The organism is Mesorhizobium sp. C089B (assembly GCF_030323125.1).
Lineage (GTDB): Bacteria > Pseudomonadota > Alphaproteobacteria > Rhizobiales > Rhizobiaceae > Mesorhizobium.
In genome coordinates this window covers 1346680-1460214 of sequence record NZ_CP100469.1, presented here as the reverse complement: position 1 = coordinate 1460214, position 113535 = coordinate 1346680, and the positions used below count along the sequence as shown (strand labels likewise).

Genomic DNA, 113535 nt, shown 5'->3' with positions numbered 1-113535 from the left:
CCGCCTCGTATTCGGCGCCGACCGCCGGAGCGCAGGCGAGATGACGATGGAGGGCGCGTCCTACCATCCCGCACGTGCCGCTGATGCCATCGCCGCAGGGATGGGCTTCTGCACTGAGGACCGCAAGGCCGAGGGCATCGTGCCGGAAATGACCGTCGCGGAGAACATAACACTAGCACTGCTGCCGAAAATCAGCCGCAATGGCATCCTGAACGAGGCCCGGCAGAAGGAGATCGTCGAGCGCTTCATTCGTGAACTCGACATCAAATGCTCGGGGCCTAACCAGAAGGTCCGCGAGTTGTCGGGCGGCAACCAGCAAAAGGTGCTGCTTGCCCGCTGGCTGGCAATGAACCCGAAGCTACTCATCCTCGATGAGCCGACACGCGGCATCGATGTCGGGGCCAAGGCCGAGATCCAGCGCCTCATCCGCAAGCTTGCCGATGACGGGCTCGGCGTGCTGATGATCTCCTCGGAACTCGAGGAAGTGATGGAAGGAGCCGACCGCATATTCGTGCTGCGCGAAGGAGTGAGGGTGGCCGAACTGGAAGGCCAGGCAGCCGACGAGGAGGACGTGCTCGCGGCGATGGCGCATGGCGGCGCGGCGAAGGAGGCAGCGTGAGCGATCTGGCCACACCATCCGCAGCCAACGACGCTGGAAACCGCCGCTTTGATGTGTTCGGTTTCCTGGCGCGCTACGGCACGGTGATCGCGCTTGTGCTGCTGGTGGTCTTCAACCTTGCCTATACGCGCAATTTCGCGACGCTGCAGACACTCAACGTCAACCTGACCCAGGTCTGCACAATTGTGATCGTCGCGGTGGGGATGACCCTGGTGATCGCCACCGGCGGCATCGACCTGTCGGTTGGTTCGCTGATGGCGATCTCCGGCGCATTGGCGCCGATGATCTTCATGGGCACGATCTTCCCGGTCGGAAACATCTATCTGGCGGTAGCCGTCGCGATGATTGCCTCGATCCTCGTCGCCGGCCTGTTCGGGTTGTTCAACGGCTGGTTGGTCTCGCGCTTCCGCATCCAACCGATCGTCGCAACGCTCGTGCTGTTCATCGCGGGGCGCGGGATCGCGCAGGTTATGACCAACGGCAATCTGCAGACCTTCCGTGTGCCGCAATTCCAGTGGATCGGACTTGCCCGCCCGCTCGGCATTCCCGCGCAGGTCATCATCATGGCCGTGCTGGTTGCGGCGGCCGCTTGGGCCCTTCACCGCACGGTGTTCGGGCGAAGCATCCTGGCGGTCGGCGGCAATGAAAAGGCCTCTGAACTGGCCGGTATCGCCGTATCGAGGATCAAGCTCGCTGTCTATGCGATCAGCGGCCTGTGCGCGGGGCTGGCCGGTCTCGTCGTCATTGCGATCAACTCCTCCAGCGACGCCAATCTCGTGGGGCTGGGCATGGAGCTCGACGCCATCGCGGCGGTCGCGGTGGGCGGCACGCTGTTGAGTGGCGGAAAGGCCACAATCATCGGCACCCTGCTGGGCGCACTGACCATCCAGTTGGTGCGCTACACGCTGCTTGCCAATGGCGTGCCCGACGCCGCTGCGCTCGTCGTCAAGGCCGGCATCATCGCATTCGCCGTCTGGCTGCAGCAGCAACACCGGGTGTAATCCATGAACAGCGCCAGACTGGTTCGCATCATCGGCACCTACGGTGTCGTCATCGCGCTTGCAGCCCTCGTCCTGTTCGGATTCCTGCGCTACGATCGCTTCCTGGGCCTCTTCAACGTGATGAGCGTTCTGCGCTACAACTCGATGTTCGCGCTCGTCGCGCTCGGCATGTGCTTCGTGATCATGACCGGCGGCATAGACCTGTCCGTCGGCTCCGTCGCCGCCTTGGGCAGCGTCGCGTCGGCCCTGGCGAGCCCGCACGGCATCGTGGCAGGCCTTGCAGCGGGCGTTGGCGCCGGCCTGGCAGCCGGGCTGATCAACGCGCTCCTGGTTACGCGCGGCAACCTGATGCCTTTCATCGCCACGCTTGCCACCATGCTGGCCGCAAGCGGCTCGGCGCTGCTTCTGGCCGGCAACCAGACCGTTTCGGTGTCTTACGATTCGGGTTTCACCGCCATCGGCCAAGGGAATTTCTGGATTTTCCCGATTCCGGCAGTCATCGCCCTGGTTGCCTATGCCGTCGGCTCAGTGGTCCTGAACTACACCAGCACGGGACGGACGGTGCTGGCCATCGGCGGTGGCGAGGATGCCTCGCGGCTGATGGGGCTGCGCACTGACCGCGTCAAATTTCTCGTCTATGTCGCAAGCGGGTGCCTGGCCGGGCTCGCCGGCGTCGTCCTCGCTTCTCAGTTCGGCGCAGGCCAGCCGATCGAGGGCGTCGGCTGGGAGCTGTTTGCCATCGCAGCCGTGGTCGTGGGCGGGACGCTGCTGACCGGCGGCTCGGGCTCGGTGTTGACCACGCTGGCCGGCGTGCTGTTGCTCGGGATCCTTTTCAACGTCCTGAACTTCGAAAACGGCATGGGTTGGATTTCGCTGTCAGCCTACTGGCAGTCGGTGATCCGCGGGCTGTTTTTGCTCGTCGTCGTCCTTCTCCAGGCACGGCTTACGGCAAGGCGCGAAACTGCCTGAGGATGGCGAGCGCCTTCGAGCACGATGGCGCTGCAGAATCAGTGCGCGTTGCGCACCCGGCCGATGAGCGCATCCCGCAGACTTTCTGCGGCGATGCTTCCCCGGTGCACCTGGGGTCCGACACCCTTGGAGCGGGATCCGCAAGCGGATCCTGGTGCAGTCACATGGCCGTCCTGGTCATTTCCCGGCGACCGCCACGAACACGGACTGCCCCTGCCTTTCCAGCCGAAACAGGATGGGCTTGCTCTGCCGGCGAGAGTTCGCCCACTCCTCGACGATGTCCGAAGGCTCCGTCACGCGGCGATTGTTGGCCGATATGATGACATCGCCGGGCTGCAATCCGCTCCGGGCGGCAAGGCCATCGGGAACCACTTCCACGACGAAGACGCCAGTTGTTCCTGATTTGATGCCTAGCTGCTGACGCGCCTGATCCGGAATCGGGCTGAGGGATAGGCCGAGGCCTTCGGCCGCCGACTTCTTGTCGGGAACAGCGCCGGTCTTCACCTCCGCATCCTTGCGCTCACCGATGACAAGCGCGATCTCCTGGTCCTTGCCGCCGTTACTCCGTGTCAGAGTGGCCTTGCTGCCAGGCTTCTGGCTAGCCGTCGCAAGCGTGAGGTCATGGACACCCTCAATGCCCTTGCCGTTGAACCGGGTGATCACGTCACCCGGCTTCAAGCCGGCTTTCTCCGCCGGGCTGCCGGGCTCAACCGAAGCAACCAGCGCGCCCTTGTCATCCTTCATCCCGAGGGCCTCAGCCAGCGACGGCGTGATGTCCTGCAGGCGGACCCCGATGAAGCCGCGCTCGATCCGGCCGGTTCGGATCAACTGGTCGGCGATGCTCTGGGCGGTACGCGATGGCACCGCAAACCCGATTCCGATGCTGCCGCCCGACGGTGAGACGATGGCGGTGTTGACGCCGATCACCTCGCCACGTGCGTTGAACAGCGGACCGCCCGAGTTGCCTCGATTGATCGACGCGTCCGTCTGGAGAAAATCGTCGTACGGCCCGGCTTGAATGTCTCGCGAGCGGGCCGAAAGAACGCCGACAGTGACAGTCCCTCCGAGCCCGAAGGGACTGCCGATCGCGATTGTCCATGCGCCCGGCTGCATTGCATCCGAGTCACCCCATTTGGTCGTGGTCATGTTGGGCCGCGGGTCGACCTTCAGCACCGCTATATCGGTGGCGGGGTCACGGCCGACCAATTGCGCCGGCGCCGTTTCCTTGTCGGAAAATACGACATGGATCTCTGTCGCATCGGCAACGACATGGTTGTTGGTGACGATGTAGCCGTCGGCACTGATCACAAATCCGGAGCCAAGCGCCTCCCTCACCTGCGGCTGAACGGGTCCGAGGCCCTGGCCGTCGAACGGACTTGTAAAGTCGCCCGCCGTCGTCTGGTCCTGGACAACCTCCCGGGTCGTGATCGCGACCACGGCCGGCAATTTCTGCTGGATGATCGCTGTGAAGTCGGTCGGGGTATCCTGGGCCAGGACAGGCGCCACGCCACTGGCCGAGAGCATCAGCGCAACCGCGATCAAGCGCGTTGCAAATCGTCTTTGCATATCGTGAGACATTGCTGGACCTCCTGCCGGACAGCCCCGGCCGCTCGGCCGCGCCGCGCGGAGCCGGTGCTCCGGACGCTAGAACTGCCAACAAAGCTGTTTGTTTCAGCCCCCCGGAAAAATGGCACGGCCAGGAAAAATGGCCCGACCGCGGGGGTCCGGAAGGCAGCAGCCGGGAACCATTGAGGCCGTCGAGTTGAACCGTCCACAGGACTGGTCCCGGACGTGGCAGAAATCAGCAAAGCGACTGCGTCAGCTCCGGCAAATGCCCATATGCCCATGGAGCCAACCTAGCGGCTGAGGTGCCTCTACCGGGCCTGGTGCGAAAAGGATCTGCAATGAACGAGGGAGTTCCACAGCCGCCGAGAGACGCGGCTGTGATCACCACCGCTCGAACTCCCTCAAGGGAACAAAAGGGTACCAACTAAGTTCGGCCCCCATAATGAGGATGCCTATATGGACCTGTTGCCCCAGTCAGCCGAACACACCGTCTCCCCGCCGCCCGCTCCAGACCTTCACCGGCTTTTGTTCGATCCAAACTTGCGTATACACGGCTTGATTGATGACACTGTCGTCACCAAAGCCTTGGACGATTTGAAAGCCGTGCGTTCCGGGGAAGACGATCTCTACGTTGAAATCGATACGCCCGGAGGCGACGCCGACGGCGCGCGACGTCTAGCTCTAGAGTTCAAACTTTTTCTGAAACACTCGGGCCGCAACGGCTACATCATTGGCAAGAATACGGTTTACTCTGCCGGGGTAACGGTCCTTGCCGCTTTCCCGAAAGCCTGCAGGTTCCTTTGCCCGCAAGCAGTCCTGCTGATTCATGAAAGAAGGCTTGAGAAAGACTTGGTTCTGAACGGACCAATTCGAAGCTGTCTTCAGATCGTTCGCGAACAACTTGCGCTGTTGGAAACGGCAGAGCGACTCGAGAATGAAGGGTTCGCCGATCTCGTCCAAGGTTCTCGAACATCGCTGGAAGAGCTGCGCGACCATGCCCTGAACAGCTGCTACCTGATGGCAGCAAGAGCTTTGGAGCTAGGCCTTGTTGAAGACATTGCCCATTAACTTGATGCCTCGATGCAAACAGCAGAGCGGAGTCCAACACGCTTCCCTCACTCATGTCGGCGGCGACCATGAACGACGAGGTTGACAAGATAGAGCGGACCGGCGGCTGTCTTTGCGGGTCTGTGAGGTATGTTGTTACCGGCGCGCCGTTGCGCGTTGGCTTGTGTCATTGCCAGGATTGCAAGCGAACCAGCGGCAGCACCTACAGTGCCTTTGCCGTGTGGCCGCGGTCGGCTTACCAGTGCAAGGGCGAGCTTGTGGCGTTCAACGGCAGAGGTTTTTGTCCGGCATGCGGGTCGCGCGTGGTGAATCTCCGCGACGACGAAGCCGAGATCATGACCGGCACTCTCGATGATGCGCCAAACGACCTTCTCCCGACATACGAGCTTTGGACCCCCCGGCGCGAAGCCTGGCTCCACAACCTGCCTTGGGCTGACCAATTCGCGGGCGATCGCACCGAAGAAGGCCAAAATTGGCGCGAAGCCCGACGAGTATGACCATGCTCGAATGGCCCTCCACCCCGTGAACCGTGAAAGTCAGCTTGATGCGCGATGAATCACTCAAGTTCTTGAAGGAAATTGTGGCGACCCCGTCGCCGAGCGGGTTTGAGCAACCCGTAGCGGAGCTTTTCCGCGAGTATGTTCGTCCGTATGCCCACAGGTTGACGACGGACGTCATGGGCAATGTCACGGCGATCATCAATCCTGAGGCGTCTATGCGCTTCATGTATGCCGGGCACATGGATGAGGTCGGCTTCATCGTCCATTACATCGACGATGACGGCTTTCTTTTCTTCAGCACCATAGGTGGAACGGACGTTGCCACTGAAATCGGCCAGCGTGTCTGGGTGCACGGCAAGGAGCCGATCCTGGGCGTCGTGGGTCGCAAGGCAATCCAGACGTTCAAAGCCTCTGACACGTCTCAAACTCCCTCGCTGATGGAACTATGGATCGATATCGGCGCGAGTTCGCGAGAGGAAGCGCTGAAGGTCGTAGAGGTCGGCAGCGCGGTCACTATCCATGGCGAGTTTGCGGCGCTACAGGGCAACCTTGCTGTCGGACGAGCGTTCGACAACAAGGTTGGCCTCCTCATCGGCGCCGAGGTCCTGCGCTGCCTCTCCGAGGAGGGAGGCGTTCACCCCGGCGTGGGCCTCTATATCCTGGGTACGGTTCAAGAGGAAATTGGTTCCCGAGGCGCGATGACCTCAGCGTTCAACATCGCACCTCGAACCGGCCTCGCAATCGATATGGGCGTGGCAATGGACTATCCGCGCGCTCGCGCCGAGGATCAGGGCAAACTGGACCTTGGGAAAGGGCCGGCAATCACTCAAGGCGCGAACACCAACCCGGTGGTGTTCAATCTGCTGAAGTCGGTGGCCGAGAAAGAGGGCCTACCTTATCAGCTTCAGGCGGTGGGAAGCTCAAGCCCTACCGACGCGCGTGTCATGCAGCAGAACCGAGGCGGCGTCGCAAGTGGGGTGCTCTCCGTGCCTTTGCGTTACATGCATACCCCGTCGGAAGTTGTTTGCCTGGATGATGTGCAAACGACGATTGACCTGGTTTGTGCATATTGCCGGCAATTGACGCCGGAGATCGACTTCACGCCAAGATGAGAGCGGCGGGATTGATTGTGGAAGTCGTGGCTCCAACAGTCGCCGATCTGGCGCCTGTCGGCCACCGCCTGGTGCGTCGGTCACCGCGCACCTGAGAAAACCCAACTGCGGTCCACCAGGGAGCGCGCCTCAGGTCACCGTCACCGCTTCCACCAAACGCCTGAGGAAATCCGTCAGACCGGCTTCAGGATCATCACCTGCGCCAACGAGCACCGAAATACCCCAGCGCCCAAGCACGGCCTCCTCCACAGGGTTGCGGCTGGGCATGAAGATGAACGAAGGGGGACGATCTTTCTCATATCCAGACCGGTGCCAGGTTTGCCAAAGCCGGTGCAACAGCAGCCGGATGTTTGGATCGGAGAGGCTATAGCCAATGAACAGGATCGTGCTGCCGAGAGCATCGGAGCGAAAGCGGACATCAAGGGGAGAATTGAAGGACAGGCGGTCAAGATAGTCGGTTTCGGTGAGGACAAGGGAAGAGTCCTCGTCAAAGTCGCCGTGAAATTTCACGATGTGCGTTACGCCTCGACGGGCCTGCGCAACGTGCCGTGCGTTGGCCACTTTCACGTACTCTCGACCGTGGATTTCAAAAGCGAGTTCCAGGTTCCGGTCATAGTTCGTCGTATAGATGACGGGAAAATCGAGCGTCACGATGAGACGGTGCAATTCCGATTTCTCGATCCGTTCCTTGGCGACAGACCAGTTTCTGTCCATCCAACTGCGAAGTGGTCCGATGCTGCCATGCTTGATCCGATAGTATTCGGCCAAGGTCTGAAAACGATCGCGTCGCGTGGAAAATTCATCGTCGACGCCGAGCTCCTTTGCCATTCGCTCGATGAGCTTCTCCCAAGACGGAAGTCCGACGCTGATCGATACCCCCGCCCCCACAAACAAAATTGCGCTGCGATGACGAATTGCGTTGGCGAGCGAATCTATAGGATCATCATCGTTCATGGATAGGTCCTCCGAAGCCACTCGCGTGGGCCGGACCTAAAGGTGCGTGCCCCGTGCGCGGATCTTGGACGCGGCGCCGCAATTCGAGCCAGCACGGCGCACTGCGGGAGCATCGTGCCCCGCCGTCATCGACTAAATCGGATCGACCGTGCACCAGCCAGCCCAGAGGCGGCGGCCCTTGCAGTCCTGCCGAGCCGCTTGCCACCCGAACTGAAGTAGCGGCCGCGAGGACACTGGCTGTGAACTGGAACCGGCGCTGTTGCGGTTTACTGGCCACGTTGATTCAGTTCTGCGCCAGCCATATTGCGCAAAACTCTATCGAGTTTCGCATTCACCAAGAGGTTGCTCCGCTTCGCGCCGATAAAGATGGCGAGAGAGTAAATCATTGTAAGAACAGAGATCATCGTCATTCCGGCCTAAACATCAGCGGCCGGAGATGTTCCATGCGCCCGGAAATATTCCAGTGCAGGTGTTTTAAATCGCCGAAGCTACGCGCTCAATGCGCGGTTGGTTTCGTGTCCAGGGCGGACGAATTAGCGCAAGGCGGTATTCATCCTCCCACATCGGCGGCGGACTGAAGCGAAATGCTGGTTGTGTCCCCCAGGATGCAATGAAACGCCGATGCTTTGCATGCGCCCCGGAACAAATGCCCGCTTGCACAGTTCGAGCCATGCAGCGGTCGACCCCCGCGCTGCAAGATCGGTAGCCCGATCGCCCGCGCCGGCCCCTCCCACGGCGCGGGCTTTCGTTTGAATTCACGCTATCGGGGTTGGAGTCGCTCCGCCGTTGTCGCGAGCCGGCTGATATACGCGCTGTCCGGGGCTCGCGGGATGTCGGCGACACTCGGCATTCGCGCAGTCCGGCAGGTCAGCCGATGCACGGGAACAACGCGGCACTGTGATGGTTTGGTGGCCTCGGAAGGTGGCAGAGAACGATGGGCAAAAACCCCAAACAGCACGCAAAATCCACGGCGGATCGCGAAAAGGCGATCGAGGCGCTCTACTTCGCGCGCAAGTGCGGCCTTACGAAGGAAGAGGCACTCAAGATGCTCAGGGAAGCCCCGATCGGGATCGATGATGAAGCCGAAGAGCGCTCCGGCAGTTAGAGGCGACCGCCAATCGCGCATCGCAGCCGGCCGCGGCGCATGATCTTCTTCACTTCCGATACGCATTTCAACGATCCGCGCATTCTGCGCCTCGACCGGCGTCCCTTCGCCTCGTTGGTCGAGCATGACCAGGCGCTGGTTGCGTTTTGGAACGAAACGGTTGGCCCGAACGACGAGGTCTGGCACCTCGGCGATTTCGCCAAGGGTCCAGCCGAGACCGTGTCTTCACTGCTGTCGTCTCTTAACGGGTCCAAGCACCTGATAATTGGCAACAATGATGGCGCTGCCACCATTGGCGACCCGGCCTGGGCGAGCGTGCACCACTACATGGAGCTTCTTGTCGAGGGCAGCTTGCTGGTTCTGTGTCACTATCCTTTTCGCACCTGGAACCAGATCGGCAAGAGATCGGTAAACCTGCACGGTCATTCGCACGGTCGTCTGAAGCCGATAACGCGCCAGCATGATGTCGGCGTCGACGCATGGGGGTTTCGTCCGGTAACCTTTGCTGCCATTCAGGCCAGTCGCCGGCGGGGCTAGCTCGGCAGAACGCCGGGCGAGCGAAGGTCTCAGCTTTGCGGGATTCGAGCCGACGAGAGGCCGTCTGTAATCCTGCCGGGCCCGCAACAACGCGACAATCCTGGTTGGGCGACTTCAAATAGGAGAACTGCTTCATATATGCGGTTTTCGCGGTACGCGGACCGCGCCACACCATCAGCTTGAGCGTGGCGAAGTCTTACGGAAGCCCCACCGGCCGTCGCAGCGCGAGATCGAACGCATCGCCTGAGCTCAGCACGTGAACCCTCAGATCATGAATCGAAAGGGCGGCATCAGGCTCACCTTCCGCGATGTTGGAATGGGTCACGCCGGCTGCGTCGACCAGATAGACAGCGCCGCTGCCAATGACCTTGAACATCTCGCCCTTCACCACGATCGCGGTGTCTTCATCAATGCCGATGCCGAGGACGCGCGGGTTCTGCGACACCGCCCCGATGAGCCGCCCAATGCGGCCACGTTCCGCAAAGTGCTGGTCGATAATGACGTTCGGCAGCAGGCCCAGTCCCGGCGCCATGCGAATGTGGCCGATCCGAAAGGACGCTGCGTTCGGCCCCTTCACCATCATTGTGTCGCTCATGACCGACGCGCCCGCGGAGGTGCCGGCAATGACGCCTCCGGCTTCATAGATTTCGTGCACCCGCTCGTCGATGGGCGTGTCGCCGATCTGGCTGGTGATGCGGAGCTGGTCGCCGCCGGAGAAGAACACCGCGCTCACGTCTGCAAGCGCACTTATTTTCTTTTCATGAGCTGCCTCGAGGCGGTCGTTGACGTAGAGCTCGATGACATCCTTGATGCCCAGCTCACCGAAGGACCTCTGATACTTCTCGAGATAGCCATCCGGCTCATGAGACGCGATGGTGGCAAGCACCAGGCGGCCGTTCGGAACCAGGCTCGCCACCTCCTTCAAGATGACACGATCGCCATCATGGTCCTCGTGGCCGCCGATGATGACGAGCGTTCCGGCTTTACCGTTCGAGGATCGTTTTTTCTTCTTGTCGGTCATTTGCCCACGTCTTTCTTGCGCAGGAAAACGTGCGGGTGGTTGTCCTCGCTGGTCATGAAAGCGACTGCGAACTCCCTGCTGTTATGCGCCCATCCAGACACGCCGGTCGCGGTAAGCACGATGGCTCCGGCTTCGCCGCCGATCGCCTCGACTTCCTTGAGCGCGGGATTCAGCACCTGCTCCAGGCCGCCTTCAGCCTGTCCCGAAGACAATGCCTGCCGCGCCGAGAGTGCCTGCATGACACGGGCCGCGAGAGCCTTTCGCGCGATATGCTCACCGTCTCCCGAGAAGGCGACGGCTCCCAACCGGTTGTCGGCATAATAGCCGCAGCCGGGTTGCGGAGAATCCCCCACACGACCGGGAGCACTGCCGTCCAGTCCGCCGGTCGAAGTGCCCACGGCGATGTCCCCGTATTGATCCAGGGCAACCTCACCGATCGTATCCTTCGCCTCAGACTTGCTGGAGGCGTCGCGCTGCTGCGGCGTGATCAAATCCGCCGGATCGCAAAGCTCCAGCTGCTTGTCGGCGGCGAAACGCCGGGCTCCCTCCGACGCCAGCAGGATCGGCTCCTCATGCAGCATGGCCTTGGCGACACTGATTGGATGGCGCACGCCCTTGATCACTGCGACGGCACCTACATTGAAGTCCCTGCCCTCCATCAGGCCAGCGCACATCTCGACCTCGCCGTCCGAATTGAGGGCACTTCCATATCCCGCATTGAATGTCGGGTCGGCCTCGAGGACGCGACCGGCAGCTTCCACGGCATCGACCGCCGTTCCGCCGCCGGCCAGGACGGCCCGACCTGCCTCGAGCGCCTCGATGCATCCGTTGCGATGCGCCTCCTCCTCTTGCGGATCGATCTCCTTGGCGCCGCCGTGCAGGATCAGCGACCACATCAGCCAGCCCTCAGATGGCGAATATGGGTCTGATCGGGCCCTCCCCTCGAAGGCGTCGCGCCTCCGAAGCCGGTTACCTGCCGCCACACGGCTTCAACGTCGTCGACGGTCAGCACGACAAGGTCGTTTTCCCGTGCAAGCCTGAGACACACGTCGACGGCCTCCTTCTCGGGACAGACGGCGTGAATGCGGCCTGGGGCGCAGCCGGCGTTCAAGGCACCTTCCCGCAGCAAGCCGGCGATCGCTCCGGGGGCTCGGCCGCGCAGCTCCTGCTCATCCTCCTTGAAGACGATGACGTCGAATATCCGCGAAGCGATCGCGCCCATCTCGCGTATATCACAATCGCGGCGGTCACCGGGTATGGCGACCAAGCCGATCGTGCGCTGATAGCCGCGCCTCATGTGGGAAACGAGCTTTCCGAGCGCCTTCAGCCCTTCCGGATTGTGCGCATAGTCGACGATCGTGCGGAAACCATGCCCGTCGAAGACGTTGAGGCGACCGGGAGATTGCTCGAACGAGGTGCCAAACTCGGCCAGCGCCGCCCGGATCGTTGCCGCCGGAACGTCGTGGCAATGCGCCATGGCGACGGCTGCCAGGCTGTTGGCAACGTTGAATTCGGCCGAACCCTCGAAGGTCGCGGGAATTTCGTCGACGCTCATCAGGAACATCGATTCCCCATCCTCGTGGATGAAAATGTCCCAGCCGTCGCTGCTGGGCTCCCGCGTCACGGCGCGGCCGCCTTCCGCCAGGTGGCTGCGCAAGAAACCGGGCCACTCGCTCCTGCTCGCCAGCGAGAAGTAGCAGGTCCTGCCGCCGGCATCGCGCGACATTGCGGACGTATGGACGTCGTCGGCATTGAGAATGCTCCATCCGCCGCGGCGGACGGACTCGACCACGACCGATTTCACCTCCGCCAGGTCCTCGATCGTGTCGATGCCCCTCAGCCCGAGATGGTCGCCGTGGACGTTCAGCACCGCGCCAACATCGCATGCATCGAAGGCAAGCCCTTCGCGCAGGATCCCGCCGCGCGCACATTCCAGCACCGCGACATCGACACCCGGCTCGCGCAGCACGATCCTGGCGCTCTGCGGGCCTGAGCAATCGCCTGTGATGATTCGTTCGCCGTTCAGGTAGACGCCGGTGGTCGAGGTGAGCCCGACGGTTGCGCCATTCGCCTGCAGGATGTGCGCCAGCATCCGGGCAGTGGTCGACTTGCCGTTGGTTCCCGTGATCGCGAAGATCGGAATCCGGCCGTCCTTGCCGCCTTTGAAGAGAAGATCGAGCACGGGCCGTGCGACGTTGCGGGCGCGCCCCGACGAGGGTTCGAGATGCATGCGAAAGCCAGGACCGGCATTCACCTCTATGATGCCGCCGCCGGTTTCGCTCACCGGCCGTGAGATGTCGGGACAGACGAAGTCGATCCCGGCAATGTCGAGACCGACGATCTGTGCCGCCCGCCTGGCGATCAGCGCGTTTTCGGGATGGATTTCTTCCGTTCGGTCGATCGCGGTCCCACCGGTGGAGAGATTGGCGGTGGGCCGCAAGAGCACCATTTGACCCGGCGCCGGAACGCTCGCCAGGGTGAGCTGCGATTTTGACAGGAAATGCTCGACACATTCGTCGATCTCGATGCGGGTCAATACCGAGGAATGGCCCTCTCCCCTTCGTGGGTCGCGGTTCGTCTCCTCGACGAGCTCGGCGACAGAACTCCGGCCATCGCCGACCACATGGGCCGGAACCCTCTCGGCAAGCGCCACGACCTTTCCACCGATCACCAGGATCCTGTGGTCCGAGCCGACGAAATGCTGCTCGACGATAACGCTGCGGCTGTATTCTCGCGCCTGTTCGAAGCCCCAGCGGACCTCGTCTTCTGTTGCCAAACCGATGTTGACGCCGCTTCCATGATTGCCATCGAGTGGTTTGGTGACCACGGGGTAGCCCAGCCGTGCTGCCGCCGCGACTGCGTCCTGCGCCGATCGCACCAGCTCCCCGCGTGGCACCGGCAGGCCGGCCTGTTGCAGCAGGAATTTGGTCAGGTCCTTATCCGAGGCGATCTCGGTCGCAATCTCGGAAGTGAGGTCGCTGCAACTGGCGCGGATGCGCTTCTGATGCTTTCCGTGACCAAACAGCACGAGGCTGCTGTCGTCGATCCGCGCCGCCGGAATGCCTCGCCTCTCGGCCTCGCGCACCAAGGAAGCAGTCGTAGGCCCCAAGGCACGCTCGGCGGCCAGAAGCTTGAGCTGCTGCAGCCTGGCTGCGAACTCGAATGGCCCCTGCGTTTCCGCAATGTCGCCGAGCCCCTCGACACCATGCAGATTGGCCGGCAGCAGGCTGTCCACCAGTTCGAGCGCGACGCGTCCGGCGAGCAGCCCGACAAGCTCATCCTTGTAGGCGAACATGACGTTATAAGTGCCGGGACTGCCTTTGACCGACCGTGTCTTTCCTCGTGTCACCCGGTGACCGAGCATGCTCTGCAGTTCCAGGGCGACATGCTCGACGACGTGGCCGAGCCAGGTTCCTTCCTGCATGCGGCGGACGAAGCCGCCGGCGGCGCCATAGCTACAGCCATGGCCCGCAAGGCCGGGCAACAGTCGGACCATTTGTTCGGAAAACCCAGGCAGTTTGTCTGTCGGGAACGCCTCAAGTGCTCCGAGGTCGATCCGAATCTGGACCATTGGCGTCATGCTATAGAGGTGCGGCCCGCGAAACACGCGGGCGTCCACGACGCGGATAGGGCGAAAACGCGAGGCGCCCCGATGAATTTCTTTGTCCGACATAGTCCGTTTCTCCTGACTAACTCCGCAACATCCGGAGGATCGGTTAGTTCCCGGCCTTTCAGCCCAAATATTTTTGCAGGAGAGAGAAACAAAAGTGGCCGTTAACATATGTTGGCCCAAGAACACCCTCTGGTCATCTCGGCCACGTGCGGTCGCTGTTCTGAGGGCTACTTATCTCTCGCCAGGCATTCGCTCCTCTTCACAAGCATTCGCCGGGCACACCGCGGCCGTTGAGCTAGTGCCCGGCTTTGCTCATGGCGACCCATTGTGCGGGTGCAGCACTGAGGCATTAATCGGCACGCCTTCGGCACCCGGGAACATTTCCAGACGCGTCAGGTTTGGAACCATCCTTGCACCGGAACTACAGCCATGCAGAGTCGAAAATCGGTGAAGGCCGCGCTTGTCAAGGAGATCGACGCGGTCCGCCTTCGTATCTCGCTGCTTGAAAGCGAGTTATGCAGAGATGGCAGACCCAGGCAAATTGGATGGCGTTCAGGATACGAACTGAACGCCCACAAAGCCCGCCTTGCTCGACTGGAGACCGTGCTTGCCCACTATCCGTCGGCACCGGCGGCCCGGGCATCGAAACAGCAACAGCTTGAGTTGCGCGCAAGGCAACCAAGTAATTTTGGGGAAACGCCATGGCTGACAGACCCTCAATCAGAACTCCGCTAGCTCGAGTGCGGGGCCTTGGATCGGCGAAACACGGAACCGAAACGTTCATGCTGGAGCGGCTGACATCTGCTGCCCTGTTGATCCTTGTCATTTACATCGTCGCGGTCGTTATAATGCTGGTCGGTGAGCCTCGAGACGCCGTCCTCAGCGTCGTAGGATCGATCTATGTCGCGCCAGCCCTTATTGGCTTCATTCTCGTAAGCTGCGTTCACATGCGGCTTGGAATGCAATCGATTATCGAAGATTACTGCCATGCCACGGTGCTCAAATCGCTTCTTCTGATCGCCAATTGGTTGTTCTGCTGGTCAGTCGCGCTCGCAAGCTTGTTCGCTGTGCTGTTAATCAGCTTCAGATAGCGATCCGGTTCCCTGCTGCAGCCAGCGTCTGCCACCGGCAGGCTGAAGTTTGCCCTCAGCGGGGAACCGGGCTGGGCTTGCGCAAAGGAGTTCGACAACCCAGCCTCATCTGATTTGCGGCAGCCTGTCCCATTGATGGAAAGGGGGTGGAGAGGTCAACTCCCACTCCAATGTGGTAGCTCCTGGCCCCCACGGGTTCATGCCGGCGGCTCTTCGCCGGTAGAAAGCTTCCAAGATGCCGAAGAGGAAAATCACGACACTCGCGGCCGACAGGTACGATCCATACGAGGACACCATGTTCCAGCCGGCGAATGCGTCGGGATAGTCGACATAACGACGCGGCATGCCAGCCAATCCAAGGAAGTGATGGGGGAAGAAGACGAGGTTCACGCCGACGAAGGTCGTCCAGAAATGGACCCCAGCCAGAAGCGGGTTGTAGAGATATCCCGTCATTTTCGGAAACCAGTAATACCAGCCCGCGAAGATGCCGAAGATCGCTCCCAGTGAAAGTATGTAGTGGAAATGCGCGACGACGAAGTATGTGTCGTGCAGTTCACGGTCGAGGCCGGCATTTGCGAGTTGAACGCCCGTCACCCCGCCTACGGTGAACAGGAATATGAAGCCGAGGGCCCAGAGCATCGGCGTCCGCAGGCTGACCGAACCGCCCCACATGGTTGCAATCCAGGAGAACACTTTTATCCCGGTCGGCACTGCGATCACCATCGTGGCGAAGGTGAAGTAGCGCTGCGTGTCGAGGCCTATCCCGCTGGTGTACATATGGTGGGCCCAGACGACGAAGCCGATCACCCCGATCGCCACGATTGCGTAGACCATCCCGAGATACCCGAAGATCGGCTTTCGCGAGAAGGTCGAGATCACCTGGCTGACGATGCCGAACGCCGGCAGGATCATGATGTAGACTTCCGGGTGGCCGAAGAACCAGAAGAGATGCTGGTACAGCAGCGGGTCGCCTCCGCCGTCCGGCGCGAAGAACGTGGTTCCGAAATTGCGATCGGTCAGGAGCATGGTGATGGCGCCGGCCAGCACCGGCAGGGCCAGCAGCAGCAGGAAGGCGGTGATGAGGATCGACCACACAAACAGGGGCATCTTGTGCAGGGTCATCCCCGGCGCGCGCATGTTGAAGATGGTGGTGATGAAGTTGATGGCTCCCAGGATCGAGGAGGCGCCCGCAATGTGCAGAGACAGGATGACCAGATCCACGGCGGGACCGGGATGGCCGGAGGTCGACAGCGGCGGGTACAGGAACCAGCCGGTCCCAGGGCCATAGCCGCCGGGGACGCTGGGCATGAAGATCGACAACAAAAGCAACATCAATGCCGGCGGCAGCAGCCAGAACGAGATGTTGTTCATGCGCGGGAAGGCCATGTCGGGGGCGCCGATCATGATCGGAACCATCCAGTTGGCGAAGCCGCCGATCAGGGCGGGCATCACAGTGTAGAAGATCATGATCAGCGCGTGGGCCGTGGTGAAGACGTTGTAAAGCTGCTTGCCGGCGTCGATCGCCGCGTCGCCCTGGTAACCGTAGATCATCGACGCCAGTCCGGGGAAAAACTGGATCCCGGGTTGCTGCAGCTCGATTCGCATGCTCACCGACAAGAGCATGCCGATCACCCCCGCGATGAAAGCGAAGACCAGATAGAGTGAGCCGATGTCCTTGTGGTTGGTCGAAAACAGCCATCGGGTGATGCCGCTCGGCTGATGGCCGTCGAGACCGCCCGGATCTGCCGCCGTATATTCGTTCATGACCTTCTCCGCTTGAGCCGTCCGTCGCCAGCATCGAACCGTGCTGGAACTTGATTGTTCCCTCCACCGAACCGGCGGTAGGAACATTCCACGGAAGCCGCTGTTAGGTTCCGCGCGGCCGACCCTGCGCGGCTGAGGATCGACCTCCATGCTGGCGATAATTGCTGCGACCCTGGTTCTGACGACGGTGGTTGGTGGGCTGATATCCGCCTTCTGGCTCGAGGCGCGTCATGGTCTCCATGGCCCCACGCCGCCGGACATGTCGGCGCCCAGGCAACTGAACGCCCCGGCCTGGAGCCGGTGGTCCTGACATGGACGCGATCACAGCGACACTCGACCCGAGAACGCGAGCCGGCTGGCTGCTGCTCGGCTTCGCGCTCGGCGGTTTCTTCGACGGCATCGTCCTGCATCAGATCCTGCAATGGCATCACCTTCTCTCGGGCGTCGCCGATCCGGCGGGTTCCGACCTGCGCTTCCAGATCATGGCCGACGGTCTCTTCCATCTTTTCATGTATGTGCTCGCCGTCGCCGGCACGGTGCTGCTGGTGGCCGCGAGGGCGGCTGGCGCGCGGCCCGGGACCACCACGGAGATCCTGCGGCTCGCCTTCGCCGGGTTCGGCGTCTGGCATGTCGTCGATGCTGTCGTGTTTCACTGGCTGCTGGGTCTGCACCGGATCAAGATGAACAGCGATTTGCCGCTCGCCTGGGATATTGCGTGGCTGGTCATCTTCGGAATCGTGCCGCTGGTGTTGGTGCTGGTGCTGCCCAACCGCGGCGGACCGGCACGCGGTGCTTCGGCAGCGCTGACCAGCATCGTCCTGCTTGCGGGACTGGCAGCCGGCGCCGGCCCGTTCTTCAACGGTGCCGCCAATTCCATCATCGTCTTTCGGGCCGGGATGGAACCGGCGGCGATGATGCGGGCCGTTGAAGTCGCCGACGCCCATCTCAAATGGGTCGACGCCAGCGGCACCATCTGGGCGGTCGACCGCGTCTCATGGCGCGGGTTGGTAGCCCTTCACGCACGCGGCGCCTTGGTGGTCAGCACGACGCCTGTCATTGCCGGATGCCTTGCCTGGACCGATGCCGCCGGAATGAGCAGTAGGTCCAGCCAGCAGCGAGGCACTCCTGCCAGGCTATGACTTCCGGACAGGGATAGGGGAGTATCAAGCATGCAATTCGCCACCGAGAGCAGCCACGGCCGGAGCCTGACACCGCGCATCGTCGTGGTCGGCGGAGGCTTTGCCGGTCTGGAGGTTGCCAAGGCGCTCGGCAAGGCGGAAATCGGGGTGACGATCATCGACCGCCACAATCACCACCTGTTCCAGCCCTTGCTCTATCAGGTTGCAACCGCCGCCTTGTCGGCGCCTGATATCGCCGAGCCCATCCGCAAGATCCTGGGCCGCTATCCCTCGGTTCAGGTCCTCTTCGGCGATGTCACCGAGATCGGCACCGAGGCCAGGATACTGGTGCTGGCCGATGGGACCACGGTCCCCTACGACATCCTGGTCTTGGCCACCGGTTCGCAGCCATTCTATTTCGGCCAGGAGAGCTGGGCTCGGGTTTGTCCCGGTTTGAAGACCATCGAGGACGCGCGCACGATCCGGTCACGGTTGCTGCTATCGTTCGAGCACGCGGAACGGACCACCGATCCAGTCGAGCAATCCCGGCTGATGACGATCGCCATTATCGGCGGCGGCCCGACCGGTGTCGAACTGGCGGGCTCGATCGCCGAACTCAGCCGGCACACACTGGCGCGCGACTTCCGCAACATCCGGCCCGAGAAGACAAGGATCATACTGGTAGAAGCCGGCGAGCGTCTGCTCGCCGGATTCGCCCCGGAGCTTTCCAGATATGCACGTCTGCGCCTTGAAAGCCTGGGCGTCGAGGTCGCGCTCGGCAACCGGGTCGAGGCGATCGAAGCGCATCAGATCACCGTCGGCGGCCAGGTGATCCCGGTGGCCTTGACGCTCTGGGCCGCTGGGGTGGCGGCTTCTCCGCTGGTCGCCCAGCTCGGTGTCGGGCTCGACCGCGGCGGTCGGGTGAAGGTCGAATCCGACCTGCACGTCGTCGGCCACCCCGATGTCTTCGCGCTTGGCGACGTCGCACTGGTCCTCGATGGGAACGGCCAGCCATTGCCGGGTCTTGCCCAGGTCGCCAAGCAGCAGGGCGAGCACCTCGGCAAGGCACTGGCACGCCGGATAAATGCTGGCGACACGCTGCCCGCTTTTGTCTTCAGCAATCGAGGCAACACGGCCATTGTCGGCCGCCACGCTGCCGTGTTCGAATCGGGCAGGCTGAAACTGAAAGGCTGGTTCGCCTGGTCTGCCTGGGCGCTCATCCATGTCTACCTGCTCGTCGGTTTTCAGCACCGCGTTCAGGTCTCGATCCAGTGGCTCTGGCGCTACCTGACCTATGAGCGTGGCGCCCGGCTCATCGCCGAGGAGCGAGTCGAACCGGGTTCGACATCGTCGCCGGGAGCGGCCCCGAGAGAGCCGCTGCCAACCAAGGCAGACGCCGCCCCGGCATTGCACGCCCGCACTGACTAGATTGCCGGGTGCTCAGTTCGGAGACAGTGGCGATGCGGGGGTCAGCTCTGGATTCCGCCACGGCCCGTCGTCCCACGGCAGCCCGAACCTCGATAATCGAGGCGGGTGGTTCCCAGCTTGTATCCGGTGCCGGCCTGATGGATCCGGATGGCACCAACGACGTTGCGTCCCTATATGAACAAATGAACACAGGCTCCTCGAAACGGGATCTGTTGAACCCCTCCTCTTCAGAGACAGCTCGTCATGACGTCACCTGCGACTGCTGAACAACCCCCGGTCATTCAGATGGGGCTTCCTGCCCTGAGCAACAGCTATGCGCAACTGCCGGAGCGCTTCTTCGCGCAAACACATCCGAAGCCGGTATCCGAACCGCGGCTGATCCGGTTCAACCGGCCCCTCGCCGAGGAACTCGGGCTCGATGCCGACCTGCTTACCAGCCCGGATGGAGTGGCGATGCTGGCCGGCAACAAATTTCCGGAAGGCTTGCAGGCAATCGCCCTGGCTTATGCGGGCCACCAGTTCGGAAGCTTCGTGCCTCAGCTCGGCGACGGGCGCGCTCTGCTGCTTGGCGAAGTGCTGGACGTCAACGGCATTCGCCGTGACATCCAGCTGAAGGGATCGGGACCAACGCGGTTCTCGCGCAACGGTGACGGCCGCGCCGCACTCGGCCCTGTCCTGCGCGAATATGTCGTCAGCGAAGCGATGGCGGCGCTCGGCATTCCGACGACGCGAAGCCTTGCGGCGGTGCTCACCGGCGACCCGGTCTATCGCGAGGTCCGGCTGCCCGGCGCCGTCCTGACACGGGTGGCGGCAAGCCATATCAGGATCGGCACGTTCCAATATTTCGCCGCGCGCCACGACACCGAGGCGCTCAAGATACTGGCCGACTATGCCATTCAGCGTCACTTCCCACAGCTGGCGGGGGAAGCACGGCCGTACCGGGCTTTGCTGGAGGCCGTTGTCGCCGCACAGGCGGATCTGGTGGCGCGCTGGATGCTGGTCGGCTTCATCCATGGCGTCATGAACACCGACAACATGTCGATCTCGGGCGAGACGATCGACTATGGCCCATGCGCCTTTATGGACGCCTATGACCCCAGCGCGGTGTTCAGTTCGATAGACCGCGCCGGCCGCTATGCCTATGCCAACCAGCCTCGTGTCGCCACATGGAACCTTGCGCGCTTTGCCGAGACCCTGCTGCCGCTCATGAGCACGGACGAGAATGAAGCAGTGTCTGAAGCGGAAGAGGTGCTGAGGTCGTTCCAGGCCTCCTATGAGGCTGTGTTGCAGCGCGGCTTCCGCAGAAAACTCGGACTGCTGACCGAAGCGGAAGGCGACTTGCAGCTCGCTGCCGACTTTCTGGATGTGCTGGCTCGCGGCGAAGCGGACTTTACGCTCGGCTTCCGTCGCCTGGGCGATGACCTGGACGCTGCGGACGGCCAAGGCACGGCGCGGCAGTTGTTTAAGAATCCAGGCTCATTCGATGCCTGGTCGGCGCGGTGGCGACAGCGCATCGCAAGCGAAGCAGCCGACACGGCCACGCGCCGGGCAGCCATGCAATCCGTCAATCCCAAATTCATCCCCCGCAATCATCGCGTCGAGGCGATGATCCAGGCGGCGTTGGGCGGCGACTTCACACCGTTCGAGGAGATCCTGACGGTCGTCAGCCGTCCCTTCGATGAGCAGCCGGGAATGGAACGCTATGCTGAGCCGCCACGCCCGGATGAGCGCGTCCTGCAGACATTCTGCGGTACATGAGACGTTCGTGATGGTCGCTTAACATGTGCAAATGCGGAAGACCCATTAGCAAGCTATCGTCCACGGGCACTCTCGTAGGGGCTGAGCTATGACGATCATAGAATTGGCATTTGAATTGCTGGCACGGAAGCTCGTAGACCGTACCGGAATATCAGACGAAGATGCTCGAGACCTTGTCGCAGCCATGGGAGCTGACTGGTCATCGCTCGTGCGAGCAGCGAGGGCGATCAAAGAGGCTTAGGCCTTTTGACGTCGTTTTAGCTGCCATCAGCTGCAGGCAGATCGGACCAGAGGCTGCTGCCGCGATCCAGGCGCGACACCGCGCTGGTCACCGATCATGTCAGCAACGTGGTCAAGCACTGTATTTCGGTCGCCACTGAAGCCCGCTACGCAAGTCGCCGGAAGCTCGCAATAAACTGCGATAGCAGCCCAGGCTTAGGATTTATATTGCAGGCCCGCACCACTGGCGGGGCGACGCGGGCGGGCCGCTGCCGTTCCTTGAAATCCGCGTTGGGAGTCAGATTCCGTCGGCACCGAAAGCACAGGTGCTGACGAAGCAGACGGAACTTCCCCCCACGATCACGGTTTTGAGTCACGATGCCAACCCAAGGAGATGCAGATGTCGAGCAAAATGCCGCCCGTGCCGCCTGAGAACCAGAGCCAGAAGGGTCGAGGAGAAGGGCGACAGGTTAGCCACGATGATGCCCAGCACGGCACTCACGGAGCGCCGGATCCGGAGCGCCAAGGGCAGCAAGCCAACACCAAGGTCAACACCACTCATCAGGGCCGTCAGCAGGATCGGTGATCATGTCCACATCGAAGAAACACCCGAACACGATCCGGCAGGGCGGGCCAGGCGCATCGCACGAGAACGCCAGAAAACCCCTGCAGGTCAACAAACCCCCGGCGGATGAAGACCGTCGATCCAAAAGCCGAGTTTCAGGGGGTGGCGGTGAAAAGGACAGTCATCATTCGCACAATCCAGCCAAGAAGGGTAGCAACAGTTGAACCCACGGCTTTGTGAATGATTGTGCTAAAGCGCGCTGCGTGTGCATGTCATTGTCTCACAACCGAGCCTTTTTTTGAGTGACATGCATAGCCGGACCAGGGTGAGGATCAGCGAGTCGAGACGCCCGGAAAAACCGGAGGCCGTGGGCCCGCACCACTGGCGGAGCGATGCGGGCCCGGCCAAGGGTTACGGCCCTCGACCAGCAGCGAGGGGCTCGCTGCCGCATGCAGAACAAGCCCCGTAATTTCAGGTTCCGCTAATATACAAAAAAGCCGGCCACCTTTCGGCAGCCGGCCAGTTCCAACAGAACAAGGGATCGTGCACTGATGGGGCAGTGCAACGCCCGAAGTGTTTCGAGGCGACGATGTTCCACCGGAAATCCACAGATTCGCCGTTTCGATCTACATTGGCCGGATTGAAAGATCTTTGACGATCTCTCCCAAGTTCTCGCGGAGCCCGGTCCGACGTGTGGCGCCCTGTCTGCGCCTTGGCTCTCTATGCGGCCAGCAAGCTCATCTTTGAAGAATGCCCGCCGCGACTGCCGCGCGCGTCAAACACCGGCGTGCAATTGGTCGAGCGCGCGGCAGACCGGGGACGCGTCAAGTCGAGCGTCGGTCGACGTAGGTGTAGACGCCGGCCCCAATGGCGACCGCGCCGACCGTGATCACGATCGATGGCGCGCCCATCAAACTGGCAAAGACCGCCCAGATGAGGGCGATGACGATAGCGCCGAGTGTTCCCAGGATCAGTCTCGGCATTGTCTACCCCTCCACGTTCGGGCCGCCTGTGGATGGTCGTCACCCACCGGTCATGCGAAACGCCGCATGAAAGCACAGTGTGGCCCATGAGGTGAAGGGCCGCGCCGGAATACTCCGGTGCGGAAAAGATGATGCCCGCGCCGCCAAAGCCCGGGTGTTCAATAGCCAAATGGCTGGACCGGCGCCTAGCGCCTCAGCGCGTGGACTTCCGCCATGCTTTCGCCGCCCATCGGCAGGGCCATGTCATCATCGAGCAGCCGGGTGATGCGGGCAAAGCCCGTAAACGCCTTCCTGGCTGCTTCGGCCGACATTCTGCCCGACAGGGCCGCGGAGCAGCAATTCACGGCGCACTGATACACAGGCCCACGCCGTCCCAATGGCCATTTCTGCAAAAAGACCATCGCTTCGGCAACGCTATCGACTTCCTCGACGGGGTGTCCCTGCCCGCGCGCAATGCGCACGGGCGTAAAGAAATGCAAGCGGTCCATTTTGTTCTCTCCCTGGTCGGCCGCAGCGCGAACCAACCCTACTAAATTCGCGGATGGCGCGTTTGTTCCGCTTATTGCAAAAAAATCTGCGCTGGTGGGCTTGGGTTGCCGACGCCCGCTTTTGTCCGGAACGTTAGGCCGGCTGATGCATTTCGCTCTCGTGATTGCCTTGAGGGACACGTTCAAACCATGCGCATAGCCCATGTCGCCCCTTTGCACGAATCGGTGCCACCCCTTCTCTATGGCGGCACCGAGCGCATCGTTTCCTATCTGACCGAAGGGCTGGTCGAACTCGGCCATGAGGTGACGCTGTTCGCCAGCGGCGACAGCCGGACGTCGGCCAGACTGATACCAGGTCGCGAACGCGCGCTACGCCTCGATCCGCGTCCACTGAAATCGGACACGGCGGCGCATCTTGCGATGCTTGCCGATGTGAGGAACCGAGCCCACGACTTTGATATCATTCATTTTCACCTCAGCCATTTCCTGCATTTCTCGTTCTTCGAGACCATGCCGGACAAGACGGTGACGACGCCTCATGGCCGGCTCGATTATGTCGATCTGGCGCCAGCCTATGAGCGTTTTCCGCGCTTTCCGCTGATCTCGATCTCGCATAGCCAGAAGACCGGGCTTGCGAATGCCAATTGGCTGGCCACCATCCATCACGGGCTGCCGACGGGTCTCTATCAGCCGACCTTCGAGACGGCGGCAGGCGAACCATACCTCGCCTTTCTCGGCCGGCTTTCGCGCGACAAGCGGCCGGACCGGGCCATCGACATCGCCTTGCGCTCGGGCATGAAACTCAAGCTGGCGGCCAAGATCGGCGACGATGATCGCGCCTATTTCCATGAGACGATCGAGCCGTTGATCGATGGCGACCGCATCGACTATGTCGGCGAGATCGCCGAGAGTGAGAAGACTGAATTCCTCGGCAATGCCGCTGGTCTGCTGTTTCCGATAGACTGGCCCGAGCCGTTCGGCCTTGCCGCGATCGAGGCGATGGCGTGCGGTACGCCAACCATCGGCTGGAACTGCGGTGCGTTGCCGGAAGTCATCGACCATGGCGTTACCGGATTTGTCGTCGATTCTCTCGACGCCGCAGTCGCCGCGGTGCCGGCCTTGCTGCAACTCGACCGGCGAAAGGTGCGCGCCGTCTTCGAAAGTCGGTTCTCCGCCAACAGGATGGCGCGCGACTATCTCACTGCCTATGCGCGTCTCATCGGCGCCCCGGCTGAATCGAAAGCGTCGTGAACGACGGCGGACGTTCCGAGCCCGAAACAGAGATTTGTGACTGATGACCGAACTTGACGAGCGCAAGCTCGACCCTGCCGTGGCCCTTGCCTCCCTGGACGAAACCGCGCCGCGCGAGCCGCACCGGCTGTTTGCCCTAAAGCAAGGCGACTGTTTTGCCGTGGCCGATGCCTACGGCGATATCAGGGGTGCGGGCGACGGTTTCTTCCGTGACGACACCCGGGTGCTGTCGGAGTTCAGGCTCACCGTCGGCGGCCGGCAGACATCGCTGCTCGGCGCCTCCCTCAGCCAGGACAATGTGCTGTTCACCAGCAATATGACCAATTTGCCGATGCAAAGCGTCGGTGGCCGCGACATCCCGCAGGGCGCCATCCATATCGAGCGCGTCAGGCTGTTGTGGCAGGACCGGCTGTTCGAGCGCATCACCCTTTCCAACTACAGCCAGGAGCATTCGGCAATCCGCGTCTCGCTGCATTTTGCCGCCGATTTCCGCGACATGTTCGAGGTGCGCGGTTCGACCCGGCCGAAGCGCGGAATGGCGCATGCAGCGGAGATCGCGCCTGCCTCGGTGCTGCTGCGCTATGACGGACTGGACGGGCTGGCGCGGGTGTCGGCGATCTCGTTCTCGCAGCCGCCGGACCAGTTGAGCGCCGAGCGCGCGGATTTCCTCATCGCAGTGACCAAGCGCAGCAGCAAGATGCTTTACGTTGAGGTCGGCGCGGAACTGACCGAAACGCCCGACCGCGACCGCTTCCGGGCGGCCGCGGCGCGCGCCCGTTTCGGCATGCGGGCCAAGCGCCGCCATGGCGCGACGGTGCACAGTTCGGGTCGCGTCTTCAACGATTGGGTCGAACGCGCCCGCGCGGATGTCGCCTTGCTGACCACCGAGTTGTCGACCGGCCCCTACCCCTATGCCGGCATCCCCTGGTTTTCGACGGCCTTCGGCCGTGACGGCGTCATCTCGGCGCTGCAGATGCTATGGCTCAACCCCGGCCTGGCGCGCGGCGTGCTTGCCTTCCTCGCCCAGCACCAGGCGACCGAGACATCGCCTTTCAGCGACTCGCAGCCCGGCAAGATCATGCACGAGACGCGCAAGGGCGAGATGGTGGCGCTGCAGGAACTGCCTTTCGGCCGCTACTATGGCGGCGTCGATACCACGCCGCTCTACATCCACCTCGCTTGCGCCTATGCCGAGCGCACCGGCGACATGGACTTCATCGCCAGCCTGTGGCCGTCTCTCTGCGCCGCCGCCAAGTGGACGGAAGAGGCGAGCCGCGCAACCGGCTTCGTCACCTATCAGCGCGCTGCCGAATCCGGCCTTGCGAACCAGGGCTGGAAGGACAGCTTCGACTCGGTCTTCCACGCCGACGGCCGCATTCCCAAGGGGCCGATCGCGCTGGTCGAAGTGCAGGGTTATGTCTTCGCCGCCTTCAGGGGCCTTGCCGCTCTCGCCCGCCGCCGGGGCGAGTTCGCGCAGGCCGAGCACTGGGAAAATCGCGCCGAAGAGATGCGGATCGCCGTCGAGCGTGATTTCTGGCTGGACGATCTCGGCTTCTATGCGCTGGCGATCGACGGCGCCGGAGAGCCGTGCAAGGTGCGCACGTCGAATGCCGGACACCTGCTCTACGTCGGCCTGCCCGAACCGGCGCGGGCTAAGATGGTCGCCGACCAGTTGCTTTCGGCCTCCTTCCACTCCGGCTGGGGGGTGCGAACGCTTTCCGACGATGCTGTGCTGTTCAACCCGATGTCTTACCACAATGGTTCCATCTGGCCGCATGACACGGCGATCTGCGGCGCCGGCCTGGCGCGGTTCGGCGAGCGTGACAGCGTGGTGCGGCTGATGAGCGGCACGTTCGAATCCGCCGTGCACTTCAACATGCGGCTGCCGGAACTGTTCTGCGGCTTTACCCGCTCGCCGGGTGAAGCGCCGATCGCCTACCCCGTCGCCTGCCTGCCGCAAGCGTGGTCGGCAGGCTCGGCCTTCATGCTGATGCAGGCGTGCCTCGGTCTGGAAATCGACGGCTGGAACGGCGAAATCCACGTCAGTCGACCCCGTTTGCCGATCGGCATCGATACGCTGACGCTCAGGCATCTGGGTGTCGGCGAAAAGAGGGTCGATCTTACCTTCCAGCGCGTCGGCGACCGCGTCGTCGCCTTTCTCGCCGACCGCCATGAAGGGCTGGTTCCGCTGATCGTGCGGACATGATCTGAACGGCCTTCAACGGGAACCGAACCCAGGGTTTGTGCGTTGCGAAAAACACAGGTTCTCACGGGCGATCGTCGCTGCGAACACTCAAATCGAACCATGAAGAAAAAGGCCCTGACGGCCAAAATTGAGTTGGAATTGGAATGACTGATCATGGCATGGCCCTGCTCTGGGTCTTGATCCTTGCAAGCCTTGGCCTTTCGATTCTAGCCGTTCTGTTATCGATCTCCAGGCAACGTCGTAGCCATAGCTTGACGGTTGCACCGACTGCCGGCGAGGACGTCGCATCGGAAGCGACGCGCAAGGTTTTGCGGGAGTTCGAGAAGAATGGACAATCTCCCGACGCGGCGCTGGTGAACTGGTCGCCCGACACCTTGCGCAAGATACTTGCCGACGACCTGCCGGACGCGCAGGTCATCGTCGTCTCGAACCGAGAACCCTATATCCACAACATCAAGGACGACGGCGTCGAGCTTCTGGTGCCGGCCAGCGGCCTAGTGTCGGCGCTTGAGCCTATCACCCGCGCCTGCAGCGGCACCTGGATCGCCTATGGCGGCGGAACGGCGGATCGTCTGACGGTCGATAGCAACGATCGGGTTCAGGTGCCGCCGGACAATCCGTCCTATACGCTGCGCCGCGTGTGGCTGAGCGACGACGAATATCAGGGCTACTATCTCGGCTTTGCCAATGAAGGGCTTTGGCCGCTCTGCCATATTGCCTTCACCCGGCCGGTCTTCCGTGCCTCGGACTGGGAGGCCTATGAGGCCGTCAACCGCAAATTCGCCGATATGGTGGTTGCCGAGGCGCGCAATGAGCGGCCGATCGTGCTGGTTCAGGATTACCATTTCGCGCTCCTGCCGCGCATGATCCGCGAGCGCCTGCCGGAGGCGATCATCATCACCTTCTGGCACATCCCGTGGCCGAACTCCGAAGTGTTCAGCATCTGCCCATGGCGCGAACGCGTTCTTGATGGACTGCTCGGGAGCTCGATCATCGGCTTTCACACCCAGTTTCATGCCAATAATTTCACTGAAAGCGTAGACCGGTTCCTGGAAAGCCGCATCGAGCGCGCCGACGCCGCGATCTCGTATGGCGGGCGGACGACCCTGGTGCACGCCTATCCCATCTCCATCGAATGGCCGGCCGAACTCCTGGCCAAACTGCCACCGGTCGAGGAAAGCCGCGCCCGCCTGCGTGAGCGGTTCGGCCTGTCGGCGGACGTCAAGCTGTGCGTCGGCGTCGAGCGCCTGGACTACACCAAGGGCATCCTCGACCGCTTCCATGCGCTGGACGAATTGTTTACGCGCCACCCCGAGTGGATCGGCAAGGTAGTGTTCCTGCAGATTGCTGCCCCAAGCCGCGGCACGCTGCCGGCCTACCAGCAACTGCACGATGAATGCATGCGCTATGCCAACGAACTCAACCAGCGCTACGGTCATGACGGGTACAAGCCCGTGGTCATGGTGGCTGAGCACCATTCGCAGCAACAGGTCTATGAGATCTATCGCGCCGCCGACATCTGCATGGTCACCAGCCTGCATGACGGCATGAACCTCGTAGCCAAGGAATTCGTCGCCGCGCGTGACGACGAACAGGGCGTGCTGTTGCTCAGCACATTTGCCGGCGCGTCGCGCGAACTGCTGGAAGCACTGATCGTAAATCCTTACGACGCGGCGATGATGAGCCAGGTGCTGCTGCAGGCGCTGACCATGTCACCGGACGAACAGCGCGAGCGCATGCGCCCGATGCGCGAAATAGTGCGCGACAACAATGTCTTTCGCTGGGCCGGCAGCATGCTGCTCGATGCGGCGCGCCTGCGCAAACGCGGCGACCTCGAAAGAGCGACTAGTGTCGCCGAGCGGCCCGCAAACACCGACACCAACATCGTCTCGCTGTTCGACCGCATGCGGAAGGTGGCGTCATGAATAGCCTGTCAAAAGCACCGGGCCTGCCAACCGCACCCGACCTGCCGGAAGGACAATGGGCGCTTTTCCTCGATATCGACGGCACGTTGCTGGAGCACGCGGCGCACCCCGACGCCGTGTCCGTAAGCGACGAACTGCGCAACCTCCTCGGCGTCGTCGATGAACGGCTGGACGGCGCTGTCGCCTTTATCACCGGCCGCTCGGTCGAAGGCGCCGACCGCCTGTTTCATCCGTTGAAGCTGCGTGTTGCCGGTCTCTATGGGCTGGAACACCGGCTGACGCCGGACGGCCCGGTCGTTACCGCCGATGCTCCCGCCGATATCGCTGCCCTTGCCGACGCCATCGAGGCCGAACTGGATGACGGCCTTGTTCATATCGAGCGCAAGGGTCCGATCCTCGCCATCCATACGCGTGCGGCGCCGCATCTGCTGGCCAGGGCAACGCATCTTGCCGAACAGGCATTGACCGAGCTTCCCAAGGGCTATCGGGTTATCCCGGGCAACGCCGGCGTCGAACTCATGCCGCTCGAAGCAGCCAAGGGCGCTGCCGTGCGGCGTTTCATGGCAATCCCGCCCTTTGCCGGACGGCGGCCGGTCTTTCTCGGCGACGACACCGCCGACGAAAACGGTTTCGAGGCGATCAACGAGGCCGGCGGCATCTCGATCCGGGTCAAGCCGCGTGGGCCGACCGTGGCCCAATACAGGCTCGATGATGTCACCTGCGCGATAGCTTGGCTTGCCGCCAATTTCGACGCATCACCGGCCCTCAACCGCAAAGCGTCCTGATCCCTGCCGTCTGCGGGTCGAATCAAGATCGCCGCGATTGCGCCGACCTTCGCCAAAAGCCGATCGATAAGCGCTGTTCTCATTGAATATCTTTAAGGCCAAAGCCGGCAAATGGATTGCTTGCCGGTTCCCCTGCGTCAGGCATAACCTGCGCAGTCGACGCGTGAGGGCGCGTGCGGCATCAAGGGGAGGACATCGCAGTGACCATACAAGGCGCATCACCTGATCTATACAATGAGGATCTGGCTCCGGCCAAAGTCCGAAACTGGGGGCCGTTCTCGATCTTCAACGTCTGGACGTCGGACGTCCACAGCCTCTGGGGCTATTATCTCGCCGCAAGCCTGTTCCTGTTTTGCGGCGGCTTCGTCAATTTCATCATCGCCATCGGCATCGGTTCGCTGATCATCTACGCGCTGATGAACATGGTCGGCTATGCCGGCGTGAAGACCGGCGTGCCCTACCCCGTGCTGGCGCGCGCCTCCTTCGGCATCTGGGGCGCCAACATTCCGGCCCTGGTGCGCGCCATCGTCGCCTGCTTCTGGTACGGCGCGCAGACGGCGGCGGCATCGGGCGCGATCGTGGCGTTGCTGATCCGCTCGCAATGGTTCGCCGATTTCAACGCCAACACGCATTTCCTCGGCCATACGGGTCTGGAAGTGATCTGTTTTGTGGTCATCTGGGCACTGCAATTGCTGATCATCCAGAACGGCATGGAAACGGTGCGCCGCTTCCAGGATTGGGCCGGCCCGGCGGTGTGGGTGATGATGTTGATCCTGGCGATCTATCTCTGTGTAAAATCCGGGAGATTTGCCTTTACCAGCGACATCCCGATGGATGTGCTGCTCGACAAGACAAAGGATGCCGGCGTACCCGGAACCCCTGGCTCCTGGACGTCGCTGTTTGCGGTGGCCGCGATCTGGGTCACCTATTTCTCGGCGCTCTATCTCAATTTCTGCGATTTCGCCCGCTATGCCCCAGACAAGGCATCGCTGCGCAAGGGCAACATCTGGGGCCTGCCGATCAATCTCATCCTGTTCTCGCTGGTCGCCGGCGTGACCACCATCGCTGCCTTCGACGTCTATGGCGAAGTGCTTCTGCATCCCGACCAGATCTCGGCGAAATTCGACAGCTGGTTCCTGGCAGCGCTTGCAGCCCTGACTTTTGCCGTGGCAACGCTCGGCATCAATGTGGTGGCAAACTTCGTCTCGCCGGCCTTCGACTTCTCCAATGTCTTTCCCCGGCAGATCGACTTCAAGAAGGGCGGCTATATCGCGGCCGTGATCGCGCTGGTGCTTTATCCCTTCGCGCCGTGGGAAGGCAGTGCCGCGTCTTTCGTCAACGTCATCGGCGCGACGATGGGGCCGATCTTCGGGGTGATGATGGTCGACTACTATCTGATCCGGAAGGGCGAGGTCGACGTCGAGGCACTGTACCGCGAAGATGGCGAGTTCCGCTTCCAGGGCGGCTGGCACGTCAACGCCTTCATAGCCGCCGGCATCGGCGCCATCTTCTCCTCGGTCCTGCCGAACTTCACCAACTTGCTGCCGGCATGGTGGGGCGTTTATGGCTGGTTCTTCGGCGTCGGCATTGCAGGGGTCATCTACTACGTCCTTCGCACCGCCGCCCTTGGCGCAGGGGCCAGGACGGCGAAGGCGTGAAATTGAGGGATAGGGAGTAGTCAGTAGTCAGTAGTCAGTAGTCAGTAGTCAGTAGGGAATAATACCCCTACTCCCTACTCCCTACTCCCTACTCCCTACTCCCTACTCCCTACTCCCTACTCCCTACTCCCTACTCCCTACTCCCTACTCCCTACTCCACCATCTCAGCCAACCTCCGCACCGTGTTCCAGTTGCGTGCGGTGCCGATGCCCATGCGCTTGTGGTTCATGGCAGCGAGCAGCCGCGAGCTTGGCCGCTCGCGCGAAAAGACGACCCAGATGTCGCCGTCGACCGAAGCCACCTTCTCGTCCTCGGCGGCATAGGCCTGGAGCGCGGCCACACCATCCGCTGGCGCTGGCTTGCGCATCACCCGCACAGCCACCTGATCGCCTGCCTCGGCAGAGTCGGCCGGGAATGGGTTGCCGGCGGCAAGTTTCAGCCAATCCTCGGCAGTGCGCACGATGATGACGACATTGCGGCCGAAGGTTTTTTCGAAGGCCGTTTCCAGCCGCTGTTCCAGCTTGGCGATGCCGGTCGCCCGTGTCTCGAAGACCAGATTGCCGGTCGCCACCAGGGTGCGCGGGTTCTTCAGCCCAAGCTGTTCAGCCATCGCCTTGAGGTCGGCCATGACGACCCGGCGGCCTTCGCCGAGGATAATGCTGTAGAGCAGCGCAACATAGGTTTGCATGGCAACGCGGCCTGCTTATACCAGCCGCGACTGGTCCACCGCGGCCGAGATGAAGCTGGCGAACAGGGGATGCGGCTCCAGCGGCCGGCTCTTCAGCTCAGGGTGATACTGGACGCCGATAAACCAGGGATGGTCGGGATATTCGACGGTTTCCGGCAGCACACCGTCGGGCGACATGCCGGCAAACACCAGGCCGCAATCTTCTAGCCGCTCCTTGTAGTCGATATTGACCTCGTAGCGGTGGCGATGGCGCTCGGAAATCTGGGTGTCGCCATAGATGTCGGCGATCTTCGAACCCTTGGCGAGTTCAGCCTGATAGGCGCCAAGCCGCATGGTGCCGCCGAGATCGCCCGTTTCGCGGCGCTTCTCCAGCATGTTGCCTTTCAGCCATTCGGTCATCAGGCCGACGACCGGCTCGTCGGTCGGACCGAATTCGGTCGACGAGGCGTGTTCGACGCCGGCCAGCGAGCGCGCTGCCTCGATGCAGGCCATCTGCATGCCGAAGCAGATGCCGAAATACGGCACCTTGCGCTCGCGGGCGAATTTCGCCGCCAGGATCTTGCCTTCCGAGCCGCGCTCGCCGAAGCCGCCGGGCACCAGGATGCCATGCACCTTTTCCAGCCACGGCGTCGGGTCTTCCTTCTCGAAAATCTCGCTCTCGATCCAGTCGAGCTTGACCTTGACGCGGTTGGCCATGCCGCCATGCGACAAAGCCTCGATCAGCGATTTGTAGGCATCCTTGAGGCCGGTGTATTTGCCGACAATGGCGATCGTTACCTCGCCTTCCGGATTGTGGATGCGGTTGGACACGGCCTGCCAGGGCTCCATGCGCGGCTTCGGCGCCGGATCGATACCGAAGGCGGCCAGCACTTCCGAATCGAGCCCTTCCTTGTGGTAAGCCATCGGCACGTCATAGATGTGGGGCACGTCGAGCGCCTGGATGACGGCGCTCTCGCGCACATTGCAGAACAGCGACAGTTTTCTGCGCTCTTCCTTGGGGATGGCGCGGTCGGCGCGGACCAGCAGGATATCGGGCGCGATGCCGATGCCGCGCAGTTCCTTGACCGAATGCTGGGTCGGCTTGGTCTTCAACTCGCCGGCCGTGGGGATGTAAGGCATCAAGGTCAGGTGGACATAGACGGCGTTGTTGCGCGGCAGATCGTTGCCGAGCTGGCGGATAGCCTCGAGAAACGGCATCGCCTCGATATCGCCAACCGTACCGCCGATCTCGCACAGCACGAAATCATAGTCGTCATTGCCGTCGAGCACGAAATTCTTGATCTCATCGGTGACATGCGGAATGACCTGCACGGTGGCGCCGAGATAGTCGCCGCGCCGTTCGCGCTCGATGATGTTCTTGTAGATGCGGCCGGTGGTGATGTTGTCTTGCTGGTTGGCCGAGCGGCCGGTGAAGCGCTCGTAATGGCCAAGATCGAGATCGGTCTCGGCGCCGTCATCGGTGACGAAAACCTCGCCATGCTGGTAAGGCGACATCGTTCCGGGATCGACATTGAGATAGGGATCGAGCTTTTTGATGCGTGCGCGATAGCCTCGCGCCTGCAAGAGAGCCCCAAGGGCCGCTGCAGCGATGCCTTTTCCAAGTGAGGAAACCACGCCGCCTGTGATGAATACATATCGCGCCATGGGAGTCATCGCTTAACGCGGCCGAATTGATTCCGCCAGAGAAAAAACCGCCGCTGAGGCTTTTTCCAGAGAAGGCGCGATAGTCCCGAGGTTCGAGACTGGTGTTTTGGTCAAAACAAAAGGGCCGGCAAAAGCCGGCCCTTTCGGCAGGTTTGTGAAAGCGTCAGATGATGACGACCTTGGTGCCGACCCTGACGCGGCTGTAGAGGTCCATGACGTGCTCGTTGATCATGCGGAAGCAGCCATTGGAAGCGCTGGTTCCGATCGACTGCGGCGCGATGGTGCCGTGGATGCGCAGATGCGTGTCCTTCTTGCCGTCGTAGAGATAGATGGCGCGGGCGCCGAGCGGGTTCTGGCCGCCGCCGGGCATGCCGTCCTTGTACTGGCCATAATGCTTGGGTTCGCGCTTCTGCATGTCGAGCGTCGGGATCCAGCGCGGCCATTCCTGCTTGTCGCCAACGGCAACCTTGCCCTTGAACTGCAGGCCTTCGCGGCCGACCGCGATCGCATAGCGGCGGGCGGTGAAAGCCGATTCGACGAGGTAGAGGCGGCGCGCGCTGGTATCGATGACGATCGTACCCGGCTCATAGCCGCTGAATTCGACGTCCTGCGGCACGAATTCCGGCTTCACCTTGAACTGCTTCTTGGCTTGCCGCTTGGCGAGAGCCTGGTCGAGCGCGCGCGTTTCGGGGAGATAGGCAATCGACGAGGCAGAGGACGTGCCGCCGAACAGGCCGGCGAACAGTCCGCCGCTCGTCGGCTTCTGGCCCGGGGCCTCGCTGCGCAATTCGCCATTGTTGCCGGTCAGCGCGATATTCATCGCTTCGGCCGGAAGCGGTTCAGCCGATTCGATCGGCTCGATCGGCGCGATCGGGTCAACCGGAGCGATGATCTTGGTGGTCTTCTTGCCTGGCTTGGCGTCGGCAACCACGACCGGCTTGCCCTTGCTTGCCAGGAACGCCTGGCGCTGGGCATCGGCCCTGGCTTTCGCCGCATCGCGCATCGCCAGCTTGCGGGCCTCGAGCGCCTTGACGCGGGCGAGATCCCTGTCGGCGGCGATCTTGTCTTCGAGCTTGCTGATCTGAGCCAGATCATCCGGGCTCGGGTTTTTCTTCTTCTTGAGAAGCTTCAGCTGCGTCGCATCGCTCTTGGCGGCGACGTTGATGACAGCGGTTTTGCCAACCGCCTGCGGTGAGGTCATTGCCGGAGTGCCGGCGAAGACCGCGGAGCTCATGCCGAATACGGCACAAAACCCCATGAAAATGAAGCTGCGAAGCTGCATGGCGAAGATCCGATCGTTCAATGCTTGTTGCCCACGGCGTCGCCCGGCGCCCCCCAAGGGCGCAGAAAGTGCCGCCGGCAATCTATAATCGAAGTGGCGTACGGGCCTCAAGCACGGGGTGCGGTCGAATCTTCGTGATCGTGTGCCATTTGCCGCGACTGTGTTGAAACAACAACAGATCGCGGCATCTGACGCTACCGACTACTGGTTCGGAACCTGCGGTGTCACCGGCAAGGTAACGCCATTGGTAGCCGGCGGCGTAGCCGAATCGGTTGCAGGTGGCATCGCCGGAGATGGAGCCGTCGCCGGGGCCGTGGTGGCGGGCGGCGTGGTGGCGGCGCCGTTGGCCGCGGGCGCGGCCGGTGCGGTGTTGCCCGAAGGCGGCGTCGGCGCCGTCGTGCCGGGCAACTGATTGAGCACGCCGTTGCCGCTGTCGGCCGGCACGCGGTCGAGAATGTCGATCGGTTTTTCGCCATAGCGGGCAACGATCGAGAGTGTCAGCGACGTCACGAAGAAGGCCGCGGCCAGGATCGCCGTCGCCCGCGTCAGCGCATTGGCGGCGCCACGCGCGGTCATGAAACCGGAACCGCCGCCAATGCCGAGACCACCGCCTTCGGAGCGTTGCAGCAGCACCACGCCGACAAGGGCGAGCACGACCATGAGGTGGATGACGATCAGTACGGTTTCCATATTTTATCCTGGCAAGCCCTGCCGCTCCCTGGCGATCAGGGCCGGTGATTTGGAGGCGGCTCCATACAATGCTTTAACGGCATTTCCAAGCCCGTGGCCGGAATATGGGAAGCAATGCGCCCTTTGCAACGATTTCCGCCGAACTGCTGCGTTCATAAGTCTATGACCGAACTGGTCGGCAACGAAATTCCGGGGCCTACGAGATATTCTGGTATGCCTCGGCGATGGCGAGAAAGTCGGACGCCTTCAGGCTGGCGCCGCCAACCAGCGCGCCATCGACGTTTTTGACGCCTAGCAGTTCGACAGCGTTGGACGCCTTGACCGAGCCGCCATAGAGGATGCGCATCTTGCCGGCCACGGCTGCGCCGAGCGCTTCCGCCAGTTTTTGGCGGATATGCGCGTGCGCCTCCGCCACGTCTTCGGCGGTCGGCGTCAGGCCGGTGCCGATAGCCCATACCGGCTCGTAGGCGATAACGGTGTTGGCGGGCGTTGCGCTCGGTGGCACCGAGCCGGCGACCTGGCGCGATAACACGTCGAGTGCTGTGCCCGCTTCGCGCTCGGCCTTGGTCTCGCCGATGCAGATGATGGCGACGAGCCCTGCCCGCCACGCCGCCGAGGCCTTGGCGAGGACGATGGCATCGTCCTCGCTGCGCTGTTCGCGGCACTCGGAATGGCCGACAATGACGTGGCTGGCGCCCGCATCCTTCAGCATCTCGGCTGAGACGCAGCCGGTGAAGGCGCCGCTTTCCTTGATGTGGCAGTCCTCGCCACCGGCCCGCACCGGCGTGCGCGACAGGATTTCGACGGCGCGCGACAGTAAGGTCGCCGGCACGCAGACCAATGCTTCGGTCTCTGCGTCGAGCCCGCTCATGAAGCCGTTGCCGATCATCCTGAGCTCGTTCAGCGAAGCGCTGGTGCCGTTCATTTTCCAGTTGCCGGCAACGAGCGGTCGAATTCCTGGCGTCATGGGGATCTGGTTCTCCGGGCGACATTGGGGTCTCGCCCTCCCTATCAAAATCAGGCCACAAAGCAATCGACAGTGAGCCGGAAGGGCGCTATTGCGCTTGTTTCAGACTCGGGCGCACGCAAAACTGCGCAAAAATCGGAAGTAACAATGCTTGGTATATTGAGAAGCGCGGCAGGGACCTGGGTCGCGAAAGCCCTGCTGTCGCTGCTGGTGTTGAGTTTCCTTGCCTGGGGCGTCACCACGCGGATGACGGGCGGCTTCCTGGCTGGCCATCATGCGGTGATCACCGCCGGCAGCACCACCGTGTCGATCACCGAGTACCGCCTCGCCTACGATCGCCAGATCGCCATGCTGCAGCAGCAGATCGGCCAGCGCATCAGCCGCGACCAGGCCAAGGCCTATGGCATCGACAACCAGGTGCTGGCTCAGTTGGTGTCCGGCGCCGTCCTTGACGAACAGGCGCGCAAGCTCGGGCTTGGCTTCTCCAAGGACAGGCTGGCCGAACTGACGCGGCAGGAACCCGCCTTCCAAGGCCCGAATGGCCAGTTCGACCGCCGGCTGTTCGAATCCCGGCTGCGCGAACTGGGAATGCGGCCGGAGGATTATCTGAAGAACCGGGCTCAGGTGGCGGTGCGCCAGCAGATCGTCGAAGCGGTTTCGGACGGCCTCAAGGCTCCGGACACCTTCTTCAAGGCAGTTGCGCTCTATCGGGGCGAAGACCGCACCATCGACTATCTGATCTTGCCAAAGGCGTTGGTGGAGCCCATCGAGGCGCCATCCGACAGCGTGCTTCAGGCTTATTTCGAGGCCAACAAGAAAACCTACGCGGCGCCAGAATACCGCAAATTCTCCTATGTCCGGCTCGAGCCCGAAGACATCATGGATGTCAGCGCCGTAACGGACCAGCAGGTCAGCGACGACTACAACAAGAACAAGGGCCGCTACACCACGCCGGAAATGCGCACCATCGAACAGCTGGTGTTCCCTTCCGCGGACGCCGCCAAGGCGGCATCCGATTCGCTGAAGACGGGCGCCACTTTCGACAAGATCGTCACCGCGCAGGGCAAGACCCCGGCCGACACGCTGCTCGGCACGCTCTCCAAGGATAAGATCACCGACAAGGCGGTCGCCGATGCCGCATTCGCGCTTGCCGTCAACGAAGTCAGCCCGGTCGTCCAGGGCGCGTTCGGTCCGGTGCTTTTGCGCGTCACCGAGATCAAACCGGAAACGGTGAAGCCGCTGGCGGAAGTGTCAGACCAGATCCGAAAGGATCTGGCGCTCGGCGAAGCAAGCCGCATCCTGCTCGACGTGCACGACAACTACGAAGACACCCGCGCCGCCGGCAGCACGCTGGCCGAAGCCGCCGCCAAACTGAAGCTCAAGGACGTCACCGTCGAGGCCATAGACCGCACCGGCCTCAAGCCGGACGGCACCATCATCAAGGACCTGCCGGCATCGCCGGACCTGATCAAGGCGGTGTTCGAGGCCGAGCCCAACACCGAGAATCAAGCCCTGACCACGCCTAACAACGGCTTCGTGTTCTATGAACTGACATCGATCACGCCGGCTCGCGACCGCACGCTGGACGAAGTCCGCCAGCGCGTGGTGGCGGACTGGACGACAGAGGAAACGACCAAGCGGCTGACCGCGAAAGCAGACGAACTCGACAAGCGCCTCAAGGCTGGCACCACACTCGACGTCATCGCCGGCGAACTGAAGCTTGAAAAGCAGACCAAGCGCGGCGTGAAGCGCGAGGCCGACGATGTCGATTTCGGCAAGGAGGGTGCTGCTGCGATGTTCGGGGTCGGCGAAGGCGGCACCGGGCTGATCCCCTCGCCCATCGGCGACGGCCAGATCCTGTTCAAGGTCGCCGAAGTGTTCGAGCCGGCCGGAGCCGACGCCAGCTCGGTACCCGACGATGCGCAAAAATCCTTCACGCAAGGCATGTCCGACGATCTGCTCGACCAGCTGGTGGCGCAGTTGCAGACGCAGTACGCCGTCAGCGTCGACCAGGCCGCCGTTTCCCAAGCCCTCGCCCAATGAATGGCCTTAGCCCAATGAACGTCTTGGCCCAATGAGCGCCCTGAAGACCCATATCGCCAAGGTCGCCACGGGAACCGGGCTTACCTTCGAGGAAGCGCGCGAAGCTTTCGACATCATCATGTCTGGCGACGCGACGCCGGGCCAGATCGGCGGCTTCCTGATGGCGTTGCGCGTGCGCGGGGAGACCGTGAGCGAGATTTCCGGCGCCGTCGCCACCATGCGTGCCAAGATGCTGCGCGTCGAAGCTCCTGAGGGCGCCATCGACATTGTCGGCACGGGCGGCGACAATTCGCATTCAGTCAACATCTCGACCGCTTCGGCCTTCGTCATTGCCGGCTGCGGCGTGCCGGTCGCCAAGCACGGCAATCGCGGCCTGTCGTCGCTGACGGGCGCTGCCGATGTGCTGGTCGCGCTCGGCGTCAAGATCGATATCCTGCCAGAGGTGATCGGCCGCTGCATCCAGGAGGCCGGCGTCGGCTTCATGTTCGCGCCGGCGCACCACCCTGCGATGAAGCATGTCGGCCCGACCCGCGTCGAGCTCGGCACGCGTACCATCTTCAACCTGCTCGGACCGCTGTCCAATCCGGCTGGCGTCAGCAGGCAGATGGTCGGCGTGTTCCTGCCGGAATGGATCGTGCCGGTGGCCGAGACATTGAAGGCGTTGGGCACCGAGCATGCCTGGGTGGTCCATGGGGATGGCTATGACGAAATCACCACCACCGGCGAAACGCAGGTGGCGGAACTGGCCGGCGGCGAGATCCGCCATTTCACGCTCACCCCGGAAGCCGTCGGCCTGCAGCGCCACACCAAGGACGAGTTGCGCGGCGGCGACGCCGCCTACAATGCCACGGCGTTGCGCGACATGCTGAGAGGTGCTGCCGGGGCCTATCGCGATACGGTGCTGATGAACGCCGGCGCCGGCATGGTGGTGGCCGGCAAGGCGACGACGCTTGCCGACGGCATGGCCGCGGCCACACAGGCCATCGACAGCGGCCGGGCGCTGGGCGTGCTCGACAGGCTGGTCGAGATTTCGAACGGATGAGCCGTGGCTGACATTCTGCGCAAGATCGAGGCCTACAAGCGCGACGAGATCGCGGCGGCGAAGGCGCGGATACCGTTGGCCGAGATCAAGGCGCGAGCCAAGGATGCCGACGCACCGCGTGGCTTTCGGAGGGCGCTTGAGGCGAAGCGCAGATCGGGCAGCTTCGGCCTGATCGCCGAGATCAAAAAGGCAAGCCCATCCAAAGGCTTGATCCGTGCCGATTTCGACCCGCCCGCACTGGCGCAGGCCTATGAGAAAGGCGGTGCCGCCTGTCTTTCGGTGCTGACCGATGCGCCATCCTTCCAGGGCGCGCCGGAATTTCTCACCAATGCACGGAAGGCAGTGTCCCTGCCCGCGCTGCGCAAGGATTTCCTGTTCGACCCTTACCAGGTCTACGAGGCTCGCGCATGGGGCGCCGATGCCATCCTGATCATCATGGCCAGCGTCGATGATGCCTTGGCGAGCGAATTGGAAGCGACCGCGTTCGAACTCGGCATGGACGCGCTGATCGAGGTGCATGACGAGGCCGAGACGCAGCGCGCGGTAAAACTCTCGTCGCAGCTGATCGGCATCAACAACCGCAATCTCAGAACATTCGAGACCAGCCTCGAGACCTCGGAACGGCTGGCATCGATGGTGCCGGGCGGCCGATTGCTGGTTAGCGAGAGCGGAATTTTCACCCACGACGATTGCTTCAGGATGCAAAAGACCGGCATCAGCACCTTCCTCGTCGGCGAGAGCCTGATGCGGCAAGAGGATGTCGCTGCGGCAACGCGGCTGCTTTTGACAGGCAAGGCGAAAGCAGAGGCCATCTGAGGATGGCAGCCGCCCTCACCCATCTCGGCGCCAAGGGCGAGGCCAACATGGTCGATGTCGGCGAGAAGGCGGAGACGACGCGCACGGCGGTCGCCGAGGGCTTTGTCTCGATGCGGGCCGAAACCCTGAAGATGATCCTCGACGGCGACGCCAAGAAGGGCGATGTGCTGGGTACCGCGCGCATTGCCGGCATCATGGCTGCCAAGAAAACGCATGAGCTGATCCCACTCTGCCATCCGCTGCTTTTGACCAAGGTGTCGGTCGACATCGAACCGGACACCACGCTGCCCGGCCTCAGGGTCACCGCGCTCGCCCGCGTCACCGGCAAGACCGGGGTCGAGATGGAGGCGCTGACCGCGGCATCTGTCGCGTGCCTGACCATTTACGACATGGCCAAGGCGGTCGACCGCGCCATGGTGATTTCCGGTATAAAGCTGGTGGAAAAGACCGGCGGCAAGTCCGGCGACTACAAGGCGGGTTCGTAAATGGCGCTGGTTCCAGTCGCCGAGGCGCTTCAACGCCTACTCGACGGCGCTGTGGCGTTGCCCGGTGAAAGCGTCGCGCTGGCGGATGCGGCCGGCCGGGTGCTGGCGGAGCCGGTCGTGGCGCTGCGTACCCAGCCGCCTTTCAATGCATCTGCCATGGACGGCTATGCCGCACGGGCGCAGGATGTGGCGACCCTCCCGGCGAGGCTTTCGGTGATCGGCACGGCGCCTGCAGGGCGCGGCTTTGACGGCGCTGTCGGCAAGGCGGAAGCCGTGCGCATCTTCACCGGCGCGCCGCTGCCTGAAGGCGCAGACACCATCGTCATCCAGGAAAATGTTCGCGATCTCGGCGGTGGCCGGATCGAGGTCACCGAACCGACGGCGAAGAACCGCAACATCCGCCGCCTTGGACTGGATTTTGCCCAAGGCGACGTGCTGCTGGAGAAAGGCCGCGTGCTCGATCCGGCTGCATTGTCGCTGGCGGCGTCGGCCAATCATCCCCGGTTGAACGTGGTGCAACGGCCGCTGGTCGCCATCATCGCCACCGGCGACGAATTGCTGCCACCGGGCAGCGAACCTGGCCCCGACCAGATCATCTCGTCCAACGCCTATGGCGTCGCTGCTGTGGCGCAGTCGGTCGGCGCCCGCGCCCTCGATCTCGGTATAGCGGCCGATCGCAAGGAAGCGATCGCGGCGCTGGTGAAAAAGGCGGTCGATGCGAAAGCCGACGTCATCGTCACGCTCGGCGGCGCCTCGGTCGGCGACCATGATCTCGTTCATGACGTGCTGACCGGCGAAGGCATGAACCTCGACTTCTGGAAGCTCGCCATGCGCCCGGGTAAGCCGCTGATGTTCGGGCGGCTGGGCGATATCAGGTGCATCGGCCTGCCCGGCAATCCGGTGGCGAGCCTGGTCTGCTCGCAATTGTTCCTGAAGCCGCTGTTGGCGCAGCTCGGCGGCCGTCCCCACCGGCAGGACATCCGCCAGGCTCAGCTTGGCGCCGCGATGCCGGCCAATGATCTAAGGCAAGACTATGTGCGCGCCGTGGTCCGGGAAGAAGCCGGCGCATTGGTGGCGACACCATTCGGCATCCAGGATTCCTCGATGCTGAGAATGCTGGCCGACGCCAACGGCCTGATCGTGCGCGAGCCCTTCGCTCCGGCGGCAGAAGCAGGCGCCGCTTGCAGCGTTCTGATGTTGCGCTGAAGGTCGCGGATCCAAACCGTTAATTCCAAGAGACAAGACTGGTTGTTACTCCGCCAGCAATGTCCGCGTCAGCGGATGTGTCGGATCGGCAAGCCCGTCGACGATGCTGAAATGATGCCGGTCCGGCTCGACCACTGTGCTGGTCGTGGCGCCGAGGCCGATCCAGATGTTGGCAAGCAGCGCATTCTGGCGCAGGAACTCCGCCCGCTCGCCGCCGCCGGCCCAGCAGGTGATGCGCGCGCCCTGCATGGGGCGCAGCAGAACCGGGCTTTCGGCCAGTGCTTCCGCTTCATCGATGGCCAGTGTCGCGTTCATCCCCGTCCGCATGATTGGCCGCAGGTCATGGACGCCGGAGATCGAGACGACATTGCGCACGCGGCCCGCCACATCGGCGGCCAGGGGTGTCGTTGTCGTCACCATCCTGGAGGCGAGATGGCCGCCGGCGGAATGCCCGGTCAGGATCACCGGCCCGCCGACCATCGTCGCCGCCTTGCCGATCGCCGCCGCGATTTCCCTAACGATGCCGGAAATGCGTATGTCGGGACAAAGCGTGTAAGTCGGCATTGCCACGGCAAAGCCATTGGCAACCGCGCCGTTGGCCAGATGCGACCATGGCTTGTTGTCGAACGCCTTCCAGTAACCGCCATGGATGAAGACGACGAGCCCTTTGGGCATGACATCGGGAAGGAACAGATCGAGCCTGTTGCGCGGGCTGTCGCCATAGGCGATGTCGAGCTTGGCCCGACCGGACGCCGACATTGTGTCGCGAAAAGCCTGTGCCGGTGTGTCCCACGCGGCCGGCCAGCGATTGCTGCCGGCAATGTTGTCGCCGTTGGCGTAGGCATTGTCCCAATCGGCAACACGATGTTGGAGCATCTGCATCCCTCCCGGATGGCTTCAGTTCAGTCGACAGGAATGGCCGCCGAACAGGGCGGCGTCAATGCTGCGGCCTAAAAACATTTTAGGCTTGAAACAAATTTCGACTGGTGCGATCCTGCGCCTTGTTCAGCCATGGGCGCGAGGCAGACAGGGGCAGCCGAAAATGCTTGGGCCATCAGCGCATATCGACACATTCACGCGCGACAACCTGCCGCCGCCGGAGCAATGGCCGGAGTTTTTGCTCGACGGCTTCGACTATCCCGACCACATAAATGCCGGCGTCGAATTGACCGACAGGCTGGTCGAAAAAGGGTTCGGCGACCACACCGCGCTGATCGGCAATGGCCGCCGCCGCACCTACAAGGAACTGTCCGACTGGACCAACAGGCTCGCCCATGCCCTGGTCGAGAATTATGGCGTCAAGCCGGGCAACCGGGTGCTGATCCGCTCGGCCAACAACCCGGCCATGGTCGCCTGTTGGCTGGCCGCCACCAAGGTTGGCGCGGTGGTCGTCAACACCATGCCGATGCTGCGCGCCGGCGAACTCGCCAAGATCGTCGACAAGGCGGAAATCACGGTTGCGCTTTGCGATACAAGGCTGATGGACGAGATGACCGCCTGCGCCAAGGGCAATGCGTATCTCAAGCAGGTCATTGGCTTCGACGGCACGGCCAACCATGACGCGGAACTCGACCGAGCCGCCCTCGACAAGCCGGTCACCTTCACTGCCGTCAACACCGGCCGCGACGATGTCGCGCTGCTCGGCTTCACCTCCGGCACCACCGGCGTGCCGAAGGCGACGATGCATTTCCACCGCGACCTGCTGATCGTCGCCGACGCCTATGCCCGCGAAATCCTGGAGGTGACGCCCGACGACATCTTCGTCGGCTCCCCGCCCCTTGCCTTTACCTTCGGTCTTGGCGGGCTCGCCATCTTCCCGCTGCGCTTCGGCGCCGCGGCGACGCTGCTGGAACAGGCGACGCCACCCAACATGATCCACATCATCGAGACCTACAAAGCGACCATTTCCTTCACCGCTCCAACCGCCTATCGGGCCATGCTCAAGGCCATGGATCAAGGCGCTGACTTGTCCTCGCTGCGCGTCGCGGTTTCGGCGGGCGAGACGCTGCCGGCGCCTGTCTTCGAGGAATGGACTGAGAAGACCGGCAAGCCGATCCTCGATGGGATCGGCGCCACCGAGATGCTGCATATCTTCATCTCCAACCGCTTCGACGACATGAAGCCGGCCTCCACCGGCAAACCCGTCGGCGGCTATCAGGCACGCATCGTCGATGACGAGATGCGGGAGTTGCCGCGCGGCTCTACTGGCCGGCTGGCGGTGCGCGGCCCGACCGGCTGCCGCTACATGGCCGATGCCAGGCAAAAGGACTATGTCCGCGACGGCTGGAATCTCACCGGCGATACGTTCACGCAGGACGAGGATGGCTTCTTCCACTTCGCCGCGCGTTCCGACGACATGATCGTCAGCGCCGGCTACAACATCGCCGGCCCCGAGGTCGAAGCGGCGCTGCTCTCGCATCCCGACGTCGCCGAATGCGCGGTGACCGGCGCCGAGGACGGCGAACGCGGCCAGATCGTCGAGGCGCATATCGTGCTTGTGCAAGGCGTTTCGCCGGACGCATTGACCGTCAAACGCCTGCAGGACCACGTCAAGGCAACGATCGCGCCCTACAAATATCCGCGTTCGGTGAAGTTCATCGACGCCTTGCCCAAAACCCAGACCGGCAAGATCCAGCGCTTCCGGTTGCGCGCGGAGAAGATCAATTGATTAAGCCGCACGATCCGGCGTCCGATGGCGCGCAGATGTCGTTCAAGGAGCGGATGTCCTACAGCGACTATCTGCAGCTGGACAAGGTGCTCGATGCGCAGGCGCCGCTGTCTTCTGCCCATGACGAGATGCTGTTCATCATCCAGCATCAGACATCCGAATTGTGGATGAAACTGGCCCTCCACGAGATCGGCGCCGCGATCCGCTCGATCCGCGCCGACCGCCTCGAACCGAGCTTCAAGATGCTGTCGCGTGTCGCGCGCATCTTCGAGCAGCTCAACAATGCCTGGGACGTGCTGCGCACGATGACGCCAAGCGAATACACCGAGTTTCGCGACGCGCTCGGCCAATCCTCGGGCTTCCAGTCGTGGCAGTACCGCGCTATCGAGTTCATGGCCGGCAACCGCAACCTTGCCATGCTCGGGCCGCACAAGCACCGGCCCGACCTTACGGACAGGCTGGAAGCCATCCTGGCCACGCCGTCGCTCTATGACGAGGCGCTTCTGCTTTTGGCGCGCAATGGCTTCGACATCGGCGCCGACGCCGGGCGCACGGACTGGCGCGAGACGCGCGTCGAGAACGAAGAAGTGCTGGCTGCCTGGCAAACCGTCTACCGCGACCCGCAGCGCTACTGGATGCTCTACGAACTGGCCGAGAAGCTGGTCGACTTCGAGGATTATTTCCGCCGCTGGCGCTTCAACCACGTCACAACGGTCGAGCGCATCATCGGCTTGAAGCGCGGCACGGGCGGCACCTCAGGCGCCTCCTATCTGAAGAAGATGCTGGAGGTCGTGCTGTTTCCGGAGCTCTGGACGGTCCGCACCCGGCTCTAGAGCATTTCACCGTTTAACGGAAACGGCGAAATGCTCTAGCAGGCTGCTGCAAAAGTCTGATCGTTGCTGATCTCGATATTTTTGACGGAAGTTTTCTGTTGTCTGCGCGATTTTCGCGGCGGGTTGCAGCTGAGCTTGCTGCGCGAGTTGCGGTCCTTTCTGCTGACGGTTATGCGATCTGCCCTTTCAGGAGCTTTGGGATGCGAACCAGATTGTAGGCGATGACCGCAAAGGTGAAGACGGCCTCCACTCTTGGCTGCCCTCGCAATTTGGTTTTGGCCAATCCGCCCGGCTTCTTCACCCAGCCGAATATCTCCTCGATGCGTTTGCGGATGCGCTGGCTGATCACATAGCCGGCATGGCGCGTGGTGCGCCCGTCGATAGCGGTCTTGCGCACCGTGCCCGCGCTTGAGACCGTGCCTTGTATGGCGATGTGCGGAGTGACTTGGCGCTGGCGCAGGTCGCCAACGAAATCCATGACGTCATAGGCCTTGTCGGCGCCCAGCGTGATGCGATGTTTGCCTTGCCGCCGGTCGAGCATGACAAGCGTGGCTTCCCGCTCGGCCTTGCCGGTGGCGTGCGTCAACGTTGCATCGACCGCCAGCCCGTTGCGGTTCTCCATCAGCACATGGCCCATGAAGCACAGGCGGCTCGGATGGCCGTCCGCCTTGCGGTAGAGCCGGGCGTCGGGATCGGTCGTGGAGGCATGTGTCTGATTCGAGCGCTTCTCCTTGCGGAAGTTGCGCTCGCCATTGCGCCCTGGCCCTGGCGGATCGCCCGAACCATCCTTCGGGCGGAAGCTCTTCATCGAAGCCCAGGCATCGATCAGCGTGCCGTCCACCGAAAAATGCTCGCTCGACAGAAGCTTGCTCACCCGCTTGAGGCCCATCAGTTCACCCAAAAACTCTCGCGCCACATCGGCTTCAAGCAGCCGGTCGCGATTGTGGGTGAAAACCGTCGCATGCCACGCCGGCGCGTCAAGCGGCAGGCCAACGAACCAGCGGAACAGCAGATTGTAATCAATCTGCTCCATCAGTTGCCGTTCCGAACGAACCGAGAAGAACGCTTGCAGCAGTGTCGCCCGCAGCAACATCTCCGGTGGGATCGACGGCCGGCCCATGCCCGAATAGAGCGCCTCGAAGCGACCATCCAGACGACCAAGCACTTCATCGCACAACTGCCGGATCGCCCGCAGAGGATGATCCAACGGGATGCGCTTCTCTAACGGAACATAGCTGAAAAGGCTTCCCGGTCCTTCACTACGACCCCGCATCGCAAATCACTCCCGTTGTCAGACGAAAGTGAATCATAAAACAAAGCCAAATGCGACTTTTGCAGCAGCCTGCTAGCTCTTTGATTGACGCAATTTCGGACGGAAAACCGCTTCACACTTTTCCTGAAATTGCTCTAGTTTCTCACGTAACCGCGGTCTTCACCGCGAAGCGGGCGTCCTGCCAGGCGCCGGTGCGCAGAATATCCTCCAGGACTTCGACCGCCTGCCAGACATCGCCATATCCGACATAGAGCGGCGTGAAGCCGAAACGGATGGTCGACGGCGCCCGGAAATCGCCGATCACGCCGCGCTCGATCAGCGCGCGCATCACCTGATAGCCATGCGGATGGAGGAACGACACCTGGCTGCCGCGCTGGCTGCCGTCGCGAGGACTTTCCAGTTCAAGCCCGTAGGCGCCGCATCTGGCTTCGACGAGCTGGATAAACAGGTCGGTCAGCGCGATGCTTTTTCTGCGCACCGCCGCCATGTCGACGTCGTTCCAGATATCGAGCGCGCCCTTGAGCGCCCGCATCGACAGCACCGGCTGCGTTCCGCATAGGAAGCGGCGGATGCCGCTGCCGACGGCAAAGCCCTGCTCGAAGGCAAACGGCCGCGCATGGCCCCACCAGCCGCTGAGCGGCTGGCTGATATCACCATGGTGGCGCTCGGCCGCGTAGATGAAGGCCGGCGAGCCCGGGCCGCCATTGAGGTATTTGTAGGTGCAGCCGACAGCGAAATCGGCATTGGCACGGTCGAGTTCGACCGGCAAGGCGCCGGCGGTGTGGCAGAGATCCCAGATGATCAGCGCGCCGGCGTCATGTGCCTTGCGCGTCAGCGCCGCCATGTCGCGCAACTGGCCGGATTTGTAGTTGACGTGGTTGACCAGGATGACGGCAACGCTGTCGTCGATCAGGTCCTCGATTGCGGCCGCGTCGACGCCCTCCAGCCGCAGCCGCGTTCCCGGCCGGGTCGAGGCGACGCCTTCGGCCATGTAGAGGTCGGTCGGGAAACTGTCGCCCTCGGCAACGATGACCGACCGATTCGGCCGCATGCCGAGCGCGGCGTGCAGCAGCTTGTAGATGTTGATCGAGGTTGTGTCGCAGACCACCGTCTGCCCGTCAGCCGCGCCGATCAGTCGTCCGAGCTGATCTCCCAGTTCCACCGGCATGTTGAACCAGCCAGCCGTGTTCCAGGCGCGAATGAGGTCCTGCGCCCATTCCTGCGTGGCGGCCTGCTGCAGTTCGCTGAAGACGACCGCTGACGCGGCGCCCAGGGAATTGCCGTCGAGATAAATCACGCCTTGCGGCAAGACAAAGAGTTCGCGCATGGAGCGCAGCGGATCGGCGGCATCCATTGCTTCGATTGTAGCGAGATCGGGTGTCGTGCTCATGATCCGGCGCCCCTCCATGGACAAACGCGCGCGGCGGAGCCTGCCGCCCAAACATGCCGGCGATCTTGAGTGGTCGCCCTTGAACTGTCAAACATTATATATAATTCACCCATTGAAAGGCTTTGATATATAATGATCCGCCGAGCGTTTATATCTGATGGATCACGATGCTGGATGACGAGCAGACCTCGAAGACGGAAGCGGCCTATCGCCTGCTCAGGCGCGATATTCTTGCGACCCGGCTGGCGCCTGCCGCGCCGTTGAAGCTGAGCACGCTGCGCAACACCTACGGCATCGGCTGGACGCCGTTGCGCGAGGCGCTGTCGCGGCTGGAGGCGGAACGGCTTGTGACCGCCATCAGCAACCGCGGGTTTGCGGTCGCTCCCGTCTCTCGGGCGGAGCTCGAGGATTTGGCGCGTGCGCGGCTGGTGGTCGAACTGCCCCTGCTGGTGGAATCGATCGAGGAGGGCGACCGTGAGTGGGAAGACGCGGTCGTTGCCGCCCACTATCGTCTCTCACGGTGCGGGTCTGTTCTCGACGATCCATCGGATGATGCGGTCGACGCGTGGTACGAAAAACACGATGCCTTCCATGCGGCGCTGCTCAGTGCCGCGACATCCAGCTGGCTGCTGCGCTTCAATGCGACGATTTCCGACCAATTGCATCGCCATCACCGCTTTCTGGGTCTGGCCCCGACGCTGCGCGCCGCCGCCGGCCGCACGGATGGCCACCGGAAGGCCGTGGCGGCCCTGCGCGACGCCGTGGCGATCGAACACCATACCGCCCTGATGGAAGCGGCCCTCGATCGCGACGTCGAACGTGCGAAAACTCTGATGACCGCTCACATCGGCTACACGCTGCAGGTCTATGCCCAGAGTGAACCCGGCGCGGATGCTGCGCAGCCCCATCCGAAAAGGAAGCGGCGATCGTAGCCGACGACGCAGGGCACTTTGTCTTCGTTTCACCCCGTTGCCGGCCAACGACTACGAGCGCCGCTCGCGGTGCCGAACGTCACGCTGAACAAAACGTCAACACATTCATTAAACTTTAAAAGGTTGCGGAACACAACTGGAACAGATAGTGTTTGTTCTGGGTTTGTTTTTTCTGATTCTGGTTTCAGAACCCCTGGGGGCCGCGATGCTGACGCGCAAACAACATGAGCTTCTGATGTTCATCCATGAACGCCTGAAGGAGAGCGGAATCCCGCCGTCCTTCGATGAGATGAAGGAAGCGCTTGACCTCGCCTCCAAGTCCGGCATCCACCGCCTGATCACGGCGCTTGAGGAGCGCGGTTTCATTCGCCGGCTGCCGAACCGGGCGCGCGCGCTGGAAGTGCTGCGGCTGCCCGACTCGATCGCACCAGGCCTCAATGCGGCGAGGAAGTTTTCGCCGAGCGTCATTCAGGGCAGTCTTGGTCAAACCGGCCAAGGGCAAGGCGGCCAGGGACAAGGCGCGATGGGCCAAGGCGGTATCGGCCGCCAGATCAAGCCGGGCTCGCCGTCGCGTTCGATGTCGGCCGGCAATGACGACGCCGTTTCGGCGGTGTCGATCCCGGTGATGGGACGCATTGCTGCCGGTGTGCCGATCGACGCCATCCAGCATCAGACCCATTCGATCTCGGTGCCGCCTGACATGATCATGGGCGGTGAACACTACGCGCTCGAGGTCAAGGGCGATTCGATGATCGAGGCCGGCATTTTCGATGGCGACACGGTCATCATCCGCAATGCCGACACAGCCAGCCCCGGCGAGATCGTGGTGGCGTTGGTCGACGATGAGGAAGCGACCCTGAAACGCTTCCGCCGCAAGGGCGCCTCGATCGCCCTGGAAGCCGCCAACCCGGCCTACGAGACCCGCATTTTTGGACCGGACAGGGTGAAGGTGCAGGGCAAGCTTGTCGGATTGATCCGGCGCTACTGAGCCGGCTTGGGTTTGTACTTTTCACGCTGGTTGTAAGGCGGCAGGCCGCGCGCTTCGCGGGAGAAGCGGCGCTGCTCGTGCCAGGGGCGATACGGCTTGTCGACGGCGAAGCGGATGGTTGGCGCTGCAGCTGCCGATTGCGGATCGAAGAAGACGGCGGCGCTGCCGTCGCGGGCCAGCTGTTTCTTCGTCACGACCAGCACCAGCGGGTCGCGGCACGGATTGTAGGCCGTGGCGTCATCGATGACGATCAGGCTAGCGAAGGCACAGGCCGGCCGCGCCGTCTTGCGGTCTTTGGCAAGGGCTACAATGGCTCCGGAAGGGTGTCGGGCGATACAGAGATCGCCCATGCAATAGAAGGGCGACCCGGGCGGCAGATCGAGCGGATCGAGATCGAACCGCGTATCTGTTGCCTCGAAAATCTCGGGCGGGATAATGGTTTCGGCCCGCAGCGCCCGTTTCCAATTGTCCGTGGTGAATTCGTTGGAGCGTTCGCGGTTGAGGGCGAGTTCGCCGCCACCTATCGGCATGGCCACCAGATGTGCGTCCTCGGATATGAGCACGTCGGGCGTAAGCACCTGCGGCACCGTCAACAGGCCGGCCAGCGCGAAAGGCACGGCCGCCAGCCTGAGCCAGGTGGTGGCCATGGTGGCGATGACGAGGGCGACCGCCACCAACAGCACCGAGCGGATGGAGATCAGCCCGACGGCGTCGACCGGCGAGCGCTCGGAAATCCAGGCCGATATAGCGATCATCGCCATCAGACCCTTGCCCATCACATAGAGGAACGGCCCGTCGGCGCCGAACGGCATCGCCAGTGCGCTGAGCACGGCAAAGGGCATGACGATCAACGAAACAATCGGCATCACGGCCAGATTGGCGATCAGGCTGAGCGGCGACACACGCTGAAAATGCCAGATGGCGAACAGCAAGGTTGCACTGCCGGCGATGATCGAGGTCATGGCGAGGCCGCCCATGGCCAGCGCGAATTTTCGCGACAGGAAGCCGACGAAGGAGCGCTTTGCCAGCGGCGTTCTCACCTTGTCGGCGCGGTAATCGGCCCAGCCGGCATAGGCGCCGACAAGGGCGGCGGTGGCGGCAAACGACATCTGGAAGCTGGGACCGACCACCTCGTGCGGCGACACCAGGATGACGGCGATGGCGGAGATCGCCAGATTGCGCATGGTGAGTGCGGCGCGATCAAACAGCACGGCGACAAGCATGACCGCCAGCATGATGAAGCTGCGCTCGGCGGCAACCACGACGCCTGAAATAACGAGATAGGCGGCGATGGAGACGAGTGCTGCCACTGCTGCATATTTCTTGACTGGGCGGCGCGAAGAGAAATCGGGAAACAGCGCAAAGGCGCCACGCAGCAACGCCATGATGGTGCCGGCAACCAGCGCCATGTGCAGGCCGGAGATGGAGATGATGTGGTAGATGCCGGTGCGCCGCATCGCTTCGTTGACCTCGTCCGGGATGCCGGCGCGCACGCCGACAATCAACGCCGCGGCAATCTCGCCTTCGGCGCCGCCGATCTTGCCCCTGATATGGTCGGCAATGTTTTCGCGCGCGTTCTCGATTGCCGAGGAGAGCCGTGCGGTCAGCGGCGGCGGTCCCTGCGTAGCAATGGTTTTCGGATTGCCGAGAAAGAAGCCGCTGCCGCCGATGCCGGTGAAATAGCTGTCGAAGGAGAAATCGTAGCTCTCCGGCCGCACCGGACCGGTCGGCGGCAACAGCCTGGCATAGCCGGTGATCAGGGAGCCGGCGGTCATATCGGCGGGAACGGTCCGCGCCGAGAGCCTGACCCGCTCCGGGGCGTAGCGCAGCTTGGGGTAAGCGGTCGAAACCACGTCGAGCGTCAGCCTGATGCGCCCGCTCTCCATCTGTTCGAGACTGACGACGCGGCCGGTCAGCCGTGTCTGGATCTCGGAGCCGAGCATCTGCGTTCCGGCGCGCCAGGTCTCGACCTTGGCGGCGACGACGCCGAGCGCGCACAGCATCGCGGCCATGCAGAACAGATGCGTCCTCGGCCGAGGTCGCGTGGCGACAGCGCAACATGTCGCCAGCACCACAATGGCGATTGGCTGCGCAAAGCCGGGCTCGCCGGCCAGCGAGAAATAAATGATGACGCCGGCCGCCAGGAAAACCGGCACCAGCAGGAAGGCGACGCCCCGGTCGAGCTCCGTGTTGGCGGCCACGGCAAGGCTGCGGCGGAGCGCGGGCCATGACGGACGGCGAAGCCGTCTGCGCAGACGGGCGATAGATCCGGGCGCTGTGGCTTGCGCCGGCAAGGCGTGACCGGGCAGCGCAGGCGCGACGCCGGGATGCGGCTCCGGCAGCGCGAGGGGCAGCGGCTCGGCATAGGGACTATCGGCAAACAGCGAGCGTTCGCTGACGCTTGCCTCGGCGCCTTCGCCTTCCTTCGTGCCCCGGCCACGTCCAGCCATCGGGTCTGCCCCTTGCGCCCCAGACCTCCTATGCTACATGAACGCGCAAAGCGCGAAAGTCCGTGCGGTCGCGTCCACCGCGCCGGAATTGACCATCACTCGCCAAGGACGCTCAATCCTCAATCATATCCCGGCCCTCCGCCCTCAGGCGAGCAAGCCCATCGTGCATTGCCTTCAATTGTTCGGGTGTATGACCCTGCCATTCAGCGAGCTCCCCCAGGATGAGTAACGGATCACGGGAGCGGTAGGATTTCGTCGGATTGCCGGGAAATTTTTTATCGGTCAGGTTAGGGTCATCCATGAAAAACCCCGTCGGCTTTACGATGTAAATCCTTCGACGACCGTCACCCGTTGCAAGCTCTGCTCCCCAGATGGCGGCTTCCAGTGTCTGGGTGAAATAGATCCATGACAGTGGTTTACCTCTGAAATTGGAAGGGTGGCCGACGCTCAGCAGATCCCCGGGTTTCAAATCCGCCCGGGTGCCATGGTAGAACGGATCACCCTCCGTATGGTCAGCGTTTCTGGTCATCGGTAGTCCTTCTTTCAATCATGCTTCCTTAGTGGCGAGACCGGACTGCACACAGTTGCGGTGTTCACGATAATGATTGCAGAAAGGTCAATATGCGTGACCAAGCCAACGCTGTCACGGCGGCGTTGTAGTCGGGCAGTGCCGCCTCCGTGAAGAAATGTCCGCTCGTCAGAGGAGGCTACCACCGTCGCAGCGATGTTCCAGGCACTGTGACGGACGCTGCAGCCGAATGAAACCCAGACATTGACGCTGCTGCCAAATGAGGTTGCGCGGAGGTGCGAACAGATTTTGTGCTACAAGGCTCCGGCGCCCGTTGACGCAACCGATAATTGGCGACGTGCCCCGGCCTCATCCAGCCATCGGGTCTGCCCCTTGCGCCCCAGACCTCCTATGCTACATGAACGCGCAAAGCGCGAAAGCCCGCGCGATCACGCCCCGCTTTCCAAGGTTCCCGAGAGTTCCATGTCCGACACGGTCGTCACCCGTTTTGCCCCCTCGCCCACCGGCTATCTGCATATAGGCGGCGCGCGCACCGCACTGTTCAACTGGCTGTACGCCAAGCACACCGGCGGCACGATGGTGCTGCGCATCGAGGACACCGACCGCGAACGCTTCAACGAGGCGGCGACACAGGCCATTCTGGATGGGCTGACCTGGCTCGGCCTTTCCTGGGACGGTGAGGCCATATCGCAGTTCGAGCGCGCGCCACGCCACCGTGAGGTGGCCGAGGAGCTGGTGCGCCTGGGCAAGGCCTATTACAGCTACGAGACCCCTGCCGAGCTCGAGGCGATGCGCGAGGCCGCACGCGCCAAGGGCTTGCCGCCGCGCTACAATGGCGCGTGGCGCGATCGTGCCCCCTCGGAGGCGCCTCCCGGCGTCAAGGGCGCCATCCGCATCAAGGCGCCGACCGAGGGCGAAACCGTGGTGCACGACCGTGTCCAGGGCGAGGTGCGCTTCCCCAACAAGGACCTCGACGATTTCATCATCCTGCGCTCGGACGGCAATCCGACCTACATGCATGCCGTCGTCGTCGACGACCATGACATGGGCGTCACCCACATCATCCGTGGCGACGACCATCTGACCAACGCCGCGCGCCAGACGGTGATCTACAACGCCATGGGCTGGGACGTCCCGTCGATGTCGCATATCCCGCTGATCCACGGCGCCGACGGCGCCAAGCTGTCGAAGCGGCACGGCGCACTCGGTGTCGAGGCTTATCGCGCCATGGGCTATCTGCCCGAGGCACTGCTCAACTATCTGGCGCGGCTCGGCTGGAGCCATGGCGACGACGAGATCATGTCGATCAAGGACATGATTTCGTGGTTCGACATCGGCGATGTCAACAAGGGTGCGGCGCGCTTCGACTTCGCCAAGCTCGAGTCAATCAACGGCGCGCATATGCGCAAGATGGCCGATACCGAGCTGTTCGAGATTTTCGTCGCCACTCTGCCATACCTCGAAGGCGGATCTGCTATCGCCGCCCGTCTCGACGACGCCAGGAAGGCGCAGCTGCTGGCCGCCTTGCCGGGCCTGAAAGAGCGCGCCAAGACGCTGGTGGAACTGGCCGATGGCGCGGCCTTCCTGTTCGTCGAGCGGCCGCTGCCGATCGACGAGAAGGCGGCAGCACTGCTCAGTGCCGACGCGCGCGCGATCCTGCGCGGCGCACATGCCGCTTTGCAGACTGTTTCGGGCGATTGGTCGGCTGCCGCGGCTGAAGCCGCGGTGCGCGAGTTCGCAGCGGCCGGCGGCCACAAGCTCGGCGCCGTGGCCCAACCGCTCCGGGCGGCCCTTACCGGCCGTAGCACCTCGCCCGGCGTGTTCGACGTGCTTGCCGTGCTTGGCCGCGAGGAAAGCCTGGCGCGGATTGCGGATCAAATCGATTAGGAGCGAGCTGGCCCAAAAAGATTGGCATTGAAAGGCGGGTTTCGCAGTGCAACATTAGGCCTTGGCCCAATCAGGCACGCACCTCCCAAAATGCGGTGGCGAGTTCGCGCATTCCGGTGATTTCGACGTGTCGTTTGCAGGAATTGCCTTGCCGGCATGAGGAACATGAAGGAGTTTGAGAATGAGCGAAGCTGCGACAAGACTGGAAACCGGCAGCAAGACGACGCACCCGTCGACTGCCACGCTCGAACTGGCCGGCAAGACGCATGAATTCAAGGTGCGAAGCGGGTCGGTCGGGCCCGACGTCATCGACATCGGTGCGCTCTACAACACCACCGGCGCCTTCACCTACGATCCCGGCTTCACTTCGACGGCGAGCTGCGAGTCGGCGATAACCTTCATCGACGGCGATGCCGGCATCCTGCTTCACCGCGGCTATCCCATCGACCAGCTGGCCGAGCATGGCGACTTCCTCGAAGTCTGCTACCTCCTGCTCTACGGCGAACTGCCGACCAAGGCACAGAAGGACGATTTCGACTACCGGGTGACGCGCCACACCATGGTGCACGAGCAGATGTCGCGCTTCTTCACCGGCTTCCGCCGCGACGCGCATCCGATGGCTGTAATGTGCGGCGTGGTCGGCGCGCTGTCGGCCTTCTATCACGACTCCACCGATATTTCGGACCCGTATCAGCGCATGGTCGCCTCGATGCGGCTGATTGCCAAGATGCCGACGATTGCGGCCATGGCCTACAAATACCATATCGGCCAGCCCTTCATTTACCCGAAGAACGAGCTGAACTTCGCCGCCAACTTCCTGCATATGTGCTTTGCGGTTCCGTGCGAGGAATACAAGATCAATCCGGTGCTGGCGCGCGCCATGGAGCGCATCTTCATCCTGCATGCCGACCACGAGCAGAACGCCTCGACCTCGACCGTGCGGCTTGCAGGCTCGTCGGGCGCCAATCCGTTCGCCTGCATCGCCGCCGGCATCGCCTGCCTGTGGGGCCCGGCGCATGGCGGCGCCAATGAGGCGGCGCTCAACATGCTGGGAGAAATCGGCCATGTCGACCACATCCCGGAATTCATCGCCCGCGCCAAGGACAAGAACGATCCGTTCCGGCTGATGGGCTTCGGCCATCGCGTCTACAAGAACTACGATCCTCGTGCGAAAATCATGCAGAAGACGGCGCATGAGGTGCTCGGCGAACTCGGCATCAAGGACGATCCGCTGCTCGACATCGCCATGGAGCTGGAAAAGATCGCGCTGACCGATTCCTACTTCATCGAAAAGAAGCTCTATCCGAACGTCGATTTCTATTCCGGCATCACGCTGAAGGCGCTGGGCTTCCCCACCACCATGTTCACCGTGCTGTTCGCGGTCGCGCGCACCGTCGGTTGGATCGCGCAGTGGAAGGAAATGATCGAGGACCCGCACCAGAAGATCGGCCGCCCGCGCCAGCTCTATACCGGCGCCCCGGAACGCGACTACGTGCCGATTGCGAAAAGGTGAAAGAGAGTGAATGGTGAATGGTGAGTAGTGAATAGCAGGTAGTAATAGCAGGTAGTAAGTAGCAGCTTGATTATAGTCGAGAGCGCGTTAATCCTATTCACTGTTCACTATTCACTATTCACTCGCTAAGCCTATTCGCTCTCCCGATGTGGCGAAGAACGACCTCGGCGGCGATGTCGCCGGAGGGCCTGTCGGTGGCCATGCGTCTGGCAACCTCGCCAAAGCCGTCCTTTTGCCAAGCGCGGTAGGCGGTGTCTGAGAACAGTGCCTCGAGCTGCCGCGCCAGATAGTGCGGCCGCACATACTGGTTGTAGCTTTCCGGCACGACCGGCCGGTCGGCAATAAGGTTGGGCAAAGCAGCGCTCCACACCGTGATCAGGCTCTGCGCCATCAGCATGATCGGATCGAACTTGTAGCAAGAGATCATCGGGACACCCGACATCGCCAGTTCCAGTGACACCGTTCCAGACGCGATCAGCGCCGCATCGGCCTTGCCGAAGGCCTGCCACTTGCGCTCGGGATCGAGGATGACTTCCGGCTCCTGATCCCAGCGCGCCACCGATGTTTTGACCAGTTCGGCGACATGCGGCACCGTCGGCAGCAACAGCCGCAGCCGGTGGCCACGCGCGCGCAGCGCCGACACCGTCTCGCCGAACGGACCGATAAGCCGGCTCACCTCGCCGCGCCGCGACCCTGGCAGGACGAGCAGCGTCTTGACGTGATCGGCCGAGAGATCGCGTGGCTGGGCTTGCGCCCTGGCCGCGCCCAGCACGCCTGGATCATGCGTGAGGCGATGTCCGACGTAAGTGCCGGGCGGGCCGCCGAGACGGCTGAGCTCCTTTACCTCGAAAGGCAGGATGCACAGTATGTGGTCGACATAGGGCTTCATCGCGGCCGCCCTACCCGGCCGCCACGCCCAGACGCTCGGGCAGACATAATGGACGATCGGGATCGACGTATCGGTGGCGCGGACCTTTTTGGCGACGCGCAGCGAGAAATCGGGGCTGTCGATGGTGATCAGACAGTCGGGTTTTTCGGCGGCGACAGCACTTGCCGTCTGGCTGATCCGCCGCATCAGGCGCGGCAAGTCACGCAGGATGGCGCTGAGCCCCATCAGCGCGATCTCGGCGCCGTCGAACAGCGGCGCCAGTCCGAGCGCCTGCAGATGCCGCCCGCCAGTGCCGACGAGTTGCACCTCGCGCCCGGTCATGCGCTTCAGCGCCTGCACGATGTCGGCGCCCAGCAGGTCGCCGGATTCTTCGCCGGCGACGATGGCAATCTTCAGCGGCTTCTCAGCTGCCATGGACAGCCCCCGCAGCCGGCAGGCCGAACACGAACATGCCGAGCGCATTGGCGCGCGCGAGAACGGCGGGGCCTTCGAGGATGAGCGAACGGCCGGCTTCGACGGCAATGCCGGCGAGCCCCGCGGCATGCGCCGCCTCGACGGTCTGGGGGCCAATAGATGGCAGATCGGCACGCAATTCCTGGCCAGGCTTGGCGCATTTGACCAGGACACCGCGCGTCTTGCCGGCCAGCCTGCCATGGCCGCGCAACTGCTGCGTCCGCTCGAGCAGTCCGTGGGTGCCCTCGACGCCTTCCAGGGCAACAGTGCGGCCACCGATGGCAATTGCCGCCTGGCCAATGTCGAGCGCGCCGATGGCCTTTGCCGCCGCGTGTGCCGCCTCGATATCGCGCCAGTCGGACTTTCGCGGCACTGCTTTGGTCAGCGGCCCTTCGGCCGCGACGAGCCGGGGCACGACTTCATGCGCACCGACGACCTTGACGCCCCGTGCCTCCAGGCCGCGGGTCAATATCTTCAACAGCCCGTCATCGCCGCGGGCAAGCGCCATGGCGAGCGAGGGTATAAGTGCCAGTAGCCCAAGGTTCGGACGCATGTCGACCAACCGCGGCCTGCGCCTGATCTCGCCGGCAAGCACAAGATGGGTGATCCGCCGGCGCCTCAGCAACGCAATCAGCGAGCCGATGTCTTCCAGCGCAAGGCTTTCACGCTCATAGATTGTGAGGTCGGACTGACGGTCGGCCTGACCTTCGACCAGGATGATGACAGGCCGATGTCCGGCCTCCGCCAGGCCGGCGGCAACTTCGACCGGCAAGCTACCGCCGCCGGCAATGATGCCGACCCTTGCGTCCGGCGCAAGATCGAGGCCCGTTGAAGTGGCCTCAGCCTTCGTCATCGGCATCGTCGCCGTCGCCACCCTTAAGCGACGGGACGGCAAAATGCCGCTTGCCGCGACTGGTGATGAAATCGATGATTTTCATGGCCGTCGGCGACGACGCAAACTCGGCCTTGGCGAATTCGATGTTCTCGCCGACAGTGCGGGAGCGGTCGAAGATGGTCTTGTAAGCCTTGCGCAGCAGGTAGATTTCGGCGCGCGGCAACCCGGCGCGCTTCAGGCCGATGATGTTGAGTCCACGCAGGCTCGCGCGATTGCCCACCGCAATGGCGTAGGGAATGACATCGCCGACAAAAGCCGAGCAGCCGCCGAGAAAGGCGTTGTCACCAACACGCACGAACTGATGAACGGCGCTGAGGCCGCCAATATAAACGCTGTCACCAACCTCGCAATGGCCGCCCAGGGTCGCGCCATTGGCGAAGGTGGCGTTTTTACCGACGACGCAATCATGGGCAATGTGGGCATAGGCAAGGAAATTGCCGTTGTCGCCGACGGTCGTCTCGCCGCGGCTGGAATCGGTGCCGAGATGCATGGTCACGCCTTCGCGGATCGTGCAGTTCTGGCCGATGACCAAAGTGGTGCGGCCGCCCTTGTGCTTGGTGTTCTGCGGCGGTCCGCCCAGTGTCGCCATTGGATAGACCTTGGTCGCGGCGCCAATGGTTGTCGCGCCCAGCACCGAGACATGGCTGACCAGTTCGACGCGGTCACCGATCACGGCGTCAGCGCCGACATAGCAGAAAGGTCCTATTGCGGCGCCTTCGCCGATCTGCGCGCCGGCCTCGATGACGGCCGAGTGGTGGATTGAAGTCTGTATTTTCATGAGCATTTCGAACCGTCAGCCGGTAACCATCATTGCCGAGATCTCGGCTTCGGCGGCCTTTGTGCCCTCCACCATGGCCTCGCAGGCGAATTTGAGCAGGTTGCCGCGCATCTTGATTTTCTTGACGTGGATTTTCAACTGGTCGCCCGGCACGACCGGTTTGCGGAATTTCGCATTATCGATGGTCAGGAAATAGACCAGCGACGGCTTTTCCGTGTTGAGGTTACGGATGCAGATCGCGCCGGCGGTCTGCGCCATGGCCTCGACGATGAGCACGCCCGGCATCACCGGCTGATCCGGGAAATGGCCCTGGAAATGCGGCTCATTGATGGTCACGTTCTTGATGCCGATGGCAGAATCATTGCCGTCGATTTCGATGATGCGATCGATCATCAGGAAGGGATAGCGATGCGGCAAAAGCTTCATCAACCCCAATATATCGACCGCTTCGAGCGTCGCCGGCACCATCTCAGCTACTTCCCCCTTCGCCCTGCTTGCGCGTCCTGGCGAGCTTCCTCAGCATGGCGATCTCGCGCATGGCTTCCGCCATCGGCTGCGCCGGATAGCCTCCCCAGATCTCGCCCGCCGGCACGTTGCTCATGAACCCGCTTCTTGCAGCAAGCTTGGCCCCTGATCCGATGGTCAAATGATCGGCAAGGCCAACGCCGCCGCCCATGGTGACACCATCACCGACGGTGACGGAGCCGGAAATACCAGAGAGCCGGCAATAATGCAATTGCGGCCGATGCGAACGTTATGGGCGATCTGCACCAGATTGTCGATCTTGGTGCCCTGACCGATGACCGTATCCGACATGGCGCCGCGATCGACGGTCGTGTTCGAGCCGATTTCGACATCGTCCTGGATGATGACGCGGCCGACCTGCGGCACACGCTCAGGGCCTTTGGCGCCGCCGACAAAGCCGAAGCCGTCCTGGCCTATCCTGGCGCCGCCATGAATGATGACGCGGTTGCCGATCAGCGCATACTGAACACTGACACCCGGCCCAATGTAGCCGTCACGGCCGATCTGGCAGGAGGGGCCGATAACGGCGTGGGGGGCAATGACCGTTCCGCTGCCGATGGAAGCGCGGGGGCCGATGACCGCTCCGGCCTCGATGATCGCCCCGGCCTCGATATGCGCCGAGGCATCGACATGAGCTTGCGGCGAGACCCCGGTTTCGCTGGTCATCGGTCCCGGCGTAGCCGCCGTCGGGAACAGCAGCCGGCCGATCATGGCGAAGGCCTGCTGCGGGCGCGGATGAACCAGAACCGCGATGCCGGCCGGCGCCTTGCCCGCGAACTCGGCGGGACAAAACACGGCCGCCGCCTTCAGCGACTGCATCAGCGCGAAATTGCGCTTGCCGTCGACGAAGACGAGCGCACCCTCGCCGCCTTCATTGGCTGGCGCCAACGCATCGATCGATATGTGGGCAAGATCGGAATCGACGAGCGATGCGCCGGTCAGATTCGCGACTTCGCCGGCCGTATACCGGCGTGATGGCGCGAAGAACACCGGATCGGTCATTCCAGAAGCAATATCCAGCTAGGTCGGATCAATTCTCTTCCGGACCCCAACGGCCCGGAAGCATCGTTACCGCAAGATCAGAAGCGGCTCGACATGCCGAAGTTGAATTCCTGCACGTCGTCGGTCTTTTCCTTCTTGACGGGCATCGCGTAGTCAATGCGGATCGGGCCGAAAGGCGATGACCACAACAAGCCGACACCAACCGAAGCGCGCAACTCTAGATCAGTTGAAGCTTGAGTAACCCCGGCGACGTTAATCTTGCTGCCATACAGTGTGGCGGCATCAGCAAACACGGCGCCGCGCACACCAAAGCTTTCCGGAATGACCGGTATCGGGAACTGAGCTTCCGCCGACGCATTGAAATAGGTGGTGCCGCCAAGGTGGTCACCCGTTGCAATATCCGCAGGACCGATGCCACCATACTCGAAGCCGCGGATCATGCGGTCGCTGCTCTGGAACTGATCGAAGATACGCAAGCCGTTATCGCCATAGCCCGCAATATGGCCAGCACCGCCCGAGATCAGGCCGACCAGATCCAGCTGTTCGGACAGCGTCTGGTAGACGGTGCCACGACCGGTAACCTTGACGAATTTGGCATCACCACCAAGGCCGGCCACTTCCACGGTGGTGGTGGCGTAGATGCCTTCATGCGGGCTCTTCATGTCGTCGATGGTGTTGTAGACCAGCCCAAGGCTGACCGACGACTTGATCCACGGGCTTTCGTCAATTCCCTGGACGATCGCCGGAGATATCTTGCAGTCGGCGTCAGGAATCCCATCGTGAGGCGTGTCATCGCAACCGTCGTCGAGCTTGTATTTCTCCTGGGCGATATTGTACGCCAGCTGGGTCGAGATGTTGTCGGTGATCGGCAGACCGAACCGAACTGTCGCGCCCAGGGTCTCGCTGTCGTATTTGCTGTAATTCCGGGTCTGCTGGAAGATGTCGAAGCCGGCAGCGATACGGCGCCCGAGGAAATAGGGTTCGGTGAAGGACAGGCTGTAGTCGCGCGAATTCTTGCCGCCACCCGCCGAAACCTTGATGTACTGGCCACGACCGAGGAAGTTGCGCTCCGCGACCGAACCTTCGACGGACGGACCGGCAGTGTCGCCACCGGTCGAATAACCTGCGCCGACAGAGAACTCGCCGGTCGATTTCTCAACCACGTCAACCACGAGCACGACCTGATCAGGTTCCGAGCCCGGCACGGTGGAAACGTCGACTTTCTCAAAATAATCCAGCCGTTCCAGCCGCTTCTTCGCGCGCTGGATCAAGACCTGGTTGAAGGCGTCGCCTTCGCTAACATCGAATTCACGACGAATGACATAGTCGCGTGTGCGGTCGTTGCCGCGGATTTCGATGCGCTCGATATAGGCCTTGGTGCCCTGGTCGATCGTATAGACGACCGAAATGGTGTGGTTCTCGAAGTTGCGATCGCCGCGCGGCGTCACCTGGGCGAAGGCATAGCCCGAACCCGCGACCTTTCGGTCAGCGCGATGATGGTGTCCTCGACATCCTTGGCGTTGTAGACGTCGCCCTTGTGGGTCTGAACCACCGATTCCAGCGCCTTCGAGTCGACTTCGGGAATGGTGCTCTCGACGCTGACGTCGCCGAACGTATAGCGGTCGCCTTCCTGGACGGTGATGGTAACGGTGTACTGGTTGGTCGTGTCGTCGAGCTCGCCGACAGCTGAGACCACCTGGAAGTCGGCATAGCCGTGATTGTAATAGAAGCGGCGGAGCGATTCCTGGTCGGCGCGGAGCTTGTCCTCGTCATAGACGTCGTCACGCAGCACGAAGGACAGGAAGCTCGAGCGCTTGGTGGCGATGACGTCGGACAGGCGACGGCTCGAATAGGCGCTGTTGCCGACGAAATTGACTGCGGCGATCTTGGTGCGGCCGCCTTCGTTGATGTTGAAGACCACGTTCACCCGGTTGTCGCCGAGATCCATGATCTGCGTCGTGACAGTGGCGTCATCGCGGCCAATTCGCCTGTAGGCAGCCTTCACCGCCTCGACATCGGAGTCGAGCGTTGCCTGCGAGAACGTCCCGCGCGGCTTCAACTGCACGGCGACTGCCAGCGCGTTGTCCTTGAGCTTCTTGTTGCCCTGGAACAGAACCTGGTTGACGACCTGGTATTCGGCAACCTTGACTACCAGCGTCGAACCGACCTGATTGATCTGCACGTCCGAGAACAGCCCGGTGCCGAACAGCGCCTTGACCGCATCGTCGATATCGGCGCTGGAAAACGCCTTGCCCGGCTTGATCGTGATGTAGTTGCGGATGGTGTCGGCGTCGACACGCTGGTTGCCGCTGACCTCGACTCTCGAGACAACGGCTGCCTGCGCCGCAGATGTGGCAACGAACTGCACGGCGAGCGCACCTGGTACAACCAGAGCGGCGGACATAGCCACCGCGGACGCGGCGCTCAAAAATTTGGATGCTGCCTTCATCGGGCTTTTGTACCTTTTCTCGAAGTCCCCACGGCGAGAAAACCGGACGTGCGGTAATTTCTCCTACCGTATTAACCGGATTTTCCCTACACGCAAGGCTTCTGGTTAATTTGTAATTACTTAACCCTGATGCGTGGCTTTCGCGTCACGCATACCCCCGTGCATGGTAAACGGCGTCTCAACATTGCCGGTGCTGAAGCCAAATTTCTTCATGATTTCAGCACCCAAACAGATCGTTCCAGAAGACGAAGCCCATAAATCCCAGCACCAGAAAGAGGCCGGCCCGGTATCCCATTTCCATCATCCGCTCCGATACCGGACGCCGGAAAACGGCTTCGAGTGCGTAGAACAGGAGATGGCCGCCGTCGAGGGGGGGAATCGGCAAAAGGTTCAGAATTCCGATCCCGACCGACAGGCCGGCGACGAGTTGCACCAGCCATAGGAAGCCCAGCTTTGCCGCCTGCCCCGACATCTTGGCGATCTTGATCGGGCCGCCCAGCTGGCATTTGTCTTCGCGGCCGACAACGAATCGCTGCAGGAACTGGCCGGTGCGCTGAATGACGTGCCCCGTCTCCTCGACCGCGGCGCCGACTGCTCCGACAGGGCTGTAGGTGATCAGCCTGGGCTGGCCGACATCCTTGTTGTTGACGACGCCGATGACGGCCACCTTGACCTTGTTGCCCAGTGCGTCCAGCTGCTCCATCGGCTCCGGCGTCGCGACGACGGTGACCTCCTTGCCGTCGCGCAACATGGTGAAGCTGATAGCGTCGCCGCCGCGGCCTGAGACCAGGCGTTGGACGTCGGCGAAGGTCTCAACCTTGCTGCCGTCGACGGCGACGAATCGGTCGCCTGGCAAAATGCCGGCCCTTTCGGCTGGACTGCCGGCGGTGACCGCCGCCACCATCGGCTCAAACACAGGGCGGCCATAGAGGGAAAACAGCACGGCAAAGACGGCAATGGTCAAAAGGAAGTTGAACAGCGGTCCGGCCACCACCGTGGCGGCGCGTTTCCAGATCGGCTGCGTGTGGAAGGCGACCTTGCGTTCAGCGTCAGTCAGCGTTTCCAGATCTTCCGAACTCGGCTGGCTCGACGTGGCGCTCATGTCGCCGACGAATTTGACATAACCGCCGAGCGGTATGGCGCAGAGCTTCCAGCGCGTGCCGTGGCTGTCGTTGAAGCCGAGAAGTTCGGGGCCGAAGCCGATCGAAAAGGCCTTCACGCCAATGCCGCACCAGCGGCCGACCAGGTAATGTCCCATTTCGTGAATGAAGACGACCACGGTCAGCACGAACAGAAACGGCACCAGCGTGCCGAGGACAAAGCCTTCCGTGCTGAAAAACGCGTGAAGAATTTCGTTCAAGTCGTGCCCTCAAATTCACCCGCGGCAAAAGGTGTCGCCGCGACTGTGACATCAATCCAGGCGAATCCGTGGCGTGCGCCATTTCTTCGCCGTGAAATATCACTCAAGCCGGAAACAGCCCCTGCGCCGGATGATCGGCGCCCGCCGAAATCCAGCCGATCACGTATAGGGCAAAAGCCGCCGCGACAAGCCCGTCCACCCTGTCCATGACACCGCCATGCCCGGGTATCAACGCGCTTGAATCCTTGCGGCCGTGGCGGCGCTTGACCCAGGATTCGAAGAGATCGCCAGCCTGGGCAACAATCGACAGCACCAGCGCAACCAAGGCGAGGACGCCAAGATTGCCGGCCCCGGCGGCGGCAGCCAGAAGCACGCCGGCGGCCACGCCGCCGACAGCGCCGCCAAGCGCGCCGCTCTGCGTCTTGCCGGGGGATATAGATGGCGCGAGCTTGGGCCCACCGACGGAGCGGCCGACGAAATAGGCGAAGATGTCGGTCGCCCAGACCACGGCGAACAGAAACAGGATTGCGACCAGGCCGGGATGGTCGCCGCCGCGCAGCAGCGCCAGCGATAAGCCGGACAAAGCCGCGTAGGCAAGACCGGCTGCATCCCATTGCGCCGCTCCATGCATACGGGCGCCGACAGCAGCGATCACAACCATGGCCAGGACAAGAGACAGAAGCCACGATGCCGGCACGCCTGCAACCAGGGCGACGACGAAAACCAGAAGCAGCGCTTCGGGAATGAAGCCGAGGGTCGCACCGGCCAAGGGGCGCGACATGCGCGCCCATTCATAGAAGATGACCGCCGATATCCCGGCGCAAAGCAGGCGGAACCACAGCCCTCCCAACCAGGTCAGGCCAAGCGTTATTGCGGCCAGCACCAGCGCCGAGACGATGCGAAGCTGAAGATTGTTCATCCCGCCGCCGATCACGAGGCAGCGACATCTTGAGCGGCAAGCCCGCCAAAACGGCGCTCGCGGCCAGCAAAATCGCGCAATGCGTCGGCCAGGTGTTCGCGGCTGAAGTCAGGCCAGTAGCAAGGCAGAAAAACCAGTTCGCTGTAGGCTGCCTGCCACAGAAGGAAGTTCGACAGCCGAAGCTCGCCACTGGTGCGGATGACCAGCTCCGGATCGGGAATGCCTGCGGTGTCGAGGGCGGCGGCAAAAGTGTCTGCCGTGATCGCCTCTGCGTCGATCTCGCCGCGCGCCACTGCGGCTGCGAGCTTGCGTGCCGTGCGCACGATCTCGTCGCGCCCGCCATAGTTGAAGGCGATGACCAAGGTCAGCGATTCATTGCGGGCAGTCAGCGATTCGGCCTCTTCGAGCAGGCCCCTGATGTCCGGCTGCAGCCCCGCCCTGTCACCGATGATCCTGACGCGCACACCGTTCTGGTGCAGTTCGGCCAGATCGCGGCGGATGAACAGCTTCAAAAGCCCCATCAGGTCGCTGACTTCGGCCTTGGGCCGCGACCAGTTTTCCGACGAAAAGGCGTAGACGGTCAGGAAGGAAATGCCGAGACCGGGCGCGGCGCGCACCGTCTTGCGCAGCGCCTCGACGCCAGCGCGATGGCCGGCAAGCCGCGGCATGCCGCGCGCCTTGGCCCAGCGTCCGTTTCCATCCATGATGATCGCGACATGCGCGGGCGTTGCCATGGTCTCGCTTTCGGGCCGGTGTGGGCCGACCCTAAACCTGCATGATTTCAGCTTCCTTATCGGAAAGCAGGTGATCGATGGTGCTGATCGTCTCGTCGGTCAGCTTCTGGACCTGATCGGAGCGCTTGCGCTGATCGTCCTCGCTGATGTCGCCGTCCTTTTCCGCCTTCTTCAAGAAGTCCATGCCGTCGCGACGGACATGGCGCACCGCAACGCGGGCGTTCTCGGCGTAGCCATGCGAAATCTTGACCAGTTCCTTGCGGCGCTGCTCGTTGAGCTCGGGCAGCGGAATTCTGAGATTGGTGCCGTCGACGATCGGATTGAAGCCGAGATTGGATTCTCTGATGGCACGGTCGACCGCGCCGACCATCGACTTGTCCCAGACCGAAACCGAAATCATGCGCGGCTCCGGCACCGACACGTTGGCCACCTGGTTGATGGGCATGGTGGTGCCGTAGGCCTGGACCTGGATGGCGTCGAGCAGATTGCTGGAGGCACGGCCGGTGCGCAGCGAAGCCAGATCGTGCTTGAAGGCGGCGATCGCGCCATCCATGCGCCGCTTGAGGTCGTCGAACTCACCACTCATCTTAGTCTCCTCGACCCGTTTGATCCGGGTTCACTGCTTAGGGCCTATATCCGGACCCTCTTTCGAAAACTGATCCCTTTTTAGGAGAGTATACTCCGGGTCACTCGTCGGCGACGATCGTGCAACGGCCGCCGCCCCGCAGAATATCGCCGAAACCACCTTTTTCGTGGATCGAATAGACGATTATCGGGATGTTGTTTTCGCGCGCAAGTGCAATTGCGGCGGTATCCATGATCGAAAGGCCCTTGTTGATGACTTCGGCATGGCTGATGCGCTCGAAGCGGGTCGCATTCGGATCCTTCTTGGGATCGGCCGAATAGACGCCGTCGACCTGGGTGCCCTTGAACAGCGCGTCGGCGCCGATCTCGGCGGCGCGCAAGGCCGCGGCCGAATCGGTGGTGAAGAACGGATTGCCGGTGCCGCCGGCGAAAATGACGACCTTGCCCTGGTTCATATAGGCGGTGGCCTGGCGCTGGGAAAAACTCTCGCAAAGTTCGGGCATGGCTATGGCCGACAGCACGACGGCGTCGACGCCGATCTTGTTCAGCGAGGTGCGCAGCGCCAGCGAGTTGATGACGGTGGCCAGCATGCCCATGTGGTCGCCGGTGACACGGTCGCCGCCCTTGGATGCCACCGCCACGCCGCGAAAGATATTGCCGCCGCCAATGACGACGCCGACCTCGATACCAAGTGCGCGGGCTTCGGCGATGTCGGCGGCGATTCGGTCGACCACCGAGACATCGATGCCGAAATGCTGCTCGCCCATCAACGCTTCGCCCGACGCTTTCAGCAGGACACGTCGATAGAGGGGCTTTGCCGTCATCTGGACCTCGTCATTATTTCGTGTGGCAGCCTGGGCAGGCCGCCCTCGCGCGGGCGCCGCCGCTGGCGCGATGCCGAGTTCCGATACACGAAGGGCGCCGCGATGTCACGCGGCGCCCCTCGCCCAATTCCGCCTTCCGGTCGCGGCCCGTCAGTTGCTGGTGATGCTGACGGCGTCGCCCTCGACCAGCAGCGGCGGCGCATAGCCCAACGGCTTGTCGCCGGTCACGGCGCCGCCGGTAACCCGGGCTTGTATGTCGGACCCGAAATAGGCGTAGGGGAATGGCGGCGGTGTCTTGCTGACCGTATCCAGCCGCGCGCGAAGCTCGGCGGGTAACGTGAAATCCAGCGCCGCCAGATTGTCCTGCAACTGCGCCAGCTTGGTGGCGCCAAGAATCACGGTGGCGATGCCCGGTTGCGTTGCCACCCAGTTGAGCGCGACCTGCGCCATGCTGTGTCCGAGTTCGGCGGCCACTTTTTCGAGTTCCGCCAGGATCGCCCAGTTGCGCTCGGTGAACTTCTGGAACCCCGGATGAGTAGTGTTGCGAAAGCCGTCGAGCCGGCCGACATGGCCGTCCTGCGTCGGCCGGTACTTGCCGCTGAGCAGCCCGCTGGCCAGCGGGCTCCACACCATGATTCCTGCGCCATGGCGGGTGCCGAAGGGCACGAACTCATTTTCGATCGAACGCTCCGCCAGCGAATATTCCAGCTGCAGGGCGGACACCGGCTCGTAGCCGCGCCACTCGGCGATCGTCTGCGCGCGGGCAGCATACCAGGCCGGCACATCGGACAGGCCGACATGGCGAATTTTGCCCGCACGCACGAGATCATCCATCGTGCGCATGACCTCCTCGGCCGGCGTCAGCCCGTCCCAGACATGGAGGAGGTAGAGGTCGATATAGTCAGTGCCCAACCGCTTCAGCGAGGCGTCCACGGCGCGCAAGATGTTCTTGCGGCCATTGCCACCGGCGTTCGGATTGCCGGGCTCCGCGTTGAAGGTGAATTTCGTGGCGATCACCGCTCTGTCGCGCAAGCCTCGCTCGGCGATGAATTCGCCGAGCCAGGTTTCGGCTGTGCCGCCGGTGTAGAGGTCGGCGGTGTCGAAGAAATTGCCGCCGGCCTCGACATAGGCGTCGGCCATGGCGCGCGCGGTTTCCCTGTCCGCGCCCCAGCCCCATTCGGTGCCAAAGGTCATGGTGCCCAGTGCCAGCCGGCTGACGCGCAGGCCGCTGTTGCCCAGTGTGTAATAGCTCATGGTCATGGTGTTTTTCCTATCCTGATTTCTTGACGCCGGCTCACTGGCCAGGCGTCATCTTGACCCAGGGATTGCCGCGCTCATGCGTGGCGCGGAAAATGAAGCCGTCGACTTTCCAGCCGGTCCCGGAGCGAACCAGATGGTGCTCGTAGGTGCCCCAGACTTCCCACAGCGGGTCGCCATTGCCTTCCATCCGGTTCCAGGCATAGCCGTTCGAAGAGACGGTCGCCGCGTCCGCCTCAAAGATCACCTGGTGATTGGTGCGCAGATGCAGGCTGGTCTTGCTGCCCCCGAGGTTGCCGGCCCAGGTACCGATCAGATCGTCGGAGGGGATGGTGGCGGCAGGCTGTCCTGACAGGCTGCTGAAGTCGACGGTGACACGGTCGGGGAAATAGGAGCGGGCAAGCTTCCAGTCCTGCGCATCCACGGCACGGTCGATGGCATCGGCGATGCGGATCACGGCGCGTTCGTCGGCGAGCGCGCGCCAACCGGACGGCTCGGCGCCGCCGGCATCGACCGGCGCCAGAGCAAGGCCTGCGGCGAAGGTAGCGTGTTTCAAGGCATTCATGTCTTTTCTCCTTTGTGCATCGGTGACGGCAATGTGGGTCAGCCTGTCGGCATCGAGAAGATTGAAGTGTTCGCAAGGACTATGCGATATCATGCATGAATGGACCGGGACCTGCTCAGCCATCTGCCTGTCATCGTCGCCGTTGCCCGACGCGGCGGCTTTGCGCTTGCCGCGGCCGAACTGGGCATGTCCCCATCCGCCGTCAGCCATGCGGTGCGCCTCGTGGAGGAGCGGATCGGCCAGCCGTTGTTTGCGCGCACGACGCGCAGCGTCTCGCTGACGGAAGCCGGCAAGGCGCTGGTGGAGACGGCGGCCCCTGCCCTTCAGGACATTGCCGACCGTATGGATCGTATCCGCGCCATCAAGGGCCGGCCCTCCGGCTTGCTCAGGTTGAACGTTCCCAACATCGCCGTTCCACTTGCCGTCACTCCCGTGGTCGCCGCGATGGCTGAACGCTATCCTGATGTGACCATCGAATTGCTCACCGATCAGGGGCTGGTGGACATTGTCGGCGAGGGTTTCGATGCCGGCATCCGGCTGGGCGAGATGATCGCACAGGACATGGTCACGGTCCGGCTGACGCCGCCATTCAACGCCGTGATCGTCGCCTCCCCCGCCTATGTCGGCCGGCATGGCCGTCCGCGCGGTGTGGCGGATCTTTCGGACCACAATTGCATCGGCTACCGGCTTGTGCGCTCCGGCGCACTCTATCGCTGGGACCTGACCGAGGACGGCAAGGATGTCGTGGCCGAGACGAAGGGTACGGTCATCGTCGCCGATTCGCTGGCCGCGATCGACCTTGCGCTTGCCGGCGTCGGGCTGACCTATGTGTTCGAGCCGCTGGTGCGCGCGGAATTGGCAGCCGGCCGCCTCGTTCAGATCCTGCCGCAAACGGCGATCGAGGAGCCCGGCCTCTTCCTCTACTTCCCGCGCCGGGCGTCGATGGCGCCAAAGCTCAGGGCCTTCATCGACACCGCACAAGAAATCGGCCGAGCATCCTTGCGGACACCCGGCCGAGTTGCCTGAGCTGAGAAGCCCCTTTTCAGGGGCTATTTTAAAACTACTTCTTCACCGCCGCCGCGACTTCCGCCGCGAAATCGGTCTCTTCCTTTTCGATGCCTTCGCCCAGCGCAAAGCGCAGATAGGCGGAGATCTTGGCCGGAGCGCCGATATCCTTCTCGGCATCCTTCAGCGCCTGCTCGACAGTGATGTCGGGATTGAGCACGAAGGCCTGCTTGAGGAGCACGACTTCCTCGTAGAACTTGCGCAGGCGGCCTTCGACCATCTTTTCGATGATCGCTTCCGGCTTGCCGGACTGGCGCGCCTGGTCGGCGAAGATCGCCTTCTCGCGCTCGACCGCTGCCGGATCGATCTGCTCGGCGGTCAACGCCAGCGGGTTGGTGGCGGCGACATGCATGGCGACCTGGCGGCCAAAGGCGTTGGCGGCATGCTCATTGCCCGTCGTCTCGATCGCGACCAGAACGCCGAGCTTGCCAAGACCATCGGCAACCGCATTGTGGACGTAGGTTGCGACAGCACCGTGCGGGACGGTGAGCTTGGCCGAACGGCGGAAGCTCATGTTCTCGCCAATGGTGCCAACGGCGTCCTTGATGGTGTCAGTGACCGACTTGTCCGAACCCGGATACTTTGCGGCAGAGACAGCCTCCGTCGTGCCATAAGCAAGCGCGACCTTGGCGACATTGCGAACGATCTCCTGGAACTGCTCGTTGCGGGCCACGAAATCGGTCTCGGAGTTAACCTCGATGATGGCGGCCTCGCGGACGCCGGAGTCGACGCCGATCAGGCCTTCGGCGGCAGTACGGCCAGCCTTCTTGTCGGCCTTGGAAATGCCCTTCTTGCGCAGCCAGTCGACGGCCTCTTCGATGTTGCCGTTGGTCTCGGTCAACGCCGCCTTGCAGTCCATCATGCCCGCGCCGGTCAAGTCGCGGAGTTCTTTGACCTGTGCAGCCGAAATGCTCATTGTCGCCTCTTTGTTTTAAATGCACCGACGCACCACCGGTACTCGGTGATGCGTCTGTCTAGCGTGCCAAATATGAGAATGATGAAGGCCGCAACCGGCCTTCGATTGTCAAGCTTCCGGAGCGTCCGCAGCCGGGGCCGGAGCCGGATCAAGCGCCGGTTCGACCGGAGCTTCGACCGAGGCGCCGATGTCGACGCCGAGCGCGCCCTGCTGGCGGGCGATGCCGTCGATGGCAGCCTTGGCGATCAGGTCGCAATAGAGCTGGATGGCGCGCGCCGCGTCGTCATTACCGGGGATCGGGAAATCGATCTTGTCCGGATCGCAGTTCGAATCGATGATGGCGACGACCGGGATGCCGAGGCGCTTGGCCTCGAGGATGGCGATCGCTTCCTTGTTGGTGTCGATGACGAACATCAGGTCCGGCGTCGAACCCATGTCCTTGATGCCGCCGAGCGCCTTGTCGAGCTTCTCGCGCTCGCGGTCGAGGTTCAGGCGTTCCTTCTTGGTCAGGCCCTGGGCCTCACCGGCCAGCATCTCGTCGAGCTTGCGCAGGCGCTGGATCGAATTCGAGATCGTCTTCCAGTTGGTCAGCATGCCGCCGAGCCAACGCGAGTTGACATAGTATTGGGCCGAACGCTGTGCGGCGTCGGCGACGATGTCGGACGCCTGGCGCTTGGTGCCGACGAACAGCACGCGGCCGCCCTTGGCAACGGTGTCGGAAACCTGCTTCAGAGCCTGGTGCAGCAAAGGCACCGTCTGCGACAGGTCGATGATGTGGATGTTGTTGCGGGCGCCGTAGATGTAAGGCGCCATCTTCGGGTTCCAGCGGTGGGTCTGGTGGCCGAAGTGAATGCCAGCTTCCAAAAGCTGGCGCATGCTGAAATCGGGCAGTGCCATTCTTAGTTCCTTTTCCGGTTAGCCTCCACGGACACAGGCATTTTTGGACTTTGTCCTCGAACGCCACCGGAGGTTTCAGCCGGATTTCTCCCGGGCAGACACCAAAGTCCGTGTGTGGAATGAGCGCGCATATAGAGGGGAAGCGCTGCAAACGCAAGCGGTGAGGTGCTTCATCGCTCAGCGTGCGGCAATCAGCGCTCCGGTGCCGATCATGGCGCTGCCGGCGAACCGGTTAATCAGCCGCATGCGTTCGGGCGTCCTGAACCAGCCGGATGCCCTGCCCGCCAGCGCGGCGTAGATGCCCATGGTGAGAATATTGGCGCCGACGACGACTGCCACCACCAGCAGGCCGTCGGCAAACGTCATGGTGTCGAGGTTGAGGATCAGCGGCATGATCGAGGCGTGGAACAGGATCGCCTTCGGGTTGCCGAGCGCCACGGAGGCGCCAAGCAGGAACGAACGCGACAATCCGGTTTGGGGGATTCCTTGCGCGGCCGATTGCGCGGCCGCGGCCCGCCACATCTTGATGCCGAGGAAAATCAGGTAGGCCGCACCGGCGTATTTCAACAGGAGAAACACCCATTCGAAGGTCTGGGCCAGCGCCACCAGCCCGAGCAGTGCCAAGGTGACCAGCACGGCATCACCGGCGGCAATGCCCATTCCGGCGACGAACGCACGCAGGAAGCCGCGTGCCACGCCGTTGGTGATCACCGTGAACATCGCCGGACCCGGCGTGGCGGCGGCAAGTGTGATGGCAAGGCAATAAGCCAGGAATGCCGTTAGCGTCACGATCGGCCCTTTCCGTTGGGTACCCGTACGCGCCTGAAGATCGCAACGATCTCCTCGCGGCTGCATTCGATGGCGCCGAGCCGCACCGCCCGGTCGCGCTCGAAGCCGGTTATGTCATAGTGCGGCGCCGATGTCCTGGGCGGCCCCTGGTAGGACGAACGCTTGACACCAAGCTCGGCGGCGAAACGATGCAGTTCGTCCGTATCGTCGGCCATCAGGTGGCACCAGCGATGGCCGGCCCATTTCCAGATCGCCGCATCGACATAGACCGCCATCGGGAACTGCCATCAAGCCTGCCGTGCCAGCGCCGCATTGTTGCTATTTCGAGACCGGGCAAGGCTTGGTCTGATCGAACAGCGACAGATTGACCAGCTTTCCGGTCATCGAGAACTCGCCATAGTCCATTGTGAGGTCGCGGGTGATGCCGTTCTCGTGCAGCTTGAAGCTGATGCGGTATTCCGGCACCTCTTCGCCCGATTTGTCGGTCTCGTCGAAATAGGCGATGTCGACCGGCCAGTATTTGTCGCCGGCAAGCTTGGCCAGCGCCGGCGCTTCGGGGTCGGCCTTGTCGCCCTCGGCCTTCTTGCCGACGATGACGGTGGTGGTCATCACCTTGTTGGCATCCTCCGAACCGTCGAACAGGCTGGTTTCGTAGAAATTCTCGCCCTTCTCGGCCTTGCCGATCAGTTCGACCAGATGCTGGGTCGGGAACTGGGTGGCGGCGAGTTCGAGGCTGTTCTTCTCGGGCTTGTCGATATCGACCTTGAGGCCCTTGGTCTCTTTTGTGGCGGTGCCTTTGACCTCCTTGTCTAGGTTCTGGTCGACGAAGGATTTGGTCACGAACGAGAAGGTCTTGCCTTCGGCGTCCTCGAACGTGGTCGTCTGCTGGTCGGTCAGCCTGGTGTTGTCGCCGGTGGCGATCTGGGTGACGAAACGGAATTTTACCGTATAGCCCTCGCAGGGCGAGCCGTTGAACTCATAGACCATGCGGCCGGAAATCCCGGTGATGCCCGAGCGGTCCGACGCCTTGTCGAGGGTAAGATCGTAGACGGCGCGATGCGCCTGCAGCGCCGGCACGGCAAAGGCTGGAGCCATCGAGAACAGCATCGGAAAGAGAACGGCGTGGAAGGCAAGGCGCGTTGCGCGCATAAGGGGCTCCGATCGTCGCAGCTGATGGCAGGCCGCAGGTAAAGATGGTCCAGCTTAAAAAAAGTCGTGGCGGAAGCGAGGCAAAAATAGCAATTTCGGCCCGGCCAGCGCGGCGTCTCCAAGCAATAGGGAAATACGATGAGTGAAACAATCGAAAAGCGGCTAAGCGATCTCGGCGTGACGATACCTGCCGCCGCAGCGCCCGCCGCGAACTATGTGCCCTATTGCAGGTCCGGCAATCTTTTGTTCACCGCCGGGCAGTTGCCGCTCAAGGACGGCAAGCTGCAGGCAAGCGGCCTGCTCGGCCGCGACCTCGATACCGCAACCGGCAAGGAAGGCGCAAAGTACTGTGCAATCAACATCTTGGCGCAGGCAAAAGCAGCACTTGGCGATCTCGAAAAAATCCAGCGGCTGGTCAAGATCACCGTCTTTGTTGCATCACTGCCGGATTTCGTCGAGCAGCATCTGGTCGCCAACGGCGCCTCCGATTTCCTGGTCGCAGCCCTTGGCGAGCGCGGCAAGCATGCCCGCTCCGCCGTCGGCACCGCCTGTCTGCCGCTTAATGCCGCAGTGGAAATCGAAGCCGTCTTCGAGGTCGCATGAGCAGGACCAAGACAATGACCGACCTTTCCTGGCTGACCGCCCGCCCGGTGGCGCATCGCGGCTTTCACGACATGAACAAGACGCGCTGGGAAAACACGCTGTCGGCCTTCGCTGCTGCCGCCGAGCGCGGCTATGCGATCGAATGCGACGTGCATTTGTCGTCCGACCGCGTCCCCGTCATCATTCATGACGGCGATCTCAGGCGGTTGACCGGCCAGGACGGCTTCGTCTGGCGGCGCACGGCAGCGGAACTGGCGGCGCTCAGGATCGGCGGCACCAAGGACCATGTGCCGACACTGCAAGAAGCGCTCGACCTGGTCGACGGCCGTGTGCCGATGGTTGTCGAACTGAAGGGTGTGCCCGGTTACGACGAGGGCTTGGTGGCAGGCGTCGGCAAGATGCTGGAGCGCTACAAGGGCAAGGCGGCGATCATGTCGTTCGACCACTGGCTGGTCCGCGACTTCCCCAAGGATGCGCCTGGCATTCCGGGTGGGCTGACCGCCTACGGCAGGGACAATCAGTTGATCGAGGCGCATTTTGCCATGCTGGCACATGACCTCGCCTTCACCTCCTATGCCGCGGGCGATCTGCCGAACCCGTTCGTCAGCTTCGTGCGTGAAAGGCTTAACATGCCTGTCATCACCTGGACGGTGCATGACCAGCCGGCGGTGGATCTCACCTTCAAATACGCCGACCAGATGACGTTCGAAGGGTTCGAACCCGATCTGGCCAATGTCGCCTGATGGAAGTGCCTGAAACGTGACTTGTAGCGGCCCCGACAGAGCTTAAATAAGCCCCATGGATCAGGGTGATGAAGGTGACGGGCAAACGGCGAATGCGGAGTTTTCCATCCGCGTTGCCGCCGGCATCAATGCCTTCACCTGCGACGAGTGGAACGGCTTTACCGGCACAACCCGCAGCGACACAGAAAATGGCTATAACCCTCTCGTTTCATATGCTTTTCTGAGCGCGCTTGAAGATTCCGGCTGCGCCGTGCGGCGTACCGGCTGGCAAGGTCATCATCTCAGACTGGAAAATGCCCAAGGCAGATTGCTGGGCGCCGTGCCCTGCTATCTCAAATCGCACAGCCAGGGCGAATATGTCTTCGACCACGGCTGGTCTGATGCGTTCGAACGCGCCGGCGGCAACTACTATCCGAAACTGCAATGCGCCGTGCCGTTCTCTCCGGTCACCGGCCCGCGCCTGCTGGTCAGCAAGGGCGAGGACAGCGCCATTGTGAAGGCCGGTCTCGCAGCGGGCTTGAAGGCGGTGACGGAAAAGCTCGGCGTGTCCTCCGCGCATGTCACCTTCGCCAGGGAAAGCGACATTGCAACGCTGGAAGCAGCCGGTTTCCTGCACCGCACCGACCAGCAGTTCCACTTCTTCAACGAAGGCTTTTCGACCTATGACGATTTCCTCGCCACGCTGGCATCGCGCAAGCGCAAGGCGATGAAGAAGGAGCGCCGCGAGGCGCTCGCCAACGGTATCTCGATCGACCGGCTGACCGGCAAGGACCTGACCGAAAAGGCGTGGGACAATTTCTTCGCCTTCTATATGGATACCGGCAGCCGCAAATGGGGCCGGCCCTACCTCAACCGCAAGTTCTTCTCGCTGATCGGCGAGCGCATGTCCCAGGACATCCTGTTGATCATGGCCAAGCGCAATGGCCGCTATGTCGCCGGCGCCATCAACTTCATCGGCTCCGATGCGCTCTACGGCCGCAATTGGGGCTGCATCGAGGACCACCCGTTCCTGCATTTCGAAGTCTGCTACCATCAGGCCATCGACTTCGCCATCGAGCGCAAGCTGAAGGTGGTCGAGGCTGGCGCGCAGGGCGAGCACAAGCTGGCGCGCGGCTACCGTCCCGTGACCATGCATTCGGCACACTACATCGCACATCCCGGCCTGCGGAACGCTGTGGCCGACTATCTCCGGCGGGAACGCCGCGAGGTCGAGCGGATGGGCGAAATCCTGGAAGAGCATACGCCGTTCCGCAAGGATCTTGAGGAATAGCGATCCGCCCTTGCCCTCGCCTGTCGATATCGCCGGACCATCTTGCCGGTCCGGGACAGCTTCGCTACACCGGGAGCATACTCCCGGAGCGCCGCCATGACCGAGGCTTACGACCCCAGCAATATCTTCGCGAAGATCCTGCGCGGCGAAATCCCGTCGCACCGCGTCTACGAGGATGATGCCGTGGTCGCCTTCATGGATGTGATGCCGCAAGGCCCCGGTCACACGCTGGTGGTGCCCAAAGCACAGTCGCGCAATCTGCTCGACGCCGATCCGGCGACGCTCGGCCGGCTGTTCACCACGGTCCAGAAGGTGGCGCTGGCGGTCAAAAAGGCTTTCGGCGCTGACGGGGTCACGATCCTGCAGTTCAACGAACCGGCCTCCGGCCAGACCGTCTACCACCTGCATGTCCATGTCATCCCGCGGTTCGAAGGCATCGCGCTCAAGCCGCATACGGGGCAGATGGAGAAGTCCGAAGTGCTGACTGAGAACGCGGCCAGGATCCGAGCAGCGCTGAACGGTTGAGGTGGCGCGCGCCTCAAGGCGATGAGCTCAGCCACAATCCATTACGTCGGTTAGGGAAATATCAAACCACCCGTGATAACGCGCGCCGTACCGGGATGCGTTTGGGTTTTCAAAATCGTGGAACATTCGGTTGCGACATCAGAGCCGTTGGTAGAAGCAGCTGCCGCGCCGTGGATGGCTATGCGAGCGTTCTGATTTCGATCGCCATCTGGAAGGCGTGCGGGTACTTCCTGGGCAAGTTTGCACCCGAGGGCGTCGCCGCCTGACCTAACAACATCTGACCTGAAAAGCAGGGGCGCTGTGTCGGCAAACCGGCCAGCCAATGAAAAAAGGGCCCGTCACCGGGCCCTTTTTTCATAGGCGAACTTTTTAGCTCTTGCGCGGCAGTTGCGGCACCAGGCTGCGCTTGCCGCCATCCTTGCCCTTGGGCTCAGGCTCGTCCTTGCCCTTGGGCTGAGGCTTCTGGGCCACCGCCTTCTTGGCGACGGGCTTCTTGGCCACCGTCTTGCGGGCTTTCGGCGCCTCTTCCGGCTCCTGCTTCGGCTGCACCGGGGCTTCGTCGGCCAGTGATTCGAGCTTCAGGCCGGTTTCGCCGGTTTCCTTCTTCTCGACTGTGACGCGCACCGTGCCGCCCTTCTTGAGCTTGCCGAACAGCACCTCGTCGGCCAACGGCTTCTTGATGTGCTCCTGGATGACCCGGCCGAGCGGCCGCGCACCCATGCGTTCATCGTAGCCCTTGTCGGCCAGCCAGGCGATCGCGTCCGGCGACAGGTCGAAGGTGACGCCCCGCTCGGAGAGCTGGGCCTCGAGCTGCATGACGAACTTCTGCACCACCTGGTGGATGACCGGGACCGGCAGAGAGCCGAACGGGATGATCGCATCGAGACGGTTGCGGAACTCCGGCGTGAACAACCGGTTGATGGCCTCGACATCGTCGCCTTCGCGCTTGGTCGATCCGAAACCGATCGCCGCGCGCTGCGCATCCGATGCGCCCGCATTGGTGGTCATGATCAGGATGACGTTGCGGAAGTCGATCTGCTTGCCGTTGTGGTCGGTCAGCTTGCCGTGGTCCATGACCTGCAACAGGATGTTGAACAGGTCCGGATGCGCCTTCTCGACTTCATCCAGCAAGAGCACGCAGTGCGGATGCTGGTCGACGCCGTCGGTCAACAAGCCGCCTTGGTCGAAGCCGACATAGCCGGGAGGCGCGCCGATCAGCCGCGAAACGGTGTGGCGTTCCATATATTCCGACATGTCGAAGCGGATCAGCTCGACGCCGAGCGAGGCAGCCAACTGCTTGGCGACTTCGGTCTTGCCGACGCCGGTCGGGCCTGAGAACAGGTAAGAGCCGATCGGCTTTTCCGGTTCGCGCAGGCCGGCACGCGCCAGCTTGATCGCCGAGGTCAGCGCGGTGATGGCGGTGTCCTGGCCATAGACGACGCGCTTCAGCTCGATGTCGAGGCCTTGCAGCACCTTCTCGTCGTCGGCCGAAACCGTCTTCGGCGGGATGCGGGCCATCGTGGCGATCGTGGCTTCGATCTCCTTGATGCCGATCGTCTTCTTGCGCTTGGCTTCCGGCACCAGCATCTGCGAGGCGCCGGTCTCGTCGATCACGTCGATCGCCTTGTCCGGCAGCTTGCGGTCGTTGATGTAGCGGGCCGACAGTTCCACCGAAGCCTTGATCGCCTCGTTGGTGAACTTCACCTTGTGGAATTCCTCATAATAGGGCTTGAGGCCCTTCATGATCTCGATGGCGTCCTCGATGGTCGGCTCGTTGACGTCGATCTTCTGGAAGCGCCGCACCAGAGCGCGGTCCTTCTCGAAGAACTGGCGGAACTCCTTGTAAGTGGTCGAGCCGATGCAGCGGATGGCACCCGAAGACAGCGCCGGCTTCAACAGGTTCGACGCATCCATGGCGCCGCCTGAGGTGGCGCCGGCCCCGATCACGGTGTGGATCTCGTCGATGAACAGCACGGCGCCCGGATAATCCTCGAGCTCCTTGACGACCTGCTTCAGCCGCTCTTCGAAATCGCCACGATAGCGGGTGCCGGCCAGAAGCGTGCCCATGTCGAGCGCGAAGATGGTGGCGTCCTGCAGCACTTCGGGCACGTCGCCTTCGACGATGCGCTTGGCCAGACCTTCGGCAATCGCCGTCTTCCCGACGCCGGGATCGCCGACATAGAGCGGGTTGTTCTTGGAGCGGCGGCACAGCACCTGGATGGTGCGGTTGATTTCGCTCTCGCGGCCGATCAGCGGATCGATCTTGCCGGCCTTGGCCTTGTTGTTGAGGTTGACGCAATAAGCCGTCAGCGCATCCTGCTGCTGCTTCTTCTTGCCGCCTTCCTCCTGCGGCTCGGCGCCGTTCTGGCCGCCCTGCTCGTCATCGGCGCCGCGCGGCGAGCGCGTCTCCGATGCGCCGGGGCGCTTGGCGATGCCGTGCGAGATGTAGTTGACCGCGTCGTAGCGGGTCATCTGCTGTTCCTGCAGGAAATAAGCGGCATGGCTCTCGCGCTCGGCAAAGATGGCGACGAGCACGTTGGCGCCGGACACTTCCTCGCGGCCGGATGACTGCACATGGATCACGGCGCGCTGGATGACGCGCTGGAAGCCGGCGGTCGGCTTGGAATCCTCATCGTAACCGGTGACCAGATTGTCGAGTTCGGTGTCGATATAGGTCAGAACGGTGTGCTTCAGCTCGTCGAGATCGACGTTGCAGGCGCGCATAACGGCGGCCGCCTCGGTGTCGTCGATGAGGGCGAGCAGCAGATGTTCTAGGGTTGCATATTCATGGTGCCGCTCATTGGCGAGCGTCAGCGCCTGGTGAAGCGCCTTTTCCAGGCCTTGGGAGAAAGCCGGCATGTTACCTCACTTCTTCTCCATCACGCATTGCAGCGGATGCTGATTCTGTCGGGCGAAATCCATGACCTGAGACACTTTGGTCTCGGCCACCTCGAATGTATAGACCCCGCACTCGCCCACCCCATGATTGTGAACATGAAGCATGATGCGTGTGGCGGCTTCGCGGTCCTTTTGAAAAAAACGCTCCAGGACGTGAACCACGAACTCCATGGGCGTATAGTCGTCGTTGAGGATGAGGACCCTGTAAAGGCTGGGCTTCTTGGTCTTGGTCTTGGTGCGCGTAATGACGGCTGTGCCGCGACCGGCCTCATTGCCGTCGCCGTCACTTTGCATCCGCACCACGCTAGTCGTGGCAGTCAAACCTGAAGTCACGTAATCCTGCCTCTTTCGAATCCCCATGGCGAGTTCGATATGTAGGTGTTCGATGGACGATTTTAAGCCCTTCTTGTTAGCTGACAATATGGCTAGGTGGGCAAACCGAGGCGATTTTCAAAATCGTGAACCGCCAAAGCCCCGGAATTGAAACCGGCATGAAAAAACCCGGCCACGCATCCGCGACCGGGTCTGTTTTGCAAGCCCGAAAGGCCGTGCCTGGTATTCTCGAGCGAAATTACTTCGCCTTGGCGACAATCGATTCGAAGGGCTTGTAAGCCTCCTTGGCGAGATCGGCATAGAGATCGCCGAACTTGGTCGCCTCGGCAACGAAGCTCTCATAGCTCTGCTTGGCGAAGTCGGACTGGATCTCGACCGCCTTTTCCAGCGACTTGGCGGAGAACAGCTTTTCGACCGCGGCGCTGCCGGCTTCGAAGCTCTTCTTGGTGTATTCGCCAGCTTCAGTGGCGATCGCCTGCGCGCCCTTGGAGAGCGAGGTGAAGCTCTTCAATCCGGTATCGGCAAACTCCTTGCCGTATTTCGAGAAGTCCTCGTAGGTCTGGGTCATTTGACGTTTCCCTTGGCGTTTTGAAGCGCCCTTGCCTGAGCGCGGTTGTGCAATGCACGAGAATATATTGTGCGCTGCACAAAAGTCAAGATTTCAGCGGCATCAGGCCGCGCTGCGCCGGCAACAGCTCAAATTCGAATAAAGAAAGACTCAAGCCCGAGTAAAATGGTGAACGCGCCGGTTACCATAAACGGATTGGTAACGCTGGCTGCGATAGTTTGACGACAAGTGAGGTCGGATCCCTTTGCCGCCTCCAGGGCAATGAGTTTCAAAGGAACTATCAGTGCGTCAGGCGTTGTCGGTCTTCGGTTCAAAATCCGCATCTTCCCTCAAAATGGTCATGATCCTCGCTTTGGCGATGTCATTTGTCGTTGCGGATGCCGCGTCCTCGATGGCCGCCAGGTCTTCGGCGATCGTCGTCGACGCCAAGACCGGCAAGGTGCTTTATTCGTCCGATGCCAACGGCCGGCGCTACCCGGCGTCGCTGACCAAGATGATGACGCTCTATCTGACCTTCGAGGCCATGGCGAAGGGCCGGATCAGCAGGAACACGCCCGTGCCGTTCTCGGCCAAAGCGGCGGCCGAACCGCCGACCAAGCTCGGCGTCAAGGCGGGCGGAGCGGTTTCGGTCGAGACCGCCATCCTGTCGATGGTGACCAAGTCGGCCAATGATTCGGCGACCGCGCTCGGCGAACTGCTCGGCGGCAGCGAAAGCAATTTCGCCCGCATGATGACCGCCAAGGCGCGCGCGCTCGGCATGGACGGCACCGTGTTTCGCAATGCCAACGGCCTGCCCGATCCCGGCCAGTTCACAACCGCCCACGACATGGCGATGCTCGGCATAGCGCTCAGGGAACATTTTCCGCAGTATTACGGCTATTTCTCGCAGCGCTCCTTCCTTTACGGCCGCCAGCGCATCAATGGCCACAACCGTCTGCTCGGCCGCATCAAGGGCGTCGACGGCATCAAGACCGGCTATACCCGCGCCTCCGGCTTCAACCTCGTCTCGTCGGTTTCGGATGGCAACCGCCGCCTCGTCGCCGTCGTCATGGGCGGCACTTCGGGGCGCAGCCGCGACAACCAGATGGCCGGCCTGATCAACGCCTACATGCCGCGCGCATCGACCCGCGGCGGCGGCGCCCTGGTCGCCAAGGCCGGCGGTGACAATCCGGTCAAGGCGCTGGCCAAGGTCTTCCTGCCCAAGCATGACGCGCCGACGCCGGATGGCAAGCCGATCGTTGAAGACGATCCCGTAGCGTCCAATGACGATCCGACATCCGCTGACGAGCAGTCTGCTGAAGGCCAGTCTGCCGACGAACAGACGGTGGCCGCGGTCGAAGAGCCCGCCCCCGTCGTCAAGACCAGGAAGGTCAAGACCGTCATCGTGACGGCGCCGAAGGTCGAAACTGCGCAGATTGTGGCTGCCTATGCCGAACCCACGCCTGTATCCCCACAGGCGGTCGACCCGGTCAACACGGCCTCGGTGCCGGCTGGTTGGGCGGTGCAGGTGGCGTCGTCGCCCAAGCAGTCCGAAGCCCAGGCTTTCCTCGACAAGACCGCCAAGCTGGCGCCCAAAGTTCTTGGGGCTGCTTCCGGTTTCACCGTCGCCTTCGAAAAGGATGGCGAGACCTATTACCGCGCCCGGTTCGGCGGCTTCCGCTCGAAGGACGCGGCCTGGAATGCCTGCAATGCCCTGAGGAAAAAGAAAATCGCCTGCTACGCCGTCCAACAGTAGGGCGGCGTCGGAACCATCTCCCGGAAATTTACTGCGTCGAAGGAGACTAGTTGTGATTGGAGAGCAAGACGTCCTTGGCTTCGTTGATCCGCGCCGCCAGGAAAGACGTGCCGCCGATGTCGGGGTGCAGGCGCTGCATCAGGCGGCGGTGCGCCTTGCGGACATCCGCCGCGGCGGCCCCCGCTTCAAGACCAAGGATCTTGTAGGCCTCCTCCTTAGTCATGGCGCCCGCACCTGGCGCAACACCCAGCCCTTCGCCACCGTTCGCCTCAGCGTCTTTGCGCCAGACGGGAAAACGGCCGTCAAGATACGTCTCTAGGAGTTGGCGGCTCTCCGGGTCGCCGGGGAGTTCGCGGTAAAGCTGCTGCAGCTCGGCCAGGCCCATCGCGCCCAGCATCTTGCCTTCATGGCGGCCGGCCAGAACCAGGCCTTCAAGCCCGCCCGTATCGTGATCAAGCTCCATTTCCAGTGCGGCGGTCCGCACCGTCGAGCGCTTGCCGGGCGCCGGCCCGAGCGACGGCCGCTTCATTCGCATCGAACCGTACCACGCAAGGGCCGCGGCCAGAATGAGGCCGGCAATGCCTTCGCGCCCGACCACCAGCACGGCGAGCCCGACCAGCGCCAGAAGCACCGGCCCGAGCGTGCGCATGCCGCTTGCCAGTTTTTGCGCATCGGCGCGGACAAAGATCGTCGCCGCGCCGAGCAGCACCAGAAACAGTGCAACAAGTGCAATGATAGCGCCCATCAATTCCCGCCGCCCCTGAGATGCTCGATCAGCAGCCGGTCTCCCGGCCTGTCCCTTGCCTCGAGCGCCTTCAATCCACCCGTCGCATAGACGGCGACCGCCGAAAGCAGCCCGGCCAAGGTCGCGGCGGCCCGCCGATCAAATCGGAACCAAGCCCCTTTGGACAGCCGCGCAATCTCCTTGAACGCCTTTTCTGCGCCGGGATCATGGCCTTCCTGGAAGACGAAGACGGGAACGCCGTGCAGACCGAGGCTGCCGGCCTTCTGCGCCAGGTCGTCGATATCCTCTTCCATGGCGTCGCCGATATAGACCAGAGCATTGACCTTGGCCGCCGCCGTTTCCTTCAGCGCATGCGCCAGCACCTTGCCGATCTGGGTGTGGCCGGCACGGCAGTCGATCCGCGTCATCAGCTGCTTCAGGGCATTGGTGTCGGCGACAAAAGCCGACGAGCGGCACTCGCCCAACCCGCGAAAATAGGCCAATTGGACACTGAGGGTGCCGGCCTTGCCGACGGCGTCGAACATTTCGCCCTGCAGCTTGGTGGCGAGATCCCAGGTCGGCTGGCGGCTCATCGTGGCGTCGAGCGCAAGGATCAGCCGCCCGCAGCCGGTCGCGGACGCGGCAAGCGTCCGGGCCTGACGGATAAAGGCGTCGATCTCGCCGGCATTGGATTGAGGCTTGACCGGCGCAGGATCGGCCCTGGCGGGCACGCGCTGCTTCTTGTCGCTCATAAGAAGCAAGATGTGGCGTTGTCGGCTCCCTTGCAAGTCCAGCCTTGGACAAGATGAAGGGCCAGCGCTCGACGCTCTGGGAGAAGCGGCCGCGCCCTTGGCTCTACAGCAAGCCCAGATCGGCGAGCTCGCGCTTCAGTTTCGGCGGCATCTCGACCATTCCGGCCTTGCCCTTGCCGATATCTGCGGGCGCATCCGAAGGTTTGAGATAACGCCAGCCCTGGAAGGCGCGGCGCGGCTGCCAGTCGGTGCGCACCACGTCGAGGTCGAGCATCAGGCGGCAACGGCCGATGCCTTCGTCGTCCGTGAAGGGCCTGATATCAGTGATCAGCTGGCGGCATTGCACGCTGCCCTTGATCACCCAATAAAGCGAACCGCCATCGGTGACCTCGGCGCCGCGCGTCGGCACCATGCGGGTGGTGTGCCAGTGCTCGGCGGGTTCGCCGGCGCGGCGGCGCTCATCGAGGCGGAAGGCGATCCATTCTTCGAGGTCCTCGACGCTGTCGCAACCGACGCACAGTTTTAGGAGATTGAGTGCCATCGCTTAAGGTTTAGTCCGGCGCGCGATTGCGTCAACGGCCCTGCCCGACTTCTCCACAGTGCCAGTGGCGTTGCACGGTCAGCATTCCACGACATTGACGGCGAGCCCGCCAAGGCTGGTTTCCTTGTACTTCTCGTTCATGTCGAGGCCCGTCTGGCGCATTGTTTCGATCGCGGCGTCGAGCGGCACGAAATGGACGCCGTCGCCTTTGATCGCCAGAGAGGCGGCGGTGACCGCCTTGACGGCGCCGAGCGCGTTGCGCTCGATGCAAGGCACCTGGACCAGACCGCCGACTGGATCGCAAGTCATGCCGAGATGATGTTCGAGCGCGATTTCGGCGGCGTTCTCGACCTGCTCGGGCGTGCCGCCCATGACGGCGCAGAGACCCGCGGCAGCCATCGCCGAGGCCGAACCGACCTCGCCCTGGCAGCCGACCTCGGCGCCGGAGATCGAGGCATTGGTCTTGATGATGCCGCCGACGGCGGCGGCCGTGAGCAGGAAGTCGCGGATGCTCGGCTGGTCGGCCTCGGGGTGGAAATGCAGCCAGTAACGCAGCACCGCCGGCAATGTGCCGGCCGCGCCATTGGTCGGCGCGGTGACGACGCGTCCACCGGCGGCGTTCTCTTCGTTCACCGCCATGGCGTAGATCGACAGCCAGTCATTGGCCAGCAAAGGGTTGGGCTTGTTCTGCTGCCATTGCTCCTGCAGCTTGTCGTGCAGCATGCGGGCACGACGGCGCACTTTCAGCCCGCCCGGCATGATGCCGTCCTGCGACAGGCCGCGGTCGATGCAGCCCTTCATGGCGCCCCAGATCGCATCAAGGCCGTTGTCGAGCTCCTCGCGCGACATATGTGTCTCTTCATTGACGCGCTTCATGTCGGCGATAGACAGGCCGCTTTTGCCTGCCATCTTCAGCATCTCGACGGCGTTCTTGAAGGGATAGGGCACCTTCTTGCCTTCTGTGGTCACCGAGCCCTTGACCTTCATCCGCTGCAGCTCTTCCTCGGACACCACGAAGCCGCCGCCGATGGAATAATAGATGCGCTTGAGCAGCAGCCGGTCGCCGGCATCGTAAGCGTAGAAGGCCATGCCGTTGGCGTGGCCGGTGAGCGGCGTCTTGCGGTCGAGCACCAGATCCGTCGCCGGATCGAAGCGATAGGAGGGATGGCCGCGTGGCGATATCCGCTTCTCGGCGGCGATGCGCGTGGCGATTCCCTCGGCCTGATCGGGATCGACCGTCTGCGGTGTCAGGCCAGCAAGTCCGAGGACAACGGCGCGATCCGAGCCATGGCCGATACCGGTATAGGCGAGCGAGCCGTGCAGGCTGGCGCCAATGCGATCGACCTTGACGCCGGCCGGGCGCGGCCAGTCATCGCCGGCGATCTCGTCGAGAAACCGCCGCGCCGCTGTCATCGGTCCCATCGTGTGCGAACTCGACGGTCCGATGCCGATCTTGAACAGGTCGAAAACCGAAAGAAACACGCTGCGCCGTCTCCGGGAATGGGATCAAGACCTACATATAGGACTTTCCATGATGTTTGTGCTGTTTTGCGGATTGCGGCGCTGCACCTGCCGACCTTGTTTGCTCCGGCAGCGACATCACCGGCTGAAAGCGCGTCGCGCTGAAACGGATTCATGCGACGCGCTTTAAGTTCTTGTTTCAATGCATGTCGTTGTCCCAGAACCGCAGCTCACCTCTGGGCGGCATGCATTGAGCATCGAACTGACCGCTTTGCCTGTGGTAAAAGGGGGCATGGGCGATTCCTTCCATCTGTCGACGGCTGATCTGGCGGCGCTGGCTTTCTTCCTGCTCGCATGGTTGCTGCATACGCTGGCGTCCGACGGCAGACTGGTCAGCCGGGTGTCGTTGACGATGGCCATGAACGTGCAGCGCGAGGCCTGGATGCGCACCATGGCCGAGCGCGAAATCCGCATCGTCGACACCGCCATCATGAGCGGCCTGCAGCAAGGCACCGCCTTTTTCGCCTCCAGTTCGCTGATTGCGCTCGGTGGCTGTTTCGCGCTGCTTGGCGCCTCGGATCAGGTCCTTGCCGTGCTGAACGACCTGCCGTTGAACGCGACCTCATCGCGCTCCGCCTTTCAGATCAAGGTCTTTGGCCTGGTGCTGATCCTGGCCTTCGCCTTCTTCAAGTTCGGCTGGGCCTACCGTCTCTTCAACTACTGCACGATCCTGATCGGCGCGGTGCCGATCCCCTATGGCGAGGCGTCACGCAACCCGGTCAGCGAAACGGCGGTGTGGCGCGCGGCGCGCATGAACATGCTGGCCGGCAAGCATTTCAATTCAGGCCTGCGCGCGGTGTTCTTCTCGATCGGCTATCTCGGCTGGTTCGTCGACCCGATCGTGTTCGTGCTGTCGACGCTGCTGCTTCTGGCGGTGCTGGTGCGGCGCCAGTTCTTTTCAGCGGCGCGACAAGCGGTGATCGGTCAGCCGCCCGGGCCGGGGAAAAGCTGGTCGATCCGGCCCGATAGCCAATAGGCGGCGAGGCCGATCCATTCGCGGATCGCAATGGTGGTGGTCTGCAGCGAATCGGGTGCGTTGTCGCGAAACAGGCCAAAGCCTTCCTTGCCCGAGGTGCGATAGTCGACCGGCCACGGGACCGTCTGAAAGCCGGCCTTGTCGAACAGCGCCTTGGCGCGCGGCATGTGGAAGGCGGAGGTGACAAGCAGCCAGGTCTCGCCCGGTTTCGGTGTTACCAGTTCCTTGGTGAAGACCGCATTCTCATAGGTGTTGCGGGATTTGCTCTCGAGCATCAGGCGATCGGCGTCGACGCCAAGCGCACCGAGCAGCCGCGGCGCGGTGGCCGCATCCCCCTCGCCATCGATGAACAGTTCACCGGTGCCGCCCGAGATAACCACTTTCGCCTCGGGAAAGCGCCGGGCAAGGATCGCCGCCTCCACCATGCGGTCGCCGCCGGAATTCAGCTCATAGCCGCCGCGCGCCAAGTTGATGGCGCCCTCGAAGCCGCCGCCGAGCACGACAATGCCGTCGACCTTCCGCGGCAGCGGCGGCTTTGGGAAGCGCTCTTCGAGCGGATTGAGCATCATGGCGCCAAGCGACGTCCAGGCCGACAGCGCCAGAATCAGGAAGGCGAACACACTGCCCGTCGCCGCCAATCGCCGGCGGCCGATCAGCGCCGCGAGCAAGCCGGCAAGCAGCAGGAAGATCGCCAGGTTGAGTGGTTGGACGAAGAACCAGAATACCTTGGAGAGATAGAAGAACATTGCCTGCCTATCTCCAGCTCAAATTGTGACGGCCGGTGAAGTGCTCGACCGCACTCGCTACCGCTTCCGCTTCGAGGCGGCTTAACTCCCTGCCGAAAACAAGGACGCCGTTCGCGTTGGTTAAGCTGATGACTTCCGACAGTCCCACTTCGTCCGTGGGATAGGTATGGTCGAGGATTTCGACCCTAAGATGCCCTTTCAAAGGCAGTGACCACCGATTTCGCAAAGAACCCCTCACCGAGCGCACGGCTGCGGTGTCGGTCAGCCGCAGGGTTTCCCTGCCGAACACCCGCCAGATGAAATCCTTGCCCAGGAAATAGGTGAAGAGGGCAATGACCGCCACGAAGGACAGCAGGCCGAGCGTGCCGCTGGTGAGCGTTGCGGACGACGTATCCGTCAATCCCATGTAGCCGGTGTAGGCGACGATCGCGGCCCCGATCAGGACAAAGACGGTCCTGAAATCCGAGGTGCGTGGCGGGTTCATGATCAGCAGTTCGTTTCCCGTCTCGACGATGGAAATGCGAGACGGAGGCGGCATGCTACCACCACTTCTCCGGCTGGAAGGTTCCCGCCGCCTGCTCGATGACGGCGGCTGTCTGGAACAGGGTTTCCTCGTCGAAGGGACGGCCAATCAGCTGCAGGCCGAGCGGCAGGCCCTTGGCATCGAGGCCGGCAGGCACGGCAATGCCCGGCAGTCCGGCCATGTTCACGGTCACCGTGAAAATGTCGTTGAGGTACATTTTCACCGGATCGGCGGCCATGTCCTCGTCGGCGATGCCGAAGGCGGCCGACGGCGTCGCCGGCGTCAGGATGACGTCGACGCCGTCGGCAAAGACCGTCTCGAAGTCGCGCTTGATCAAATTGCGCACCTTCTGCGCCTGCAGATAATAGGCATCGTAGTAGCCGGCCGACAGCACATAGGTGCCGATCATGATGCGGCGCTTGACCTCTCGACCGAACCCGGCGGCTCGGGTCTTTTCGTACATGTCGACAATGTCCTGGCCCGGCACGCGCAGGCCATAGCGGACGCCGTCATAGCGCGCCAGATTGGACGATGCTTCGGCAGGCGCTACGATATAATAAGCCGGCAAAGCATATTTGGTGTGCGGCAGCGAAATGTCGACGATCTCGGCGCCGGCATCCCTGAGCCAGGCAATGCCCTTCTGCCACAGCGCCTCGATCTCTTCCGGCATGCCGTCGACGCGGTATTCCCGGGGAATGCCGACCTTCATGCCCCTGATCGGTTTGCCGATCGCCGCCTCGTAATCCGGCACCGGCCGGTCGACGGAAGTGGTGTCCTTGGCGTCGACCGAGGCCATGGACTTCAGCATGATCGCGGCATCGCGCACGTCCCGGGCGATCGGGCCGGCCTGATCGAGCGACGAAGCGAAGGCGACGATGCCCCAGCGCGAGCAGCGGCCATAGGTCGGCTTGATGCCGACGGTGCCGGTGAAGGCGGCTGGTTGGCGGATCGAGCCGCCGGTGTCGGTGGCGGTGGCGCCGGCGCACAGGAAAGCCGAGACGGCGGAAGCCGAGCCCCCCGACGAGCCCCCCGGCACCAGTTGGGCATTGTCCAGCGTGCGCGCGGTCTTGGTGCCGCCGGCCGAAACGAAACCGCCATCGCCCTGATGCGTGGTCGGCATCACCACCGTGTCGAGGCGCGAACGCCGCCACGGATTGACGACAGGGCCGTAATAGGAGGTCTCGTTGGACGAGCCCATGGCGAACTCGTCCATGTTAAGCTTGCCCAGCATGACGGCGCCGTCTGCCCACAAATTGGCGGTGACGGTCGATTCGTAGCGCGGCTTGAAGCCGTCGAGCACATGGCTGCAGGCCTGGGTGTGGACACCTTCGGTCCCGAACAGATCCTTGATGCCGAGCGGGATGCCCTCCAGCGCACCGCCCTCGCCCTTGGCGAGCCTGGCGTCGGAAGCTTTGGCCATATCGCGCGCCTTGTCGCCGGTGACGACGATGTAGGCATTGAGCACCGGATTGGCGCGCTCGATGGCACCGAGATAGGCCTCGGTGATTTCGACGGCAGAAATCTCCTTGGCGCGCAGCTTGGCGCGCGCCTGCGAAATTGTCAGATGGGTCAGTTCGCTCATCAAAGGCTCTTTTCGTAAAACACCGACCACTCGGAATCGGGATAATCCAGCACCGGCCCGCAGCGCGAGAAGCCGGCGCGTTCATAGACGGTCCAGGCGGCGGGATGGCGGTCGCCGGTTTCCAGCACCAGACGCTTCAGCCCTTCGCTGCGCGCTAGCGTTTCGACATGTTCGACGATCTTGGCGCCGATCTTCCTGCCCCGATGAGAAGGCCGCGTGTACATACGCTTGACCTCACCGACGCGGGCATCATGGCGCTTCAGCGCGCCGCAGCCGATGGCTTGCCCGTCGTCGCGGGCGATAAAGACGGTGGTGTCGCCGCCAGCCATCTGCTCGACCGTCAGATGGTAGCAATGCTCCGGCGGCGTCAGTTCGAGCAGAGCCGCGTTGAGCTCCTCGACCAAAGCGCGGACATCGTCCTGCAGCGGCGTTTCGATCGCGATCTCGATTGCCATCGGCCGCCTACTCCACGACCTTCGGCACGAGGAAGAAATTCTCGTCAGTGGCCGGCGCATTGGCGACGATATCGGCGGCCTTGTTGCCGTCGGTGACGATGTCTTGGCGCTTCTTCATCTCCATCGGCGTCACCGATGTCATCGGCTCGACGCCGGAGACATCAACCTCGTTCAGCTGCTCGACAAAGCCCAGAATGGCGTTCAGCTCGCCGGTCATGCGCTCGGCATCCTCCTCGCTCACCGCAATGCGGGCGAGACGCGCGACGCGCTTCACAGTTTGCAGATCAACGGACATGTCTTTAGCCTTTGGGAAAACCAGATGGCGCTATAGCGGCGTGGCGCGTGCCGCGCAACATCGATCGTGCTTGGGGATAGAGCCCGTTCATGCCAGGGCGGCATTTCAGCCTAGGGCAGCGATACACCCTCGCACAGATAATAGCTGCCGCCATTGCCGGCCTGCTCGCCTTCGTCGGCGGTCGGGCGCACCGAGACGATGTCGATTTGGGTCGCGTTCATCTGCGTGATCGACAGTATATCGGGAAAGAGAAAGCCCGGCTCCTGGCAGATGGCAGTGACCGCCCAGCTCGGCGAGCGCGTCGCCTTGGCGACCTGGACGAACTCGCAATTATACTCGACGCTTTGCAGGCCGTCCGCCGACAAGATGACATTGCCGGTGTCGATCAGCGTCTGCAGCGTGTCCTTTTTGGCTTGCGCGCAAAGCTCCTGGGTCTGAAGGTAAACGCCCTTGATGAAGTCCTCGGCGGCGGATGCGGGCGACGCAGCGACCAGCATCGAAACGCAAAGAGTCTCTCTCAAACCCATGGTTTAATTCCCCTTTGCGACAAGGGATCGTTTCAACGATCGCTCTATAGTGTGATCGTTTGGCCGATGGCTGGCAAGGCTACGTCGACACCTGATCCTTCGAGGCCGGCCACGAACTTCTCCGCCGTCGCGTCGATGATCGGGAAGGTGCCGAAGTGGCATGGCACGACGGTGTCGAAGTGGAAGAAGCGCCGGCAGGCCAGGGCCGCCACCGCGCCGCCCATGGTGAAGCGGTCGCCGACCGGCACGAGGCCGATCTTCGGCTCATGCAATTCCTCGATCAGCGCCATATCGGAGAAGATGTCGGTGTCGCCCATATGGTAGAGCGTCTTGTCCTCCGGGAAATGCAGGACCAGCCCGTTGGGATTGCCGAGGTAGACGTTCTGGCCGCCATCGAGCCCAAACGACGAGGAATGCAGTGCCTGCACGAATGTGGTGGTGAAGGCACCGCAATCGACGGTGCCGCCATGATTGCCGGGATTGATCTTCTTGCCGTCGACGCCCTTGCCGACCAGGTACATGCAGATCTCGTAATTGGCGACCAGCTGGGCGCCGCTCTTCTTCAGCACCTCCACCGCGCCGCTGACATGGTCACTGTGGCCGTGGGTCAGAAGCACATGGGTGACGCCTTCCGCCGGCCCCTCCCAGCCGCTCGTCCATGATGGGTTGCCGACGAGATAGGGGTCGATCAGGATGGTCGCGCCTGATGTCTCGACGCGGAAGGCGGAATGTCCGTACCAGGTCAATTTCATCGATCGTGTTCCTCGATTTTGGTTGCGCCGGAAGATAGAACGCCGGCAGCAAAATTAAAGTGACATAGTGTGCTCGCGGTTCAAAAGAACGTGTCGCGCTCTTTGTGACGGCAAGTCTGGGTCGCGATAGACTGGGTCACGGTAACGCTGGTGGGGAAAGCCGTTGGGCATCATAGCAATCGAGGATCTGCCGGCACGGCTGGAAGGCGGCAGGACGCTGGCCGGGCTCGACCTCGGCGACAAGACGATCGGTGTCGCCGTTTCCGACCGCGGCTTGTCCTTCGCCCATCCGCGCCCGGTCATCCTGCGCAAAAAGTTTTCGCTGGATGCGGCAGCGCTGCTCGCGCAGCTGCAGAAGGACAATGTCGGTGCGTTTGTACTCGGTCTTCCCATCAACATGGACGGTTCGGAAGGTCCCCGCGCCCAGAAGTCGCGCGCCTTCGTGCGCAACATGGCAGGCATAACCGAACTGCCCTTCGTGCTGTGGGACGAGCGGCTGTCGACGGTGGCGGCGGAGCGGACGCTGATCGAGATGGATTTCTCGCGCCGAAAGCGCGCCGGCAAGATCGATTCGGCGGCTGCGGCCTTTATTCTGCAGGGAGTTCTGGACCGGCTCCAGTCGCTTGACCCACGCGATCGGACGCAACCGGATTCCCCGCCTGCCGCCTGACCCAGGCCATGATGTTGCGGCGGCGGCGAAACGCCCACAATGCCATCAGCAGGAAGCCGTCAAAGACGCAGGCCCTTGCCACCATGCCCGGAATGATCGCCGGATCGATGCCCAGCATCTGCCCGTAGAGCTGGAACACGAAATCATGCAGCTGCCGGCTGAGCATGACGTAGCCGAAATTGATGTCGTTGAGCGACAGGAAGAACCAGCCCCAGAACAGAGCGAGTGGCGCGGCCCACAATGCGAACAGCGTGCGCATCAGTGACCGTCCCTGCGGCTGGAGCCGCCTCTGGGACCGCTGGGACCAATGTCCGGACGGCCGGAAATGCGCGACAGCAAGGAGCCGTGCGCGGCACCCTTGGCCATGGCATGTGCGGTGGCGCGACTCTCTGCCTCCCGCGAAACCATGACGGCGAAGACCGACCTCCGCTCGGCCAGCATGGCGACATAGGAGGCCAGAAGTGCCGCCAATTGCACGGCGACAACCAAAAACAGGCCGTTGATGCCTCGCGCCGCGCCGCCGACCAGGATGAGCGACAACACCGCGGATGCCGAAATGAAGGCGGTCCGCGCCACACTGTCGGCTCCGTCCGGGCTCGCTGCGGCGTTAACCAGGCTCTCGACGAAGACCCAGCAAAACAGCACCGCCACGACCAGCAAGGCGATGGCCAGCGGCGCCACGACGGCAGCATTGTCGAGATCGGCCAGACGAGTGTTTTCCACGACGACGCCGAGCACGCCCAGAGCGCCCGCAACGCCGCGGTTTCCATCGACACAGATGAACGCCAGCAGGGCGAAAACCAGCGCCCAGTGCAAGGCCAGAAAGGACGTCAAAATGTGCCGCATGGCATTCCTGCTTTGGTGACAAAGACAGTGGGGTCTGCGGCCTGCGGCTGCAACGGAAACCATTCGTTAAGGTTAACGGCTGTCCACAGGCAGGCAAATTCGTTCACGGACTGGCGGAAGGCCCTCAATTCACCGGCGGATAGAGCGTGTCGATGATCATGCGCGCATCGTGGCGCGAATCGAGCATGCCATAGGTGTTGCGCCACTGGCCGGCGAGCCGCGTCTCGACGAAGGCGTCCGCAATCCGCCCTGCCCCCAGCCGGCGCAATTCCGCAGCTGCCGCCGACAGCGCCAGCTGTTCGGTCAGCAGGCGGGCCGACCCCTCATCGGTGCCGGCGACCTGCATGGCCGCCTTGAGCACGCCAATGGTTCCGCGTCCGCCGGCGCCGAGATCGCGGTCGATGCCGGCCAGCACCTCCTCGAACAGGCCGGGCGCGCGGCCGAGCACGCGCAGCACGTCGAGCGCCATGACATTGCCTGAGCCCTCCCAGATCGCATTGACCGGGGCTTCGCGGTAGTAGCGGGCGAGCGGCGCTTCCTCGACATAGCCATTGCCGCCGAGGCACTCCATCGCCTCATAGAGCAGTGGCGGCGCGATCTTGCAGACCCAGTATTTGACCACCGGGGTCATGGCGCGGGCAAAAGCAGCCTCGCCGCGGTCGCCGGCAGCCTCGTCGAAGGAGCGCGCCAGTCGGAACGAGAGTGCCGTGGCGGCGGCGACATCGAGCGCCATGTCCGCCAGCACGCGCTGCATCAGCGGCTGTTCGATCAGCGTCGAGCCGGCCACCTGGCGGTGACGGGCGTGATGCACGGCCTCAGCCAGCCCCGCTCGCATGATTGCCGACGAGGCGACGGCGCAGTCGAGCCGGGTCAGCGTGACCATGTCCATGATCGTCTTGATGCCGGCGCCGGGCTCGCCGACCATCTCGCCGATGGCGTTGACGAACTCTACCTCCGATGAGGCGTTGGAGCGGTTGCCGAGCTTGTCCTTCAGCCGCTGAAAGCGGAAGCCGTTGCCGGAACCGTCGCCGAGGATGCGCGGGACGAGAAAACAGGAAAGCCCTTCCGGCGCCTGTCCAAGCACGAGAAAAGCGTCCGACATCGGCGCCGACATGAACCATTTGTGGCCGGTGAGGCGATAAAAGCCGCTGCCGGCGCGTTCGGCCCGTGTGGTGTTGGCGCGCACGTCGGTGCCGCCCTGCTTTTCGGTCATGCCCATGCCGAGCGTCAGCCCGGTCTTGTCGACCGGCGGCTTCTGACTCTGGTCGTATTTGCGCGTCGTCACGCGCGGCGCCCATTCGCGAAACAGCTTTGGGCTGGCCATCAGGGCGGCCAGCGAAGCGCTGGTCATGGTGATGGGGCAGAGATGCCCGGTCTCGAGTTCGGCGGTCAGGTAGAAACGCGCGGCGCGCACCTGATGGCGACGGCCGATCTCGCTATCGCCGTTTTCCCAGATCGAGGAATGCAGGCCGCCGGCAACCGAGCGGCGCATCAGCGCATGATAGGCCGGATGGAATTCGACGAGGTCGATGCGCCGGCCCTGACGGTCATGCGTGCGGAGCTTCGGCGTCTCGACATTGGCGAGGCGAGCCAGTTCCTGCGCCTCCTGCGTCAGGACGAACCGGCCAAGCCCGTCGAGGTCCTTGCGCACCGGATCGGAAAAACGCTCGGCAAGCTGGATCAGCAACGGATCGCCCCGCCAGGCGTTGCCGCCCGTCAGCGGCGGCGGCTGGTTGGTCACGTCGTCGGTCACGCCCAATCCTTCTGAAAGTAGAAGGGCCTTCTAACGCTAGAAAGGCACTTATCATCACGAGGCTTCGAATCCGAAGCAATCGGCTAGATATAGCCCAAGGCAGGCGGCGCGCGCGACGAAAATACCGGGGAGAAAGGCCGCAATGCCAAGCTGGCGCTTGCGGCAAGGAATTCTCCCCCCTATAGCAGCGCCTTGAGATGACCGACGCTTCGTCCCTGCCGCTTTATCCTCACCGCCATCTTCTGGGCATCCGCGATCTTTCCCCCGGTGATATCGAGCTTCTGCTCGACCGGGCTGACCGCGCCGTCGCCATTTCGCGGCAGTCCGAAAAGAAGACCTCGACGCTGCGCGGCCGCACCCAGATCAACCTCTTCTACGAAGCCTCGACGCGCACGCAGTCGTCGTTCGAACTGGCCGGGAAACGGCTCGGCGCCGACGTCATGAACATGTCGGTGGCGAGCTCTTCGGTGAAGAAGGGCGAGACGCTGATCGACACGGCGATGACGCTGAACGCCATGCGCCCCGACATCCTGATCATCCGCCACCAGTCTGCGGGCGCCGCCGCCCTTTTGGCGCAGAAGGTCGGCTGCTCGGTGGTCAATGCCGGCGACGGCGCGCATGAACACCCAACGCAGGCGCTGCTCGACGCGCTGACTATCCGCCGCGCCAAGGGGCCGCTGTCGAAACTGATCGTAGCGATCTGCGGCGACATCCTGCATTCTCGCGTGGCGCGTTCCAACATCATGCTGTTGAACGCGCTTGGTGCGCAGGTGCGTGTGGTGGCGCCGTCGACCCTGCTACCGTCCGGCATCGAGAAAATGGGCGTCATCGTCTCGCGCTCGATGGCAGAGGGCCTCAAGGGCGCGGACGTGGTGATGATGCTGCGCCTGCAGCGCGAGCGGATGGAAGGCGCCTTCGTGCCTTCGGTACGCGAATATTTCCGCTATTTCGGCCTCGATGCCGAAAAGCTGAAGGCCGCCAAGGACGGCGCGCTGGTGATGCATCCCGGTCCGATGAACCGCGGCGTCGAGATTGCGTCCGAAATCGCCGACGGTCCGCAAAGCGTCATCCAGGAACAGGTCGAGATGGGGGTGGCCGTGCGCATGGCGGTCATGGAAGCGCTGCTCGATCCCCGCCGCAATGCAGAGGGCCGCGGCGCATGAGCACGACGGTCTTTGAGCGCGCCCGCATCGTCGACCCGTCACGCGGCATCGACGAGGTCGGCACCGTCATCGTCGAAGGGAAAAAGATCGTTGCCGCCGGCAAGGCTGCCCTGAACCAGGGCCTGCCGGCGGGAGCCACCGTGGTCGACTGCGCCGGCAAGGCGATCATTCCCGGCCTGATCGACGCGCGCGTCTTCATCGGCGAACCGGGCGGCGAACATCGCGAGACCATCGCTTCGGCCAGCGTTGCGGCGGCGGCCGGCGGCGTCACCTCCGTCGTTATGATGCCCGACACCGACCCGGTGATCGACAATGTCGCGCTGGTCGAATTCGTGCTGCGCACCGCCCGGGACACGGCAAGCGTCAACATCTTTCCGGCGGCGGCGATCACCAAAGGCCTCGCCGGTCGCGAGATGACCGAATTCGGCCTGTTGCGCGAGGCCGGTGCGGTCGCCTTCACCGATGGGCGGCACACAATATCCAGCGCACTGGTGATGCGCCGGGCGCTGACCTATGCCCGCGATTTCGGCGGCGTCATCGCACATGAGACACAGGATGGCGACCTCGCTTCGGCGGGCGTGATGAATGAAGGCCTGTATGCCAGCTGGCTCGGCCTTGCCGGCATTCCGCGCGAGGCCGAGTCCATCCCGCTGGAGCGCGACCTGGCGCTGGCACGGCTGACGCGCGGCGCCTACCACGCGGCCAAGATCTCGACGGCGATGGCAGCGCAAGCGATGACGCGCGCGAAAGCCGACAAGGCCAATGTCACGGCGGGCGTGGCGATCCACAATCTGTCGCTGAACGAGAACGATGTCGGGGAATACCGCACCTTCTTCCGGCTGACGCCGCCTTTGCGCGCGGAGGAAGACCGGCTGGCCATGATCGAGGCGGTCAAGGACGGCACGATCGACATCATCGTCTCCTCGCACGACCCGCAGGATGTCGACACCAAGCGCCTTCCCTTCGCCGATGCAGCTGCCGGCGCGATCGGGTTGGAGACGCTGCTTGGAGCAGCGCTTCGGCTCTACCACAATGGCGACGTGCCGCTACTTCGGCTGGTCGAAACACTGTCCACCGCACCAGCAAGGCTGTTCGGCCTGCCGGGCGGCACGCTGAAGCCGGGAGCGCCGGCCGATCTTGCGCTGATCGACCTTGAAGAACCCTGGATCGTGAGTGAAAGCGGCATCCGCTCGCGCTCGAAAAACACCTGCTTCGAAGGTGCGCGGCTGCAAGGCATGGTCTTGCAAACGCTGGTGGCGGGCCGCACAGTGTTTTCGAGCTAGAGCGATCGCGCCACGTCGCAGACCGATATGTTGCTGGGGAAATGCGGGGGCAAACAATGAGTTATAACGTTATCCTGGCATTGCTGTTCGGCTATCTCCTCGGCTCGATTCCCTTCGGCCTCTTGATCACCCGCGCGGCCGGCCTCGGCGATGTGCGCAAAATCGGCTCCGGCAATATCGGCGCCACCAACGTTCTGCGCACCGGCAACAAGGGCCTCGCCGCCGCGACGCTGGTGCTCGACGCGTTGAAGGGTACGGCGGCGGTGATGATCGCGCGCCATTTTGGACACGACTACGGACTGTGGGCCGGCCTTGGACTCTGGGCGGGCCTTGGCGCCTTCCTTGGCCATCTGTTTCCGGTCTGGCTCGGTTTCAAGGGCGGCAAGGGCGTGGCGACCTATCTCGGCGTGCTGATCGCGCTCGGCTGGCATGTGGCGCTGATTTTTATCGTCGTCTGGCTGGCGATGGCTTTTCTGTTTCGCTATTCCTCGCTGGCAGCGCTGACGGCGGCGGTCATCGTGCCGATCGCGCTTTATTTCTGGAGCACACCTGAGACCGCCGGGCTGTTCCTGGTGATGAGCCTGATCGTCATCTTCAAACATCGCGCCAACATTTCGCGCCTTCTTGCCGGCACCGAAGGCAAGATCGGAGCCAAGGGTTGAGCAAGCCCGCCGCCGGGCCGCGCCTCAGCGACCGGCAGCGGCTGAGCTGGCTGCGGCTGATCCGCACACAAAATGTCGGCCCGGCCTCGTTTCGCGAATTGATCAACCGCTTTGGTTCGGCGGAGGCGGCGTTGGAGATGCTGCCCGAGCTGATGATTTCGGGCGGAGCCAAAAGGATCATGCGCATTCCTTCCGTGGAGGAAGCCGAAGCGGAACTCGACGCAGCCAGTGAAAACGGCGCCCGCTTCGTCGGCATCGGCGAGGCCGACTACCCGCCGATGCTGAAAAACATGGACAATCCGCCGCCACTGATTGCCGTGAAGGGCGAGGCAGCCGTCTTTCGCCTGCCGGCGGTGGCCATCGTCGGCGCCCGCAACGCGTCGCTCGCCGGCATCAAGATGGCGCGCATGCTGGCGGCGGATCTTGGCCGCGACGGCTACGTCATCGTTTCCGGCCTGGCGCGCGGCATCGACACGGCAGCACACCAGGGCAGTCTCTCGACTGGTACAGTGGGTGTGCTGGCCGGTGGGCTCGATGTCCCCTACCCGCCCGAAAATATCGGCTTGTGCGACGACATTGCCGAGCGTGGCGGCGCCGTTATTTCGGAAATGCCGTTCGGCTGGCAGCCGCGGGCGCAGGATTTTCCGCGCCGCAACCGGCTTGTCGCGGGCGCCGCCCTCGGACTGGTGGTGATCGAAGCTGCGCAACGCTCCGGCTCGCTGATCAGCGCGCGCCTGGCCGGCGAGATGGGCCGGCTGGTCTTTGCCGTACCGGGTTCGCCGCTCGATCCGCGCTGCGCCGGCTCCAACGGCCTGCTCAAGGACGGCGCCACCCTGGTCACCGAGGCGGCCGACGTTTCCGGTGCGATCGCACCATTGGCGGGCACGCGAACGCGAAGCATTGCGCCGCCAGAAAAGGCACCCGATTTTTCGGCAACTCCCCCGCCCGGTGAGGACGAACGCAGCGGCGTGATCGAGGTGCTGGGCCCAACGCCGGTGGGCGTGGACGAGATCATCCGCCACACCGGCCTCAACGCCGCGCAAGTCTCCATGGTGCTGCTGGAACTCGACCTTGCAGGCCGCATCGAGCGCCATGCCGGCGGCAATGTCTCACTGGTTTCGTGAAAGCCTGAGACTTAGTTTGCGGCCGCAAATACCGCAGCACTTTCAGACATGAGGCGCCGCGCGGCGGGTTGGACATTATCCCTGTATGTAATGCATTGGCGGTAGCGGCCATCGGCAACGCGCTGTTTACCAATGCGCTCCCACTCCGGTGTCCAGGAGGAATTCCAGTCAAAATCCTGGGACATCAGATTTTCCCTGTCGAAGCATTGCGGATCCCTCTCGAGTATCCGACGCGCTTCATCGGCGAGGGGACTATAATTTTCAACAGCCGCTATCTTCCGCGCCCGTGCGGCCGGGGAAAGCTGAATTGCCGATTCGACACGTCCCGCCACATTTGGAACCGCAGCGGAACAAAGCTGTTTGCCGACCTGTGCCGTCTTTCGCAGTCCTCGGCAGAGGGCCTGGCCAAACGCAAAGGCAAGATCATGTATGGGATTATAGCCGTCGACCGCATCCGATACGATCTGGACATTCTTTGCGGTCGTTAGATCGGCGCGCACTCTCGAAAACACGTCGATCAGGAAATCATGGTTCCCGGCCAGCAGCGCTTCGTACCAGGCGCCATCCGGAATTTCCCCAAACACCGCGCCGCGTGTCGCGCCCGCAGCTTCGACCAGATCGCGCGAATAGCGGGTTCGCGATGTTTCCTTGCCGCCTGATCCGTCGGTCAGAAGATAGACCCTTGGTTTGGCGATCTCGAGCCAATGGTGGATCCTGAGTTCGTGCCCGGGGTGAGCGAGAATCAGCACGTTTTCCAGTTTTTCTCCTGACTTTTCAGGCAACAATGGCTCCAATCCAGTTTCTGGTCCGATCGAGCCGAATGGCCTGGGGACAAATTCAGGCGCAAACCTTGGCCGCGACAATGCTGACGAAGCTTGTTTGGTCAGCGGCTTCAACTTAAGACGCTGCCAGAAACTCATGCGCCTTTCTCTCTCATATCAGATGTAGTGCGCAAGCAAGGAATCGCCCGTTGCGAATTCTTATCACCAATCTCTCCCTGTCGCGAAACAGCGGATCGGAAGCGGTCGTCGAACTGTTGGCCGACGGGCTTCGCGACGCCGGCCATCAGACCATGCTGCTGGCTCCCACTCTGGGCGACATGGCCGATAGAATGCGTCGGCGCGGGCATCATGTCGTCGATCGGATTGCCGAGATCGTCGAAAGGCCCGATGTCATTCACGCCCAGCATCTGACGCCCTGCCTGACTGCGCTCGCCAGGTTTCCCGACGTGCCAGCGGTATTTTCCTGTCACAGCGCCTTCTTTGAAGTCGAAGCGCCGATGCTGCATCCCCAGATACGCCATTGGATTGCGGTCGACGAGGCGTGCCGAGCCAAATGCCTGTCGAGGGGCATACCGGCCGACCAGATGAGCCTTGTCTACAACGCGGTCGATCTCAATCGCTTCAAACAGCGCCCACCGCTCCCCGCCAGACCCGCGCGAGGCCTGCTGCTGACCAAGAATTTCGAGCACCAGGCGGCGGTTCGTGAGGCCTGTGCGAGAAGTGGCATCCAGCTGGATGAGCTAGGTCCAGCCACCGGGCGGTTTTCGCAGCAGCTGGAACAGGATCTGCTTGGTTACGACATCGTGTTCGCAACCGCCCGGATGGCCATCGAGGCAGCTGCGGTCGGCTGTTCCGTCGTGGTTTGCGACGCGCGCGGTTTCGCGGGATTGCTCAGCAGCGCAAACATGGAGGCATGGCGTCGCTTCAATCTGGGCGTTGGGCTTTTGACCAAGCCGACCACGGTCGAAAATCTTCTGGGCGCGATATCCGGTTTCGGTGCGAACGATGCCGCGGCGGTGTCCACCTATTTTCGGAAGGCGGCCGGCGATGCGTATTTATCGAGGAACATCTGCGCATCTATGATCAGGTGCTGCGATCCGACAGGGGGCTGGATCCCGATGAGCGCGCGCTTGCGACCGCCGTGTGGATCGAAGAGATCGGGGTCTCGCATCCACGCCGAAGATGGTTTCATATCGTGAAAGAATTGCACGGCTGGCCGGATGCGCCCGAATTGGCGACGCTTCTGGCGCAGTCCCACGCGAACTCGCGAGTTTTGGAGAAGCTTGGCGAACAGAACGCCAGAACCCAGCAGCTTGTTCTGGACGAGGCTGTCTCGCGAGCCGCCGCGCTGGGCGACAACCCGGCTGTGCTGAGCCGGGTGGAGGAACAGCTTTCGAACCTTTCAAATTTTGTGGACGAGATAAAGCGGCTGTACAACGGTATGATCCCCCTGTTCATCAGAAAGCTTCTCCTTCGGGCGCGTAAAGGGGCCGGACATTGACAGGGCTCGACGGCTTGGACCGCGATAAATTGAGTGGCTACAGCATCTGCACCTCGCCACGATCCGGCAGCAATTTCTTGTGCCAGCATCTGAGCGGCACGGGCCTGCTCGGACATCCGCTGGAATATTTCAATTGGGGCGGGCGGCGCTATTTCGATGACCCGGACTACCCCAAGGATATCGCCGGCCAGGTCTGGAAGATCCTTACCATGGGCGCCACTGCCAACGGCATCTACGGCTTGAAGTTATTTGCCCACCAGCACGACTGGATTTCGGGCGAGGTGAACTGGGTCGATGCCCTTCCCAATCTTCGCTTCGTTCTGCTCACCAGACGCGACTTGCTTGGCCAAGCGATTTCCTGGGCACGCGCGCTGCAGACAGGACAATACCGATCGAGCCAACCGATGGCCCAGAAGCCGGTCTTCGACGCTGGACTGATCCAGAGCCAGCTCAACGCCCTTGCTCGTGAACGAGCCCGCTGGGAGATGTTCTTTGCGCGCACCGGTATCGAGCCCTTGCGGTTCGAATACGAGACAATGATCGAGGACCCTCGCCACGCCGTCAGTCAGGTCGCCGAGCTGATGGGCCTGAAGCCGCCCTCCAGGCTGGACCCCGGCAACGTGACCGTTGAGCTGCAAAGGGATGCATCAAACCTCGAATGGGCAGACCGCTTCCGGGCAGAGCGCGGCGACCCGAACATCCTGGACTTGATCTAGCTCCGCAGAATTCGTCTTCGGGCTGTCTGGAGTGCTGCTGAGCAGGTAGCAAAAGTAGCCATTTACTCTTCGCCATCCCGTCTGTATCACCGCCCCAGACCGCGTGGGGCGCCACGCCATCCAGCCGGGGGGCAGATGTCGACACCGTTCAATGCATTTACTTTGGTTGAGTTTCTCGCCTTTGCAGGGTTGAGCTTCCTTTATGTCCGGGCAGACGATTCGTTATCCCCCAGGGGCAAGACCGAGTGTACCATCGTCGCAGGGATACTGTTTGCGATCCTGGTCGCGGCAAGAGCCCCGGCGTTGCTTACCTTCTACAGGGTTTGGGCTGAAATTGGCCCTCTGTACTTCGGCTATGCCTATGCGAACGGTCCGTTAGCCGCTCTGTTCAACCCGGCAAGCAATTACTACGATCTAGCGGCAAACCTATCTTCAGCCGTTGCGGTGTCGGCCGGACTTCAGTGGTGGCCGGTCGTTGACACCGGCTCCGGTCTTCTGGTGGCTTTGCTGTTTCCATTTGTTGTCGCCGGCACAACGCAATCGATATCGTGGCGAACCGGAATCCTGTTGGCGGTTGCGACCGCGCTCTATTGCGTCACCGCATCGGAAACATTCGGAACGGCACTGCACATCAAAGGCTGGGGACCTGTTTATGCCGCGCTTGTTTTTGGGTCGTTGGCGTTCAAACAGCCGCTCAATCGCGTTCATATCGGTCTTCTTCTAGTGCTGCCGTTCACAGGAACCCCCGCAGCTTTCGCGCTTATCATATGGCGGCTGCCGGCTTTGTGCTACGGCAGCCTTATCTTGTCCGACCTCTGGTTTGGTCTATTCCTGGATTGGCGACGCAGATCGGCTGCGCACTGTTGCCGGCAACGAATACCGGCTTGGCCGTACGGCCGTTCACGTTCCTCGGTTTTGCAAGCTTGCCAGACCTGTTCCTGCTCAAGGTGGGTGGTGCGATCCTTTGGCCGGCCTTGTTTTTCAGCAACTTGACACCGGGTACGCTTGAACTGATAGCAGCTGCCATCGTGTTCCTTGGCGTGCTTGGAGCTGCAGTTTTCCTCGCCCGCCGCCAGCCCATCCTGCTGCTCGTCCCGATCGTTGCGCTGCAATTTTCGGCTACTGCGATTCTCGCCGTCGGAGGTGCCGAGTCACTGCTCCAATCAGGATCTGGCTTCAGGTATTACTTCGCGCCAGTCGCAACACTTCTGATCGTTCTGGCGATTTGGGCGTCTTCGTGGAGGTTGGTTACAAGGGTCGCGGCGGTTGCTATTTGCCTATGCGCGGTCCTCGCAAATCGAGACTACAACGCCATGGTCGACGGCTTGTTCTTCACACCGTCCCACACCAGTTGGTCCTCGCAGGCAACGACCCATCTCACGTCACCGTCGCAAACGCTTGTAAATTACCCCGGAGCAGGCGGAGTACAGCTACCGGACTGTGGAGAATACCACTGCTAACAAGCACATCAGGTTGTTTCGGAATTGTGATGGTACATGACGAACCTGCCGACCAACGTCGCGCCTGCAATAACACCTCCAGCCAGCATCAGCAAAAAAACCTGGTGAAACTCAGGCGATTCGAGAGACGCCGCATTGCCGAGCAATGAACCGACATAGACATAACCAAAAAGGGCGGGAAGCGACGCTGCGGTTCCTATCACGTAGTCGGCGAGGCGAATTCCACTCGCGCCCAGCGCAATGCTTGTGGCGGCAAAGGGAACGACCGGTGACAGGCGGATCAGAAAAACCGATCGCCAGCCGTCAGCGGCAAGGAACTGTTTGACCTTGTCGAGGCCGCCAACAATTTTCGTGTTGGTAAAAGGAACGTTTTGGAGACCCTTTCGGCCTACGTAGTAGCCGACGATGCCGCCGGCCAAAGTCCCGACGAGCGCCATTGCCGATCCACCGGCGAATCCGTAAACCGCTCCGCCTGCGATCCCGAGCAGGGACGCCGGCAATATGCCGGTGGCGGCCACTAGAAACTGCATCACGACCAGCGCAACGAAACCGAACAGCCCTGTCTGCTGAACGCTCGCTTTGGCGATCCGCAAGATATCGTCGAGATAGCCGGACAGCGCCGCGGGGACGAGAACCATCGCAAGGCCCGCCACACCGAGGGCCATTCGTGTCCGACGCCTCATCAGATATTGCTCCCGACGAATAACGGATCTTGTCGAATGCCCAGTTTGCTGAGGCGAAACTTCGCCGCGGTTTTCAAGACACCCAGGCCATAGACGACGCTACGCCGAAAGTTGATCGACGACGCCTCCGGGAAGTATCTCGTCGGACAGGACATCTCGCCACCACGCAGGCCGAGATAGACGGCCTGGCAGACCATCTCATTGTCGAACACAAAGTCGTCCGAGCACCGGTGATAAGGAATCTCGGTCAACGCTTTCCGGCTCCAGCACCGAAAGCCAGTGTGAAACTCCGACATTTTCTGACCGATCAGAATGTTTTGAACCAGGGTCAGAAAGCGATTGGCGATATATTTATAGACCGGCATGCCGCCGCGCAGGGCACCCTTGCCCAAGATGCGCGAACCAAAGACGTAATCATACTCGCCAGAGGCGACCATCGAGGCAATGGCCGGCACCAACCTGGGCGAATATTGATAATCGGGATGAAGCATTACGACGATATCGGCATCGCGCTGCAGCGCCGCATCGTAACAAGTCTTCTGATTGCCACCGTAGCCCTTGTTGATCGAATGCTCGATTGTGTGAATGCCGAGCTGTCGCGAAATGCCGACAGTATCGTCCTTCGAGAGATCGTCCGTGAGAATAACGTCGTCGATCAATTGCATCGGCAAGGCGAAGTAGGTCTTCTCCAGTGTAGCCGACGCATTATAGGCGGGCATGATCACCGCCACACGCAATCCATCAATCATTTCTACGCCAGCGCCCCGATGTTGCGTTTCCATTGCCGGAAAACATCCTATAGCGCAAGCCGGCCTAGCATTTCCCGGACCACGTGCGGCAAAAACGCCACGCAATGTTTTCGCCCGCACCAAAAACGCCGGAACGAGAGACCGTGGTGGTCGAGGTCCCGGTTTTATGTCGAGCCGCCAATCCAGTCGACGGCAGAACTCGCGCGCCTGCTGGCAAAGCGGGTCCGGCGCAAGGCGCTTTCCCTGGTCGGGTTGTCCTAAAGTTAGCCGATCAAGCAAACTGGGGCCGTCGGTTGCCGGGCAACGACGGCGCGCAGTCAGATCCATTCCAGATTGATGTTTCGGATGTTTCCTGGGCGATGCGCTGGCGAATGCGCTCCACCCGACGCGCTATGTCTGGCGACACCCGGTCGTGCGTTTCAACCAGAATGGCGCCGATAGCATCTTGCAGCCCAGCTTCGAGGATGGCTTCCAGGCATTCGGCTTCGCTGCCCTCAATGTCCATCTTCATCATCGATGGCATGCCGGCGGCGCCAACGCCGGTACAGATGCCACCGCAGGGTATTTTCCAGGCGGCTCTCGGAAAAGCACTCCGCCATTCCAGGGCTCTCCGTTGCACTGACGATCACGCTCGCAATGGCATACTCTCGACAGCTGACGAAAACCGGGCTCGACGGTCTGCGCATCAGTCAGCGGAACAGATACTTCGATACCTCCGGATTGCCACGGCGCCACATCACATTGTCCAGAAAATAATGGTGCACATTGATGAAGATGAGCACGATGAAGAAGAACAGCGATGACCCCAGCACTTGCCTGTCATACGGGATCAAGGCCGTCAGCGCGGATGGGATCAGCCAGAAGCCGAGATAGCCAAGGGCGGTGCCGCCGACGATAAAGCCGAAGAGCCGAAACCTGTAGAGGGGGCCGAGAAAGGACAGGATTTTCGGCTGCGGATCGCCTTCGGCATCGGAACTGTCTCGCTCGACGTTCGTCTGGTAGCGCCAGACCACGGCGAGATACTGCAGCGAGTGGAGCGCGGGCACGATCAGCAGCCAGAGCGGGTTTACGCGCGCAATCAGGATCCAGAGATAGAGCGACGCGACATAGGCCACCAAACCGTTATAGGGCAGGCCGCCGCTGTTCTTTCGCCAGCGATTGGCCAACATCAAAAGCGTGGCCGCCGTCGACGCAACGGCCGCCAGCATGCCGATGTCGGTAATCCAGGAAGGGGCCGCGAATGTGTAATAGTCCAGGCCATAATATTTGCCCTGGGTGACCGCCGTATTCGTCTGCAGCCATGCCAGGATCCACACGGCATAGGAGTTGACCAGCAGCACCTTCTTGTCGCGGTCGTTGAAGAATTTGCGCTTCAGCACCGCATCCACCATCAGCATGCCGTAGCCCTGCTTGACGTAGTGCCAACCGACAAAAAAGAACATGGCGTTGGTGGCATAGCCGAGCAGGCGCGTGTTCGCCGCCGCCGCGCCATAGGCGAAGAACCCGGCCATGGCGAGGGGCACGACAATGCCCGCGAAGATGTAGCGAAGCTGCAGGCTCCTGTCGTAGCCGTCGCCCGTCACCTTGCGCCCGAAATTGCGGTAGAAAAGCTGGTAGGAGTGGGCGAAGTGGGGATAGTTCACGAGATAGGCAACGATCACCATCGTTGCGGCCACCGGACCCTCATATTCGAGCGGAACGAGAAACAGCACCGGCAGGATGAGAAACGCGCTGCCGCCCAGCATGAGGAAATCGGCGACCGGGCCGAAGAGGTACTTTTGAGGCGCCGCCGCCTTAGGAGCGACAGCATCCGCCGAAAGCTGAAGTGTCATGTCAGAACCTCCCCTGGGAAAGGCTGAGTTTAGCCATCGACTGGGATGGGGACAAGGTTGCGCCGTCGATTGGCAACCAACTTAGCCAAGCCCCATCTCCAACCTCAGATGGGCTGCGTTTGTCACGATCCCTCCCAACAACATGAACACGGGAACTGCAATTCCCACCGCTCCTAGCTCCTGTGCAACAAGCGCAGAACCGAAAAAGGCAGCCAAGCCAACAAAGAGGGAAATCGGTATAAAAAGAGCCGCCCTCGTTAGGCCTTTGCGGTAAATGACATACGCCGAAGGGCCTAGCCATAAAAGCATCAGCGCTAAGATCCCGATCACGTCGTTGCCCCTAATTGCATCGCGCCAGATGCTTTTGATGAGATCAGCCCGCCGCTACCTCGTCAAGCGCAGGGCCGCGCGCTGGATAGAGTTGACCACCTTCGCATCGGTGCCGAAAACGGTCCGCACATCCCATTCCTCCGTCATACCCCTCCTCTGATCGTAAAAAAACCGGCACGATTTGCTACTAACATGTTAGTGTGCTAGCACGGCATACACACCTACTTCGGAGACCTTCCGGTGACATCACGCTTTGGCCTTTCGGCCGCTCTCGCCACGCCTTTCGATGCCCGCGGGCAGATCGCCACCGATCCCATGATCGCTCAGGCCAAAAGTTGCCTGGCGCAGGGTTGCGGCAGCGTGACGCTTTTCGGCACCACAGGGGAAGGCGCGTCGGTGGGCACGACGGAGCGGCGGTCGGTGACCGAAGCCATGCTGGCTGCTGGAATCTTGCCGCATCAACTCGTTGCCGGCGTGCTGGTCGACGCCGCCGAAGACGCCGCCGAACAGGCACAGCATGCCTTGCAGCGAGGCGCCCGAAACATTCTGCTGGCCCCGCCGAGCTACTTCAAGAATGTCGGCGAGGAGGGCCTTTTCGGCTGGTTCTCCGCCGTCTTTGCCGCGCTTGGCCCCCTCGCCCGTGACGTGCTGCTCTACAACATCCCTTCGGTTACCATGGTGCAGCTTTCGCTTGGCCTGATCGGCCGATTGCGCACTGCTTTTCCCGACGTGGTCGCCGGGGTGAAGGATTCCGGTGGAAACTGGAGCTACAGCGAGGCGCTGCTTGCCGCCTATGGCGATCTGGTGATCCTGATCGGCGATGAAAGGCATCTGGCGCGTGCGGTGCGACTGGGTGCTCAAGGCGCAATCTCGGGCATGGCCAATTTCGTCCCGGGCGAAATCCGCGCCATGGCCGAGGACGGGCGCGACGATCCTCGCGTCGAAAGTTTTGTGCTCGAATTGCTGAAATATCCGGTCACCCCCGCGGTAAAGGTCATGGTGGCGCGCAAGACCGGCGACGAGCGCTGGCTGGCGGTCCGTCCGCCGCTGGAGCCGATTGCGTTGCAAGGGCAGCAGCAGCTTGCCGCAGCCTATGACAGCCTGTTTGCCAGGGAACCGGCCTGACCGGCAAAGGGAAGCGCGCCGAAATGGAAGACGGCAACGAACCGACCACCCTCAGGGAGAAGGCCTATGCCAGCTTCACGCGGCATTTGCTGGCGCGCGACTTCAAGCCGGGCCAGTTCGTGTCGCAACGTGAGCTGGTTGCCTTCACCGGACTGCCGCTCGGCGCCATTCGCGAGATCGTGCCGCGTCTCGAGGCGGAAGGACTGCTGACGACCATCCCGCAGCGCGGCATGCAGATCGCCCATATAGACATCAGCCTGATCCGCGAGGCCTTTCAGTTCCGCCTGTTCATGGAGCGTGAAGCGGTGGCGCTGTTTACGGTAAGCGCCTCCGATGCCGAGCTTGCCCGCTTGCGGCGCGAGCATGAGGACATGCTTGCCCAGGCGCTGGCGCAAACCCCGACGCCGGAGATGGAGGCCAAGGCGCAGACCATCGACTGGGCCATGCACGACACGTTCATCGATGCGCTGGGCAACGAGATCATCGCCAAGGCCTATCTGGTGAATTCGGTGAAGATCCGCCTGATCCACCAGGAGCGGTTCCGTATCGACGGGCGCGTCGTGCCGGTCATGCGCGAGCACCTGGCGGTGATTGATGCGATGCAGAGCCGCGATCCTGGGAAGGCGGTCGAGGCCATCAGCCAGCATATCGAAAAGGCGCGCCGGCTGGCGCTGCAAATCTGAGGAAGCATGAGCCGCGCCGCGGTCGCTGCGGCGCAATCGACAACGACAACAACCGGGAGGAAGAAAATGTCGTCCAATCTGTTCAACCCAACCAGGAGGCAACTCCTCCAGGGAACCGCCGCCCTTGCCGCCGCCGGCTTTGCCGGTGTTCGCCCAAGCTTTGCCGCCGGCGTCGACTGGAAGCGCTTTGCGGGAACGACGCTTGACGTCAATCTGGTGAAAAGCCCGCGCAGCGACACGCTGATAAAATACATCGCCGAGTTCGAGGAACTGACCGGGATCAAGGTCAATGCCGAAGCGACGCCGGAACAGCAGCAGCGCCAGAAGACGGTGATCGAACTGAGCTCCGGCAAACCGAGCTTCGACGTCGTGCATCTGAGCTACCACGTGCAGAAGCGCCAGTTCGAAAAGGGCGACTGGCTGGCCGACATATCAGGCTATCTCGCCGACCCGACCCTGACCGATCCTGCGCTGGTGGAAACCGATTTCGCCGATGCCGGCATGCTGTTTGCCAAGGACGGCCAGGGCGTGCTGCGCTCGCTGCCGTTCTCGGTGGATTACTGGATCGTCTACTGGAACAAGGAATTGTTCGAGGCCAAGGGCCTCAAATACCCCGAGACGTTCGAGCAGCTGGTGGCCGCCGCCGAAACGCTGACCGATCCGTCGACCAACACCTACGGCTTTGTCGCCCGCGGCCTGAAAAACGCCAACACGCCGGTGTGGACGTCGCTGATGCTCGGCTACGACATGACGCCGCTCGATGACAAGGGCAAGCTGCGCACGACCTCGCCCGAGGCGGTCGAGGCCGCCAGCCTCTACCAGCGGCTGATGACCAAGTCGGCGCCTCCAGGCGTCACCGGATTCAACTGGGCCGAAGCCCAGTCCGCCTTCCTGCAAGGCAAGATCGGCATGTGGTTCGATGGCGTCGGCTTTGCCCCGCCGATGGAAAACCCGGAAAAGTCACGAGTGGTCGGCAAGGTCGGCTACGGCGTCATGCCCAAGGGGCCCAAGGCGCATGCCGCCGGCACCTTTGGCGACGGCCTCGGCGTGACGGCCGCCAGCGAGAAGAAGGAGGCCGCCTACCTCTTCTGCCAGTGGGCGATTTCGCCCGCCATGGGCGCGCGCCTGCTGCAGGCGGGTGCCGGCGTGCCGTTCCGCAAGTCGGTGCTGGAAGATCCCAAGGTGCGCGAAGGCGTCACCATGCCGGCGAGCTGGCTCGATGCCGTGGTCGGCTCGGGCAATGTCAGCCGGCTGTCGCTGCCGGTCATCATTCCGGTCACCGAGTTCCGCGACATCTATGGCGTGGCGCTGACCAATCTGATCGCCGGCGCCGATCCGGCAGAGGAACTGAAGAAGGCCACCGAGCAGTTCCAGCCGGTGCTCGACCGGAGCGAGCAAGGCTGATGTCCGCCATCACCCCAGAACGCACCGGGGTGACGACGCAAGCCATCGAAGGGGGCCAGACCATCCGTCTGGCTCCCAACTACTGGCCTTTCGTCGTCCCGGCGCTCGTCGTCGTCGGCGCCGTGATCGTCTTTCCCTGGGCCTTCACACTGTGGATGAGCGTCAACCGCTGGACCCTCGGCCAGGCGCGAAGCTTTGCCGGGATGGAAAACTATCTGCGGCTGGCAGTCGACCAACGCTTCTGGGAATCGCTTTTCCATACGCTGACCTACACGGCGCTTTCGGTCGCGGCGCCGATGTTCCTTGGCACTGTCGCGGCGCTGATCTTCGACGCCAAATTTCCGCTGCGCGGCCTGTTGCGCGGCGTCTTCGTCATGCCGATGATGGCAACGCCAGTCGCCGTGGCGCTGGTCTGGACGATGATGTTCCATCCCCAGCTCGGCGTGCTCAACTATCTGTTGTCGCTGGTCGGCATCCCGGCGCAGGAATGGATCTTTAATGCCAGGACGGTCATCCCGTCCCTGGTTGCGGTCGAGACCTGGCAGTGGACGCCGCTGGTGATGCTGATCGTGCTGGGCGGCTTGGCCTCCGTGCCGCGCGAGCCCTTCGAGAGCGCCGAGATCGATGGCGCCAACGCCTGGCAGCAATTCCGCTATCTCACCTTGCCGATGATCGCGCCGTTCCTGATGATCGCGATGATCATCCGCACTATCGATGCGCTGAAAAGTTTTGACATTATCTATGCCATGACCCAGGGCGGACCGGGCACGGCCTCGGAAACCATTAACATCTATCTCTACAACACCGCCTTCTCCTACTACGACATCGGCTATGGCTCGGCCATGGCCGTGGTGTTCTTCATCGTCATCGTCGCGCTGTCCTTCATCCTGCTGATGCTGCGCCAGCGCTCCCAATGGATCGGGGTGGAGGGCAAATAGATGAGTTCACGGCTGCTCAACCGGATCGGGCTGTTTTTCGCGGCTCTGGTCTTCGTCTCGCCGGCGATCCTGTTCTTCCTCTGGATGATCTCGCTGTCGTTGAAGTTCGAGATCGACAACGGTGCCTACCCGCCGATCCTGATCCCGGAACATCTCGCCTGGTCGAACTATGTGAAGGTATTCGAGGAGAACAATTTCCTGCTCTATTTCTGGAATTCGGTTCTGGTGACGGGCACGGCAACGTTGCTGGCGCTGCTGATCGGCGTGCCGGCGGGCTATGGCATCGCGCGGCTCAAGGCCGAACGCTCGGCGGTGGTCATCATGATCGCCCGCATGACGCCGGGGCTTTCGTATCTCATTCCGCTGTTCCTGCTGTTCCAGTGGGTCGGCATTCTCGGCACGCTGTGGCCGCAGATCATTATCCATCTGGTGGTGACGGTGCCGATCGTGGTCTGGGTGATGATCGGCTATTTCGAGACCACGCCGATGGAGCTGGAAGAAGCGGCCAACATCGATGGCGCCAGTTCCTGGCAGGTGTTCCGGCTGGTCGCCTTGCCCATCGCCAAGCCGGGCATTGTCGTCGCCTTCATCCTGTCGATCATCTTCTCATGGAACAATTTCGTCTTCGGCATTGTGCTCGCCAGCCGCGAGACTCGCACGCTGCCGGTCGCCGTCTACAACATGCTTTCCTACGAGCAGGTGAGCTGGGGTCCGCTCGCCGCTGCGGCACTTGTGGTGACGCTGCCGGTGCTGGTGCTGACCCTGTTCGCGCAAAGGCAGATCGTCGCGGGGCTGACCGCAGGCGCCGTCAAGGGCGGCTGAGGCACGGCCCCGACATCACGCATTTCCGGGAGAAATCCAATGGCATCGGTAACAATCAACAACGTTCAGAAGGCTTTCGGAGCCGCCAAGATCATCCACGATGTCAGCGTCGACATCGCCGATGGCGAATTCGTCATCCTGGTCGGGCCGTCGGGCTGCGGAAAGTCGACGCTGCTGCGCATGATTGCCGGACTGGAAACGATCTCGGGCGGCAGGATCGCCATTGGCGATCGCGTCGTCAATAATCTCAGGGCGCGCG

107 protein-coding genes and 3 pseudogenes (2 of these 110 cut by a window edge) are annotated in these 113535 nt (G+C 62.5%); 52 read left to right on the top strand and 58 right to left on the bottom strand.

Annotation, left to right across the window (positions count from 1 at the left end; all coding sequences use genetic code 11):
* The 3 genes in view from NLY44_RS07310 to NLY44_RS07300 are tightly spaced (at most 3 nt apart) and all read left to right on the top strand, a layout consistent with a single transcriptional unit that may run on beyond the window.
* Window positions 1-619, top strand: the end of a protein-coding gene (locus NLY44_RS07310; protein WP_023806128.1) for a sugar ABC transporter ATP-binding protein. Its footprint begins 926 nt before the window's first position; the window shows 619 of its 1545 coding nt (coding positions 927-1545); the start codon falls outside the window, past its left edge; its stop codon occupies window positions 617-619.
* A complete protein-coding gene (locus NLY44_RS07305; protein ID WP_023682465.1) occupies window positions 616-1620 on the top strand; it encodes an ABC transporter permease in 1005 nt (334 codons plus the stop codon). The genes NLY44_RS07310 and NLY44_RS07305 overlap by 4 nt, the downstream gene beginning before the upstream one ends.
* A 3-nt stretch (window positions 1621-1623) precedes the next feature.
* The gene (locus tag NLY44_RS07300) at window positions 1624-2589 is read left to right on the top strand and encodes an ABC transporter permease (RefSeq protein WP_023672667.1); all 966 of its coding nucleotides are present in this window, start codon (window positions 1624-1626) and stop codon (window positions 2587-2589) included.
* 177 nt (window positions 2590-2766) lie between these two features.
* On the opposite strand, the gene NLY44_RS07295 is transcribed toward NLY44_RS07300, so the two are convergent.
* Window positions 2767-4167 carry a Do family serine endopeptidase gene (locus NLY44_RS07295; RefSeq protein WP_023707500.1) on the bottom strand — a complete coding sequence of 467 codons (1401 nt, stop codon included), beginning with the start codon at window positions 4165-4167 and terminating at the stop codon, window positions 2767-2769.
* A 444-nt stretch (window positions 4168-4611) separates the two neighbouring features.
* Between NLY44_RS07295 and NLY44_RS07290 the strand changes: the two genes are divergently transcribed.
* From NLY44_RS07290 to NLY44_RS07280, 3 genes are all read left to right on the top strand, one after another.
* Complete coding sequence (locus tag NLY44_RS07290; RefSeq protein WP_023672669.1) at window positions 4612-5223, top strand: ATP-dependent Clp protease proteolytic subunit; 612 nt, start codon at window positions 4612-4614, stop codon at window positions 5221-5223.
* 68 nt (window positions 5224-5291) lie between these two features.
* Window positions 5292-5720 (top strand): GFA family protein, encoded by a 429-nt coding sequence (locus NLY44_RS07285; RefSeq protein ID WP_050588929.1) that lies wholly within the window; start codon window positions 5292-5294, stop codon window positions 5718-5720.
* A gap of 47 nt (window positions 5721-5767) precedes the next feature.
* A complete protein-coding gene (locus tag NLY44_RS07280; protein WP_023672671.1) occupies window positions 5768-6835 on the top strand; it encodes a M42 family metallopeptidase in 1068 nt (355 codons plus the stop codon).
* A gap of 129 nt (window positions 6836-6964) precedes the next feature.
* Here the strand turns inward: NLY44_RS07280 and NLY44_RS07275 are convergent, their stop codons facing one another.
* Window positions 6965-7789, bottom strand: a complete 825-nt coding sequence (locus NLY44_RS07275) for an SIR2 family NAD-dependent protein deacylase (RefSeq protein ID WP_031356154.1) — start codon at window positions 7787-7789, stop codon at window positions 6965-6967.
* 934 nt (window positions 7790-8723) lie between these two features.
* Between NLY44_RS07275 and NLY44_RS07270 the strand changes: the two genes are divergently transcribed.
* Both NLY44_RS07270 and NLY44_RS07265 read left to right on the top strand, forming a co-directional pair.
* The gene (locus tag NLY44_RS07270) at window positions 8724-8894 is read left to right on the top strand and encodes a hypothetical protein (protein WP_023806124.1); all 171 of its coding nucleotides are present in this window, start codon (window positions 8724-8726) and stop codon (window positions 8892-8894) included.
* Between the two features lie 39 nt (window positions 8895-8933).
* Window positions 8934-9431: a hydrolase gene (locus NLY44_RS07265; RefSeq protein WP_023806123.1), complete on the top strand. Its 498-nt coding sequence runs from the start codon at window positions 8934-8936 to the stop codon at window positions 9429-9431.
* 196 nt (window positions 9432-9627) lie between these two features.
* Here NLY44_RS07265 and NLY44_RS07260 read toward each other — a convergent pair whose 3' ends face one another.
* From NLY44_RS07260 to cphA, 3 genes are read right to left on the bottom strand one after another with little or no spacing between them, the layout of a single operon-like run.
* Window positions 9628-10452 carry a cyanophycinase gene (locus tag NLY44_RS07260; RefSeq protein ID WP_023710470.1) on the bottom strand — a complete coding sequence of 275 codons (825 nt, stop codon included), beginning with the start codon at window positions 10450-10452 and terminating at the stop codon, window positions 9628-9630.
* A complete protein-coding gene (locus tag NLY44_RS07255) occupies window positions 10449-11348 on the bottom strand; it encodes an isoaspartyl peptidase/L-asparaginase family protein (protein WP_023806122.1) in 900 nt (299 codons plus the stop codon). The genes NLY44_RS07260 and NLY44_RS07255 overlap by 4 nt, the downstream gene beginning before the upstream one ends.
* Window positions 11348-14125 (bottom strand): cyanophycin synthetase, encoded by a 2778-nt coding sequence (gene cphA / locus NLY44_RS07250; protein WP_050588928.1) that lies wholly within the window; start codon window positions 14123-14125, stop codon window positions 11348-11350. The genes NLY44_RS07255 and cphA overlap by 1 nt, the downstream gene beginning before the upstream one ends.
* A gap of 641 nt (window positions 14126-14766) precedes the next feature.
* Between cphA and sdhD the strand changes: the two genes are divergently transcribed.
* Entirely contained in the window at window positions 14767-15156 is a 390-nt protein-coding gene (sdhD, locus tag NLY44_RS07245; protein WP_031356152.1) for a succinate dehydrogenase, hydrophobic membrane anchor protein, read from the top strand.
* A gap of 105 nt (window positions 15157-15261) precedes the next feature.
* Here the strand turns inward: sdhD and ctaD are convergent, their stop codons facing one another.
* The gene (gene ctaD, locus NLY44_RS07240) at window positions 15262-16920 is read right to left on the bottom strand and encodes a cytochrome c oxidase subunit I (RefSeq protein WP_023806119.1); all 1659 of its coding nucleotides are present in this window, start codon (window positions 16918-16920) and stop codon (window positions 15262-15264) included.
* Window positions 16921-17231: 311 nt separating this feature from the next.
* Between ctaD and NLY44_RS07235 the strand changes: the two genes are divergently transcribed.
* The 5 genes from NLY44_RS07235 to NLY44_RS07215 all read left to right on the top strand — a co-directional run bounded on the left by NLY44_RS07235 (window position 17232) and on the right by NLY44_RS07215 (window position 22232).
* Window positions 17232-18059, top strand: coding sequence for a DUF2243 domain-containing protein (locus NLY44_RS07235; protein WP_023806118.1), 828 nt, complete (start codon window positions 17232-17234; stop codon window positions 18057-18059).
* Window positions 18060-18089: 30 nt separating this feature from the next.
* Complete coding sequence (locus NLY44_RS07230) at window positions 18090-19466, top strand: NAD(P)/FAD-dependent oxidoreductase (protein ID WP_023806117.1); 1377 nt, start codon at window positions 18090-18092, stop codon at window positions 19464-19466.
* A 285-nt stretch (window positions 19467-19751) separates the two neighbouring features.
* A complete protein-coding gene (locus NLY44_RS07225) occupies window positions 19752-21224 on the top strand; it encodes a protein adenylyltransferase SelO (RefSeq protein ID WP_023806116.1) in 1473 nt (490 codons plus the stop codon).
* A 619-nt stretch (window positions 21225-21843) separates the two neighbouring features.
* Window positions 21844-22029, top strand: coding sequence for a hypothetical protein (locus tag NLY44_RS07220; protein ID WP_023688550.1), 186 nt, complete (start codon window positions 21844-21846; stop codon window positions 22027-22029).
* Between the two features lie 2 nt (window positions 22030-22031).
* Window positions 22032-22232, top strand: coding sequence for a hypothetical protein (locus NLY44_RS07215; RefSeq protein ID WP_081725396.1), 201 nt, complete (start codon window positions 22032-22034; stop codon window positions 22230-22232).
* Window positions 22233-22832: 600 nt separating this feature from the next.
* Here the strand turns inward: NLY44_RS07215 and NLY44_RS07210 are convergent.
* Window positions 22833-22991 (bottom strand): hypothetical protein, encoded by a 159-nt coding sequence (locus NLY44_RS07210; RefSeq protein WP_023672685.1) that lies wholly within the window; start codon window positions 22989-22991, stop codon window positions 22833-22835.
* Between the two features lie 185 nt (window positions 22992-23176).
* The gene (locus NLY44_RS07205; RefSeq protein ID WP_023688551.1) at window positions 23177-23479 is read right to left on the bottom strand and encodes a DUF982 domain-containing protein; all 303 of its coding nucleotides are present in this window, start codon (window positions 23477-23479) and stop codon (window positions 23177-23179) included.
* Between the two features lie 189 nt (window positions 23480-23668).
* On the opposite strand from NLY44_RS07205, the gene NLY44_RS07200 reads away from it, so the two are divergent.
* The 5 genes from NLY44_RS07200 to NLY44_RS07180 all read left to right on the top strand — a co-directional run bounded on the left by NLY44_RS07200 (window position 23669) and on the right by NLY44_RS07180 (window position 31304).
* Window positions 23669-24730, top strand: a complete 1062-nt coding sequence (locus tag NLY44_RS07200) for a glycosyltransferase family 4 protein (RefSeq protein ID WP_023672687.1) — start codon at window positions 23669-23671, stop codon at window positions 24728-24730.
* A 43-nt stretch (window positions 24731-24773) separates the two neighbouring features.
* Window positions 24774-26936, top strand: a complete 2163-nt coding sequence (locus NLY44_RS07195; RefSeq protein ID WP_023806115.1) for an amylo-alpha-1,6-glucosidase — start codon at window positions 24774-24776, stop codon at window positions 26934-26936.
* A 143-nt stretch (window positions 26937-27079) separates the two neighbouring features.
* Window positions 27080-28861, top strand: coding sequence for an alpha,alpha-trehalose-phosphate synthase (UDP-forming) (locus tag NLY44_RS07190; RefSeq protein ID WP_023806114.1), 1782 nt, complete (start codon window positions 27080-27082; stop codon window positions 28859-28861).
* Complete coding sequence (otsB, locus tag NLY44_RS07185) at window positions 28858-29646, top strand: trehalose-phosphatase (protein WP_023672690.1); 789 nt, start codon at window positions 28858-28860, stop codon at window positions 29644-29646. The genes NLY44_RS07190 and otsB overlap by 4 nt, the downstream gene beginning before the upstream one ends.
* Window positions 29647-29846: 200 nt before the next feature.
* Window positions 29847-31304 carry an NCS1 family nucleobase:cation symporter-1 gene (locus tag NLY44_RS07180; protein ID WP_023688556.1) on the top strand — a complete coding sequence of 486 codons (1458 nt, stop codon included), beginning with the start codon at window positions 29847-29849 and terminating at the stop codon, window positions 31302-31304.
* 151 nt (window positions 31305-31455) lie between these two features.
* On the opposite strand, the gene NLY44_RS07175 is transcribed toward NLY44_RS07180, so the two are convergent.
* The 5 genes from NLY44_RS07175 to tpiA all read right to left on the bottom strand — a co-directional run bounded on the left by NLY44_RS07175 (window position 31456) and on the right by tpiA (window position 36575).
* Window positions 31456-31992: a DUF1697 domain-containing protein gene (locus tag NLY44_RS07175; protein ID WP_023702848.1), complete on the bottom strand. Its 537-nt coding sequence runs from the start codon at window positions 31990-31992 to the stop codon at window positions 31456-31458.
* 15 nt (window positions 31993-32007) lie between these two features.
* Window positions 32008-33645: a CTP synthase gene (gene pyrG, locus NLY44_RS07170; protein WP_081725397.1), complete on the bottom strand. Its 1638-nt coding sequence runs from the start codon at window positions 33643-33645 to the stop codon at window positions 32008-32010.
* Window positions 33646-33799: 154 nt separating this feature from the next.
* Window positions 33800-34918: a L,D-transpeptidase gene (locus tag NLY44_RS07165; RefSeq protein WP_023693456.1), complete on the bottom strand. Its 1119-nt coding sequence runs from the start codon at window positions 34916-34918 to the stop codon at window positions 33800-33802.
* A 201-nt stretch (window positions 34919-35119) separates the two neighbouring features.
* The gene (gene secG / locus NLY44_RS07160; protein ID WP_023806113.1) at window positions 35120-35608 is read right to left on the bottom strand and encodes a preprotein translocase subunit SecG; all 489 of its coding nucleotides are present in this window, start codon (window positions 35606-35608) and stop codon (window positions 35120-35122) included.
* A 196-nt stretch (window positions 35609-35804) separates the two neighbouring features.
* On the bottom strand, window positions 35805-36575 hold the full coding sequence (tpiA, locus tag NLY44_RS07155) for a triose-phosphate isomerase (protein ID WP_023688559.1): 771 nt from the start codon (window positions 36573-36575) through the stop codon (window positions 35805-35807).
* A gap of 147 nt (window positions 36576-36722) precedes the next feature.
* Between tpiA and NLY44_RS07150 the strand changes: the two genes are divergently transcribed.
* From NLY44_RS07150 to NLY44_RS07130, 5 genes are read left to right on the top strand one after another with little or no spacing between them, the layout of a single operon-like run.
* The gene (locus NLY44_RS07150; RefSeq protein WP_023806112.1) at window positions 36723-38618 is read left to right on the top strand and encodes a peptidylprolyl isomerase; all 1896 of its coding nucleotides are present in this window, start codon (window positions 36723-36725) and stop codon (window positions 38616-38618) included.
* A 31-nt stretch (window positions 38619-38649) separates the two neighbouring features.
* Window positions 38650-39660 (top strand): anthranilate phosphoribosyltransferase, encoded by a 1011-nt coding sequence (trpD, locus tag NLY44_RS07145; RefSeq protein WP_023684712.1) that lies wholly within the window; start codon window positions 38650-38652, stop codon window positions 39658-39660.
* A 3-nt stretch (window positions 39661-39663) separates the two neighbouring features.
* Complete coding sequence (gene trpC / locus NLY44_RS07140; RefSeq protein ID WP_023684711.1) at window positions 39664-40476, top strand: indole-3-glycerol phosphate synthase TrpC; 813 nt, start codon at window positions 39664-39666, stop codon at window positions 40474-40476.
* A 2-nt stretch (window positions 40477-40478) separates the two neighbouring features.
* Window positions 40479-40961 (top strand): cyclic pyranopterin monophosphate synthase MoaC, encoded by a 483-nt coding sequence (moaC, locus tag NLY44_RS07135; RefSeq protein WP_023684710.1) that lies wholly within the window; start codon window positions 40479-40481, stop codon window positions 40959-40961.
* A complete protein-coding gene (locus NLY44_RS07130) occupies window positions 40962-42167 on the top strand; it encodes a molybdopterin molybdotransferase MoeA (RefSeq protein ID WP_023806111.1) in 1206 nt (401 codons plus the stop codon).
* Window positions 42168-42212: 45 nt separating this feature from the next.
* On the opposite strand, the gene NLY44_RS07125 is transcribed toward NLY44_RS07130, so the two are convergent.
* Window positions 42213-43043, bottom strand: a complete 831-nt coding sequence (locus tag NLY44_RS07125; RefSeq protein WP_023671046.1) for a hormone-sensitive lipase — start codon at window positions 43041-43043, stop codon at window positions 42213-42215.
* Between the two features lie 166 nt (window positions 43044-43209).
* On the opposite strand from NLY44_RS07125, the gene NLY44_RS07120 reads away from it, so the two are divergent.
* Entirely contained in the window at window positions 43210-44835 is a 1626-nt protein-coding gene (locus NLY44_RS07120; protein ID WP_023684707.1) for an AMP-binding protein, read from the top strand.
* The gene (kynA, locus tag NLY44_RS07115) at window positions 44832-45668 is read left to right on the top strand and encodes a tryptophan 2,3-dioxygenase (RefSeq protein WP_031356151.1); all 837 of its coding nucleotides are present in this window, start codon (window positions 44832-44834) and stop codon (window positions 45666-45668) included. Before NLY44_RS07120 ends, kynA begins: the two co-directional genes overlap by 4 nt.
* 169 nt (window positions 45669-45837) lie before the next feature.
* On the opposite strand, the gene NLY44_RS07110 is transcribed toward kynA, so the two are convergent.
* Together NLY44_RS07110 and kynU are read right to left on the bottom strand one after the other, a co-directional pair.
* On the bottom strand, window positions 45838-46941 hold the full coding sequence (locus tag NLY44_RS07110) for an IS5 family transposase (protein ID WP_286455856.1): 1104 nt from the start codon (window positions 46939-46941) through the stop codon (window positions 45838-45840).
* Between the two features lie 142 nt (window positions 46942-47083).
* Window positions 47084-48331 (bottom strand): kynureninase, encoded by a 1248-nt coding sequence (kynU, locus tag NLY44_RS07105; protein ID WP_023806108.1) that lies wholly within the window; start codon window positions 48329-48331, stop codon window positions 47084-47086.
* A 167-nt stretch (window positions 48332-48498) separates the two neighbouring features.
* On the opposite strand from kynU, the gene NLY44_RS07100 reads away from it, so the two are divergent.
* Entirely contained in the window at window positions 48499-49263 is a 765-nt protein-coding gene (locus tag NLY44_RS07100; protein ID WP_023700721.1) for a GntR family transcriptional regulator, read from the top strand.
* 205 nt (window positions 49264-49468) lie between these two features.
* Window positions 49469-50251: a transcriptional repressor LexA gene (gene lexA / locus NLY44_RS07095; RefSeq protein ID WP_023693449.1), complete on the top strand. Its 783-nt coding sequence runs from the start codon at window positions 49469-49471 to the stop codon at window positions 50249-50251.
* Here the strand turns inward: lexA and NLY44_RS07090 are convergent.
* Together NLY44_RS07090 and arr are read right to left on the bottom strand one after the other, a co-directional pair.
* Window positions 50245-52701, bottom strand: a complete 2457-nt coding sequence (locus NLY44_RS07090) for a ComEC/Rec2 family competence protein (protein ID WP_023700722.1) — start codon at window positions 52699-52701, stop codon at window positions 50245-50247. The two genes, lexA and NLY44_RS07090, sit on opposite strands and share 7 nt — an antisense overlap.
* Before the next feature lie 112 nt (window positions 52702-52813).
* Entirely contained in the window at window positions 52814-53230 is a 417-nt protein-coding gene (gene arr, locus NLY44_RS07085) for an NAD(+)--rifampin ADP-ribosyltransferase (protein WP_023700723.1), read from the bottom strand.
* Between the two features lie 462 nt (window positions 53231-53692).
* Here arr and gltX point away from each other — a divergent pair, with 462 nt between their 5' ends.
* Together gltX and gltA are read left to right on the top strand one after the other, a co-directional pair.
* A complete protein-coding gene (gene gltX, locus NLY44_RS07080; protein ID WP_023700724.1) occupies window positions 53693-55117 on the top strand; it encodes a glutamate--tRNA ligase in 1425 nt (474 codons plus the stop codon).
* A 181-nt stretch (window positions 55118-55298) separates the two neighbouring features.
* Entirely contained in the window at window positions 55299-56630 is a 1332-nt protein-coding gene (gltA, locus tag NLY44_RS07075; RefSeq protein ID WP_023671037.1) for a citrate synthase, read from the top strand.
* Between the two features lie 118 nt (window positions 56631-56748).
* Here gltA and lpxB read toward each other — a convergent pair whose 3' ends face one another.
* The 13 genes and pseudogenes from lpxB to NLY44_RS07010 all read right to left on the bottom strand — a co-directional run bounded on the left by lpxB (window position 56749) and on the right by NLY44_RS07010 (window position 69865).
* A complete protein-coding gene (lpxB, locus tag NLY44_RS07070; RefSeq protein ID WP_286456867.1) occupies window positions 56749-57933 on the bottom strand; it encodes a lipid-A-disaccharide synthase in 1185 nt (394 codons plus the stop codon).
* Entirely contained in the window at window positions 57923-58825 is a 903-nt protein-coding gene (locus NLY44_RS07065) for an LpxI family protein (RefSeq protein ID WP_023806106.1), read from the bottom strand. The genes lpxB and NLY44_RS07065 overlap by 11 nt, the downstream gene beginning before the upstream one ends.
* On the bottom strand, window positions 58812-59645 hold the full coding sequence (lpxA, locus tag NLY44_RS07060) for an acyl-ACP--UDP-N-acetylglucosamine O-acyltransferase (protein WP_023688575.1): 834 nt from the start codon (window positions 59643-59645) through the stop codon (window positions 58812-58814). The genes NLY44_RS07065 and lpxA overlap by 14 nt, the downstream gene beginning before the upstream one ends.
* 15 nt (window positions 59646-59660) lie before the next feature.
* A complete protein-coding gene (fabZ, locus tag NLY44_RS07055) occupies window positions 59661-60113 on the bottom strand; it encodes a 3-hydroxyacyl-ACP dehydratase FabZ (protein WP_023684696.1) in 453 nt (150 codons plus the stop codon).
* 1 nt (window position 60114) lies between these two features.
* Window positions 60115-61172 (bottom strand): annotated as a pseudogene (lpxD, locus tag NLY44_RS07050) (UDP-3-O-(3-hydroxymyristoyl)glucosamine N-acyltransferase).
* 77 nt (window positions 61173-61249) lie between these two features.
* Window positions 61250-63621: pseudogene (bamA, locus tag NLY44_RS07045) on the bottom strand (outer membrane protein assembly factor BamA).
* 217 nt (window positions 63622-63838) lie between these two features.
* Window positions 63839-64981, bottom strand: a complete 1143-nt coding sequence (gene rseP, locus NLY44_RS07040; protein WP_023754870.1) for an RIP metalloprotease RseP — start codon at window positions 64979-64981, stop codon at window positions 63839-63841.
* A gap of 103 nt (window positions 64982-65084) precedes the next feature.
* Window positions 65085-65900, bottom strand: coding sequence for a phosphatidate cytidylyltransferase (locus NLY44_RS07035; RefSeq protein WP_023806105.1), 816 nt, complete (start codon window positions 65898-65900; stop codon window positions 65085-65087).
* Window positions 65901-65911: 11 nt separating this feature from the next.
* Window positions 65912-66634, bottom strand: coding sequence for an isoprenyl transferase (locus NLY44_RS07030; protein ID WP_502882052.1), 723 nt, complete (start codon window positions 66632-66634; stop codon window positions 65912-65914).
* 31 nt (window positions 66635-66665) lie between these two features.
* Entirely contained in the window at window positions 66666-67220 is a 555-nt protein-coding gene (gene frr, locus NLY44_RS07025) for a ribosome recycling factor (protein WP_023671027.1), read from the bottom strand.
* Between the two features lie 100 nt (window positions 67221-67320).
* Window positions 67321-68043 carry a UMP kinase gene (pyrH, locus tag NLY44_RS07020; protein WP_023671026.1) on the bottom strand — a complete coding sequence of 241 codons (723 nt, stop codon included), beginning with the start codon at window positions 68041-68043 and terminating at the stop codon, window positions 67321-67323.
* A 150-nt stretch (window positions 68044-68193) separates the two neighbouring features.
* Window positions 68194-69303 carry an aldo/keto reductase gene (locus NLY44_RS07015; RefSeq protein WP_023806104.1) on the bottom strand — a complete coding sequence of 370 codons (1110 nt, stop codon included), beginning with the start codon at window positions 69301-69303 and terminating at the stop codon, window positions 68194-68196.
* Between the two features lie 34 nt (window positions 69304-69337).
* The gene (locus NLY44_RS07010; RefSeq protein WP_023806103.1) at window positions 69338-69865 is read right to left on the bottom strand and encodes a nuclear transport factor 2 family protein; all 528 of its coding nucleotides are present in this window, start codon (window positions 69863-69865) and stop codon (window positions 69338-69340) included.
* Window positions 69866-69964: 99 nt separating this feature from the next.
* On the opposite strand from NLY44_RS07010, the gene NLY44_RS07005 reads away from it, so the two are divergent.
* On the top strand, window positions 69965-70891 hold the full coding sequence (locus tag NLY44_RS07005) for a LysR family transcriptional regulator (protein WP_023806102.1): 927 nt from the start codon (window positions 69965-69967) through the stop codon (window positions 70889-70891).
* A gap of 34 nt (window positions 70892-70925) precedes the next feature.
* Here NLY44_RS07005 and tsf read toward each other — a convergent pair whose 3' ends face one another.
* The 5 genes from tsf to NLY44_RS06980 all read right to left on the bottom strand — a co-directional run bounded on the left by tsf (window position 70926) and on the right by NLY44_RS06980 (window position 74681).
* A complete protein-coding gene (gene tsf / locus NLY44_RS07000) occupies window positions 70926-71846 on the bottom strand; it encodes a translation elongation factor Ts (protein ID WP_023671023.1) in 921 nt (306 codons plus the stop codon).
* A gap of 108 nt (window positions 71847-71954) precedes the next feature.
* Entirely contained in the window at window positions 71955-72743 is a 789-nt protein-coding gene (gene rpsB, locus NLY44_RS06995) for a 30S ribosomal protein S2 (RefSeq protein ID WP_023671022.1), read from the bottom strand.
* A gap of 177 nt (window positions 72744-72920) precedes the next feature.
* Window positions 72921-73532, bottom strand: a complete 612-nt coding sequence (locus tag NLY44_RS06990) for a LysE family translocator (RefSeq protein WP_023688582.1) — start codon at window positions 73530-73532, stop codon at window positions 72921-72923.
* Window positions 73529-73807, bottom strand: a complete 279-nt coding sequence (locus tag NLY44_RS06985) for a DUF4031 domain-containing protein (RefSeq protein ID WP_023671020.1) — start codon at window positions 73805-73807, stop codon at window positions 73529-73531. Before NLY44_RS06985 ends, NLY44_RS06990 begins: the two co-directional genes overlap by 4 nt.
* A gap of 43 nt (window positions 73808-73850) precedes the next feature.
* Window positions 73851-74681: a cell envelope integrity EipB family protein gene (locus NLY44_RS06980; protein WP_023806101.1), complete on the bottom strand. Its 831-nt coding sequence runs from the start codon at window positions 74679-74681 to the stop codon at window positions 73851-73853.
* A gap of 138 nt (window positions 74682-74819) precedes the next feature.
* On the opposite strand from NLY44_RS06980, the gene NLY44_RS06975 reads away from it, so the two are divergent.
* The 4 genes from NLY44_RS06975 to NLY44_RS06960 all read left to right on the top strand — a co-directional run bounded on the left by NLY44_RS06975 (window position 74820) and on the right by NLY44_RS06960 (window position 77822).
* On the top strand, window positions 74820-75284 hold the full coding sequence (locus NLY44_RS06975; RefSeq protein WP_023806100.1) for a RidA family protein: 465 nt from the start codon (window positions 74820-74822) through the stop codon (window positions 75282-75284).
* A 14-nt stretch (window positions 75285-75298) separates the two neighbouring features.
* Window positions 75299-76027: a glycerophosphodiester phosphodiesterase gene (locus tag NLY44_RS06970; RefSeq protein WP_023806099.1), complete on the top strand. Its 729-nt coding sequence runs from the start codon at window positions 75299-75301 to the stop codon at window positions 76025-76027.
* 55 nt (window positions 76028-76082) lie between these two features.
* Complete coding sequence (locus NLY44_RS06965; protein WP_023806098.1) at window positions 76083-77297, top strand: GNAT family N-acetyltransferase; 1215 nt, start codon at window positions 76083-76085, stop codon at window positions 77295-77297.
* 96 nt (window positions 77298-77393) lie between these two features.
* Window positions 77394-77822, top strand: coding sequence for an HIT family protein (locus tag NLY44_RS06960; RefSeq protein ID WP_023806097.1), 429 nt, complete (start codon window positions 77394-77396; stop codon window positions 77820-77822).
* A gap of 369 nt (window positions 77823-78191) precedes the next feature.
* Here NLY44_RS06960 and clpA read toward each other — a convergent pair whose 3' ends face one another.
* From clpA to NLY44_RS06945, 3 genes are all read right to left on the bottom strand, one after another.
* Entirely contained in the window at window positions 78192-80681 is a 2490-nt protein-coding gene (gene clpA / locus NLY44_RS06955) for an ATP-dependent Clp protease ATP-binding subunit ClpA (RefSeq protein ID WP_023806096.1), read from the bottom strand.
* A gap of 6 nt (window positions 80682-80687) precedes the next feature.
* The gene (gene clpS / locus NLY44_RS06950; RefSeq protein ID WP_023671012.1) at window positions 80688-81014 is read right to left on the bottom strand and encodes an ATP-dependent Clp protease adapter ClpS; all 327 of its coding nucleotides are present in this window, start codon (window positions 81012-81014) and stop codon (window positions 80688-80690) included.
* Between the two features lie 277 nt (window positions 81015-81291).
* Window positions 81292-81621: a phasin family protein gene (locus NLY44_RS06945; RefSeq protein ID WP_023671011.1), complete on the bottom strand. Its 330-nt coding sequence runs from the start codon at window positions 81619-81621 to the stop codon at window positions 81292-81294.
* A gap of 340 nt (window positions 81622-81961) precedes the next feature.
* Between NLY44_RS06945 and NLY44_RS06940 the strand changes: the two genes are divergently transcribed.
* Entirely contained in the window at window positions 81962-83356 is a 1395-nt protein-coding gene (locus tag NLY44_RS06940) for an SPOR domain-containing protein (protein ID WP_460221731.1), read from the top strand.
* Between the two features lie 46 nt (window positions 83357-83402).
* Here NLY44_RS06940 and NLY44_RS06935 read toward each other — a convergent pair whose 3' ends face one another.
* From NLY44_RS06935 to NLY44_RS06920, 4 genes are all read right to left on the bottom strand, one after another.
* Window positions 83403-84101: a DnaJ domain-containing protein gene (locus NLY44_RS06935; protein ID WP_023693434.1), complete on the bottom strand. Its 699-nt coding sequence runs from the start codon at window positions 84099-84101 to the stop codon at window positions 83403-83405.
* On the bottom strand, window positions 84101-84832 hold the full coding sequence (locus NLY44_RS06930; RefSeq protein WP_023806094.1) for a hypothetical protein: 732 nt from the start codon (window positions 84830-84832) through the stop codon (window positions 84101-84103). The genes NLY44_RS06935 and NLY44_RS06930 overlap by 1 nt, the downstream gene beginning before the upstream one ends.
* 103 nt (window positions 84833-84935) lie before the next feature.
* Complete coding sequence (locus tag NLY44_RS06925) at window positions 84936-85373, bottom strand: DUF1489 family protein (RefSeq protein ID WP_023671006.1); 438 nt, start codon at window positions 85371-85373, stop codon at window positions 84936-84938.
* Window positions 85374-85451: 78 nt separating this feature from the next.
* Window positions 85452-86855: an L-serine ammonia-lyase gene (locus NLY44_RS06920; RefSeq protein ID WP_023726659.1), complete on the bottom strand. Its 1404-nt coding sequence runs from the start codon at window positions 86853-86855 to the stop codon at window positions 85452-85454.
* A gap of 271 nt (window positions 86856-87126) precedes the next feature.
* Between NLY44_RS06920 and NLY44_RS06915 the strand changes: the two genes are divergently transcribed.
* Window positions 87127-87870: a DUF599 domain-containing protein gene (locus NLY44_RS06915; protein ID WP_023671004.1), complete on the top strand. Its 744-nt coding sequence runs from the start codon at window positions 87127-87129 to the stop codon at window positions 87868-87870.
* On the opposite strand, the gene NLY44_RS06910 is transcribed toward NLY44_RS06915, so the two are convergent.
* From NLY44_RS06910 to NLY44_RS06880, 7 genes are all read right to left on the bottom strand, one after another.
* Window positions 87819-88616 carry a YdcF family protein gene (locus NLY44_RS06910; RefSeq protein WP_023688591.1) on the bottom strand — a complete coding sequence of 266 codons (798 nt, stop codon included), beginning with the start codon at window positions 88614-88616 and terminating at the stop codon, window positions 87819-87821. The genes NLY44_RS06915 and NLY44_RS06910 overlap by 52 nt on opposite strands.
* A 7-nt stretch (window positions 88617-88623) precedes the next feature.
* Window positions 88624-89100: a hypothetical protein gene (locus NLY44_RS06905; protein WP_245261400.1), complete on the bottom strand. Its 477-nt coding sequence runs from the start codon at window positions 89098-89100 to the stop codon at window positions 88624-88626.
* Between the two features lie 55 nt (window positions 89101-89155).
* On the bottom strand, window positions 89156-90721 hold the full coding sequence (locus NLY44_RS06900; RefSeq protein ID WP_023806092.1) for an amidase: 1566 nt from the start codon (window positions 90719-90721) through the stop codon (window positions 89156-89158).
* A complete protein-coding gene (locus tag NLY44_RS06895; protein ID WP_023806091.1) occupies window positions 90721-91176 on the bottom strand; it encodes a GNAT family N-acetyltransferase in 456 nt (151 codons plus the stop codon). The genes NLY44_RS06900 and NLY44_RS06895 overlap by 1 nt, the downstream gene beginning before the upstream one ends.
* Before the next feature lie 7 nt (window positions 91177-91183).
* Window positions 91184-91471, bottom strand: coding sequence for an Asp-tRNA(Asn)/Glu-tRNA(Gln) amidotransferase subunit GatC (gene gatC, locus NLY44_RS06890; protein ID WP_023670999.1), 288 nt, complete (start codon window positions 91469-91471; stop codon window positions 91184-91186).
* Window positions 91472-91581: 110 nt separating this feature from the next.
* A complete protein-coding gene (locus NLY44_RS06885) occupies window positions 91582-91998 on the bottom strand; it encodes a hypothetical protein (RefSeq protein ID WP_023806090.1) in 417 nt (138 codons plus the stop codon).
* Window positions 91999-92042: 44 nt separating this feature from the next.
* Window positions 92043-92750: a metal-dependent hydrolase gene (locus NLY44_RS06880; protein WP_023684673.1), complete on the bottom strand. Its 708-nt coding sequence runs from the start codon at window positions 92748-92750 to the stop codon at window positions 92043-92045.
* Between the two features lie 163 nt (window positions 92751-92913).
* Here NLY44_RS06880 and ruvX point away from each other — a divergent pair, with 163 nt between their 5' ends.
* Window positions 92914-93420 (top strand): Holliday junction resolvase RuvX, encoded by a 507-nt coding sequence (gene ruvX / locus NLY44_RS06875; protein WP_023806089.1) that lies wholly within the window; start codon window positions 92914-92916, stop codon window positions 93418-93420.
* On the opposite strand, the gene NLY44_RS06870 is transcribed toward ruvX, so the two are convergent.
* From NLY44_RS06870 to NLY44_RS06860, 3 genes are all read right to left on the bottom strand, one after another.
* The gene (locus tag NLY44_RS06870) at window positions 93338-93679 is read right to left on the bottom strand and encodes a DUF6105 family protein (RefSeq protein ID WP_023806088.1); all 342 of its coding nucleotides are present in this window, start codon (window positions 93677-93679) and stop codon (window positions 93338-93340) included. The two genes, ruvX and NLY44_RS06870, sit on opposite strands and share 83 nt — an antisense overlap.
* Window positions 93679-94266, bottom strand: coding sequence for a hypothetical protein (locus NLY44_RS06865; protein ID WP_023724363.1), 588 nt, complete (start codon window positions 94264-94266; stop codon window positions 93679-93681). The genes NLY44_RS06870 and NLY44_RS06865 overlap by 1 nt, the downstream gene beginning before the upstream one ends.
* A gap of 124 nt (window positions 94267-94390) precedes the next feature.
* Window positions 94391-96019, bottom strand: a complete 1629-nt coding sequence (locus NLY44_RS06860; protein ID WP_023700749.1) for a DNA alkylation response protein — start codon at window positions 96017-96019, stop codon at window positions 94391-94393.
* 197 nt (window positions 96020-96216) lie between these two features.
* On the opposite strand from NLY44_RS06860, the gene NLY44_RS06855 reads away from it, so the two are divergent.
* The 4 genes from NLY44_RS06855 to dprA are packed head-to-tail and all read left to right on the top strand — an operon-like array spanning window position 96217 to window position 100251.
* Entirely contained in the window at window positions 96217-97182 is a 966-nt protein-coding gene (locus NLY44_RS06855; protein ID WP_023806087.1) for an aspartate carbamoyltransferase catalytic subunit, read from the top strand.
* Complete coding sequence (locus tag NLY44_RS06850; RefSeq protein WP_023706213.1) at window positions 97179-98465, top strand: dihydroorotase; 1287 nt, start codon at window positions 97179-97181, stop codon at window positions 98463-98465. Before NLY44_RS06855 ends, NLY44_RS06850 begins: the two co-directional genes overlap by 4 nt.
* Window positions 98466-98521: 56 nt before the next feature.
* Window positions 98522-99127 carry a glycerol-3-phosphate 1-O-acyltransferase PlsY gene (plsY, locus tag NLY44_RS06845; RefSeq protein ID WP_023696534.1) on the top strand — a complete coding sequence of 202 codons (606 nt, stop codon included), beginning with the start codon at window positions 98522-98524 and terminating at the stop codon, window positions 99125-99127.
* Entirely contained in the window at window positions 99124-100251 is a 1128-nt protein-coding gene (gene dprA / locus NLY44_RS06840; protein WP_023822216.1) for a DNA-processing protein DprA, read from the top strand. The genes plsY and dprA overlap by 4 nt, the downstream gene beginning before the upstream one ends.
* A gap of 11 nt (window positions 100252-100262) precedes the next feature.
* On the opposite strand, the gene NLY44_RS06835 is transcribed toward dprA, so the two are convergent.
* Complete coding sequence (locus NLY44_RS06835; protein WP_245263851.1) at window positions 100263-101171, bottom strand: hypothetical protein; 909 nt, start codon at window positions 101169-101171, stop codon at window positions 100263-100265.
* Between the two features lie 116 nt (window positions 101172-101287).
* Between NLY44_RS06835 and NLY44_RS06830 the strand changes: the two genes are divergently transcribed.
* The 4 genes from NLY44_RS06830 (at window position 101288) to NLY44_RS06815 (ending at window position 104243) form a co-directional block, all read left to right on the top strand.
* Window positions 101288-102232 (top strand): glycosyltransferase, encoded by a 945-nt coding sequence (locus NLY44_RS06830; protein ID WP_286456858.1) that lies wholly within the window; start codon window positions 101288-101290, stop codon window positions 102230-102232.
* Window positions 102229-102534, top strand: coding sequence for a hypothetical protein (locus tag NLY44_RS06825; RefSeq protein WP_286456857.1), 306 nt, complete (start codon window positions 102229-102231; stop codon window positions 102532-102534). The genes NLY44_RS06830 and NLY44_RS06825 overlap by 4 nt, the downstream gene beginning before the upstream one ends.
* Entirely contained in the window at window positions 102531-103250 is a 720-nt protein-coding gene (locus tag NLY44_RS06820; RefSeq protein ID WP_084013045.1) for a Stf0 family sulfotransferase, read from the top strand. The genes NLY44_RS06825 and NLY44_RS06820 overlap by 4 nt, the downstream gene beginning before the upstream one ends.
* A gap of 135 nt (window positions 103251-103385) precedes the next feature.
* Window positions 103386-104243, top strand: coding sequence for a hypothetical protein (locus NLY44_RS06815; protein ID WP_286456855.1), 858 nt, complete (start codon window positions 103386-103388; stop codon window positions 104241-104243).
* Between the two features lie 475 nt (window positions 104244-104718).
* On the opposite strand, the gene NLY44_RS06810 is transcribed toward NLY44_RS06815, so the two are convergent.
* The 4 genes from NLY44_RS06810 to NLY44_RS06795 form a co-directional block, all read right to left on the bottom strand.
* Entirely contained in the window at window positions 104719-105375 is a 657-nt protein-coding gene (locus NLY44_RS06810) for a TVP38/TMEM64 family protein (protein ID WP_023688606.1), read from the bottom strand.
* Window positions 105376-105392: 17 nt separating this feature from the next.
* The gene (locus NLY44_RS06805; protein ID WP_198020860.1) at window positions 105393-106175 is read right to left on the bottom strand and encodes a glycosyltransferase family 2 protein; all 783 of its coding nucleotides are present in this window, start codon (window positions 106173-106175) and stop codon (window positions 105393-105395) included.
* Between the two features lie 238 nt (window positions 106176-106413).
* On the bottom strand, window positions 106414-106656 hold the full coding sequence (locus NLY44_RS06800; RefSeq protein WP_023806084.1) for a hypothetical protein: 243 nt from the start codon (window positions 106654-106656) through the stop codon (window positions 106414-106416).
* Between the two features lie 175 nt (window positions 106657-106831).
* Window positions 106832-107974 (bottom strand): hypothetical protein, encoded by a 1143-nt coding sequence (locus tag NLY44_RS06795; protein ID WP_023806083.1) that lies wholly within the window; start codon window positions 107972-107974, stop codon window positions 106832-106834.
* 570 nt (window positions 107975-108544) lie between these two features.
* Here NLY44_RS06795 and NLY44_RS06790 point away from each other — a divergent pair.
* The 6 genes and pseudogenes from NLY44_RS06790 to NLY44_RS06765 all read left to right on the top strand — a co-directional run.
* On the top strand, window positions 108545-109429 hold the full coding sequence (locus NLY44_RS06790; protein ID WP_023806081.1) for a dihydrodipicolinate synthase family protein: 885 nt from the start codon (window positions 108545-108547) through the stop codon (window positions 109427-109429).
* Window positions 109430-109452: 23 nt separating this feature from the next.
* A complete protein-coding gene (locus tag NLY44_RS06785; RefSeq protein WP_023688610.1) occupies window positions 109453-110112 on the top strand; it encodes a GntR family transcriptional regulator in 660 nt (219 codons plus the stop codon).
* Between the two features lie 66 nt (window positions 110113-110178).
* Window positions 110179-111516: an ABC transporter substrate-binding protein gene (locus NLY44_RS06780; protein ID WP_023806080.1), complete on the top strand. Its 1338-nt coding sequence runs from the start codon at window positions 110179-110181 to the stop codon at window positions 111514-111516.
* Window positions 111516-112454, top strand: a complete 939-nt coding sequence (locus NLY44_RS06775; RefSeq protein WP_023670984.1) for a carbohydrate ABC transporter permease — start codon at window positions 111516-111518, stop codon at window positions 112452-112454. Before NLY44_RS06780 ends, NLY44_RS06775 begins: the two co-directional genes overlap by 1 nt.
* On the top strand, window positions 112455-113276 hold the full coding sequence (locus NLY44_RS06770) for a carbohydrate ABC transporter permease (protein ID WP_023700756.1): 822 nt from the start codon (window positions 112455-112457) through the stop codon (window positions 113274-113276).
* Between the two features lie 39 nt (window positions 113277-113315).
* Window positions 113316-113535: pseudogene (locus tag NLY44_RS06765) on the top strand (ABC transporter ATP-binding protein); its annotated part runs 836 nt beyond the window's last position; the annotation flags it as partial.

Coding starts and splice junctions, on each gene's coding strand:
- NLY44_RS07300 (WP_023672667.1), top strand. CDS start 1,624: ATGAACAGCGCCAGACTGGTTCGCATCATCGGCACCTACGGTGTCGTC.
- NLY44_RS07295 (WP_023707500.1), bottom strand. CDS start 4,167: ATGTCTCACGATATGCAAAGACGATTTGCAACGCGCTTGATCGCGGTT.
- NLY44_RS07290 (WP_023672669.1), top strand. CDS start 4,612: ATGGACCTGTTGCCCCAGTCAGCCGAACACACCGTCTCCCCGCCGCCC.
- NLY44_RS07285 (WP_050588929.1), top strand. CDS start 5,292: ATGAACGACGAGGTTGACAAGATAGAGCGGACCGGCGGCTGTCTTTGC.
- NLY44_RS07280 (WP_023672671.1), top strand. CDS start 5,768: ATGCGCGATGAATCACTCAAGTTCTTGAAGGAAATTGTGGCGACCCCG.
- NLY44_RS07275 (WP_031356154.1), bottom strand. CDS start 7,789: ATGAACGATGATGATCCTATAGATTCGCTCGCCAACGCAATTCGTCAT.
- NLY44_RS07270 (WP_023806124.1), top strand. CDS start 8,724: ATGGGCAAAAACCCCAAACAGCACGCAAAATCCACGGCGGATCGCGAA.
- NLY44_RS07265 (WP_023806123.1), top strand. CDS start 8,934: ATGATCTTCTTCACTTCCGATACGCATTTCAACGATCCGCGCATTCTG.
- NLY44_RS07260 (WP_023710470.1), bottom strand. CDS start 10,452: ATGACCGACAAGAAGAAAAAACGATCCTCGAACGGTAAAGCCGGAACG.
- NLY44_RS07255 (WP_023806122.1), bottom strand. CDS start 11,348: ATGTGGTCGCTGATCCTGCACGGCGGCGCCAAGGAGATCGATCCGCAA.
- cphA (WP_050588928.1), bottom strand. CDS start 14,125: ATGTCGGACAAAGAAATTCATCGGGGCGCCTCGCGTTTTCGCCCTATC.
- sdhD (WP_031356152.1), top strand. CDS start 14,767: ATGGCTGACAGACCCTCAATCAGAACTCCGCTAGCTCGAGTGCGGGGC.
- ctaD (WP_023806119.1), bottom strand. CDS start 16,920: ATGAACGAATATACGGCGGCAGATCCGGGCGGTCTCGACGGCCATCAG.
- NLY44_RS07235 (WP_023806118.1), top strand. CDS start 17,232: ATGGACGCGATCACAGCGACACTCGACCCGAGAACGCGAGCCGGCTGG.
- NLY44_RS07230 (WP_023806117.1), top strand. CDS start 18,090: ATGCAATTCGCCACCGAGAGCAGCCACGGCCGGAGCCTGACACCGCGC.
- NLY44_RS07225 (WP_023806116.1), top strand. CDS start 19,752: ATGGGGCTTCCTGCCCTGAGCAACAGCTATGCGCAACTGCCGGAGCGC.
- NLY44_RS07220 (WP_023688550.1), top strand. CDS start 21,844: ATGTCGAGCAAAATGCCGCCCGTGCCGCCTGAGAACCAGAGCCAGAAG.
- NLY44_RS07215 (WP_081725396.1), top strand. CDS start 22,032: ATGTCCACATCGAAGAAACACCCGAACACGATCCGGCAGGGCGGGCCA.
- NLY44_RS07210 (WP_023672685.1), bottom strand. CDS start 22,991: ATGCCGAGACTGATCCTGGGAACACTCGGCGCTATCGTCATCGCCCTC.
- NLY44_RS07205 (WP_023688551.1), bottom strand. CDS start 23,479: ATGGACCGCTTGCATTTCTTTACGCCCGTGCGCATTGCGCGCGGGCAG.
- NLY44_RS07200 (WP_023672687.1), top strand. CDS start 23,669: ATGCGCATAGCCCATGTCGCCCCTTTGCACGAATCGGTGCCACCCCTT.
- NLY44_RS07195 (WP_023806115.1), top strand. CDS start 24,774: ATGACCGAACTTGACGAGCGCAAGCTCGACCCTGCCGTGGCCCTTGCC.
- NLY44_RS07190 (WP_023806114.1), top strand. CDS start 27,080: ATGACTGATCATGGCATGGCCCTGCTCTGGGTCTTGATCCTTGCAAGC.
- otsB (WP_023672690.1), top strand. CDS start 28,858: ATGAATAGCCTGTCAAAAGCACCGGGCCTGCCAACCGCACCCGACCTG.
- NLY44_RS07175 (WP_023702848.1), bottom strand. CDS start 31,992: ATGCAAACCTATGTTGCGCTGCTCTACAGCATTATCCTCGGCGAAGGC.
- pyrG (WP_081725397.1), bottom strand. CDS start 33,645: ATGACTCCCATGGCGCGATATGTATTCATCACAGGCGGCGTGGTTTCC.
- NLY44_RS07165 (WP_023693456.1), bottom strand. CDS start 34,918: ATGCAGCTTCGCAGCTTCATTTTCATGGGGTTTTGTGCCGTATTCGGC.
- secG (WP_023806113.1), bottom strand. CDS start 35,608: ATGGAAACCGTACTGATCGTCATCCACCTCATGGTCGTGCTCGCCCTT.
- tpiA (WP_023688559.1), bottom strand. CDS start 36,575: ATGACGCCAGGAATTCGACCGCTCGTTGCCGGCAACTGGAAAATGAAC.
- NLY44_RS07150 (WP_023806112.1), top strand. CDS start 36,723: ATGCTTGGTATATTGAGAAGCGCGGCAGGGACCTGGGTCGCGAAAGCC.
- trpD (WP_023684712.1), top strand. CDS start 38,650: ATGAGCGCCCTGAAGACCCATATCGCCAAGGTCGCCACGGGAACCGGG.
- moaC (WP_023684710.1), top strand. CDS start 40,479: ATGGCAGCCGCCCTCACCCATCTCGGCGCCAAGGGCGAGGCCAACATG.
- NLY44_RS07130 (WP_023806111.1), top strand. CDS start 40,962: ATGGCGCTGGTTCCAGTCGCCGAGGCGCTTCAACGCCTACTCGACGGC.
- NLY44_RS07125 (WP_023671046.1), bottom strand. CDS start 43,043: ATGCTCCAACATCGTGTTGCCGATTGGGACAATGCCTACGCCAACGGC.
- NLY44_RS07120 (WP_023684707.1), top strand. CDS start 43,210: ATGCTTGGGCCATCAGCGCATATCGACACATTCACGCGCGACAACCTG.
- NLY44_RS07110 (WP_286455856.1), bottom strand. CDS start 46,941: ATGCGGGGTCGTAGTGAAGGACCGGGAAGCCTTTTCAGCTATGTTCCG.
- kynU (WP_023806108.1), bottom strand. CDS start 48,331: ATGAGCACGACACCCGATCTCGCTACAATCGAAGCAATGGATGCCGCC.
- NLY44_RS07100 (WP_023700721.1), top strand. CDS start 48,499: ATGCTGGATGACGAGCAGACCTCGAAGACGGAAGCGGCCTATCGCCTG.
- lexA (WP_023693449.1), top strand. CDS start 49,469: ATGCTGACGCGCAAACAACATGAGCTTCTGATGTTCATCCATGAACGC.
- NLY44_RS07090 (WP_023700722.1), bottom strand. CDS start 52,701: ATGGCTGGACGTGGCCGGGGCACGAAGGAAGGCGAAGGCGCCGAGGCA.
- arr (WP_023700723.1), bottom strand. CDS start 53,230: ATGACCAGAAACGCTGACCATACGGAGGGTGATCCGTTCTACCATGGC.
- gltX (WP_023700724.1), top strand. CDS start 53,693: ATGTCCGACACGGTCGTCACCCGTTTTGCCCCCTCGCCCACCGGCTAT.
- gltA (WP_023671037.1), top strand. CDS start 55,299: ATGAGCGAAGCTGCGACAAGACTGGAAACCGGCAGCAAGACGACGCAC.
- lpxB (WP_286456867.1), bottom strand. CDS start 57,933: ATGGCAGCTGAGAAGCCGCTGAAGATTGCCATCGTCGCCGGCGAAGAA.
- NLY44_RS07065 (WP_023806106.1), bottom strand. CDS start 58,825: ATGACGAAGGCTGAGGCCACTTCAACGGGCCTCGATCTTGCGCCGGAC.
- lpxA (WP_023688575.1), bottom strand. CDS start 59,645: ATGAAAATACAGACTTCAATCCACCACTCGGCCGTCATCGAGGCCGGC.
- fabZ (WP_023684696.1), bottom strand. CDS start 60,113: ATGGTGCCGGCGACGCTCGAAGCGGTCGATATATTGGGGTTGATGAAG.
- NLY44_RS07035 (WP_023806105.1), bottom strand. CDS start 65,900: ATGAACAATCTTCAGCTTCGCATCGTCTCGGCGCTGGTGCTGGCCGCA.
- NLY44_RS07030 (WP_502882052.1), bottom strand. CDS start 66,634: ATGGCAACGCCCGCGCATGTCGCGATCATCATGGATGGAAACGGACGC.
- frr (WP_023671027.1), bottom strand. CDS start 67,220: ATGAGTGGTGAGTTCGACGACCTCAAGCGGCGCATGGATGGCGCGATC.
- pyrH (WP_023671026.1), bottom strand. CDS start 68,043: ATGACGGCAAAGCCCCTCTATCGACGTGTCCTGCTGAAAGCGTCGGGC.
- NLY44_RS07015 (WP_023806104.1), bottom strand. CDS start 69,303: ATGACCATGAGCTATTACACACTGGGCAACAGCGGCCTGCGCGTCAGC.
- NLY44_RS07010 (WP_023806103.1), bottom strand. CDS start 69,865: ATGAATGCCTTGAAACACGCTACCTTCGCCGCAGGCCTTGCTCTGGCG.
- NLY44_RS07005 (WP_023806102.1), top strand. CDS start 69,965: ATGGACCGGGACCTGCTCAGCCATCTGCCTGTCATCGTCGCCGTTGCC.
- tsf (WP_023671023.1), bottom strand. CDS start 71,846: ATGAGCATTTCGGCTGCACAGGTCAAAGAACTCCGCGACTTGACCGGC.
- rpsB (WP_023671022.1), bottom strand. CDS start 72,743: ATGGCACTGCCCGATTTCAGCATGCGCCAGCTTTTGGAAGCTGGCATT.
- NLY44_RS06985 (WP_023671020.1), bottom strand. CDS start 73,807: ATGGCGGTCTATGTCGATGCGGCGATCTGGAAATGGGCCGGCCATCGC.
- NLY44_RS06980 (WP_023806101.1), bottom strand. CDS start 74,681: ATGCGCGCAACGCGCCTTGCCTTCCACGCCGTTCTCTTTCCGATGCTG.
- NLY44_RS06975 (WP_023806100.1), top strand. CDS start 74,820: ATGAGTGAAACAATCGAAAAGCGGCTAAGCGATCTCGGCGTGACGATA.
- NLY44_RS06970 (WP_023806099.1), top strand. CDS start 75,299: ATGACCGACCTTTCCTGGCTGACCGCCCGCCCGGTGGCGCATCGCGGC.
- NLY44_RS06965 (WP_023806098.1), top strand. CDS start 76,083: ATGGATCAGGGTGATGAAGGTGACGGGCAAACGGCGAATGCGGAGTTT.
- NLY44_RS06960 (WP_023806097.1), top strand. CDS start 77,394: ATGACCGAGGCTTACGACCCCAGCAATATCTTCGCGAAGATCCTGCGC.
- clpA (WP_023806096.1), bottom strand. CDS start 80,681: ATGCCGGCTTTCTCCCAAGGCCTGGAAAAGGCGCTTCACCAGGCGCTG.
- clpS (WP_023671012.1), bottom strand. CDS start 81,014: ATGCAAAGTGACGGCGACGGCAATGAGGCCGGTCGCGGCACAGCCGTC.
- NLY44_RS06945 (WP_023671011.1), bottom strand. CDS start 81,621: ATGACCCAGACCTACGAGGACTTCTCGAAATACGGCAAGGAGTTTGCC.
- NLY44_RS06940 (WP_460221731.1), top strand. CDS start 81,962: ATGATCCTCGCTTTGGCGATGTCATTTGTCGTTGCGGATGCCGCGTCC.
- NLY44_RS06935 (WP_023693434.1), bottom strand. CDS start 84,101: ATGGGCGCTATCATTGCACTTGTTGCACTGTTTCTGGTGCTGCTCGGC.
- NLY44_RS06930 (WP_023806094.1), bottom strand. CDS start 84,832: ATGAGCGACAAGAAGCAGCGCGTGCCCGCCAGGGCCGATCCTGCGCCG.
- NLY44_RS06925 (WP_023671006.1), bottom strand. CDS start 85,373: ATGGCACTCAATCTCCTAAAACTGTGCGTCGGTTGCGACAGCGTCGAG.
- NLY44_RS06915 (WP_023671004.1), top strand. CDS start 87,127: ATGGGCGATTCCTTCCATCTGTCGACGGCTGATCTGGCGGCGCTGGCT.
- NLY44_RS06910 (WP_023688591.1), bottom strand. CDS start 88,616: ATGTTCTTCTATCTCTCCAAGGTATTCTGGTTCTTCGTCCAACCACTC.
- NLY44_RS06905 (WP_245261400.1), bottom strand. CDS start 89,100: ATGAACCCGCCACGCACCTCGGATTTCAGGACCGTCTTTGTCCTGATC.
- NLY44_RS06900 (WP_023806092.1), bottom strand. CDS start 90,721: ATGAGCGAACTGACCCATCTGACAATTTCGCAGGCGCGCGCCAAGCTG.
- NLY44_RS06895 (WP_023806091.1), bottom strand. CDS start 91,176: ATGGCAATCGAGATCGCGATCGAAACGCCGCTGCAGGACGATGTCCGC.
- gatC (WP_023670999.1), bottom strand. CDS start 91,471: ATGTCCGTTGATCTGCAAACTGTGAAGCGCGTCGCGCGTCTCGCCCGC.
- NLY44_RS06885 (WP_023806090.1), bottom strand. CDS start 91,998: ATGGGTTTGAGAGAGACTCTTTGCGTTTCGATGCTGGTCGCTGCGTCG.
- NLY44_RS06880 (WP_023684673.1), bottom strand. CDS start 92,750: ATGAAATTGACCTGGTACGGACATTCCGCCTTCCGCGTCGAGACATCA.
- NLY44_RS06870 (WP_023806088.1), bottom strand. CDS start 93,679: ATGCGCACGCTGTTCGCATTGTGGGCCGCGCCACTCGCTCTGTTCTGG.
- NLY44_RS06865 (WP_023724363.1), bottom strand. CDS start 94,266: ATGCGGCACATTTTGACGTCCTTTCTGGCCTTGCACTGGGCGCTGGTT.
- NLY44_RS06855 (WP_023806087.1), top strand. CDS start 96,217: ATGACCGACGCTTCGTCCCTGCCGCTTTATCCTCACCGCCATCTTCTG.
- NLY44_RS06850 (WP_023706213.1), top strand. CDS start 97,179: ATGAGCACGACGGTCTTTGAGCGCGCCCGCATCGTCGACCCGTCACGC.
- plsY (WP_023696534.1), top strand. CDS start 98,522: ATGAGTTATAACGTTATCCTGGCATTGCTGTTCGGCTATCTCCTCGGC.
- NLY44_RS06835 (WP_245263851.1), bottom strand. CDS start 101,171: ATGAGTTTCTGGCAGCGTCTTAAGTTGAAGCCGCTGACCAAACAAGCT.
- NLY44_RS06815 (WP_286456855.1), top strand. CDS start 103,386: ATGTCGACACCGTTCAATGCATTTACTTTGGTTGAGTTTCTCGCCTTT.
- NLY44_RS06810 (WP_023688606.1), bottom strand. CDS start 105,375: ATGGCCCTCGGTGTGGCGGGCCTTGCGATGGTTCTCGTCCCCGCGGCG.
- NLY44_RS06805 (WP_198020860.1), bottom strand. CDS start 106,175: ATGGAAACGCAACATCGGGGCGCTGGCGTAGAAATGATTGATGGATTG.
- NLY44_RS06800 (WP_023806084.1), bottom strand. CDS start 106,656: ATGATGAAGATGGACATTGAGGGCAGCGAAGCCGAATGCCTGGAAGCC.
- NLY44_RS06795 (WP_023806083.1), bottom strand. CDS start 107,974: ATGACACTTCAGCTTTCGGCGGATGCTGTCGCTCCTAAGGCGGCGGCG.
- NLY44_RS06785 (WP_023688610.1), top strand. CDS start 109,453: ATGGAAGACGGCAACGAACCGACCACCCTCAGGGAGAAGGCCTATGCC.
- NLY44_RS06780 (WP_023806080.1), top strand. CDS start 110,179: ATGTCGTCCAATCTGTTCAACCCAACCAGGAGGCAACTCCTCCAGGGA.
- NLY44_RS06775 (WP_023670984.1), top strand. CDS start 111,516: ATGTCCGCCATCACCCCAGAACGCACCGGGGTGACGACGCAAGCCATC.
- NLY44_RS06770 (WP_023700756.1), top strand. CDS start 112,455: ATGAGTTCACGGCTGCTCAACCGGATCGGGCTGTTTTTCGCGGCTCTG.